Below are 115343 nucleotides of genomic sequence, written 5' to 3'. Positions count from 1 at the left end.
CCCCAGCCGACGACATGGAGCGCGACTACGGCGACCGCCATTCCAATGGCACTGCGCACGCAGCGACCCCCTCAATCTTCGAAAACAGAACAGCCCAACATTACTCGACAAGTCGATACGGGTCGCACGTTGAACCGATCCAGCGCAGCCGGCACATCACCGACACACCGGTCACATCCTTCCGGCACTTCCCTCACCGATCGGGTTCATCGCGAATCCTCCGCTCGACTCGCCTACTCCATCACAGCCCTCTGTTGTCCGACCGGAGAAAGCCGAGTAAAGCGCAAGGGGCGAATACCGATGCCGATCGCTGTTATGTCGGCATGGCTGGGACATTGCGATGCCGCGTTCACCATGCGGACTTACATTCACAGTCAGCCTGACACGCTGGCCGAGGCTGCTCGGAGTTTGAACGCGGTTGTGACAAACCGTGACAAGACTGCGGGCGTTCGACCGGTTCGAACACGGCGACGCCGCAGGCCAATTGCATGACCAGGGCGTCTGTTGCGGAGACGGAGGGATTTGAACCCCCGGTCGCTCTCACGACGCTCGCTTTCAAGGCGAGTGCATTCGGCCGCTCTGCCACGTCTCCAGGCACCTGATCGTAGCGGATGCCTCAGTCTGGGTAGCGCCCTATTTCCTCATCGACCCGCTCGAAAGCCTCACCGATCGCCTCTAGCTGGGCCGGAGCGAGCAGATCTATGAAGTGGCGGCGGACCGCTTCCACGTGACCGGGGGCAGCGGCCTCCAAACGGCGCATACCCTCGTCGGTGAGTTCGGCGAGTACACCGCGTCCGTCCTCTAGGCAGGTATTGCGGCGCACCATCCGCTGACCCTCCAGCCGCCGGATCTGATGAGTCAGTTTGCTGCGCGAGGACAACACGCCGTCGGCCAGCTCGCTCATCCGCAGTGATCGCTCGGGGGCCTCGGAGAGCAACACCAGAATCCGATATTCGGCGACGGTCAGATCGCTGTCGCGCTGCAGCTGGCGGTTCAGCTCGGCCATCAAACGTTGGTGGCCGTCCATGTACGCTCGCCAGGCACGCTGCTGCGTAGGGGTTAGCCAGCGCGGGTCGGCTATCATACGACCATTTGGTTCGGAATGCACGCTGGTCATTCTAAGCGCGGCGAGCTGCGGAAATGAGCGAGTAACGTCGGTCGCGCGACCGTACAGGCCGCCATGCCTTTCGCCGCTCAGACCGGACGGAACGCGGGTGGACATTCAGCCTGTACTGACGGAACAATTAGCGCATTGTGCGTGCTATAGACCTGAACGGTTACGGTGGCCCCGAGGTGATGACCTGGGCTGAGACGCAGGCCCCGGCGCCAGGGCACGGTGAAGTGGTGATTGCAGTGGCCGCGGCCGGTGTCAACCGAGCCGACCTGCTGCAACGCCGCGGCCTCTATCCACCACCTACTGGAGCCAGTCAGGTCCTCGGCCTCGAATGTTCCGGTTTCATCGCCGAGCTCGGCGCGGGCGTGCACGACTGGAAGGTCGGCGACAAGGTGTGCGCGCTGTTGTCCGGTGGCGGTTACGCCGAACAGGTCGTGGTCCCCGCGACCCAGGTGCTTCCGGTCCCCGAGGGCCTCGATCTCGGTGCCGCGGCCGGGCTACCCGAAGTAGCGGCCACGGTGTGGTCGAATCTCGTGATGACCGCAGGTCTGCATGCGAACCAGCTGGTATTGATCCACGGTGGTGGTAGCGGCATCGGCACACACGCCATCCAGGTCGCGAAGGCGCTCGGCGCACGCGTCGCAGTGACCGCGGGGTCGGCTGAGAAGCTGGCGCGTTGCGCTGAGCTGGGTGCAAGCGTGTTGATCAACTACCGAGAAGAGGATTTCGTCGCCGCGGTGCGTGCCGAGAAAGCAAGCGCAGGCGGTCCCGGCGCCGACATCATCCTCGACAATATGGGCGCGGCCTATCTGGGGCGGAATGTCGACGCATTGGCCGAGCACGGACAACTGGTGGTGATCGGCATGCAAGGTGGAGTGAGCGCGGAGCTGAATCTGGCCGCGCTATTACGCAAATGGGGGACCATCCACGCCACCACTGTACGAACGAGGCAGGTAACCGGCGCGGGCAGCAAGGCTGAGATCGTCACTGAGCTGCGCAGGCACCTGTGGCCGTTGATCACCGACGGCACCGTGGTGCCGGTTATCACCACAGAACTGCCGATCGAGGAGGCCGCCGAAGCACATCGATTACTGGATTCCGGCGAAGTGTTCGGCAAAGTGGTGCTGCGAGTGCGGGAACTCTGAGCGCGGGTTCACCGTCGTCGGCGATCACTCCAGCGCGAGCAGCGTCCTGCCGAGCTGATCGATCTCGAACCTGGTGGTGTAGGGCGCGAGACCGATGGTCACCGCTCCGCCCTCGTCGTTGACGCCGAGCGCGTCCAACAGTCTGCTGCCGCCGTGCACCCCGCTCACCGCGCTTATCCGGTGATCGGCCAGTTTGGCCGCAGCCTTCTCCGCCTGTATGCCCGCGAGCGTGAAACTGACGGTGGGGATACGCGTGGAAGCACGGCCGATCACAGTGAGGCTCGGGACCGCTTCCAGCACCTCCATCAAGTAGTCGAACAGAAGGTCGTGGTAGTCCTGCAACGAAGTGATCGACATCTCCAGGCGCTCACGACGAGTGCCGCGCGCTCGCTCATCGAGACCGGCGAGGAAATCGATCGAGGTGGTCAAGCCTGCGAGCATCGCGTATTGGTGCCCGCCCACCTCCAATCGTTCAGCACCCTTGGCATAGGGATTCAAAGACATCGAAGGTATCCGGTCCAGAAACGCGGGGTCCCGGAAGACCAGCGCGCCGATCTGCGGACCTCCCCATGCTGGTGCGCTCACCGCGACCACGTCGGCGTTCAATTCGTCGATGTCGATCAGCGCGTACGGCGCGGCGCCGAACGCATCGGCTACGAGCAAACCGCCCACCTCGTGTACCCGGTCCGCCGCCACCCTGACCGCAGGCGCCGAGCCGACGATCGGTGAAGCGGCGGTGAGTGCGACCAACCGTGCTGTAGGACCGATCAGTTCCTCGAACTGCCAGGACGGCATCTCGCAGGTCTCGATCTCGACCTCGGCCCAACGTACGTGCGCGCCATACCGATTGGCGATGCGCAGCCACGGCGCGACGTTGGCCTCGTCGTCCAGCCGGGACAGCACAATGCCGGTGCCGAGCCCGAGCCGAGAACTGAGCGATTCGGCAAGCCAGGCCAACAGCACCGCACGGTCGGGACCGAGCACGACACCCGCCGGATCGCCACCGACCAGGTCTGCCACCGCTTCCCGCGCCGCCTCCAGAATGGCCGCGCTGCGCACAGCAGCTCCGTGGCGACCGGCGTGCGCGAAAGAGGAAGTCCGGAAGCCGGTCGATACGGCGCGGGATACCGCATCAGGAACCAGCATGCCTGCCTGCGGATCGAGATGGATCCAGCCGTCGCCCAGGGACGGTATCAGGCCCCGAACCCTCGCGACGTCGTATGTCATGTTGGCCACTCTAAGCGCAGCGGGCGAGCCTGTGTAACCGCGTTGCCCTCCGACTCCTGGAGAGAGCACAGCAACCTGCGACTCAGCATGACGACCGACTTTCGACAAATCCGAACCACACGACCCGAACAGAATAGAACGCCCCCGAATGGGATAGGACACCGAGACAGGCGCCGCACCACGGCCTCGCCAGGATAGCCCACCGGAGCTGCCGCAACGTCGAGGCGGACACGCAACGTCGAGGCAGACAGCAGGCGACTTAGCGCTGCCGCGGCGTAGACGACATGATAGGACCATGACGCACTCGGATGAGGCACCGGACCATATCGTCGTTGTCGGCCCCGACGGCAGGCCGTTGGCCATCCCCGCGACAACCGGCTCGGAGACACCCCACACCACGCGGATAGTTGCTGACGATAACAAAAAAGACGACTCGGACGAACAAGATGATTCCGGCGAGTTACTCGCCGATATGGTCGAACAACCCGCGAAGGTCATGCGAATCGGCACCATGATCAAACAACTGCTAGAGGAAGTGCGCGCGGCACCGCTCGACGAAGCCAGTCGCAACCGGCTCAAGCAGATCCACAAGTCCTCGGTGCACGAACTGGAGCAAGGCCTTGCCCCGGAGCTGCGAGAAGAACTCGAGCGACTGACCTTGCCATTCACCGACGACACCGTCCCTTCCGACGCCGAGTTGCGGATCGCGCAGGCGCAACTGGTCGGCTGGCTGGAAGGTCTGTTCCACGGCATCCAGACCACCCTGTTCGCACAACAGATGGCTGCTAGAGCCCAGCTCGAACAGATGCGCCAGGGTGCGCTGCCACCCGCCGTCTACGGCGCCGAACCGCGCGGTGACCATCCGAGTCAGCTCACCGGCGGTTCCGGTCAGTACTTGTGAGGGCAGCGATGCGCGCATGCCACGCAGGCAGCGAAGTCCGCCAGAGTAGTCTCGTGCACCGTGCCCGCTGCTGCCGCTCACCCCGACTCGGTGCCCGACCCGAGTGCGGCTTGTCCCGAAGAAAGCTCAGTTGGTCGCAACGACCGAACACATTCGGATGACAACTCACCGCCTATCTCTACCGAACACACGCCACGTTCCGACGACACCGAGACGAAGGAGGAACCAGTGAACGCGGCTACTCCGGAGGCGCGAAGCGCACGCGCCGGAGCGACCGTGGTGAAAACGGTGTCGGACTCGCAGTCCTTCCGGCGCGCGTTCCTGGATTTCACGAGTGGCTTCGCCCAGCGTGAGTTGTGGCTTTCGCTCGGCTGGCAGGACATCAAACAACGCTATCGACGCTCGGTACTCGGCCCGTTCTGGATCACCATCGCCACCGGGGTGCAAGCCGCGGCGATGGGCGTGCTGTACGCGGCACTATTCGGCCAGCCGCTGCGTGAGTATCTACCGTATGTGACGGTCGGGCTGATCATCTGGAACGTGATCAACGCGAGCATCCTGGAGGGCTCAGAGGTCTTCATCGCCAACGAGGGCCTGATAAAACAGCTTCCCTCCGCGCTGAGCGTGCACGTCTACCGGCTGGTATGGCGCCAACTGCTGTTCTTCGCACACAACATCGTGATCTATTTGGTGATGCTCATCGCATTCGGTGTCTGGCGCAACCTCGATGCGGCCAGCCTGCTTGCGATCCCGGCGATCATGCTGATCTTCCTGAATTCTATGTGGGTGGCGATTGTCTTCGGCATCTTCAGCACCCGGTATCGGGATATCGCGCCGATCCTCAGCAGCACCACGCTGATGCTGTTCGTACTGACCCCGGTAATGTGGACGACCAAGACTCTGGAATCGCAAGTCGGCACCAGCGACCGCGCCAAGCTCGCCGAGCTCGTACCGACATTCCACTATCTGGAAATCGTCCGGGCACCCCTGCTCGGCGAGCCGCAACAACTGCGACACTGGCTGATCGTCGGCGTCATTACTCTATTGGGCTGGACCGTCGCCATCTTCGCCATGAAGCAGTATCGTTCGCGCGTGCCGTACTGGGTATAGGAGGCACCGATGAGTCGTGTGAGTATCGAAACCCAGCAGGCATGGGTCGAATTCCCGATCTTCGATGCCAAATCGCGGTCGTTGAAGAAAGCGTTCCTCGGCAAAGCGGGCGGTGCGATCGGACGCAACCAGTCCGACGTCGTCGTGGTCGAGGCTTTACGGGATATCACGCTCTCACTGCGGGAGGGCGACCGGATCGGACTGGTCGGGCACAACGGCGCCGGCAAATCGACACTGCTGCGCCTGCTTTCCGGCATCTACGAGCCCTCTCGCGGCAGCGCCCGCATCCGTGGACGAGTGGCGCCGGTGTTCGATCTCGGCGTAGGCATGGATCCGGAGATCTCCGGCTATGAGAACATCATCATCCGCGGGCTGTTTCTCGGGCAGACGCGTAAACAGATGTTATCGAAGATCGATGAGATCGCCGACTTCACCGAGCTCGGCGAGTATCTGTCCATGCCGCTGCGCACCTATTCCACCGGTATGCGGGTGCGCCTTGCGATGGGGGTGGTGACCTCGATAGATCCGGAGATCCTACTCCTCGACGAGGGCATCGGCGCGGTGGACGCGGAATTCATGAAAAAAGCGAGGCTCCGCCTACAATCGCTGGTAGCGCGCTCGGGCATCCTGGTTTTCGCCAGTCATTCCAACGAATTCCTCGCACAGCTGTGCGATACGGCACTGTGGATCGATCATGGGCAAATTCGCTTACAGGGTGGTATCGAAGAAGTAGTGCGAGCCTACGAGGGACCAGAAGCGGGAAATCACGTCGCGACCGTGCTGCGCGAAATGCGAGACGAACAGGCTACGGGAACCGAGCGAGAATTGAGCGGAATCACGCATGAGTGAGCCGACCGGACAGCACACCAGGGTCGTGGCCGTCGTCGTCACACACAAACGCCGCGAACTACTGACCCAGTCGCTGAAAGCAGTCACGTCCCAGTCGCGCCCGGTGGATCACCTGATCGTGATCGACAACGGCAATGAACCAGAGGTTTCCGCGCTGGTGCGCGACCAGCCGGTGGAGTCGACCTACTATGGCTCGGCTCATAACCTCGGCGGGGCAGGCGGGTTCGCGCTCGGCATGCTGCACGCGCTGAGTATCGGCGCGGACTGGGTGTGGCTCGCCGACGATGACGGTAGGCCGGAGGGTCCCGAAGTACTGTCCACCCTGTTGGACTGCGCAGACCGGTACGGGCTGGTCGAAGTGTCTCCTGTGGTCTGCGATATCGACGAACCCGATCGCCTCGCCTTCCCGCTGCGCCGTGGCGTGGTCTGGCGACGGCTGCGCTCGGAACTCGGCACCGAGGACTTCCTACCCGGTATCGCCTCGTTGTTCAATGGCGCGCTGATCTCAGCGAAGGCGATCGACGTGATCGGCGTGCCTGACCTGCGTCTGTTCGTACGCGGCGACGAAGTCGAAGTGCATCGTCGGCTGGTCCGCTCCGGGATGCCGTTCGGCACCTGCTTGCAGACGGCATACCTGCATCCCAATGGCGCGTCCGAGTTCAAGCCGATTCTCGGTGGCCGGATGCATACGCAGTATCCAGACGACCCGGTGAAGCGCTACTTCACCTACCGCAACCGCGGCTACCTGATGTCCCAGCCCGGTATGCGCAAACTCCTTCCCCAGGAGTGGGTTCGATTCTCCTGGTTCTTCCTTGTCACCCGGCGCGATCCCGCGGGCCTGCGCGAATGGTTCCACCTGCGTTCGCTTGGCCGCAATGAGCGATTCGGCAAACCCGACTGACGTCCGCCGACTGCTACTACATCTTGGTGTTCAGCCCTTCGCTCGGCTCGATGAGCAGCGCGCCGCCGCGCCACATACGATCAACATGTGCGACCTGTGTTTCGCATTGGCCCGCAACGTTTGGCAACGAAGATTTCGCACATGCGAATAGCACTGCCGCACAACAGTTCCCGATAATCAACTATATCGACCTTCGATGCGGTGGTCGGGACCGACGCTTACGTCGTGATGCCGAAAACACTGGTGGGGCTGGTGGCGATCACCGTGGGAGTCGCAGTGCCGGTGATCGGCGCCGACACCACCCGACTGGCACTCGGCTCGGTGATGAACAAGGTGCTGCCGGAGGCAGCGATATCCGTAGGGATCGACAGACCGGTCACCAGAGGGGTTGGCGTGCCACCGTCGACCGGCACAGTCACCACCCGATCAGGCAAGCTCTCGCAGAGGTAGAGAAGATTGCCGACCCGGACGAGACCTGTTGGAGCGCCGAGACCGGGCGCCAGCAGGGTCGGTGTGCCACCGGCCTGCGGCACCGAATATACAGTGCCGACACCGAGACCATCGGTAAAGAACAGCAGGCCGCCGTAGGTGTAGGGCAGCGAATTGCTGGTACCGTCCAGAGAGGTGACTGCGACGCCGACGGTGCCGGTGCCAGGCGGGGCAATGGCGTTGATCTGGGTGTCGGAGATGATGGTGAACGTGGTCGCAGTCGCCCCGAACCGCACCGTCAACGGGCCTGCGCCGGCGAACCCGCTACCGAAGATCTCCACCGTGTTGCCACCGGATTCGGGACCGAAAATCGGGTCGATCGCCGTGAGCACGGGTGCGGCCAGTAGGGTCGCCGCGATCGACACCACTCCTGGTTGGGTCGGCACCCCGTCGGTGATCCCGAAAGCAGTGGTGGGACTGGTAGCGATCACGGTGGGGGTGGCGGTGCCGGTGATCGGTGCCGACACCACCTGGCTAGTGCCGGAGTTGGTAATGAACAGGGTGCTGCCGGAGACAGTGATATCTCGGGGAAGTGACAAACCCGTCACCAAGGGGGTCGCGGTACCACCGGTGATCGGCACCGTCGACACTCGGCCTGCCCCGAACTCACAGAGATAGAGAAGATCGCCGACCCGGACGAGACCTAGGGGCTGACTCAGGCCGGTTGCCAGCAGGGTCGGCGTGCCGCCGGTTCGCGGCACCGAATACACCCTACCGGCAAGAGAGATGCCATCCGTGAAGAACAGCAGGCCTGCACCATTGTAGGTATAGGGCAGCGGATTGCTGGTGCCGTTCAGCAAGGCGGCGACAGTGATCTCGACGGTGCCGGTACCGGGTGGAGCGATGGCATCGATCTGAGTATCGGAGACGATGGTGAACGTGGTCGCAGTCGCCCCGAACCGCACCGTCAACGGGCCTGCGCCGGCGAACCCGCTACCGAAGATCTGTACCGTGTTTCCACCGGATTCGGGACCGAAGCTGGGGTTGAGCGAGGTGAGTACCGGCGCCATCGTGGACCTCCGAACAGGAAAAGTGGTTGTTCCGCAACGGATTTCGAGGTGGTTGTCCCACTGCTGTATCCAGTGACTCACCCGCAGTGGCTGTTTCGCAACGCATCCCTGGTGAAGGTTCCACAACAATTCCCGGTCTGGTTTCGTTCGTGGCCCATGTCTGCCACCGGCCGGACCCTAGAGGTGATAGTGGTTGCCCGGCAGCAGGTATCGAGTCTTGCTGGCGTGCAGCCGATCGAACTCCAGGTGCGATGGCGCGCAGAGGTATCGATTCTGCCGCTCGATGCGGTACGGGCTGTCAGCCCCGGCGCGGTCAACGCCATGTGCTATGTCGATGACCGCCGACCCCGCTAATATGCAACTGTTTGCATAGCAGTAGGCATTACTCTTGGGGATGCAAGTGTGCACAGTCATGGGCGATTGCCTGTGACGCATATGAAGGAGCAGGCTAATGACGGAACCGGGAGCCAAGCCACTCGCAGGCCGGACGATGATCATGTCCGGCGGCAGCCGCGGCATCGGTTTGGAGATCGCCAAGCGCGCCGCGGCCGACGGCGCCAACATCACCCTGATCGCCAAGACCGATCAGCCGCACCCCAAGCTTCCTGGCACCATCCACACCGCTGCTGCGGAACTAGAAGCGGCGGGTGGGCAGGTGCTGCCGTTTGTCGGCGACGTGCGCATCGATGAATCGGTGGCCGAGGCAGTGCGCCAGACAGTCGAGCGGTTCGGCGGCATCGATATCGTGGTGAACAACGCCTCCGCGATCGACTTGTCGCCTACTGAGGCGCTGGCGATGAAAAAATACGACCTGATGCAGGACATCAACTGCCGAGGCAGCTTCTTATTGTCCAAGACGAGCATCCCGCACCTGCGCGAATCAGCGAAAGCCGGACGCAACCCACATATCCTGACCTTGTCGCCACCATTGAACCTGGACCCGAAATGGGCAGGTATGGCACTGGGTTACACCATTGCCAAATACGGGATGTCATTGACCACACTGGGTCTGGCCGAGGAGCTCGCCGGCGACGGGATCGGCGTCAATTCCCTGTGGCCGCGTACTACCATCGCAACCGCCGCAGTGCGGAACCTGCTCGGCGGCGAGCAGATGATCGCCACTTCGCGCACTCCCGATATCTATGCCGATGCCGCCTATCTGGTGCTCACTTCCCCTAGCAAGGAGACCAATGGCAACTTCTTCATCGATGATGAGATTTTAGCCACCCACGGCATCACTGATCTGGACAAATACCGAGTGGTCCCAGGCGACAGCGAGCTCACCACCGATTTGTTCCTCTGAGCGCACAGCGGCACGAGTCGCGTTCGCTCCCACGGGTGCGACTGGTGCCGTTGTCGTGCGACAGGTTATTCGGAGCCGATCCCGTATAGCCGCTCCCAGTTGGCGCGGCTGGTCAGATCCGGCATGGCGGCGCGGTACTGCGCCTGCACAGCGGGCAGTTCACGACGCAACCTGCGCAGTGTGCGCAGTGTGCGCCGAAGCAGCTGCTTGGCACGGGCCTTGTCGCGCTTGCGCACCCGAATGCCGGACTGCGATGCATCGGTCACTACCACGTGGTCGAACAACGAAACATGCCACCAGTGCGCATCTTCCCTTGTGACCCCGACAATGCCGGGCTGGGTGCGCCCGAACCACTGACCGATCGCACGCTTGAACAGCACCAGCGTCGCACGGCTCGGTGTCCCTCCGGCGCGGCGTACTCGGATATCGGCCGAACGGACCGGCGGTGCCGCGGCAGGATGCTTGATCGTCTCGGGGTAATCACCCCGGCTGGTACGCGCGGCAGTCAACGCGGCGATACCGCCGTCCCGCAATACCTTCGGTCCTTTCAGGAAGTCCTCGATACCCTGCAAAGTGGTGTGCACCAGACCGTATTGCATCGCGACCAGATGCTCGGCCATTTCGCGCCACAGCTTGCGCGTGATCTCTTTGGCGTCCAGCTCTGCGTGTAATGAGCCGACGATCAACGAATTACGCGTGCTGAAGTAGCGGGCCCAGTCGTCGTAGTCCTTCCAGTAGAAGTCCGCGTGCCATACCGCGGCGTTGGGCAGCGTGACAGTGACGAATCCGTTCTCCCGCGCCCGGATGCCGTATTCCACATCGTCCCACTGGAAGAAGATCGGGACAGGAAGGCCGATCTTCGCGACGACTTCGGCCGGGATCAGACAAGTCCACCAGGCGTTGTAACCAGCATCGACGCGGCGTTCCTGCTTCTTTTTCAGCATGCTGGTATTGGATAGCGCCTTCGGCACTCGCTGTCCGTGACGTAGCTGGTGCAGATGCACGTCTTCGGCCCCGACGTTGAGGTAATCCGGGTTGAGCAGAAACAGCATCTGCGCACCGACCAAGGTCGGCTCTACCGTAAGGTTGGCGAAAGCGTTGAGGCGCAGCACCGTCTCCGGCTCACACAGGATGTCATCGTCCATCAAAATGACATCGGCATGCTCATTGACCGCAGACACTTCATAGAGTCCGCGAGTGAAGCCACCGGCACCACCCAGATTCGGTTGACGGAGATAGCGCAGCTTATCGCCGAAAACCGGCGTCACCTCCTGGTAGCGCGGGCGGTTCTCGACCAGATCGGTGCCCTGATCGACGATATACACCGCATCGATCGCCGCGAGGACCATCGGATCGGAGGAGAGCGCGACGACCGTCTCGGCGCAGTCCGCGGCACGGTTGAAGGTGCAGATGGCGATGGCGACCGGCCGCACCTGCCTCGGTGCGGCGGCACTCCAGGTCAGCTCCGTGATGGCGAGCGCACCGCCGATGGCGTCGAATTCCAGCCACAAGGCGCCACCGTCGACATACTGGTCGATGGGGGCGGTCAAGGTCACCGGTCCGCTGCTGTCGACCCGTGCGGTGTCGATGATTCTACGGTGCCCTGCGATATCAGAAGCGACCAGTTGGATAACCGCCCGCTCGGCGACATCGAGCACCATGGTGACTCGCACTTCGGTCACTGTGGTCCAGCGCTGCCAATAACTGGCGGCGAACCGGCCGAAATAGGTGTTGGTATGCGCCTTGGCCCCCTTGCCCAGCCGCAGCATCAGCCGCTCACGATGTGCGCCGCCTTTGACAACCGCATAGAGCTCGTCACTCACCCTGGCCGACGGTCCGGTGAAGATGCCGCGCTGAAGCACAAGCCAGTCCGGTGCGCGGTGATCAGCGCGCAATGCGGCAGGTGCGATGACCGTCGAGTGCTGTTTTTCTTCGGTAACGGCCTCGGTAGCCGACGGATCCATGAAATCCTCGAAATTCTCATTGTGCCGGACGGGACGAACGGGCCCCTGGATGCCTTTCGGCCGGGGTGAGGATATCAACCGGCCCGCACACATGTCCGCTATGCGACATGCCGGGGTACGACCGAAGACCCCGACCCCGCGTTACTCGGCGAACAGGCAGGAAAAGGAGTCCGGCGTCGAACAGGTCGGCCTGGGGCCAGGTAGCTGCGAGTTCCCTGTGCCCTCCTCGTGTTCCCACCTTAACCACCGATCATGAGTGTTGTCTCGGTGGATTCCACTGAGCTCCACATCGCCGCCGTAGTCCCGCGCCATAATGAAGAGGCCGTGATCACCGAGGTCATCGCCGACCTGCGGACCACAAGTTCGGGGAATAGTCGTCCATGTCTATGACAATCTGAGCACCGACCAGACCACGGAGCGAGCCCGCTCGGGCGGCGGGATCGTGCACCAGGAGCAAGCCAAGGGCAATGCAGTACGCCCCGTCTTCGCCGATATCGATGCCGTGCGGCTGCTCTCTGGTCTACTGCGATACCCGACAGCGGGCGCGCAGTGGGGAAGTCAGGGCCCTGCTGGGGGCTACGCTGTTGTGACCACTGTGCGAACCCACCTACGTGCTGTTCATTGTGCTGATGCTCGCCGAGCATATGGGGTTCACCGGCTGGCGGCGTGAGATCTTGATGCGGCAGCGCGCCTTCAGTCTTCTGTCGCGCTGAGCGTCTGTTCGCCCGCGATCCGGTAAGCACGCTCGGTATCGGCCTTTGTCGGCCGCCACCAGGATTCGTTGTCCCGATACCACTGGATGGTCGTCGCCAGCCCGGCGCGGAAATCCGCATAGTGCGGCTGCCAGCCGAGTTCGCCGCGCAGCAGCGACGCATCGATCGCGTAGCGTCGATCATGACCGGGCCGGTCGGTGACATGATCGAAATCCTCGGGATCTCGGCCGAACTCCGCCAGAATCGCCCGCACCACCGACTTGTTGTCGATTTCTCCGTCGGCGCCGATCAAGTAGGTCTGTCCGATCCGACCGCGTTGCAGGATGGTCCACACGGCACGATTGTGGTCGTCGACGTGAATCCAGTCGCGCACCTGGTCACCCAAACCATAGAGCCGAGGCCGGACACCATCGATCAGATTGGTGATCTGGCGCGGGATGAACTTCTCCACGTGCTGATAGGGCCCGTAGTTATTGCTGCAGTTGGAGATCGTGGCCCGCACGCCGAACGATCGGGTCCAGGCACGCACCAGTAGATCGCTCGACGCCTTGGTCGAGGAATAGGGGCTGGAGGGACTGTATGGTGTGGTCTCGGTGAACGCCGGGTCTTGTGGCGTCAGATCACCGAACACCTCGTCGGTCGACACATGGTGGTATCGCACAGCATGGCGACGCACCGCCTGGAGGAGCGAGTAGGTGCCCACAATGTTGGTCTGCACGAAAGGCCACGGCTCGGCGAGGGAATTGTCGTTGTGTGACTCGGCGGCGAAGTGCACCACCGCATCGACACCACTGACCAGTTCGTCGACCAGATCCAGGTCAGCGATATCGCCGTGCACGAAATCGATGCGGTCGGCCACTGGATCGAGGGATGCTCGGTTCCCCGCGTAGGTCAAGGCATCCAGAACTGTGAGGATCGTCTCGGGATGGTCGGATATAGTCTGCTGGACAAAATTCGCGCCGATGAACCCAGCGCCGCCGGTGACGAGCAATCGCACCCTGACGACTGTACGTGGATCCGCCGAGCCCGCACAGACGCGAGCCCCGTCCCGGCCGGACGCGGGGCGGGGCTCGCCTGGACAACCCGGACGATCAAGCCGTCCGAGCCTCGTGGCCCTCGGTACAACAGGCCCGCGCGAAGCGCGCCGCGCGGGACAGGGCTGACCTGCTCTCCGGCAGGTTCGGCACGATACTCATGAAGGCGTGCACTTGGCCGCGCCACAACTCCAATGCGTTCGGGACACCCGCCGCAGTCAGGCGCTGAACCATCAACTCGCAGTCGAACCTCAGCAACTCCTCCTCGGCGGCGATCAAAAGCACAGGAGGAAGTGCGGCTAGTTCCGCGTTCACCGGGGAGAGCCCTGGGTCGAGCATGCCGTCGACTTCAGCCCCGATGCGTACCACTGCCGCCAGCGCCGACAATGGGACATATGGGTCACGTATCCTACGTGCGTAATCCCGCTTCGCGTTGTAGTCCAGGTCGAGCAGCGGACTCAGGCCGACCAACCCAGCCGGGGCAGGAAGCCCTGACTCCAGCGCACGCAACGCAGTCGCGAACGCAAGATATCCGCCCGCTGAATCACCCGCGAAAACGATCTTTCCCGGATTCCCGCCGTGGCTCAGCAGCCAGCGATAGGCAGTCAGGCAGTCCTGGACCGACTGGGTGATACGGGTGCCGGGCAGTTGGCGGTACTCGACATTGACCACCGGGAGTCCGGTGCGACGGGCCAGGCTCGCCGCGATCGGACGATGGCTGCGGGTGCCGCAGATGGCGAAGCCACCACCGTGCAGATAGAGCAGCGCACCATGACACAGCGCGCGTGCTGCCCCCCTTGGCCGCACGATCTCCATACGGAAGCCGTCGAGAGCGACCTGCTCGCGTTCGATACCCTGCGGACTCGGTCGCAGCCGGGCCAGTCTGTCGACGGTGCAGGCCCCGACCGGGATGGTGGCGCGGGTGATCGGCGCTACCCGCAGCATCGGCCGCACCACGCCACTGCAGGCCGCGAGCAACAGCTGGGCCGAAGCGCTAGGACCATCGGGATTCATTACGACAGCCCTACTGCCGACTGTGGTCGCTGCCATAGCGCACCTACCTCCCAGTGGCGCGCCGATCCCGACCAGGCTGAACCCGGGAAGAGAGTCGGCGCTGACATCTCACGCTGTGTACCGTCACGACGTGCCCGCGGCGCTGGTGATCACGCATTCCGGCGCATGGATCGAACCCAAGTGGTGTGCAGTACATCACATGAACGTGATCCATGCACTATCAATCGCCCGGCACGCCGAACGGCTAAACCTTTGTAATGATTTTGTGCACCAGTCGGAATCTTCGCTCAGCCGATCGACCACCGGCGCCGCCTGGTCAGCCACAGTCGACCCCTATGCCGCTAATGGAGGCCACGGCTGCGAGACTGAGGCCGTGCGAGGAATCATCTTGGCCGGTGGTACCGGTTCCAGGCTTTATCCGATCACCCGCGGGGTAAGCAAACAGCTGGTCCCTGTCTACGACAAGCCTATGATCTATTATCCTCTCTCCACACTAATGATGGCCGGAATACGCGAAATACTGATCATCACGACTGCCGAAGATTCTGCCGCATTCCGTCGATTACTGGGCGCTGGAAACCAGTTCGGTATCTCGATCGAGTATGCGGTACAACCGAAGCCGAACGGCCTCGCTCGAGCCTTTGTACTCGGAGCCGAACACATCGGATCCGACAGCGTCGCATTGATCTTGGGCGACAACATCTTCCACGGCCCCGGCCTCGGCACCAGCCTGCACCGATTCCACGGTATCGACGGTGGCGCGGTATTCGCCTATCGAGTGGCCGATCCCAACGCGTATGGCGTTATCGAATTCAGCGACGGCAAAGCGATTTCTATCGAGGAGAAACCAGTTCGACCCCGATCGAACTATGCGATTCCCGGCCTGTATTTCTACGACAACGAGGTGGTCGAGATCGCCCGTACACTACGGCCTTCGGCACGGGGCGAGTACGAGATCACCGACATCAACCGAGCCTACCTCGACAAGGGAAAGCTACAGGTCGAGGTGATGCCCCGCGGTACCGCCTGGCTCGACACCGGCCTGTTCGACTCCTTACTGGACGCCGCCAACTACGTTCGTACTATCGAACAACGGCAAGGTCTGAAGATCAACGTGCCCGAGGAGATCGCTTGGTTGCAGGGCTTCATCGATGACGAACAGTTGCGAGCCCTGGCCAAACCACTCCTGAAGTCCGGTTATGGCAACTATCTACTCGGCCTGCTCGGCGAAAGTTGACGCAACAGCAACATGAGGCACAGGAGATTGATTTCATGACCATGCGGGTGCGCGAACTGGCGATCCAGGGCGCCTGGGAGTTCACACCGACGAGGTTCGAAGATCAACGCGGCGTATTCGTCGAGGCGTTCAAATCCACTATATTCGAAAAGGTGGTCGGGCGGCCGTTCGATTTACATCAGGTCAATTGCTCGGTTTCCGCTGCGGGCGTCCTGCGCGGAATCCATTACACAGCCGACCCTCCGGGCCAGGCGAAGTATGTGACCTGCGCACACGGCGCACTACTCGATGTAGTCGTCGATCTACGACCCGGCTCTCCGACATATGGCCGTTGGGACAGCGTGGTACTCGACGATGTTCATCGTAGGTCGATGTATCTGTCCGAAGGACTCGGGCACGCGGTTCTTTCTCTCGAGGACGACTCAACTCTTCTATATCTGTGCTCGCTCGAGTATTCGCCCGAATACGACCACGCAATCGATGCCTTCGATACCGATTTGGCAATCGAGTGGCCGACCGTAGGCCGCGATGGCAGATCACTCGAATTCACTCGCTCCGCCAAGGATGCTGCGGCCCCCTCATGGCGGGCGTGATCAGCTCGACGCTGACCCGCCACCTCAGCGGTGTTCGTCGAGAAAGTGCAGGATATGACCGAACACATCGAGTGCGACACCGCGCCCGATGATGGCGTCCAGATGGCCGTAGCCGGGAACCACTGCGTACCGCACATCGAGCTGCGGGTACCGTTCCGAGAGCAGCTCGTAGCACAACTCAGAGGAACTGCGGCAGCTGTGCTTCGGCCGGACAAGTGACGCTGAGCACCTCTGGCAGCGTCGAGCGAACCTGCGCCACAATGACCGGATTGTCATCCAGGAAGACGAAGCTGTCCAGGCCGAGTCGCAGTGCGCGAGCCGCGGCCTCGATGCGCTGCGACTTCGGGCCCCAATCCGCGGCGATCACGCTGAAATGCTCAGGGCTGAGCACACTATCGGGCCGCTGCAGAACAGCACGCACGGTTGCTTCGTCATTGTTTCGGAATGCGACTCGCGGCGATGGATGGCGGTGATGATTTCGGGTAGGCGAACGGCGTTGCCGTCCACACATGTCCCGGTAACTGTCTATATCCGACCTTCGGTGCAGCACTGTCCGTACCGTCGAGATCCCGGCCCGTCTGGCCGGTGCGGACACGGGTGGGCGCGGCGAGTGCTGGTGTCCCGAACAACCGTGTCCGCCACCGCGACCACGCCGCCGTTCCCGTTGCTATATCAGCTTTGGCCTTGCTGGGGCTGTGCGGCGACGGCTCGAAAGGATGTCGGCCATGGCACACAGTCCAGCGGTCGGGGCCGCCCAACGCATGATCATGTTACGGCCAGGGACCGCCGTGAAGAAAAAGAATAGAAACGAACCTCATTCAGCAAGCCCTAAAGTTGCGAATACCCGACAGAATCCGTCGAGCAAACTGACCGGAATAGGAAATATACGAAATCTCCATCGCCCGGACCCAAGGCCGGTACGCCTACTGCGTTCTTTTCCGATCACGACCGGACCCGTAGAGATACGCACCATCGCGACTACCTGGAATAGATGGAGATCACATGCATTCTCATGCCGAGGACAACAGGTTCGTGAAATCACAATCCAATGCAGCAGAATGCCCCCAAAGCCAGCCCAATGGGCACCTCCGCGAACTTCATCGAGGACGTCCGAATGCACCCTCACACGCCGATCTCAGTGCAGCAGCACCTTCCCACACTGTCAAACGCTGCAGGCTGCGGCAGCAAAAAGGGGCTTGTGACAACAATCACTTGCCTTTGATTTGTCCGGATTCTATGACGATGGTGTGATCATATTTCTTGTTTTCGCCGCGCCTTGAACACTTGCCACAAATCGGCAAAGCTCACTGCACTGCCGGAACCATAGCCTGCGGCGACCATCTCGGCTTCCCATGACCAACTGCCCGCCGCCCACAGTCCACCGGCATATAGATAAAGCCGGCCACCCGCTCGGGTGGCCGGCTTCGGTACAGAACTCTCAGCTGCTGTGCAGAGCGTTCAGGATGTACGGCCGAGCCTTGCCCAGCTGCTCTTCCCAATACTTCCAGCTGTGCGTACCCGTCGCCGGGAAGTCGTAGACAGCGGGGATGCCGAGCTTGTTGAGGCGTGATTGGAAGGAGCGGGTCGTCACGAGCGAGATCGCCTCGATCCCCATGGCATTAGCTGTATTGAACACGCCGATCGCGGAATTCGGATGATCGTACCTGCCGGGCAGGCCGCTCGCGGCCGAGATGTAGAGCGGGGTGCCACGCAGCTCAGGAGCGAACACATACGGATCCATCCGGAGCCACTGCGAACTCCACGGAGCCGCCATCGAGTCGACGTTGAAGCGGCCCGCGTCCATCATCATCACGCGCATGGCCTCACGCATGCCAGGCGCACCCCAGTTCAGCGGACCGGAGAAAGCTGAAGCATGCTTGAACTGATTGCGGTGCAATGCGGCCAGACGCAGCGCGGCCGGAGCGCTCATCGACAGTCCGACAGCCGCGTTGTTCGTCCGCGAAACTCCGTAACCTTCCAAGAAACGCGGAAGCTCGTCGGTCAGGAATGTTTCCCACTTGTAAGTGTACTTCTGACCATTAGTGTTACTGGCCCTACGCCAGTCGGCGTACCAGCTGGACTGACCACCGACCGGCATAACCAACGTGACGTTGTCATTGGCGAACATCTGCATCGCATTGGTCTCGAACGACCATGCGTTGCGATCGTCGCGCGCACGGAGTCCGTCGAGCAGGTAGATCGCTGCGCTACCACCATGTTTCGCCCACTGCACCTGGACTTTCACCGGCCCCATGGCCGAAGGAACCATCAGCTCCTCGTAGCCTCCCGCAGGCGCGCGAAGAGCCGGACTATGTATCGGGGCTGCGAGCGTGACGGCCGGGTTCACCGTAGAGGCCGCGATCGGTATCGCGAATGCCGCCGCGCCCAGAGCTAGAACTCGGGTACGCCAGCCCCGCAGGCTGTTTCGTCGCACCGGTTCCGTTCCTTTAGGCGCGGCCGCCCTGCCGAAACGCATGAATACTGCTCTCTTTCTGCTGCTCGCTCTATCGCGCTGTTGATGTTGTGCCAGTGCGCTCACCATCGCACCGGACCCGACTTCCGACACGAACAGGAGCACGCCACTGTCGACAATGCGCTGGCTGGACAGTATTCGATCGCCAATGCCTTAGCAAGACCGAGTCTCGGTGGCCGATATCCTTCTGTGCACGTTCTACGGTTGTGCTGTGACTTTAACGGGTCCAGTCCGTGCCGTCCCGCCGAGCCCCGACGATACGATCCGACCGGGTGCACCGCTGCCGCCCGCCCGGCGATCCTACGCTATTCACCGACAGCCGCAGGAACATTCGATACACCTGTTTTCCCAGTTGCGCCGGTTGCGCACCCACCGAGCTGGAACGAGTACACGAAGTTCTCCGAACCGAGACACAGCATCCGCGTCAGAAACACGGCGTGTCAGCGACGACATCGCCGTGCAGCCACTCCGAGCTCCACGACGATGTCGGCGTATTCACTTTGTATCCACCGGAATCCAGCAAGGCGAGGCGTACCCACCGCACGCACGATGGGCGGCGATGGATTCAAAGCATCCGAGCAGGAACCCGCGAAACCGAACTGTCCGAGGGGATAAGCGGCTGATATCGCGGGCAGGTCCCGCAATCAATCGGCGAGTTCGAATTCCCGCTCCGCGGTTCGCTCTTTACGCGTGCCACGCGTGGGAACGAAGGCCGACAAAGCCACAAGTGCGCCTACAACGGACACACCCATGACGAACTGGAGGCCGGGCCGGTAGGTATCGAGCATCCCGGTCGCAGAATGATCGGTATGTGCACCAGAAGAGATGATCACGGTAGTCATCGCGAGCACGATGGCCGCGCCGACCTGCATCGCGGTCTGTAGCACTCCAGCCGCCAACCCCTGCTCCTCGTTATCGATACCATTGGTCGCTTGGATGTTGATAGCTGGGAACCCAACCCAGCCGATGCCGATCAACAGCACTGCGGGCAACAGCATCGCCAGATAGGACGGAGCAGTGTCCAACCGCAAGAACAGCACGTAGCCGATAGACATGACAACCGTGGTGACCGCGATCACCGGTCCGGTACCGAACCGGTCGACCAACTTGTCCGAGAAGAATGCCGACAATACGACCAGCAGACCGATCGGAAGCAACGCCATCGCCAGCTTCAGCGGTGTCCAACCCAGGGTGTCCTGCAGGTACAAGGTCACAATGAACTGCCAGCTGAAATAGGAACCCGCCACCGCGACAATCGCCAGACTGGCGCGGATCAACGAGGGCTTACGCAGAATGCCTAGACGCACCAGCGGATAACGCACTCGCCGCTCGACCGCGACGAACGCGCCGAACAGGATCGCGACAGCGAGGAACGAACCACTGGTGCGCGCCGAAGCCCAACCGGCATCCGGCGCCGTGACTACAGTGTAGACCAACAGCAGCATGGCTGCTGTCGACAACAGGGCGCCGAGCAGGTCGTACCCACCCTCCCCGGTAGGCCGATCCTTCGGCACCAGGATGTAGGCGGCAACCAGCGCGGCAAGCGCGATCGGCACCGGCAGCAGGAATGTCCAGCGCCAGCCGATACTCGTCATCAGGCCACCGAACAGCAGTCCCGACGAGTAGCCGCCCGCGCCGAATACCACATAGATGGACAGGGCTTTGTTCCTGGCCGGCCCCTCCGCGAAGTTGGTGGTGATGAGAGACAGGCCGGTAGGTGCGGTGAATGCGGCAGCTAGGCCCTTGAGGAAGCGGGTGAGGATCAGCAGCGGACCAGAGTTGACCAAACCACCGGCCAGCGAGGCGAGCGCGAAGACCACGAGTGCGACCAGAAAAACCTTGCGCCGACCGAGTAGATCAGCGGTACGCCCGCCGAGCAGCAACAGCCCGCCATAACCGAGTACATAACCACTGACCAGCCATTGCAATGTGGCAGTCGACAGTTCGAGATCCGCGCCGATGGACGGTAGCGCGATGCCGATCATGGACACGTCCAAACCATCCATGAACAGCACGATGCACAGCGTGAGCAGCATGCCCCATAGTCGACCGGACCATCTTGTCGGATCGTTCGTCCCAGCGGCCGGGAGCGTTGCCGTTGAAGTCATGCGCACGACACTACATGCGTATGCATTAAGTGCAAATGCATTTAATGCATACGCATTGTCTATTGGGACTATTACGATGGGGCCATGCCGAAGCAGTCCACTACACCCCCAGCCCGGCGCACCGTTGCGCCGAACGGACTGGTCGAGCAGTGGCGCGAATTGCTCTACCGGCACGCGACAGTGAGTTGCGCACTCGAAAAAACACTGCAGGAGCAGCACTGTATCGGGCTCAGCGAGTTCGAGACCTTGGATCGGCTGGTCGACGCGAACTGCGGCAAGTACCGCATGAGCGATTTGGCAAGCGACAGCTACCTGAGCCAGAGCGCACTGTCGCGGGCTGTGGCCCGGTTGGAGCGCGACGGCTTAGTGCAGCGCACCATGTGCCCCGACGACCGCCGCGCAGTGTATGTCTGCTTGACCGATAAAGGGCGCGAGGTCTACGAACAGGCCCTGCCCACCCATCGGTCCGTCCTGAGCGACACCTGGGAGCTGCCGGGCAGGCCAACATGCTGACTCGTGCCCGGCCGCTCTGATCAGAGCGCTTTGAGCGCGTTTTCGAGCCCGGCGTTCGCATCGACAGCTACCGCCTCGATGCTTGTCAGCGCCTCGTGGAAGCGCGCGACCTCATGCTCTTTGTCGATATAGAGGGGCCCGGTGAGGGAATCCACGCACACCACCGGCGGCTCAGACAGATTGCTGGAATCCGCCTCGGGAAACTCCAACAGAACGAATCGGCCCGAACCCATACCGTCGTGATAGCCACAATCCATTGGCACCAAACGAATTCGAATGTTCGGTAGCTCACACATACATTGCAACTGGCTGAGCTGTTCGGCGACTACCGACGCGGTACCGACGCGCCTACGCAACACCGCTTCGCTGATCAGCACATCCAAGCGCAACGGTATATCGGCGCGGGTGAACTGTAGCTGTCTCGCCTGGTTCAGTTGCACCCTGCGGTCCACTTCATCAGCGGATAGCTCCGGATGCGCCGCCGCGAGTACCGCGCGAACGTAACCTTCAGTCTGCAACAGGCCCGGCACGAGTTCGTTCTCATAAGAGAACAGCCGGCTCGCTGCTTCCTCCAGCCCGATATAAACCTCGAAGCCCTCCGGAATCACGTCGCTGTAGGCAGTCCACCAGCCCTTGGCCTTGGTGTCGCGAGCCAACGCAGTGAGCGGTTCGAGCAGTTCGGGCGGCGCGCTATAAATCTTGCACATCGCCTCGACGTCGAGACCGCGCAGCGAGGTCTGCCCGGTCTCGATCCGCCAGATCTTCGCCTCCGACCACTCCAACTGCCGCGCGGCCACTCGCGTGGTCATACCAGCGCGGTTGCGCAGATCACGTAGTCGGCGGCCCAGTTGCCGCCGCGGCATAGTCGATCCGGTCGTTCCCTGCGGTAAAGCCATGCTTCCCCCTCCTTTTGCCGCACCCCAGCCGGGCTAGCTACGCCCGATCGGCGGCGCGGCCGACCTGTTCCGGACATCTGTGTTGCTATCCGGGTATCCGAACAGCATTGTTCACAGCGAAATCGACACCGGCAACTATGGTTGTCTCATATAAGAGAGTGGCGCATTTGTGCCAAACTGTAACCTCGTGCCAGTTTCCCGCTATCTACCTGCGCGGCTGCGTTTGCGGAAACGCCAGAACTGCACCGCCCGAACATCTTCGGAGAGCTGGTCGACCGGCTCGGCCGCAACGGTCGAACCGAGCGGCGCCCCGAGTAACGCGGCGAGCACACCGAGTGCCATCGACACCCGTCACAACACGATCGGCCTGGGCCGGCCCGAGGCACGCGATCGGGATGCCTTCACTGGAGCAATATCGGCCACATCAGCACCACCGCGACGACCGATGAACGGTCGGATCCATAGTCGAAAGCAGCTGAGTGGCAACAACTACGGACCGCTGCTCGGCGCGGGGCGCATGATCGAACGCCATCGAAAATGAGACGTAAACAACACTCTGCAATTTATTTCGCGGATCACGTAACACTCCCGGCCACTCTCGGCGATACGGCCCATGGACGCAGGATCCAGAGATCTACCGGGGAATGGAGAAAACAGTGCGCACCACGTTTCCGACTTCCGTCTCGGCGGCTGAGAAGACCGCCGCTGCGCAGGTCTACGCTCAGCGCGGATGGGCGGTCGCCGAAACGGCCAACGGTCTCAGCCTGATCACCGATGACACCGTGTCCGGCATCGAAGTCACCGGCGAACTCGCCGACGAAGTGCGCCGCTTTCTGCGCACGAACAATCTGTCCGGACCTGTGATCGAGATCCCTGGCGCACAGCGCCGCGAGATTCACTTGGTCACTGGTGTCCGCAAAGCCGCGATGGCACTTCAGGCGCTGCGGGAGGCGGGCGCCACTGTCTACACCCACGGCATGGGCATTCCGCTGCCGCCCACCCAGTTGTCGGCCGGATCCGCCTGCTGGGGCATCGCACCGGCCGAGGCTCGCTGGGTGCCGCCGGTTGTCGCGATAGCCGCGGCCGTGCGCGCCACTACAACGGCTCGGGCAAAGCTGACCATCGCCTGCTGAAGGCCACATTGTCGAGTTGTGTCCACCTGCTGCTCACCGCGGGTGACACACCCCCCGACCTACTGACAAACAGTTTCCGGGTCCGCGCTGCGGACCCGGCCGCGATGCCGATGGATGCCATTCGACCGACAGCGAGAGCATCACGCATTCTCTTTCCAGTCCCCGCTCTGGACGCGAAGATGGGGTATGGCCCAGAACACACCATCCCGCACTCTGCTGCGCACCTGCCCACTCTGTGAGGCGGTCTGCGGACTCGAACTCACCATGGACGCCGATGATCACGTCATCTCGGTGCGCGGTGACCGGAACGATCCCTTCAGCAAGGGCTTCCTGTGTCCCAAGGGAGCAAGCTTCGGTCGGCTCGAGGAAGACCCGGATAGGGTGACCGAGCCATTGATCCGCGACCGCGCGACCGGCACCTGGCATGCCGCTTCCTGGGAAGGAGCCTTCGACTACATCGCCGAACGCTTTCCCGCCATCGTAGCCGAATACGGAAACCAATCCGCCGGGGTTTATCTGGGTAATCCGAATGCGCACACCATAGCGGGCACATTGTATGTGCCGATGCTACTGCGCGCGCTGGGCACCAGGAACATCTATTCGGCAAGCACCGCCGACCAAATGCCCAAGCAGGTGTCCAGTGGGCTGATGTTCGGCGACCCGATGACCGTGCCGGTACCCGATCTGGACCGTACCGACTACCTGCTGATGCTCGGGGCCAATCCACTGGAATCCAATGGCTCGCTGTGCACCGCGCCGGACTTCCCTGGCAGGTTGAAGAAGCTGCGGCGTAGAGGCGGTCGCTTCGTGGTGGTCGATCCTCGGGTAACGCGCACCGCGAAATCGGCCGACGAGCATCTGTTCATCCGTCCGGGCAGCGACGCGTATCTGCTGTTCGGCATAGTGCGCACACTGTTCGCCGAACAACTGACCGATCTCCGCGTCGAATCCACCGGACTGGACGAATTACGTTCGACCGCAGAATTATTCGATCCAGAAACCGTGGCGACCCGTACCGGCGTGCCCGCGTCGACGACGGTACGACTGGCCCGAGAGCTCGCCGCGGCGCCATCCGCCGCCGTATACGCCCGAATCGGCACCTGCACAGCAGAATTCGGCACGATAACCCAGTGGCTCGTCGATGCGATCAATACATTGACCGGTAACTTGGACTCCCCCGGCGGGGCGATGTTCGCCACTGCGGCAGCAGGCGGCATCCTGCGCAGCAGGCCGTTCCGTACCGGCCGCTGGACCAGCCGAGTCCGCGAGCTGCCCGAGGTCATGGGAGAACTTCCCATCGCGACACTGGCCGACGAGATCTGCACACTGGGCGAAGGCCGAATCCGCGCTCTGGTAACAGTCGCCGGGAACCCGGTGCTGTCCGCACCGAGCGGTACGCGTCTGGACACCGCGTTCGCCCAACTGGAGTTCATGGTGAGCGTGGACCGGTACGTGAACGAAACCACCAGACACGCCGATGTGATTCTGCCGCCGCCGCGTGCTATCCAGTCGCCACACTACGATGTCGCGCTACTGCGATTCGCCGTGCGCAACTATGCCCGCTATTCGCGGCCACTGGTGCCGCTGGGCGATCGTCCATCGGAGCCCGCTATCCTGGCCCGACTCGCCACGGCGGCGACCGGCAGGCCGCACGATGGCTCCGACGGTATCGACCCGCTCACCGCCGCGGATGAACTCGTCATCGCGGGAACGCTGCACAAAGCGGGGCTAGCCGATCGGCGTGACGAACTCATCGGCGCGGACAGCACCGAGCAGCGCATCGACCTGATGCTGCGTCTAGGGCCGTACGGCGAATGGAATGGCGGCACCCTCTCGCTGCGCACACTGTTGGACAATCCGCACGGTATCGACCTCGGACCATTACAGCCGCGCCTGCCCGACGTGCTGCGGACCGCGAGCGGACTGGTGGACTTGGCGCCTCGGCCACTCCTCGACGATGTAGCACGACTGCGGGAACGACTCACCGCCACAGCACCGGAACTGGTATTGATCGGACGGCGGCACCTGCGCTCCAACAACAGCTGGATGCACAACATCGCACCGCTGGTAGACGGGTCCAACCGCTGCACCCTGCAGATCAATCCGGCCGACATAACGCGCCTCGGCCTCGGCGACCGAGCTGTGGTGAAATCCACCGCCGGAACGCTGACAGTAGCGCTGGAGCCGACCGATACCATCATGCCCGGCGTGGTGAGCCTGCCACACGGCTGGGGCCACACCGAGAGTACACAAACCGTCGCCCGCGCCAACGCAGGCGTCAATGCCAATGCGCTCACCGATGATTCGGTGATCGACATCCCCTCCGGCAATGCCGTGTTCAATGGGGTTCCGGTCACACTGACCCCTGCCTGAACCACCACGAACCGGCACCCGCGAATCCGCCCGGCCGGGATCATCCCCGCCGCGGCGGATCGTGGCCGAATTCAGTCGGCGGCGTGGCGTCCCCCGAACGTGGAATCGCCGCGCTGCTCTCGGAAAGAGAACCGTGGCGGTTTATACACTCGCGAAACGTACGCATAGCGCATATCACGACCTCCGGGACGGGAGACGACACCGTACTTCGACAGATCACCCGCAAACCACACCTCTGTCGTGTTGTGGTTGACCAACTTGCCCAGATCCTTCGGCCATGTGCTCAGGAGCAGGGTCGAGATGGTCTCCCCGTTCGGGTCGAGCAGATCAATCCACTCATATCGTCCTCCGGAGATGTAGCGGATCGGCCATACCTTCCAGGGATTCCGGAAGAGAGCCTTGCGCCTGCGGCGATTGATCCACAAGAATGTACCGCCGAACATTGCTCCGATGACAAAATACATACCAACAAAATTGGCCGCTAGTCCGCCGAGCCTCTCCATTCCCAGTATGCCGGGGTGATCTAACTTATCCAGCATCACAATAAATAGGGGGCCGCATGCCAAGGAGCTGAGCAGCAGCGGCCAGCGCAGCAGCCAATTGCGAGATAACGCGGCTCGGGTCGGAGCCCATTTCACTGCGGGTCCGGGCGGCGGCGTCAATATATGACTGTGATCGGCACCGATTTCCGCATTCATAGGTTCAGACTCCATCCTCCGGATGCCGATATCTCGAATTCTAGGGAAGCGGCTATCTCGAACAGCATCGGGGCGAATTCCGGGCCCTCTTCCACAGCGGCCGTCGCGACTTCGACGACTGCCACCGTCCTGCCTTCAGTCGAGGGAATCAGTGCTTCTATCTGGAACACGGACACGTCCTCACTGTTTTCCGGAACAACGGGCAGATCGGGCGCTGAATAACGACGGATCGCTTCGGTGAACAGCACCGGACGCCCACTGATCTCCACCGGCTCGATTCGCCAGTAAATCTCCTCGCGAAGTTTGGCTTGGCTCAGCTCGAGGATCACCAAACGAGGATTCCGTGGTTCGCCGGCATCCAGACAAGAAATCGTCAGCCAAGAGGTGACCGGCTGGTCATCGCTGCTGCGGTGCATACCGATTCCGCAGTAGACCGCATTTCCCGCCGCGAGTGCGCCGAGCAAGAATTCGAGAGTAGCGAGCGTCGCCGGAACACTTTCCCGCAGTGCGCCGGTTATGGCTTGCCGTACGACCGGCTCCGCAGCTCGTACGGCAGTATCGATATCGGTCAGCGGCAGTTCGTGATAGCCGGGCGGTATCTGGACCGAAATGGCATGGCGCGGAACGCGTGGTCGATTGTTATCCATGGTGTCCACGCGGTCCTCAATCCCCGAAAGTGTGGTCCAGTGCCGTCCCACCAAGGGCGCCGACGGCAGTCCTGGCACGCTTGAGAACGGTCAGCGCCATGGCTGGATCGGCCACACTGTGCTTGCCGTCGACTCCAGTCGCCTGCAACAGTCTGTGCACTCCGTTCGTGGCTCCGGTGCTCGCCAGCATGTCCGTTATCCCGCCGACGTTGTGGTCGACCAAGCGTTGATTGACGAACCCCGGACTGTGCGCTGCCTCGGACCACGCACGGGCCATGCCCTCGAAACGGCCGACATCGCCAACCGAGTCGCCGAGCACCGCAACCTTGCCGACCTTCCCCAGCGCACCGACACCAGGAATCAGGCCAAGGGCATCACCGGAGATGGTCAAACCAGCGCTGACACGCTCCTGCAGGCTGCCGTGCATCAAGTCGTCACGCATTTCCGTGTCGGTGAGATCCAGTGCCAACGCACCGGCACCTGTGACCAGCGCTATTCCCAAAGCGATCGCGCTGAACGGCGGTGGAGTGATCACGGCGAGCAAGCCGGTAACTGCCGCGATGTTAGCCAGAGCCTCATGCAGCCCTTCGCGGTGTTCGTCGATCCATTCGCCGACCGCTGCTATCGCGTCGGTGATCCGATCCCAGATGCTCTTGTCCGGTGGGCTGGGGGCGAAATTCTTTGCCGCGGCGTCCAGTGCCGCGGCAATGCGGCCGGAGTGGGCGCTGTGGATGCTTTCGAGATCGCGCGCTCGGCGAATGATCGCGTCGATATTGCCTTGCCAGTCATTGACAGTCACCACGGCGGCGTTGACTCGAGCGATGGCGTTGTTCAGCCGGATCTGCGCGGCACGCAGCTCGTCGGGGTCGGTGAACTGCATGTTCGCCAAGCCCAGATCAGGATTCGACCTGGCTTGTTGCAGCGCGGCCACCGCGTGCGTGTGCCGAGCGCGTGCGTCGGCCGCTTCCTGCTCCAGCCCCTTCGCGGTGTCGTGGTAGCTGACCGAGCTGGTGTGCCATTCACCCAGCACATCGACAGCCTGCTCCAATGATCGCTGGGCATAGCCCAAATCGCCGGCCAGGGTGGCATCGAAGTTCATCCGGAACGCGTTGCCCGCATCGCCTTTCCACACATCCTCGTTGTCGAGCAAGCGAGTCAGCAGGCTTCTGGTTTCCGTGACGCTGTGCCGTGCCGTATCGATTCGGCCGCGCAGACTAGCTACCTCATCCGGTATTCCTGGAACAGGGTTGAATCCGAGGTTCGGGTAGGGGTGCACGCTCACCGGGCATCACCCTGCTGACCGACGCCGGAAGGCACCTGCCCATCAACAACGTTCCCGGCTCGTCCTAGCGCATTCGCGAAGGAGGCGTCGAGGGCCAAGTAGGCATCATGACACTTCGACACACCCTCGGCAGTCGCCGCGGCTGCCGCACAGATGCGCTCGATCCCGAAACGCCACCGCCGCTGGAAGCTGTCGGCCGCTTCATTGAGCGCTGCTGTGCCGAGCTCGCCGTGTCCGCCGTTCGCAAGCGCTTTCATCGCATCGCCCAGCACCTGCTCGGCATCGCGAAGTGATCGCACTGTCTCGGCCAGAACATCGATATCGACCTGAAGGTAACCAGCCATCGCATCCCCTCCCTATGTCCGAACACCGATGTGGCCGCTCGGGTTCGCGATGACGGACGACGGCTCCTGTTACCACGCCCACCATCGGTGGGCACTGTATCCGACATCGTTTGCCTGCCCGGAGGCAGGAAGTGACGAGGAAGCGTTGTATGGAGAACGCACAGAGCTGCTGAGGGCCGACCGGCCTTCAGCGGATCTTGAAGATCACCGCGCGCTGGATGATGAAGTTGATCACCGTGGCGGTGCCCTGGGCGACCACGAAGGCCAGCGGCTGACGCCACCAGACCTCGTCGAACGTGTGGTAGAGCACTGAGTTGATGCCGACCTGGACTGCGAAGGTGAGTGCGTAGAGCGCGACCACCGCGAGGAAACGGGTCCGGCTGGGCGAGGCTTGGAAGGTCCAGCGCCGATTGATCCAGTACGCGGTTGTGGTCCCTGCCACAAAACTGATCGACTTGGCGACACTGACCGGGAGGCCGACCACGTTGAGCAGCAGGCTGTAGAGCCCATAGTCGACGACAGCCGAGAACCCGCCGGTAAGGGTGAACCGGAAGATCTGTGTCTTGAGGTCGACATCGGTACCGCCTGGTTCGTCGACCAGCGGCAACTCGACCGGCAACGGCAGATGTGGTTCGGCTTGCACGTCGATGAGCGTAGCGTTGCTAGGGTCACGGATTCGATACCACACCAGCGGGCGCATTCCTACCAGTGAGTACGGTGAGCACGACCGGATCCGGCGTCATACCTGTAGCCTCTATGCCGATGTCCACGAAAGCTCCGACCGCCACCACGACAACCGGTAACGACACCGGCGTCACACACGATGGCCCGGCCGCGGGATCCGCGTTCGCACTTCCGACGCGCACCCGCACGTTGACCGGGTGGGGTCGCACCGCACCTACCTCGTCCGAAGTGCTCTCGACCAGCGATCCCGAACTGATCGCCAAGGCCGTGACCATGGTCGCCGAGGACAACGACAGCAAACCGCCCCACCTGCGCCGCGGCGTGATCGCCCGCGGCCTGGGCCGCTCTTACGGCGACCATGCCCAGAACGCCGGCGGCCTGGTCATCGATATGACCGCGCTGAACAACATCCACCGGATCGATCGCGATACCCGGATCGTGGATGTGGACGGTGGCGTCAGCCTGGATCAACTCATGAAGGCCGCGCTGCCGTTCGGGCTCTGGGTACCGGTACTGCCCGGCACCCGCCAGGTGACCATCGGCGGCGCGATCGCCTCCGATATCCACGGCAAGAACCATCACAGCGAGGGCAGCTTCGGCAACCATGTGCGCTCGATGGAGCTACTCACCGCCGATGGGCAGGTGCAGCACATCACGCCGAGACGCAATGCCAAACTGTTCTGGGCCACCGTCGGCGGCAATGGCCTCACCGGGATCATCCTGCGCGCGACCATCGAGATGGTGCCGACCGAGACCGCCTATTTCCTCAATGACGGCGTGAAGACCACGACCCTTGACGAGACCATCGCCGCACACAGCGACGGCAGCGAGGCGAACTACACTTACTCGAGCGCCTGGTTCGATGTGATCAGCCCGCCGCCCAAGCTGGGCCGGGCAACGATCACTCGTGGCAGGCTGGCGAAGGTCGACGAGCTACCGAAACGGCTGCGTAGCAAGCCGCTGAAGTTCGACGCCCCGCAACTGATGACGGTGCCGGATATCTTCCCGAACTGGACTATGAACAAGCTGACGCTGACGTCCCTCGGCGAGGCTTACTATCGGATGGGCGGCAACTACACCGGCAAGGTACAGAACCTGACGCAGTTCTACCACCCGCTGGACATGATCGCGGAGTGGAACCGCGGCTACGGTTCCAACGGCTTTCTGCAGTACCAGTTCGTGGTACCGACCGAGGCGGTCGCGGAGTTCAAGCGGATCATCATCGATATCCAGGCGTCCGGGCACTACTCGGCGTTGAATGTGTTCAAGCTGTTCGGTCCGGGGAACCAGGCTCCGCTGAGTTTCCCGATGCCGGGCTGGAACATCTGCGTCGACTTCCCGATCAAACCGGGTCTCAACGAACTCGTCCGCGAGCTGGACCGGCGGGTGCTGGAGTTCGGCGGGCGGCTGTACACCGCGAAGGATTCGCGGACCACCGCGGAGACCTTCCACCAGATGTATCCCCGGATCGGCGAATGGATCAAGGTCCGTCGAAATATCGATCCCACAGGCGTTTTCATGTCCGATATGGCGAGAAGGCTGGAACTACAGTGACAGTAGGTTCTACGAAATGATCAATGCCGTTGGTAACCCGCAGTCGATTCTACTGCTGGGTGGAACCTCGGAGATCGGCTTGGCGATCTGCGCGAAGTACCTGGAGAAGGGGCCCGCGCGCATCATCCTCGCCGCGCTGCCCGGTGATCCGCTGCGGGCGGACGCGGTCGCGCAGATGGAGGCAGCCGGCGCGAGCCAGGTCGAAGTCGTCGACTTCGACGCGCTCGATACCGGCAGCCACCCCAAGGTGATCGACACTGCCTGGGACGCCGGTGACGTAGACGTCGCCATCGTCGCGTTCGGCCTGCTCGGCGATGCCGAGGAGCTGTGGCGCGACCAGCGCAAGGCAGTGCGGATCGCCGAGATCAACTACACTGCGGCGGTATCGGTGGGAGTGCTGGTCGGCGAGAAGATGAAAGCCCAGGGCCACGGCCGGATCATTGCCATGTCCTCGGTGGCAGGCGAGCGGGTACGGCGATCGAACTTTGTCTACGGCTCGACCAAGGCCGGTGTGGACGGCTTCTACCTCGGCCTCGGCGAGGCGCTACGCCCGCATGGTCCGCGCGTGCTGGTGATCCGCCCCGGCCAAGTGCGCACTCGGATGTCCGCGCACATCAAAGAAGCACCGCTTACCGTTGATAAAGAAGACGTCGCCGCGTTGGCGGTCTCAGCCTCGCAGAAGGGCAAGGAACTGGTCTGGGCACCGGGCACTTTCCGCTATGTGATGATGGTCCTGCGGCACATCCCGCGATCGATCTTCCGCAGGCTGCCCATCTGAGTCCGGTGCTGAAGCTCGGACCGCAGTGCCCGCGTGATCAACGATCACGCGGGCACCTATCGTCTGACGGAGTCGATCTGAGTGAACCCGGAGGCACCATGCGAATAATCGAGTGCGATGAGCAGGGAGCGGTCGGTTGAGCACAGTGACCGCGACCGGCGACGCACCGTCGCGGGCCACCGGTCCAGACCCGACTCCTGGGCTTGCGATACTGCTGATACGGCAGATCGCGGGCGGGATCATGGAGGCCGTACTCGCGGCAGGTGTGGCCATGATCGTCGCCGCTGTCGGACTCACCGCGTTCTCTACGGTGCAGTGGCCTGCCTTCAACTCGTCGAACGTGACCCGGACACTGACCACGGTCGGGCAGGTCGGCGCGGCGGCGCTGCTCGTGGCCGCGATCGCATTGCTGCGGCTGCACAAGTGGCCGTGGTTGGCGAAACTGCTTTCCTGGGTGGGGATTTCGACGTTCGTCACGGTCACGCTCGGTATGCCGTTGGCTGCGACCAAGCTGTATCTTTTCGGCATATCAGTGGACCAGGAGTTCCGCACCGAGTTCCTCACGCGACTCACCGATTCCCCCGCCCTGCGCGATATGACCTACGCGGATCTGCCGCCGTACTACCCAGCAGGCTGGTTCTGGATCGGCGGGCGGGTAGCGAATCTGCTCGGCATGGATGGCTGGGAGGTGTTCAAGCCGTATGCGATCGGCTTTCTGGCGGTAACGTCAGCGGTCGCCTTGGTGCTGTGGTCCAAGTTGATTCGCGCGGATTGGGCTGTGGCTGTGACGGCCGCGGGCACTGCGGTAACGCTGGCCTACACCGCACCCGAAGCCTATGGCGCCGTTATCGTTCTGCTGCTGCCACCCACGCTGGTGCTCGCTTGGGGCGCGCTACACCGGCCAAGGGGAAATCACGGGCCGAGCGCTACAGCGACGGTAACCACCGCGCAGCGCACTGCGGGCGGATGGGGCGCGGTCGTCGGTACTGGGCTGTTTCTCGGCATGGCAGCCACGTTCTATACCCTCTACTTCTTGCTGGCCGCCTTCGCGATCGGCCTGATGGGTCTGCTGGCGGCCGCTCTCGCAGTACGCGAGCAACGCGTAGCCGCCCAAGCGCACCATATCCGTGCCGCCGCAGACACCAACCGTCCGTCCTGGCGCTCGGCGGTGCCGCCGTTGGCACGGCTGATTGTGATCGGCGTGGTCGCGGGACTGATCGCACTCATCGTGTGGGCGCCGTACCTAGTGCAGGCACTGCGCAGCGCGACAGCGAGTTCCGGTACCGCACAACACTACTTACCGGAGGCAGGCTCGCGACTGCCGCTGCCGATGTTCGAGTTCTCGCTACTAGGCGCGTTGTGCTTGCTCGGTACCGGGTGGCTGGTACTGCGCGTCGCTTCATCGCGGCGAGCGCAAGCATTGGCGATCGGTGTAGCGGCGATCTACCTGTGGGCGTTGCTGTCCATGGCAGCGACCGCAGTGGGTACTACACTGCTTTCCTACCGGCTGGAACCGGTCCTGCAGGCGCTACTCGCCGTCGCGGGGGCGTTCGGGTTCGTCGAGGGCGCACGGGCGATCTACCAAGCGCTGAACGAGCCCGCCCGGTTCCGGTGGATGGTGCTCATTGTCGCTACTATGGGGGCGCTGGCATTCACCCAGGACATCCCACACATCCTGGCGCCGGAAATCACCACCGCCTACACCGACACCGACGGCGACGGCCACCGGGCCGACCAACGGTCACCCTCGGCGGTGTCGCATTACCACAAGGTGGACGCGGCGCTCACCGCACAGACCGGCCGCCCCCGTTCGGACACGGTGGTGCTCACCGCGGACACCAGTTTCTTGGCGTTCTACCCGTATTTCGGCTTCCAGGCACTCACCTCGCACTACGCCAACCCACTCGCCGACTTCGCCGATCGGGCGGCGACGATCGAGAGCTGGAGCGAGTTGAAGACATCGCGGCAACTACTCGACGCGCTGGCGGCGAGCCCGTGGCGCGCACCGGACGCGTTCCTGTTCCGGCGCAGCGGCGATACCTACACGCTGCGACTTGCCAAGGATGTCTATCCGAACGACCCGAACGTAGCACGTTATACGGTGAGCTTCCCGAAGGAACTGTTCGACGACCCGCGTTTCACCATCACGGATATCGACCCGTTCACCCTGGTCACCGTGCACCGCTGACCACTCCCTGGCCCCGCTACCCGCTATGGCCGCCTTCACGATCATCATCGCCAAGGCGGCAATACTAGGACAATCCGGTCACTATATCCACGTCGTGGATCATCTGGTGCGATCAATGAGCGAACCTGGCCGTATTCCGGTCAACAGCGCGGTTACCGGCGGCACTAGCATCAACCACCGTGCGACCGGACCGATCTTCTCGAGCGTTCATGCGTTACCGCGCCATCGCCCTCACCTCAGGGCTGCTCGGATTCGTCTTGGCACTACTGACCCCGCTGCTGCCAGTGCGACAGGATCGAGCGACCCTGGATTGGCCCCAGCCCGGCACAGCGAGTATCACGGCACCGCTGGTGTCCTACGAACCGCTGCGGTTGCGCATGACACTGCCGTGCTCGCTGCTCGGCGAGATGGATACAGGCACGGTGCTGTCCACAGTTCCCGTCGCCTCCGAGCAGGCGACTACCAAAGGGATGGTCGTCTCGGTCGCCAACGGCACGCTCTCGGTGCTGCTCCGGGACATTCCCCTACTGTCGGCACCGCTGCGCGAGATCGGGCCCTGCACGGCGTTGACCATCGATTCGACCGCCGCGGCGACCACTGCGCAACTCAGCGGAGTGTCCAGGCAGGACGGCACGCCATTCCGGTCCACGGTCAGACGGGATGTCCGGCCGCAGCTCGTTGGCTTGTTCACCGATCTGGACGCCGATCAGCTCACCGGCGCGCAGGTGCACGCCGACATCGACTCGCGATTCTCCACCACGCCGACACCGCTGAAACTGGCCGTGATGATCGCCGCCGCACTGTGCACACTGATCGCGCTGCTCGCACTACACCAGCTCGATACCGTGGATGGCCGCAGGCCCCGGCGATTCCTGCCCGCCCACTGGTGGCGGATAACCTTAACCGACGGGGTCGTGCTGGGCACGTTGGCGCTGTGGCATGTCATCGGGGCCAATACCTCCGATGACGGTTACATCCTGACCATGGCGCGCGTCTCCGAGCACGCCGGCTACCTGGCCAACTACTATCGATGGTTCGCGGTGCCCGAGGCACCCTTCGGCTGGTATTACGAAGTACTGGCCTGGATGACCAAGATATCCGACGCCAGCCTGTGGGTGCGCCTGCCCGCTTCAGCGGCGGGCATAATCTGCTGGCTGGTGATCAGCCGGGAGGTATTGCCGCGCCTCGGTGCCCGCGTACGGCGCAATACGGTGGCGCTGTGGACCGCGGGCCTGGTCTTCCTCGCCTTCTGGCTACCCTACGATAATGGTCTGCGCCCCGAGCCGTTGATCGCGGCGGGCGCGCTGCTCACCTGGTGTTCGATCGAACGTGCCATCGCGACCGGCCGGTTGCTGCCCGCCGCGGTGGCGGTCTTGATCGCGGCGTTCTCACTCGCGGCGGGCCCCACCGGCCTGATCTGTATCGCGGCGCTGATCGCCGGCTCGCGACCGGTACTACTGATCCTCATCAAACGCGCGCGCGGCATCATCCCGACCCGAACCGGTCCCGATGCCGACGCGGCCGCCACCGGATCGACCGCAATGAACACTTCGGCCGTCGAACACAACCCGTCCCCGGCGAATACGGTGTTCCGGTTCGCGGCGCTCCTCGCGCCTGGCATGGCCGCGGGCACGCTGGTGCTCGTGGTGATCTTCGCCGATCAGACGCTGGCGACAGTGTTGGAGGCCACTCGGGTGCGCAGGATCGTTGGCCCGAATATGGCCTGGTTCGACGAACGCGCGCGCTGGGATTCGCTGCTGACGCTGTCGCCGGACGGCTCACTGGCTCGGCGGTTCGGTGTACTGGTGATGCTGCTATGCCTGCTCGTCTGCGTGCTGCAGGTGTTGCGTAAGGGACGAATTCCCGGCACCGCTCACGGCCCATCGGTACGCATTCTCGGCATCGTTTTCGCGTCGTTGTTCCTGATGATGTTCACCCCGACCAAATGGACGCATCACTTCGGAGTGTACGCGGGACTGGCTGGTTCGCTCGCGGCGCTCGCAGCAGTCGCTGTGGGCACCAACGGTATTCGCTCGCCACGCAATCGCGCGTTGTTCGCCGCGGCAGTACTTTTCCTACTCGCGGTCACCTTCACCGGCTCCAATGGATGGTGGTACGTATCCAGCTACGGTGTGCCGTGGTGGGACAAGGCACCGCTGATCGCGGGCAAGGGGATATCCACACTGTTCCTCGGGTTCAGCGGTGTCGCGTTGCTGGTGGCTATCCGGCAGCACTATCGCGCGCCCTATCGGCCCGCGATCACCTCTCCGCCACGGCGTTTCGATCGGTGGGCCTCGGCGCCGTTGACCATCGCCGCTGCCCTGTTGGTCCTGTTCGAGGTCGCCTCATTGACCAAGGCCGCAGTCACGCAGTACCCCGCGTACTCGATCGGCAAATCCAATCTGGAGTCGTTACTCGGAGATCCGTGCGCACTGGCCAATGCAGTGCTGGTGGAAACCAATACCGCGGACTCCGTGTTGCTGCCGTACACCGGCACACCTGCTGACGGGCTCGCCGCGCAGAACACCGGGTTCACTCCGAACGGGGTCGCGCGCGATCTCACCGCCGACGTCAAAGGAACTGTTACCGGCGGCGCGAACTCAGTCGACACCGGTACAGAGGACAGGGCCAGCAAAACCACCGGAACAAGTACCGAGGGCGGAACAACGGAGCGGGCCGGTATCAACGGCAGCAAAGTGGCGTTGCCCTTCGGTCTGGACCCGGCCAGAACACCAGTGCTGGGTAGTTACCACGAAAGCAAGCAGCAGCAGGCGAAGCTGACCACACAGTGGTATCGACTCGACCTGACCGACCGCATGCGCGATGATCCCGCCTATCAGGTGCTCGCGATCACTGCGGCAGGCCGGATCCAGTCAGTCGATGTCGACGGAGTGCGTACCTACGGTCAGCAACTGCATCTGGAATACGGTGTCCGCGGCGCGGACGGCGAAGTACGCAAGCTCGGCTCGATCGATCCGCTGGATATCGGCCCAGCGCCTTCGTGGCGCACCCTGCGAGTACCGCTGGACCAACTGCCCACCGGAGTGAACGCTGTACGGCTGGTCGCGATCGACAACGACATCACACCCGAGCAATGGCTGGCCATTACCCCACCCCGGCTGCCCAAACTCGCCACACTGAATTCGGTAGTCGGCGAACAGGATCCAGTACTACTCGACTGGCACGTCGGCCTGGCCTTCCCATGCCAGCGCCCGTTCGACCATCTCGACGGCGTCGCCGAGATTCCGAAATGGCGCATCATGCCCGATCGGGTCGGCGCCGAGGCATCCAATGCCTGGCAGGACGATATCGGCGGCGGACCGCTCGGCTGGACTGATCTGCTGCTGAAGGCGCAGACCGTGCCGAGTTACCTCGACCACGACTGGGCCAGGGACTGGGGTTCACTGGAGAAATTCACCCCCTACGAACCGAACTCCAGACCTGCCGACATCGACGTCACCATCCGAACCCGCAACGGACTGGCCCACGATGACCCGATCCGAATCCGCTGACGTCGGCGCCCTGAAAACGCACTCCACCTCGACTCGAAGCTCGGTCATATCAGGCTGGCGCACGACTACGGCCACAATGTCATCTTTCGCCACATCGAAACCCACCGCGCAATCCTGAAGTCGCACTCGACTTGTCGAACGCTGGGCTGGGCTCTCGAGCCGAGCCGCCTACCACACCGCGCGGACACGAAACCGGTTGTACGGTATGAAAATATATTTCCACCCATAGTGCCGTATTACAGGACGAATCGGGCTCCTGGCCTTAATCTGAGAGCTATGACAACGGCATTCGATGATATGGATCTACGTGATCTTGTCGGACTGCTCAATGAGGAAGAACAACGGGAACTGCGTCTCGCGGTGCTGCGGATGCTGAGTCGACTTCCCTCACAAGAGGTGCTCCGGCGCGAGCTCGGTCTTCGGCTGAAGGTCTGAGCGTTCGGTTGCTTCGCACCGGAAACCGAACGACAGGCCGCCACCCGAGCTCGCTTGCGCGGCGGCCTGAGTCCAGAGTGATCCGGAACGGGTAGGAACACCCTCAGAACACCCGTAACCTGCCGGGCGACCACAGACCCGACCTGGTTACCGTGCCGGTGTCCAGGGTGGCTGGGACCGCACTGCGGTCATACCGGGTATACCGTTCCAATGAACCCCAGTCGCGCGCCCAATCGTCCTTCAGGTACGTGGGCACCGTAGTCGATTTCGCCAGCATCTGAGTGAAGCCGAGCGGGCCGCCGAACTCCTCGGCCTGCCACGTGTTGGTCGAGCTGACCGCCAGCGGTCGGTCGGGCAGGATGCGATAGTTGGGCATTTCCGCCACTCCGTTTCGATGGTAGAACGGCCGTTGGCAGGGGAACTGCAGGCCTACTGCCCAGTCCAGCAGGATCGGCTGCTCTGAGCCGAGGAAACTGTTGAGCGACTGCAGCTTCGGCATGCGTGGCGGCGTGAACGCCAGCCATTGGTCACCGATCAGAGAGGGATCCCGAGCGACGATACGCACCGCATCGGCATCCGGCGCGATCTCATCCAACGGTATCCGCAGATTACGCCAGGACGGGGCCGGACCGATGTCTCGCGGCTGATAGGTGCCGAGCTTGCGCACGCTGCCGTCCGGCAGACGCTTGCCGTAGTCGACGGTCAGCCATTGACCGTACTGCATCGCACCAGTGTCGTCGTAGGAGAGAATGCGCCCTGCGGCCGAGATCACCACCAGCGGCCTGTCTGCCGAACGCGGGGCTAGCTGATACCAACTGGAAGTGAGTTCCGCAGGCTCCTGCATACCTTTCTGAAAGCTGCCTAGGACCGGGGTGGTCGCCGGGTCGAGGCCGAATGGCAGGGCAACAGTGCTGCCGTTGACGCCCCGCGCGCCCTGACCGCCACCAGTGCCCGCGCTCTGTCCTTCGGCGAAGGCAGCGCCGATCGACTGATTCGAGGTGTTTCCGGTTCCCGGCTTCACTGGCACGCTATCGGCAGACAGGTCATCAGGCACACCATTCGGATCGAAGCCGACTGGATCGACGCCTGCCAGTGGATCAGCCGGATCGGTCGGTGGATGCGCCGGGTCGATGATCGGCTTCAGCCTGCCGCTGTTCGGGTCCGGCTCCACCAGAACATCATTGGCCAGGCCACAGGTGTCGCCGCCGAGCGCGGCGAAGTTCGCGCGGGCCAGCGAGTAAGCTGGGTACTGCGAGATCGCGCCCTTGACCAGCGAAAGCACTTCCAGCGCTACCATCATCGCGGTGACCACGGTCAGCGGAATCGCGGCAAACCGGCCAATCCCCCTACCCCGCAGCGTCTTTGCCGACGGTTGCGGTCCGGCGTAATCCTCACGCAGCGCGTACCAGCCGATCAGCGCGAGCGCCAAGCCGAACAAGATGAGCATCAGGGTGCTGGACTGGTAGCCGTGCAGCGAGACCGGCTTGTCGAACCACGGCACCCCGTAACTGGACACATACCAGTAGCCGTTGATGCCGGAGAACGAAATCGCGAGCACGAACAGCAACCCGGCCAGGAAGATCACCCGGTTCTTACGCGCCCGCAACGCACTCGCCGAGACCACGACCGCGGTGACCGCGGCCAGTGAGCCCGCGATACCCGCGTATGCGCCGAAGTGATGCGTCCATTTGGTCGGGTTGAACATCATAAAGAAGATGGTTCCGAACACCACACCCATCAGTCGCCAGGTCGGCCCGCTCGCGATGCCGGGAACCCGCCTGCGCCGCAACAACACCAGCATGGTGGTGAACAGACACAACAGCATCACCAAGAAAGCGAAACGACGCGACAGCGAACCGTCGACAGTTTCCACGAACAGGTAGTAGTACCGCAGGTAGTCCTCGTTCCAGTGGAGGTTGGGACCGGTCGCCTGGCGTACCCGGTTGGCCTCCTGGATGCTCGCGAAGGTCTGATCGCTGTAGACCACCGTCAATACGAGGAAACCGGCCGCCGCGATCGGCGCCAGCAGTGGCAGCGTCGAGCCCCACCGCCCTACGCCCGCAGCGGCGAACTCCCGACGCCTGCGCACCACGATGCGTACCATCGGCCGGATGCCCGCGAGCAGCGCCGCCACACACATGAGCCCAGTCGGCGCCGCGGCCAAGGTGAACGCCGCCACCAACACAGCGACTGCGGCAGGCAACAGACGGCTGGTCGCAATCGCCCGCTCGATCGACACCCAGGTCAGCAACGCGCCGAGCGCGACGATCGGCTCGGAGCGCAAACCGTTGTCGTAGGGCAACCAGAAAGCCAGGAACACCAGGCCGCCGGTCCACAGCGCCACTTTGCTTGTCCGCACGCCACGCCCCAGCCGAGGCACGACCTCACGGCTGATCACCATCCAGCACAGCAGCGCGCAGGCCAAAGCGGGCAACCGCACCCACGGGCTGGCCGTGGAGATCTGCGCGAAGAGCCGGATTACGTCGTAGTACCAGCCGAACGGAGCCTCCGGCACGCCATACCAGCGGAAGTAGTTGGCCATATAGCCCGCGTGCGGGGCCACCCGCACCATGGTGAGGATGTAACCATCGTCGGAGGTGTTCGCGCCGACGAAATGCCACAGCAGCAGGGTGCCGCCCACCGCGCCGTCCGCCCAGGTCGGCTTCAGCCAGCTCGCCGGGAAAAACCGGCGGTGTCCGCGCCCGTCGCTGCCGTCGAGTCGAGCCAACGCCGCCAGCGCCAGCAGTGTGCACAGCACCGCCGCGAACATCGCGATCAACTTGATCACGGTCGGGCTGGTCGAGAAGCGGGTATCCACCGTCATGTGCACAGCCAGTCCGGAGGGAGCCGCGCCTTTCAGGTCAGAGAACACCCCGACCACCTGCGGCCGGTGATCGCCGATCAGCTGCCCTTCCACCGGCACCGTGATCTTTTCGACCGCCCCCGGCCGACCGCCCTCGACCGGCCGCTCGACCTGCTTGGTGAGTCCGTCGAACGCCGCGTAGGTGCGGCCGTTGTCCGAGTGGATGCGCAGCGAGGTGCACTCGTTCATCCGCGCACGCTCAGCCGATACCACGACCACATTGCGGTCGACCACATCCACCGAGTCCGGCGAGACTCGTACGAACATGGCTTCCAACGCGGCTCGGTCGCCCTGCGGCGGCGCGGTAGCCAACAGCATGCCGCCTCGTCCAGGTAACTGCGCGATGGCCGTGCACGGGATCGTGGCGTCCAGTTTGATCGGTACCTGCGACATCAGCGGCGCCTGCACATCGCCGAGTGTTCCGCTCTGCGGCCAGTTCAGTGCCGCGGTCGTCTGCGTGACCGGCAAGAACGGCGTCGCCAGCGCGAATAACGCGCCCAGCGCCCCGGCGATCAACGCGATGATTCGCGCGGTACGGAAATCGCGCAAGGTCGCCGTCGGGGCGGCGGGGGGTTTTGTCAAGACAGCGGTAGCGGCGTCGTGCACGATTGGCAATGCTAGCTTCCCGCGCGCACACGCGAGCGCAGGCGCAGGGCGGAGAGATTCGTGGCCCTCAGAATGTTCGGAGCCGACGGCCGGAAAGTTGTGCCGATATGCAAGAAAATTGCCCCGGAATCCGCTGTGGGGGAGGAACGGCCCCCCGTGTCGCTGACCGGTAGCGGCCTGATGGAAAGGTGGGGGTATGACCAAGGTGAATATCTCGACCAACCACGGCCCGATCGTCCTCGAGCTCGACGAGCAGAAGGCGCCGGCCACGGTACGTAACTTTGTGGACTACGTGAATGCGGGCCACTACAACGGAACGATTTTCCACCGTGTCATTCCGGGCTTCATGATCCAAGGCGGTGGCTTCGAGCCCGGGCTGCGCCAGAAGGGAACCAAGGCCCCGATCCAGAACGAGGCGAACAACGGCCTGAAGAACACCAAGTACACCATCGCGATGGCACGCACCAACGATCCGCACTCGGCCACCGCGCAGTTCTTCATCAACGTCTCCGACAATGACTTCCTCAACCACTCCGCCTCCACTCCCGCTGGATGGGGCTACGCGGTCTTCGGCACGGTGATCGAGGGCACCGAAGTGGTCGACAAAATCGCCGCTGTCGCCACATCCTCGGCGGGTATGCACCAGGATGTGCCGGTCGAAGATGTCGTCATCGAAACCGCCGACATCGGTTGATCTTCCGATAGGCTCACCGCGCGCAGGGCCGCGCCCACAAGGCGCGGTCCTGGCCGGTTGCCGCGCTTGACTGGTTGCCCGCGTCTCAGCGCCGCTACAGCGGCAGCAGGTGGTGCTTGCGTGGGTTGCGCGCGAGGGTTTTGTCCCGCAACAGCTGTAAGGCGCGGCGGATCTCCAACCGGGTGGCCGACGGTTCGATGACCGCGTCGATGTACCCGCGCTCGGTGGCCACCCACGGCGTGGCCACGGTGGCGTTGTAGAAGTCGATCATCTGCTGCCGGATCGCCGCTCGCTGCTCTTCCGGAGCGGACTCGATCCGTTTGCCGCCGATCAAGCTGACCGCGCTCTCGGCACCCATCACCGCGACGCGCGCGGTGGGCCAGGCCAAGTTCACATCGGCGCCGAGCTGCTTGGAGCCCATCACGGCATAACCGCCGCCGTAGGCCTTGCGGATCACCACGGTTACCTTCGGTACCGTGGCTTCGACAAAGGAGAACAAGAACCGGCCGCCACGCTTGATGACGCCGATCTTCTCCTGCTCCACTCCGGGCAGGAACCCAGGCGTATCGACAACGAATACCAGCGGAATCTCGAACGCGTCGCACAGGCGGACAAAATGTGCCGCCTTGTCCGAGGCCCGCGCGTCCAGCGCGCCCGCGGACACCATCGGCTGATTGGCGACCACGCCGACGCTGCGCCCGTCCACGCGGGCGAAACCGGTGATGATGTTGCGCCCTGCGGACGCGCCGACCTCGTGGAATGCCCCATCGTCGAAAATACGCAACAGAATGTCGTGCATGTCGTATCCGGCGTTGTCGGAATCCGGGATGATCGAGTTCAGTTCCAGGTCGCTGTCAGTGGTCCCCGGCTCGAGGCCCGGGTTCACGATCGGAGCTCGCTCCTGACAGCTGGTCGGCAGGTAACCCAGGTACTCGCGCACCCACTCGAATGCCGCTGTCTCGTTTTCGGCGACGTGATGGATATTGCCGTACTCGGCTTGGCTGCGCGCGCCGCCGAGTTCCTCCAGACTCACATCCTCGCCGGTGACCTCTCGGATCACCTTCGGGCCGGTGACAAACATATATGCCTCTTCGGTAGCGACCACCACATCGGTGTTGATCGGGGCATATACGGCGCCACCCGCGCATTTTCCGAGAACCATCGAGATCTGTGGGACCAGTCCCGACAAAGGCTCCTGACGTCGGCCCAACTCCGCGTACCAAGCCAACGAAGTGACCGCCTCCTGCACCCGCGCCCCGCCGGAATCGTTGATGCCGACCACCGGACAGCCGATCTTGGCCGCGTACTCCAGGATCCCGGCTACCTTGCGGCCGAACATCTCGCCGACCGAACCGCCGTAGACGGTCTGGTCATGCGAGAAGACCGCTACGGGCCTGCCCTCTACCATGCCGTACCCGGTGACCACACCATCGCCGTAGAGCGCGGCGGGATCACCCGGTGTGCGCACCAGTGCACCGATTTCCACGAAGGTGCCTGGATCGAGCAGCATATCGATCCGAGCGCGCGCGCTGGGAACTCCTTTCTTCGCTCGCTTGGCCACCCCCGCTTCCCCCGCCGGCTCTCGCGCTGACTCCAGTCGAACACGTAGGTCTGCGAGTTTCTCGGCAGCAGTGCTCACTTGTCCCCTTTCGCCTCGATCGCGGCGAGCTTCGCGGTCAAGTCGGCCCCGATCTTCCCGATCCTCGGCTCATCGATGATCTGCAAGTGATCGCCGGGGATATGGATGATTTCCAGATTAGGGAGGTACTCGTCCCAGCCGCCGTTCGGTAACCGCTCGGCAAAGCGTGGCTCGAGTTCGATCATGCCGTCGTGATACCGATCGGCGAGGTAGAGCATTACATCACCGTCATAGTGGGTCGGCTCGACCTGCTGTAGGGCACGGCTTTCGACCCATGAGGTGCGCTGGTGCTCGAGCACACCACCGGGGATCTTCGCGCCGGTCAATTTGACCAGCTCGCTGACCATGTGGAACTGCTCCTCGTCCGGTGCGGCGGCCAGCTCTCGCAACTGCTCGGGCGGGAGATCGCCTTGCACACCATAGGTCTTCCTCGCGAAGGCCTGATACCGCTCGATGCGACGTATCCGCTCTTCGGGACTGTCGTCCTCGGGCTCGCTCGGGATCGCGAGGTCGATCAGACCGACCACCCGGACATCCGCGCCCTCTGAGCGCAGGATCTGTGCGGACGCCATGGCCAATACGGCGCCCAGCGACCAACCGTAGAGCACGAAGGGCCCATCACCCTGCAGCTTGCGCAGCTCCGGCACATATTGACGCGCACGCTCTGCGATAGAGCCATCGACCCGCTCGAAGCCGTACATCGGAGTATCGGCGGGCAACCGCTTGAGCAGCGGTTCGTAGACCAGCGTGTTGCCACCCGACGGATGGAATACGAACACCGGCACTGCGGACGAACCATCCGGCCGCGCCCGCAGCGGACGGACGAAACCATCCACATCGGCACCACTGTCCTGCAGAGTCCGGACGATCTCGGCGAGCTGCTCGATAGTCTCGCAGTCGAGCACATCATCAACGGTGATCTCGGCCCCGACCCGCTCGGTCAGACGTGCGGCCAGCTTCTCCGCAGTGTCCTCGTCGAGGATCGGCAGCGTGTTGAAGACGCCCTTGGCGGACTGGCCGGTGACCACCGCCCAAGTAGCGAAAGTCAGACGCTCAGCGGCGTCGCGTGGGGGGACGTCGTCTTCGGCGGACACGGACTGCTGCCTACCGCCGAAGGCCGCGACCGTCTCGCCCGGCGCAGGCTCCGTGACAGGAGCCGGATCGGGCGCAACGGTTTCCGGTGTCCCCGCGTCGGAAGCTGCGGGTGCACCGCCGGCAATGTCCGGCACCTCGGTGTTCACACCAGGTGCCGCTGCTGTGGGGTCGGCGCCGGTGGCCATAGCCGCCCTGGCCGCAGCCATGAAATCCGCGTCGACGGTCAGTTCGCCCGATCCACCCTCGGCCTTGTCGGCAGCCTGTTTATCGGCCAGCGCCTGCACCTCGTCTCGATGTTCGATGGCGTAGCGCAGTACCTTGCCGACCTCCTGCAGGCTCGCATCGCGCACGGCTTGAATCTGCAGCTGCGGGATGTCGAACTCGTACTCGACCCGGTTCTTGATGCGCATGGCCATCAGCGAGTCCAGCCCGAGTTCCATCAACGGAATCTCCATCGGGAGGTCTTCGACGGCATACCCCATGGATTCCGCGACGATCAACGCCAGACGTTCCTCCACGGTCTGCCTGCCATGTGGGTCCCAGCGCTCGCCGAAGGTCTCCACGATCTCGAAATCGTCGTTGTTCTGGGCGGGCTCGGCTGCGATAGCCGAGATCGGCTCGACCACAGCGGGTTCGGACAAAGGCTCGCCCGAGACGACCACGGCGTCCAACACCATCCGGAAGTCGTTGCCCGCCTTGGCGTGAACCTGCACCGAAGCGCCGCCTGGGTGCGGAGTGAGCGTGGTGGTGAGCGTTCCTTCGGCTGAAATCGCACCGTGCGAGATCGACGCGCCCAGCGATACCTCGCGCAGCACCTGCGCCGCCGCCGCGGTCACCAGCGCTGCGAGGTCAGTGACGGACGCGGCCCGCACCTGCCAGACATGCCTGCCGTCCGGCAGCGCGACATGCGCACCGGGAACGCGGTTGTCACCGCCCGCGGCGATCTTCGCCTTCGGCCAGTACGGCTTGCGCACAAACGTGGTTCGCGGAATATCCGCGTAGTCACCGGAACTCAGCAACGAGGGCAAATCCACCCGGTGCCCGTGCACATAGAGCTGAGCGAGGGCGCTGATAACTCCTGCGGATTCGTCCTCCTTGCGCTTGAGCGTCGGGATGAGCTGTGCGTCGGGTATGCCTTCGGCGAAGGTGGTGCCCAGAATCTGCATCAGCGCAACGGAGTTCGGTGCCAGCTCCAGGAACGTGGTGTGCCCGGCGTGTACCGCGAGTTTCACCGCGTTGGTGAAGTACACGCTGTGGCGCATGTTCTTGACCCAATAGTCCTCATCGTGGATCGGATCGTGTCCGGGACGGAAGAATTCTTCCTTGTGCACTGTCGAGTACAGGCCGGTCTTCAGCCCGGTCGGCTCGATACCCGCCAGCTCCGCGGCCAGCTCGCCGAGCAGTGGATCCATCTGCGAGGTGTGCCCGGCACCTCGGGTCGGCAGCACTCGGGCGAACTTGCCCGCGGCCTCCACCTGTGCCACGATCGCCGCGACCTGCTCCTGCGGTCCACCGATCACCGTGTTGGTCGGCGCCGCGTACACCGCCACCTCGACGTCCGGGTAGTCCGACAGCAGGTTCGCGACATCCTCCGCGCTGTACTCGACCAACGCCATATTGCGCACATCGTCATCGCTGACCATCTGCTCGCCCTCGCCCATAAGGCGGGACCTCGCACAGATCACACGGACCGCGTCTTCCAATGCGAGGCCACCTGCGATATACGCGCCGGCGACCTCACCCATGGAATGGCCGACCACCGCCTCTGGCTCCGCACCGTGCGCGCGCAGCACTGCGGCCAAGCCGATCTGAATGGTGAAGATACCGACCTGCGAGGTGCCGACGGTGTAATCCTGAGTATCGTCCAGGAACATCTCACGCACCGAGTATCCGACCTCGTCCTGCACCAACTCATCGACCTGGTCGACGGACTTCGCGAAGATCGAGTTCTCCAGATAGAGCTGCTTGCCCATCTTGCGGTGCTGCGCGCCGAAACCGGAAAGCACCCACATCGGGCCCATGGCAGCGGGTGCGTCGGCGGTGAATACCCCGGGCCCAGGCTTGCCCGCCGCAATGGCGCGCAGCCCGACGATCGCCTCCTCATGCGTCTTCGCGAGCACAACGCCACGCGAGCGCCAGTGGCTGCGTTTGGCCAGCGACCGTGCCACATCGGCGAGCGGGGTCCGCGCGCCCGCTTCGGTCTCCAACCAGTCAGCCAGCTCGGCGGCGGCGCGACGGCGACGCGACGGCAGATATCCCGACACCGGCAGGATGAGCGGCAACGGTTCGGTGCGCGCGGCGGTGTATTCGGTGTCGGCCGCAGCGGTTTCGGCACCCTCCGCAGCCGTGGCGGACTCAGCGATTACGGCAGCCGAGACGACGGCGTCGGCTTCTGATAACACGCCGGTGTTCTCGTTGTCCAAGTCGACCGTATCCGGTACAGCCACATCCGGCACCGGCTCCTGATCTACACCGGACCCATCTTCCGGGGCAGGTGCGGAGGGCGTAGATACATACTCCTGGATGACAATGTGCGCGTTGGTGCCACCGAAACCGAAGCCGGAGACGCCGATGGTGGCCATACCGCTGTAGCGCGGGAACACCGTGGGCTCGTCGACGACCTTCAGATGCGCCTGATCCCACGGAATATACGGGTTCGGACCCGCATAGTTGATGTTCGGTGGAATGACATCGTGTTGCAACGCCATGACCACCTTGGCCAGGCTAGCCGCACCGGCGCCGGACTCGAGATGGCCGAAATTGGTTTTCGCCGAGCCGAGCAACGCAGGCCGGTCGGCTTCGCGGCCACGACCGACCACGCGGGCGAGCGCATCGGCCTCGATCGGATCACCGAGCAAGGTGCCGGTGCCGTGCGCCTCGATGTAATCGACGGCAGAGGGCACAATGCCCGCATCACGGTAAGCGCGACGCAGCACATCGGCCTGAGCGTCCGGGTTCGGCGCGAGCAGACCGTTGGAACGGCCGTCGTTGTTGACAGCGGATCCCTTGATGACGGCGAGTATCCGGTCGCCGTCACGCTCGGCGTCGACGAGCCGCTTGAGCACGGCCAGCCCCCCACCTTCGGAACGCGCGATACCGTCGGCATCGGATGAAAACGCCTTGATCCGACCGTCCTTCGCGAGCGTGCCCACCGAGTCGAAGCCGAGCGTGGCCACTGGCGCCAACAGCATGTTCACCCCGCCCGCCAGCGCGAGGTCCGCATCGCCCGCGCGCAGCGCGCGCACCGCTTGGTGCACTGCGACCAACGTGGACGAGCAAGCCGTATCGACCGCGACCGAAGGACCACGGAAGTCGTAGAAGTAGGAGACGCGGTTGGCGATGATGCCAGTGGAGCTGCCGGTAATGCCGTAGGCCGCGGCCGATGCCGGGGCCGCCGGATCGTCCTCGCCCAGCCCTAGCGCGGCGATCAACATGAAGTCGTTGGTCGAGGTGCCGATGAAGACGCCGACCGGCTCACCTCTGAGCTCACTCGCCGGAATCCTGGCGTGCTCCAGCGCTTCCCAGGTCAGCTCCATCATCAAGCGCTGCTGCGGATCCACCCGCTCCACCTCGATGGGCGACATCGCGAAGAACTCCGCGTCGAAGCCCTGCACGACCTCCTGATCCAGATAGCCGCCGAGCGTGTTGCCCGCGGCAATCGCCTCGGCTACCCTCGGGTCGTCGGCAAACTCGGCCCACCTGCCCTCGGGCAGCTCGCGAATAGCATCGCCGCCCCCGATGAGGAACTCCCAGGTCGACTCCGGAGTGGCACCTGCACCGGGCAACCGGGTCGACAGACCCACGATGGCGATGTCATGCGCCTCGTCCGGGGTATAGCCCACGGTATAGAAGGCGTCGTCGGCCGATTCCGCCGGCATCTCCGGCTCGCCGTTGATGATCCGCTCGGCGAGGGAGGCTATCGTCGGATGCTGATAGTAAGCAGTGGCGGTCAGCATGACGCCGGTCAATTCTTCGATATCACCGGCAAGGGCGATGGCATCACGTGAGGCGAGCCCGAACTCTTCCATCGGCCGATCCACCGTGACCTGCCCGATCGGCTGCCCGATCGCATCGGCGACCCATTGCCGCAGCCACTCGCGCAGCTCCGCTACCGACATATCGTTCCGCATGCCCGGCGCGGACTCGGCCGAGTCCGCGCCTGCGACGGATGATGTGGGCTCGGCATCTGTCGTCTGGGTGGGCGTGCCTTCGTTGTCAGCCATCAATTCTCAAGCTACCTGTCTGCGTAACCGGGCGTACCGTAAATCGACGCTCGGCATGGGAAGGTCGGCGCCGAGCGCCGATGGTCGGTTCGAGGCCGCCGTTGGCGATTACTCTTCTGGTGCATCGGGGAAGGCCTGCTGGGTGTAACCACCCCGCAACGTCCCCTCCAGATAAGCGGCCCGGCAGGCCTGTCGCGCGATCTTGCCGCTGGAAGTCCGCGGAATCGAGCCAGCGGGCACCAGCAGGACATCGCGCGCGGTTACGCCGTGGCGTTGCGAGATAGCCGCACGCACCGCGTCTGCGATAGGCAGTGGATCGGCCTTGCCCGCGCCAGGACCACGCTCACCGACGATGACCAACTGCTCAGAGGTATCGTCGGCGTCGAACTTCAGACCGGAATGGCTGTTCTGCGCGAAGACCTCGGCCGGGAGCTGGTTGGCAGGCACCGAGAACGCGGCGACGAAGCCCGGGCGCAGGGCCTTGCTCGCTTCCTGAGCTGAGTGCTCCAGGTCCTGCGGGTAGTGATTGCGGCCATCCACGATCACCAAGTCTTTGACTCGGCCGGTGATGTAGAGCTCACCCTCGAAGTACACGCCGTAGTCACCGGTACGCATCCAGTTCGCGTCGGGCTCGACGCCCTCGGCACGGCTGCCCTCCAGCAGCCGGTGGGTAACCTTGTTGTGGAACGTCGTCGCGGTCTCATCAGGACGACCCCAGTAGCCGATGCCCATATTGTTACCGTGCAGCCAGATCTCGCCGACCCTGCCATCGGGCAACTCACGACCGCCGCCCTCGGACTCGACCGATTGCGGATCGATGATGGTCGCCCACTGCGAAAGCGCGATATAACCGCAGGAAACCTGTGCGATCGCATCCTGGTGGCTCGGCTCGACCCGCACCATGTGGCCCGCGTTGAGTTCCTTACGGTCGACGTAGGTGACCTTGGCCTCGTCCTCGGACTTGGTGGCGGAGACGAACAACGTCGCCTCGGCCATGCCGTAGCACGGCTTGATGGCGGTCTTGGGCAAGCCATAGGGTGCGAACGCCTCGTTGAATTTCTTCATCGATGAGGTCGTGACCGGCTCGCTGCCATTGATCAGTCCGATGACGTTCGACAAATCGAGCGGCTCGCCGCTCTTCGGCAAACCGCGCACCGCGGCGTGCTCGAAGGCGAAGTTCGGCGCGGCGGCGAAGGTGCCCGCCCCATCGGAGACCGCGGCCAGCTCCTTGATCCATCGGTAAGGACGGCGCACGAACGCACTCGGCGACATGATCGTGATGTACTTACCGCCTACCGCAGGCAGGATCACCGTCAGCAGGCCCATATCGTGGAACAACGGCAACCAGGTGACACCACGGGAATTCCAGTTCAGGTTGATCGCGTCCACCATCTGCAGCAGGTTGGTGGCGACCGCGCGGTGGGTGATCTCGACGCCGGCGGGCACCCGGGTCGAGCCCGAGGTGTACTGCAGGTAAGCGATGTCATCGATCGCGATATCCGGACGTACCCAACCCACGCTGACGCTGTCCGGAATCGCGTCCACCGCGATGATGCGAGGGCGTTGAGCGGCGGGCAGCGAACGGAAGAACTGCCTGACTCCAGCCGCGGAGGAGCTCGCGGTCAGGATAGCCGTGGGCTCACAATCGCCGAGCACCGCATGCAGTCGGTCGGTGTGGCCTGGCTCGTCCGGATCGAACAGTGGAACCGAAATCGTGCCAGCGTAGATCGCGGCGAAGAAGGAGATCACATAGTCCAAACCTTGCGGCGCCAGGATCGCGACCCGGTCACCCGGGTTTGTGACTTGCTGCAGTCGAGCGGCCACCGCGCGCAGCCGGATACCGAACTCACGCCACGTCAACTCCTGTACTTCGCCGTCACGCTCACGCGAATAATCGATGTAGCGGTACGCGAGGGTGTTCGCGTCGTTTCGGGTGTGCTTCTCGACGTGGTCAACCAGGGTGTGATCCTCGGGAATTCGGATGTTCCCGGTTTCGTCCAGGTAGTCGTCGAAAATCTCTTCCATTCCTTCTCCTCCGAGGCGCACACAGGCAATGCGGCGAGATTGCCGCTGTTATCCGTGAAACCCCGACTCGCTTTCGCCCGCGGGTGCTCCAAGTCCAGAGCGAGCCTGCAGATTTTGTGCGGTCTGCGCGGTGACCGCTTATCGGCTAGATGTACTCAAACCAGAATTATGTTACAGAGGAGACCCGCTCACTCTTCCCGCAGCAGAGGGATGATGGGGGCGAACGCGTCCATCTGTGTGGGAAACACGCCGATATAGGACATCGAGGTGAGTTGGCGCACACGTCGGATCTGTTCGGCGATCTCCTCAAATGTACCGATCGCCAAGTAGGGCGATTTCAAGATGTCTTCGACCGATAGTTGCACGTCGACCTCTAGGTTCGGGTGTAGTCCCCGATCCAACGCCGACAGCGCCATCTCCGCGGTCTTCTCGCGATCATCGGTGATCACGATAGCGTTGATGGGCCAGTTCAGCTCGATGTCGGCGAACCGGTCACCAGCAGCCTCCTTGATCAGATTCACCTTTTCGATGGCCTTCTCGAGAGTGATGCCAGAGAGAAGGCCCTTGCCGTTCTTGGTGGTCACCGGAACTACGGAGATGATATCGGCGTATTTGGCCACCAAGCGCAGCATCTTCGGGCCACCACCACCTGCACAGATCGGTGGACGTGGCCCCTGCCGAGGCCGCGGCGTTCCCTTGATCCCGCGTACCTGGTAGTACTTGCCCTCGAAAGTGCACTCCTGACCACGCAGCAACACATCGAGAATGATCAGCGCTTCTTCCAGCTTCTCCAGCCGCACGCCGGGCGACTCGTAAGGAATGCCCGCGTTCTCGAACTCTTCTTTGATCCAGCCCGCACCGAGGCCGACCTCGAGCCTGCCCTTGGACAGTACATCGATCGTGGCCAGGTCCTTGGCCAAAACAACGGGGTGGCGGAAACCATTCGCGAGTACCGAGGTGCCGAGACGGATTTTCTCAGTGGCCTGGGTCAGCGCGCCGAGCGCGGCGATCGGCCCGATCTGGTCACCGAGGTGGTCGGGCACGAAGAACGTGTCGAAGCCGTACTCCTCGGCCTGCTTGGCAGTCTGGACAAACTTGCGCGCACCGCCCTCTTGCTTGTTTCCCTCACCGCAAGCCCCGAAGCGGAATGGACGCAGCGGAGTGCCCAGCGCGGTCGACACAGCATCCGTGGCACAATCGACCGGGGCGATCGAGGCGGCTTCTGTCATGAACTCATGCTCCTGGCTGTACGGAAATGTCGGCGCGGCGCCCATCCGGAGACCGGTGTCGGAACGTTGCCTGGCGTCGCGATCACCAGCGCACTTTACAGCGTCCCCCCGGTTCGAGTTGCGCTTGTCACGCAACCGGATGCGAGTTGTCGCACGATCTGTGCATTCTCACGAATGAGCTGGGTGCGGCGCGACCTCGATGAGACCCTCGGCCCATGTGACCGTCCACTGAGTCGCGGTAGTGCCATCGGTGTCGACGACGAAACTTTTGTAGAGGCTGTGCACTGGATTACCCACCGCATGAACCAGGGTGTTCAAGCTGCTGAGGATGTTCCACGGACGCAGAGCCTCGCGGGGAGCGTCGCAAATCAAGTCGCCGGGCGCGCAGATGGTGTAGGTGCGGTCGGCCAGCGAACCGAAACCCCCCGGACGCGGACCGGTCATCGTGATGCCTGGCACGTCCAACCCCTTCAAAGCGACTTCGGCACCCACACCAGGCGGGGGCCGGCCGATCTGGATCGGCTGGCCGGGGCCGGTATCGCCGGTGCGCCGTCCGTCGGCCAGCAATGCCACCCCTAGCACCAGATCCGCGGGCACCGGCCCCTTCCCCGCGCCGATCTGCGCGGCCACATCACCGGCAATGACCGCGCCTTGAGAGAACCCCGCGAGCACATAAGTGGTCAACGGGCATTCCTTATACCGGTTGGCCATGACGTCGATCGTCCGCTGCGTACCCTCGGAGCGGCTGTTGTTGTAAGACTGCTGGCCATCCGGCGGAATCGCGATCGGATTGGAGAACTGCGCGACGTACGGAATGGTGTACACGTCTACGCGGTCGGCGGGAAAGCGCTGAGCGATCGGCTCGGAGATGCTGAGCATCAGCGACGCGGGATTGGCTGTCGGATGGTGCGGATCGTCCGAGCTGCTCGACTCCCAGGTGCCTGGCACCGAGATCATCTGCACATCGGGGCAGCTCGCAGGCTGTGCGGCAGGCCGCTGCGGTGGCGTCGGAGCAGGGGCGGGCGGGCGCAACCGCCCGGCGAGCAGATACCACAGCAGTAAGACGACCAGAACGATCAGCACGACGATGCCGATCGCGATCAGGCATCCCATCGGCTTACGCCGACGGGACACCGAACGGAACAGCACACTCACTGGCAGTATGTAGCGCGTGCGGTCGAGATGTAGATCTTCCCGGCTTTCTCGACCGGCATCTTTTCCTGGTCGAAAGCGGGATCGGAACCGGCCATAGCGTTCACGAAGGTGGTCAGATCCTGGTCGGAGGTACCAGCGGCAGTGCCCTGACAGACATACCGGCCGATGCTCAGCGCTATGTCCGGGGTTGACGGTTTGATGCCCTGCGCGGCCAGCTTGTCGAGAAAGCGCTTGTCCTTATCGGAGAACTTCGAAGTGTCCACAGATGGAGCGGCCATGCTAGGTGCCGGCTGCGGCTGCTCTGATGCCGGCTGCTTGGGCTGTTCCGACGCCGGAGCGGGAGCGGGCTGATCGGTAGCCTGTCCGGTCCCGGCAGGCGCAGGCGCGGCGGTCGATGGGGTCGCCGTCGCACTGTGGGTCGAGGTCGGCGTGCTCGTCGCAGTCGAATTATTGTCGCCACATGCGGCGAGCAGGCTGGTCGCGGCAATCGCCGCAATCACGCCGAATACCTTTCCACGGGTCCGATGCATGAATTCTCGTCCTCGATCTTTCGCGAAGCGGTCGGGTCGCCCACCAGGCTAGCCTCGCCCGATCACCGTGCAGGCAGCACGGTGTGTTCACCACCACCCGGAACCTACGAGAACAGTCGACCGCACCAACGGCCGGGTCGAGATCAATTCGGACTTATCGGATCAAACCGACTGAATCAGTCCGCCTCACAGACTGTGAACTTCCGGTTTGCCGTCATTGACCATGATGAAACCGGCTTGGAAGTTCTGCCGCACACCGCCAGGGATAGGAAACTCGTCGCTGATCGGGTACCCGAGCCTGCCGTTCTCGTAGCCGAGCTCACGCCAGGCTTCCAGAATAGGCCCGTTACGCACTGCCCAAGCCCCCGATAGCGGGCTCCAATAGATATTGCCGCCCTCGAAACCGCTGAACCGCCCGAAGTCCCGGAGCGGTCGCTCCTCGGTGACCGGGAAGCCCAACCCGCTTTCCTCGTAGCCCAATTGAGCGTATTTGCCGAGGATCAGGCCGTGGACGTGGTGCGCACCGGTGTTCTGACTGTAGTAGAACGGGCCATTCTCAAATGCTTGCACTACTCCGTCTCGATGCGGTGTCTTGGCCTCCGGCGCGGTCGGGTAGCCCGCGGGGCCACGTTCGAACCCCTGCTTCCCCCACTCTTCACCGATCGCTCCGTGAATCGCCTGTGCGCCGGTCTGTGGCGTCCAGTACAGCGAGCCGTACTGGAAGGTCTGAAACCTGCCGCGATTATCAGGTAACGCTCGTTCGATGCTCGTCGGCAGTCCGAGTGGCCCGGAAGGGCCGATGGCGGCCTGGTAGCCGCCGCCGATCGCACCACCGACCGGATACGCGCCATTACCCGGCATGAAGAATACCCGGCCTCCGGCGAAGTCCTGGGCGGTGCCATTCGCCACCTGGTACTCGCCGGTAACACAGGCGCCGAGCCAGCCGGTCGCCGCGGCTACCGCATCGATCGGGCCGCTGCTATGACATTCGGGCGGGTCAGGTACTACCCCAAGCGCGGCCGCCGCTTGGCGCCAGGACTGACGCATCTCGAAATCCCAGTAAGGCCAGGAGTGGGTGCCGGAGGGGCGGTAGTTCACCTGTACCGGAATCGCCAGTTCAGCCAGTTTGGTCACGAAGTTCTGCGAGGTGATCCGGGAAAGAATCTCCAGACCCATACCCGCGACATTGGTACTCACACCTGGGATATTCGCGGCCTGATCGAAGGGACCGGTCACACCACTGCCACTGGAGACATAAAGGCTGACCCCGCGTAGTTTTTCGGCCAGCGCATACGGATCGTGGGCGGCCCATTCCGGGCCCGTCGGCGGACCCCACATGGCAGAGGAGTCGAAACCACCCGCATTGCTGACAGCGAACTCGATGGCCTCTGGCATGCCAAGCGTGGTCGTAGTGAGAAAGCCGGAGTAAGATCCGGCGTATCGCACGAAATCCGAATTCCGTGCGGCGAGGAGCATCGCGGCGGTGCCACCCATCGACAGCCCCTCTATGCCCCGCACATTCGTGGCTCGCCAATGATTCTCCAGCAGCGGAGGAAGCTCCTTGGTGAGAAAGGTTTCCCACTTGTAGTTGCGGCCGTTGTTCGGCTCCAGCCAGTCGGTGTAGAAGCTGGCCTGCCCACCGACTGGAAGCACGACAGTGACATTCTTGTCGGCGAAGAAGTCGACCGCACCCGCCTCCTTCGTCCAACCACTCTCGTCCTCGGTGGCGCGCAGGCCGTCGAGCAGGAACAGAACGGGGAACCGGGCCTCGGGGCGAACGTTCCAATCCTTGGCCAGGAGCAGTTGCACCTGGATCGGCACACCCATGGATGGCGAGTTCACCCACAATGCAACGCGGCGGTCGCTGAGCCACACGACCTTCTCCGTAGCCGGTGTCGCCATCGCAGCCTTCGGCTGCGCGACGACAGGAGCACCACTGGACATGCTCGCGGCCAACGGAGTGGTTATGGCGATGGTGAGCAGCATGAGCCGACGTTTGCTCCAGCTACCGCGAATAGTCCCTGCCACAAGAGCTTTGTACTCCGGTTATGCCAGCCTTCCAGGAAGACACGCGCTACATAGCAAACTCTATTCGATGACATGTGAACGCGACTGCCCGAAGACTACGTCCGCATCGTAGTGCCACACGCGGACTCAACCGATGTTCGCCGACATATCCGGAATCATTCGCCTGGCCTCATCGGCCCAGTTATTCCAGGCGTGGATGCCGTAAGGCGGAAAGGAATAGACGGCGTTACCGCCGCCGAGCGAATCCATCCGAGCCTGGAAAGCCCGCGTGTTCGCCAAAGCCAATGTCTCCAACTCCATACCACTGAGAGTGGCGATGGACGGTGAATCCGTCTCTGTCGGCCGACCGCTGGCAGCGGCGATCCACAGACGGGTCTGGTTCTGGATCAGGTTGGGCGCGAAGACGAATGGGTCCATCCGAAACCACTGCGGGCTCCAGGGCGGCGCCATCGAGTCCACGTTGTAACCGCCTGAATCCAACATGGCGGCGCGAATCGCCTCACGCATGCCCGGCGCGGAATTGTTCAGGTAGCCGGAGAACGAACCTGCGAAGCTGAACTGCTCCGGGTGATACGCCGCGAGAGTCAGTGCGGCACTGCCGCCCATGGACAAGCCGAATACACCGTTACGATACGGGCTGAACCCGAGCCGATCACGCAGTGCCCACCGCAGATTCTCGGTCAAGAAGGTCTCCCATTGGTACCGGTAGCTCTTGCCCGGCCCACCCGAGAAAGCATTCAATGCCCCCGAACCGGACTCTCCGCCAGTGCCTGGTGGGATGCCGAAGAACTCACTGGGTGCGACCCAGTCGGCGTAGAAGCTGGACTGTCCACCAACCGGCATGACTACGTTGATGTTCCGACTCGCCAGAGCTTCCGGAATATCGGTCTCCACCTCCCAGCCGTTCAGAGTCTCTTGCGCCCGCAAGCCGTCCAACGCATAGGCGACCCGATGGGTATTGCCGTCCGCGGCACGCAGAATCCGGGTCTTGATCGGTCCCATAGCGGAATCGACCCAGAAATCGAAAGCCGCCGGATTGAACGCCGCCGATGCCGTGGCGCTGGTTCCCGCGATGGTTGTTCCGAGCGGCAACAGCATTGCCACAGCAATACCGAGAACCCATCGCCGTAACCAGACGCCAGTCGATCGAGAACCGCCGGGCTTGCACGCACTTCGCATCACGTCGACCTTCCGCTCGGGCTACCAGGTCAGCTAATGTTCCGCTATATCCGTTCCGCGATATCCACTGTCTCGTCATCGGGCTCCGAAGCTCATCTCCTGCCGCGAAACTACCGAATCAGCCTCGTGATATACCAAAAAGCTATCAATTGAGGTGGATCTCTTCATAGTGCTGGATAGTCAGCCGAGGCACAACTACTCAACCACTTCATGTTCGTACTCTCGGCCGAGACGACCTCGGCCGAAGCACTCCAGCCGACCACGAAACCGTGTGACTACCCCGCGCTAACAGCACAGGGTAGTCGCTCGTCGTCGGGGACTACCCGATATTCGCCGAGAGGTCCGGGAGCATCCGGTGGACCTCCGCTTCCCAGTTACGCCAATTGTGCAGGCCGACAGGCGGGAAGCTGTAGGTGACATTGGTGGCGCCCAATGACATCATCCGTACCTGGAAAGCCCTGGTGTTCACCAATGCCAAGAACTCCAACGGCACGCCTTGGACCGCGTCCAGCAGTGAGTTCACATCGCCTTCGGACGGAAGACCGCTGCCCGACGCGATCCATAGACGGGTGTTGTTGGCCTTGAGCTGCGGCGCGAATATGAAGGGATCCATCCGCAACCATTGCGAGCCCCACGGCGGCGCCATCGCATCGATGTTGTAGCCGCCCGCACTCAGCATCGCCACGCGCATCGCCTCCCGCATGCCCGGCGCGGAGATGTTCAAGTAGCCGGAAAGCGAAGCGGCGAAGCTGAACTGCTCCCGGTGATACGCCGCGAGAGCCAATGCGGCGCTGCCGCCCATCGACAAGCCGAACACTCCGTTGCGGTTCGGGTTGAAGCCCAGCCGATCGCGTAGGGCCCACCGCAGATTCTCGGTCAGGAAGGTTTCCCACTTATAGGTGTTGACCTTGCCAAGAGTTTCCCCCCAACCAGAAGAGCCGGTCAGCGCGGAGCCCGAAGACGAAATAGAAGAAACCGAACCGGTCGGGATACCGAAGAAGTCACTCGGCGCGTTCCAGTCCGCGTAGAAGCTCGACGGGCCGCCTACCGGCATGACGACATTGATATTCCATCTGGTCAACTCCCGCGCGACCTCGGTGTCGATCTCCCAGCCGTTCAGGTCGTTGCGCGCCCGCATGCCGTCCAGCGCATACACCACACGCTGAGTGTTGCCATCAGCCGCGCGGAAAACGCGCGACTTGATCGGCCCCATCTCGGAATCGACCCAGAAGTCCAGGCCGTCCGGATTGAATGCCGCGGACGCCGAGCCGACCGGCCCGGCCAGCGATAGTCCGAGCGGTAGTAGAACAGCCAGCGATACCAACATCGATCGCTGGAACCAAGAGCCTGCACTTCGAGTGTTCCGATCACGCCCGACCACGCCTCGCATCCCGTTCAACCTTTCGTTTCACAGCGACAGCGGCAAGCCGTGCACACCATAACCCGCCGAGGCGCTCTCACGAGGGAGATCAAGGCCGGACGTCTGGTTGGAGCCTGGTTCCGCGCTCAGCGCGGCGCATCAGGTCGCGCGACCGGATCGACCAGCCCACAACGTTGGATTTCGTACTTCGGCACCCGCTCAATGCGGTATTCGGCGAATCGCAACGCATTACGCAGATTGTGCCGAAAACGCTCGAAAGTGAGTGGGCCACGGGAGGACAGCAGCAAAGCTTGGGTGTCGGGGCAGGTTAGCGCCGTGCGTGCTTGGGCCACCCACTCTTCGTCCAGGAACCAGGGCAACCACGGCTTCTTCTCCACCATGCCGGTATCCGCGATCACCCAATCCGGATACAGGCTTTTATCGTGCCCGATCCGGCCGTCGGCAAGCCGATCGGTATGCGCGGCCAGTGGGTAGGCCAAGCCCATCGGATCGATCACCCGCACGTCCAGCGGGACGTTCATGCTGGTCATTCCGAGGTTGAGGAAGTAGACAGTATGCCCGACACCACCAGCCGGGATAGGAGCGGGCGGCGGGACAACATACCAGAACGTGAACGAAGGCGAGTTGAGCAGCAGGCCACCCTCTGGAGTCGCCGCGATGTCTTCGACCATCGCACGGACACGCGGATAGTCCAGATAGTCCTCGGCGAGGATCGGATGATCATGTCCGGTATTGAGCACGTAGTAGATACGCTCGTCGACGATGCCGGTCGAAGAGATCTTGGTGCCGGTCTTGATCGCGACGGTGTCGGCCGCGAACAAAGCCCAGCCCGCAACGCCTACCAGAGCGACAGCGAACACCGCGAATGACCAATCACCTGCCAGCACCGCGCGCACACCCACTGCCGGCGCCCGCAAAGGGAGCACAGCGACCGGGAGCAAGAACAGAAACAGCTGCGGCAGCAGCATCCGGCCGTGCATGAAGTCGCCACCAACCCGCAGCACATACACCGTGAGAAGAAAACCGCTGACCAAGGCCATGGTGACCACCGCACTCGGCGAGCGCAGCCACTGCCGCGCCCGGCCGAAGGACCAGCCCCGCACCGCTGCGCGCGGGGCGGCACGGTCGATCCGCGGCGCCGACTCGGCCCGAGCGCGAGCGGCGAGCACACCCGCGATCAGCAACAGCAGCAGCGGCACCCACAGAAAGTACGGACCGACCAGGTCCCATAGATAGGTAAACCCTTGCCCCCATTTGGCGCCACCCGCATCCTTCGCGACCGCGGTGTTCGGGTAGGGCAGGCCGTAGTAGCCCATCCGCCAGATCTGATAGCTGAGCGGAACCAATCCTGCCACCGCGACGATCACCGCACGCAGCACGATCGGGCGCAATCGGCTCTCCGGCATGGGCGCGATAAAGATCATCAGCAGCGCGAGAGCACCGACCAAGGTCAGCTCGGGACGGACCAGCGGGGCCAGCCCAGCGAAGAAGACCAGAGCGAGCAGGCCGGGCAGACGAGGTGACTCGGCCTGACTCCAACGCATCAACTGCCACCACAGCAGGCCTATCCAACAAATCACCAAGCCGCTCTCCAGGCCGGAGGTGGCGTAGTCGCGAGCCGGGGACAGCGCGATATAGACCAGCACACCCGCGGGCAGCAACAGTGCCGCCCCGCTGCCGCCCCACAGCCGGGCCGATCCGAGCATGGCGAACACCACGGCGGCCAGCGATAACGTAAGCGCAAGTCCGAGCGCCACATACTCGAGGCGCGCCTGGGTCAGCCAGCTGAAAAACCAGATCAGGTAGGTCCACGCGGTACTGGTATTGGTTTCGACGCGCTCGCCCTGGTTGAAGACGGGGCCGTTACCCGCCAGCAGGTTCCGCACCGTGCGCAGCACGATGAGTCCGTCGTCGGCAATCCAGCGTCGCTGCCAACCTCCGATCGCGAAAAGGACAACAGTGAGCCCGACCCCACCGACGAACGTGGCTTTGGATAGAACTACAAAGCGCGACACCGAACGCGCCGGCCTATCTGCCGACCGCTCTGCTGCGCATTCCGTTCGCTCCGCTACCAGCATCTCGTCAGGTGAGATAGACAGCGACACCTACCGCTCCGATCCAGGCGACTGCAAGGCACTGCAGGACACGATCCCCCAGTGCGATCTCTTCCGGTTCACCGGCCTCGCCGCCGTCGACGTCGACCGCGTAACGCAGGATCGCGATGGTAAACGGGACCATCGAGATGGCGAACCACGTGGTTTCATTCAACCGATCCTGCTCGAATGCCCATAGTCCATAGAACACCACTACCGCTGTCGCGGCGAGGGTCCAAGTGAAGCGCAGGTAGGTGGGGGTGTAGTACTCGAGCGACTTACGGATCTTCGCACCGGTGCCCAATGCGATCTGTAGTTCCGCGTAACGCTTGCCCGCGGCCATGAACAGCGAGCCGAATGCCATGATCAGCAGGAACCACTGTGAAAGCGGGATACCAGAGGCCGCGCCGCCCGCGACCGCGCGCAGCAGGAAGCCCGAGGACACGATGCAGATGTCCAGCACCGCCTGATGTTTGAGCCCGAAGCAGTAGGCGAGCTGGATACCGATATACACCGTCATCACTACGGCTAATTGCCACGACGCGAGCAACGATGCGGCGACCGAGCCACTCAGGAGCAAGGCCGAGAGCGCATAGGCCAGGTTCACCGGGACGACACCCGCGGCGATCGGCCGGAATCGCTTGGTCGGATGCGCGCGGTCGGCCTCTACGTCGAGGGCATCGTTGATCAAGTAAACGCCTGAGGCCGCCATACAGAACACCACAAAGGCCATGCCGACATGCGCTAGGACGTCCGTATCGGTGACCGTGCCCGCGGCCAGCGGCGCGGCGAGCACGAGAACATTCTTGACCCACTGTCGCGGACGGACAGCCTTGAACAAGCCGCTGGCCAACGTCTTGGGCGGGCCCTTGACAACAGCCTCGGCCAGATCAGCGCCGGTCGGCTCTTCACTCATGTCAACCAAAGCTCTTTCTCGTGCGGTCACTATCGAGTCTCTTTTCGGCAGCGAGCAGGGCAGCGGCAGACGCGGCGCCGAGCGCGGAACCGGCGAGCACGTCGGAGGGATAATGCACCCCCAGAACTACTCGGGACAGCAGCATCGGGGGAACGAGCACCGCAGGCAAGGGTAGCCCGGTCACTCTGCCGAGCAACACGGCCGCTGCCGTAGTCGAGGTCGCATGCGAAGACGGAAAGCTCAGCTTGCTCGGCGTCCCGACGTTGACCTGCACCGACTGATCATGCGGACGGGGTCGCCGGACAATGCGCTTGATCACGATAGAGGCGGCGTGCGCGCCGACCGCGCCGACCGCGACCCCGGCCCACTGCCTGCGGCGCGGCTTGTCCAGCAGCCAGCCCATGGCAGCGATACCAACCCAGCCGAGAGCGTGCTCGCCGAAGTGCGACATACCGCGCGCGGCAGAAACCACCGTGGGTTTGCTGCCCAGGGTGGCCTGCGTGGCATTGATAATCGCGACCTCCGAAAACACTGCGGGTACTGCCCGCGACCGCTCAGCCTCCGATCGCACCGACACCGGGCAACCGTGGCCATTCGCACTGTGCAGCGGCGGGTCCAGCGCCGCGCCGTCGGCTCCGTTCGATGCGAGACTCACTGCTTGCCATCCTTCGTGTTGTCACCGATGCCGAAAACCCGCTCCCACGCCTCGGTACTGGTCAGCTGGGGGTGTGCGCTACGGTAGCGGCGGCGCATTTCCGGGAAACGAGCGGCCAGCTCCTTGCGCAGGCGCATGGCCTCCTTGAACAGGCCGAGCGCCTGGCGCGGATCCCGCTTGCGATAGACCACGCCGCGGCCATCGGCCGTGGTGACGGTGACCCCATCTACCTGAGAGAGCAGGAACCAGCGGGCATCGAGTGTCGGCACATTCAACTGGGGGGTCTCATGGTGCTCGGCGCGCGCGGGACGGATGTTGTGCAGCAGACCCTTGACCAGCCGTGCCGCTTTGGCGACCGGGTTGACCGGCTCGCCGACCGCGCCGACGTCACTATGGCTGGCCAGGGGAAGTTCGGTTGACGAAGGAAGGGTGACCGCATCCGGATACTGCCTGCGCAACGTATGCACCGCACCCAACGCACTGGGCAACAGCTGAAACAATCGCTCGGGACCTGCGAGGAAATCGCGGATAGCCAGATTCTGGATCGCGACTGTCGAATATTCCAGACAGAGCAGGTGCTTCACGGTGGCCTTGATCGTGTCGGCCACCATGGCGCGCCCGTTTCCCGGCAGATGCAACGCGGCTACGACCAAGCGATTGCGCAGGTGGAAGTACGCCTGCCAGTCTATGGCGTCATCCTTATCGCTCCAGGCCATATGCCAAACCGCGGCGCCGGGCAAGGTGACAGTGGGATACCCGGCGGCCCGAGCGCGCAGGCCGTACTCAGCGTCGTCCCATTTCAGGAACAGCGGGAGAGGCTGTCCCAATTCCTCGGCGACCTGACGCGGGATGACGCAGGTCCACCAGCCATTGAAGTCGACATCGATGCGCCGGTGCAGCAGCTTCGAGTTATCCCGGTCGGTGAGCGGGTATCTGGAGAAGTCGTGATCGTATTCGACGTTCGGCGCCGCAGTCCACATGAAGACGCCACGATCGACGACCTCACCCATAACGTGTAGGTGGGAGCGCTCCTGCAAGTTAAGCATCTGACCGCCGACCAGCACGGGCGATTTCGCGAAGCGGGCGAACGCCAGCGCGCGCAGAATCGAATCCGGTTCGATTTCTATATCGTCGTCCATGTAGACGATGTATTCGGCATCAGTAGTCCGCAACGCCTCGTACATGACGCGGCTGTAGCCACCGGAACCGCCGAGATTGGGCTGATCGTGAATGACCAGCCTGCCCCCCAGCGCTGCGGCCGCTGCCAAGAAGCCGGGCTCGTCGACTACCTTTTTCGTACCCTGGTCCGGGATGATGACGGCCTCGACCTTCTCCAGCACCAAGGGATCCGCGCCGAGGGCAGCCAGAGTTCGCACCGCGTCGGCGGGCCGGTTGAAGGTGGGCATGCCCACCGCGATGCTGCCGACGCCAGGGGCCTCTACCGGCGCGTACCAGCCGCCGGACAGCAAAGTGACCGCGGTATCGGTGGTGATGTCGAACCAAATCCAGCCGCCGTCCTCGAACGGGGCGAGATCGGTCTCGAATTCCAAGACCACCGAGTCGACACCAGGCTCGACGATATCCGGATCCGCATGATTCCCCGAGGTTGCTGCCCCTCCCGTGAACTCCTTGCCCTGGATGTAGATCCGGGAACCATCGGCCTTGGACCGGTACATGTCCACTCGGCCGTGGCCGGTCAATTCCAGCCGGAGCACCACTGCGGACAAAATGGTCCAGCGCCGCCAATAACTCGCGGGCAGCGCGTTGAAGTAGGTGCAGAACGAGACCTCGGATTCCGCACCGATCGACAACGAGGTGCGGGTGACAGCGTGCGCACGCCGGGCATTGCTGGCCGACTCCTCTAAATAGAGGGTACGCACATCCAGCGGTTCTCCCGGTCTGGGCAGGATGATGCGCTGCAACAGCGCAGCGGCGCGTGTGGCGATGGTGATGTCTTCCACAACAGTTTGGGCGGTCATTCTGCTCCTAGCCCTCGTGGTCGGCCGCCAGCGGAGCACCGTCTTGCAGGTGCGGGCGCAGCACATTGTCGAACATGCTCAGCGCACTGCCGATCGCCATGTGCATATCCAGATATTGATACGTACCGAGACGGCCACCGAAGACGACCCCCTCCGTCGCGGTCTCTTCTTTGGCCAGTGCGCGGTAGGCCAGGAGCTTTGCCCGGTCTTCCGGCGTATTGATCGGATAGTACGGTTCGTCGCCGGTCTGCGCGGACCGCGAGTATTCCCGCATGATCACGGTCTTATCGGCGGGGTATTCCCGTTCCGGATGGAAGTGGCGCGGCTCGATAATGCGGGTGTAGGGCACATCCGCGTCGTTGTAGTTCATCACCGAGGTGCCCTGGAAGTCGCCGACCGGCAACACCTCGGTCTCGAAATCGATCGTGCGCCATCCCAGCTCGCCCTCTCGGTAGCCGAAGTAGCGGTCGAGTGGGCCGGTATAGACAACCGGCGCGGCCGGGGTGTCGGCACGCAGCTGCTCACGCACCTCGAACCAGTCGGTATTCAGCCGCACCTCGATCAGGTCGGACGCGGCCATGTTCTCCAGCCATTTCGTATAACCTTCGCGGGGCAGCCCCTCATAGGCGTCGTTGAAGTAGCGGTTGTCGAAGGTATAGCGGACCGGGAGGCGAGTGATAGTGCCCGCAGGCAGTTCCTTCGGATCGGTCTGCCACTGCTTGGCGGTGTAGTCGCGCACGAACGCCTCATAGAGCGGGCGGCCGATGAGCGAGATGGCCTTCTCTTCGAGATTTTGCGCATTCTCGGTTTCGATCTCTGCGGCCTGTTCCGCGATCAGTGCACGCGCTTCTTCCGGCGAGAAGTAGCGGCCGAAAAACTGGGAGACCAGACCGAGTCCCATCGGAAACTGATAAGCCTCCCCTTTGTGCATCGCGAAGACGCGATGCTGATATCCAGTGAACTCGGTGAACTGTGTGACGTAGTCCCACACCCTCTTGTTCGAGGTGTGGAAAAGATGGGCGCCGTACTTGTGGATCTCGATTCCGGTTTCTGGATCCGGTTCCGAATAGGCGTTACCGCCGATGTGGTAGCGGCGTTCGACCACCAGAACCCGTTTACCCAGCACTGTGGCGGCACGTTCGGCAACGGTCAGCCCAAAGAATCCGGAGCCGACGACGATCAGATCGAACTGTGAGGCGGAGTTGACTGAGTTATCCGGGGACGATGCGAAGGTCACGGGAGCCCAGCGTATCGGAAGTCTTCCCCCCATCCAGGGGGAGCCGGGGGCTGTGCTGCAAGGCACAGCCCCCGGCTCCTGCTTCATCCTGGCAATCGCTTCCCACCAAGGACTGAGGCACCTCACTACCGGTTCGTTCAGTGACCCCTCAGTGGCCTCGTCCTGGCATTCAGCAGCTCGCATGGATTCCGCGCGGATCAGTCCGCGCACAACGTACGACAGTCGGCGCACCAGCTGTCGCCGTGGTGTGCGCTACAAGCGCCGCGCAGCGTAGATCTTCATCGCCGCACATACGAACTCGGTAGTACCTGCTCCGTGTACCTCGTAATTCGCCGCGAATCGCGGATCGGCGACGTACATCTCCCCCATACCGATGAAGGCTTCCCGCGTCATCGGCCGCCCCTGCCAGCCGATGACGATCCAGTCGTGATGGCGCTGGACAATGGCTTGCACCTCGACGCTGTCCAGCTCGAGCCCACAAGCGTGCGCCCGACCGTAGTCTGCGGCGATATCCAGATGAGTCTGCAGAAAGGACTCCTTGTCCGCCTCGGAGATCGAGCGCCACCAGCGGTCACCCTGTTCATAGGCGGCCGAACCCCAGCGCTCGATGACCTCGTCCTTGTACCTCGTGTGGTCGAAGCCGTCAAAAACTTCCGCTGCCACGAGTTGTTCACCTCTTTCCGTTTTCCATAGCGTTGTTTGCACCGACTCGATCTGACGCCGGATCCGGTCCTGTTCCTGCCGGAGCAGCGCCAAATGCGTGCGTAGCGCGGCAGCGGGCTCCTGCGCACCGGCTAAGACTTCAGCGATGACCGGTAGACCGAGGCCGAGTGCACGCAGCAGCAAGATGCGTTGCAGTCGCACAAGGGAGTTCTGGTCGTAATAGCGATAACCATTGACACCGATCCGGCTGGGCAGCAACAGCCCGAGCTGTCCGTAGTGGCGCAACGTCCGGCTGGTGGTACCGGCTGCCTTCGCCAGTTCCTGGATGGACCATTCCCCGGTAACCCTCGGCATCACCGTTCTCCCTTATCGTTCTCGTCGATGCACCAAGCATGCATATTGACGTAACGTCAAAGTCAATTCCACTGCGACCGTATCGCTCCCATGGTTTTCCAGGAATGTTCGGATCGCGCGCGGCATGTCGCCACATTCATTTGCTATCTGGTAGCTACCTTCACGCAATCAGATCATTTCCAACAAGAGGTCTCGCGCTGTCACTGCTGTGGCCGTTACGACTGTTGAAACATCAAGAAGCGACCCCGAACAGCTCATGATCACTGGTTCGACCTGATTGGAGATGCTCGTGCGGTACCGCAAACCGAAATATTCCTATGCGCTCCCGATGGTCACCGTCCTCGCGGTAGCTACCCCGCTCACAACACTCATGCTCAGCGATTCGAACGACTACCGCGCTACAAACAACAAATCGGTCCCCGTCCCGACTCAGCTCACCGAGATCGCACTCAACAAAACGCCGGACACAGTGCTCCCGCTGCGCGAACTCGACGGATTGGATCTGCCCGAACTACGCCTTTCCGATCTACGCATGCTGCGGATTCCTGAGTTCATTCCGGTTCCCGCGCCCGATAGGCCGCATCCACTGGCCGTGCCGATTCCCGCGGCCGCCTCGAATAACGCTCGTTTCCTGACCGATCTCGCCCGGCTCCGACCAGGAACCACTGCGGAGACCCCAGCATTGTCTCCCGGCGCCGTACACCCGGAACTGATAGATCAGGTAGGGGCGCAGGTCAAAGAACTTTCCAGCGATACACCCTTCAGCATGGTCGCCTTCACCGCCGAGGAGCTGACGGATACCAAGGCAGCGATCCGTGCCCGGCAACCCGACGGCACCTGGGGGGCGTGGTATGGCACCGAGCCGGTGGGGACCAACCACCCCGGCCAGAGCATCGATGGCACCGAACCGATCTACGTCGGTACAACGAACGCGGTTCAGGTGCTGGTCACACGAACATCCACGCCGCAGGCAACAACGCTGACGCCGCCGGTAATCGGCACGGGCCACCCGGCTCGGCACCCCGTCTCTCACTCCGACGATCCAGCCCAGCACATCGCCGATCTGACCGCCGTGCTCATCGATCCCGGCCGAGGCCCGGTCGACGACTCGCTTCACGCAGCGGCAGTAGCGCTGCCCGGCGGCGGACCGAACATGATCACCCGCGTCCAATGGGGCGCGGATGAATCCCTTCGCTGCGCCGGACCCACCTACGACAACGGTCTCGGCGGCGTCACCGTGCATCACACCGCAGGTAACAACAACTACAGCAAGTCGGAATCCGCGGGAATAGTCCGCGCGATATATGCCTACCACGCGAGAACACTGGGCTGGTGCGATATCGGCTACCACGCGTTAGTCGACAAATACGGCCAGATCTTCGAGGGCCGTTTCGGCGGCCTCACCCACCCGGTGCAGGGTGCGCACGCAGGCGGGTTCAATGAGAACACCTCAGGTGTCGCGCTGATGGGCAGCTATGAATCCGAACCACCCACGAACGAGGCGATAAACGCGATCGGCACTCTCGTAGGTTGGCGCGCCAAGGTCGCAGGCCTCGACCCCAAAGGTCACACCACGATGTACTCCGAGGGCACCCCGTACACCCCGTACGCGCGGGGCGCGGCCGTGCGATTGCCGATCATCTTCGCGCACCGCGATGTAGGAAAGACCGACTGCCCCGGCGATGCGGCATACGCGATGATGGATCAAATCCGCGACATCGCCGCAAGCGCGCCGGGTACTCCTCTCCCTTCGCTTCCCACGATCCCCTCGCTTCCCGCGATCTCCGCGGCCGACCTGACAGCTCTCGCCGAACTCACGATCAAACTGCTGAACTTGGTGCACGACAACATCATCGCGAAATATTGGGCACAGTCGGGCGGGCCTGCCGGACCACTCGGCATCGCACTGTCGGAAGTGCTGCCCGCCGCGCAGGGTCAGCAGTACGCGAAGTTCACCAACGGCTACATCTACACCACACCGGAGGGACAGATCGTCGAAGTATTCGGCGCCATCAGAGACCGCTTCGTACAACTCGGCGCCGACGCAGGCGCACTCGGGCTTCCACTGCGAAGCGCCTACCCGGTTCCAGAAGGACTGCGCGCCGACTTCCAGCGCGGCGCACTGATTCTCGAGCAGAACACCGGAATCGTCACGACAGTATGGGAAACCTAGAGCGACAGCTACCTGGTGCGACCACGGCAGAGCGATCTCAGCACGGGTCCATGAACTCTGCTGTGCGCGCCGTTCGCCACAACACCCGCCGATAGCGCGACGGACTCCTTATAGTCCGTCGCGCTATCGGCGCTATCCATCATTCCAGGCAAGTGTTCCAGGCAAGCGGCTCGCTCAGCCCCACCAGCGTTCCAGAACCCGGGCTACTCCATCCGCGGAATTGGATTCAGTGATTTCGTCAGCGGCGGCGAGCGCTTCAGGGTGCGCGTTGCGCATCGCGACGCCATGGCCCGCCATAGTCAGCATCGGGACATCGTTGGGCATATCACCGAACGCGACAATGGTTTCCGCGGCCACCCCGAGACGCTGGGCCACCGTCGCGAGCCCTGAAGCTTTGGTGACACCGGGCGCGGACAATTCGATGAGGCCGTGCTCAGTGGAGTAGGTGATATCGGCGCGCTCCCCGATCACCGGAGCCAGCACCGCGCACATATCGGAGCTGCGCGCACCCGGTAGCCGGATCAGCATCTTGATGGCGGGCGCGTCGATGACCTCCTCGCGGGCCACCGAAGTGTCGTCTGGGTTGAGCCAAGCATGCTCGTACAACGGTGAGCTGACAAACTGCGGCGTGACCGCATCGTGCGCACGCTCACCCACTCGCTCCGCGGCGAGACCACAGCCCGGCAGTACCCGCTCGGCGGCATCGGCAAGCCAGGAAAGCGTCACCACATCCAATGTCATGCTGGTCAGAACCCGATCAGTAGCGCTGTCGTAGACCACCGCACCGTTGCCGCATACGCACAGCGGCGCATATCCCAGCCCCTCCACCACCGGGGCGATCCAGCGCGGCGGACGCCCTGTGGCCAGTACGAACGACACACCGTCCGCGAGTAGAGCACCCACCGCGGCCTTGGTCCTGGCGGTGACTCGCTCATCATGGTCGATGAGCGTGCCATCCACGTCGGTGGCGACCATCTTCGGCTTGGACAGGTGCAGCTTCGGCAGGTGCAAAGGCGTCACCTATCCCATCCTGCCGGACCGCCCCCGCCATCGACCGGCCCGTCGTCATGAGTGGACCGGACATGCCCGATCCACTCATGACACGCGCCCGGGCAGCCGCATCCTTATGATCGAGGGCTAGTAACGACGCTGGCCCGGCCAGCCGAAGAACCAGAGGACTGATGACCGGCTTCCTGCTACGACGCGCGTTCAACTATGTCGTGCTGTTACTGCTGGCTTCGTTCCTGACGTTCAGCGTGGCATCCCTGACGTTCCACCCCCTGGACAGTCTGGAGCAACGGAACCCGCGGCCACCGCAAGCGGTGATCGACGCCAAGGCCGAAGAGCTGCACCTCAACGACCCGATCCCCCAGCGATATCTCACCTGGCTCTCGGGCATTCCTCGGGGCGATTTCGGTACCACGCTCACGGGTCAGCCGGTGAGCAAGGAATTGCCGCGGCGAGTCGCGGTGAGCCTACGGCTGCTGATCATCGGTTCCCTGATCGGCACCGCGCTCGGAGTGTTGATCGGCGCAGCGGGCGCGATCCGGCAATACAAGATCAGCGACTACGTCACCACGACGGCGTCGCTGCTGATCTTGAGCACCCCGGTGTTCCTGCTCGCGACCTTGTTGAAGTACGGCGCGCTGGAGATCAACCTACTCACTGGCACACAGATATTTCTCTATACCGGCGAAACATCGGCAAGCCGGATCGAAGGCTTCTGGCCGCAACTGCTCGACCGCATCCAACATCTGATCGTGCCTACCGCCGGTCTGGCCCTCGCCGCGATGGCGGGCTACAGCCGCTACCAGCGCAATGCCATGCTCGACGTATTGCAGAGCGATTTCATCCGCACCGCCCGCGCCAAAGGCCTCACCAGCAACAAAGCGCTCTACAAGCATGGCTTACGTACTGCACTGATTCCGATGGCCACCCTGTTCGCCTATAGCCTCGGCGGCTTGATCACCGGCGCGACCTTCACCGAGAAAATCTTCGGATGGCACGGCGTCGGCGAATGGCTGGTCGACGCGATCAATGCTCAAGATCTATACGTGGTGGTCACGGTGACTGCGTTCACTGGCCTGATCGTGCTGGTTTCGGGTCTGCTCTCCGACATCGTGTACGCGATCCTCGACCCGAGAGTGCGTGTGGGATGAACGACCGGTACCGAGCGGATAGTCCGGGTAGTCACGGCGGGCCTACGCATCCCGACAAGGGGACAACATGACCGAGACCGAAATCATTGTCCAGGGTGCCCCCGAGACCGCTGCGGCCGGACGACGAAAACTGGTGCTGCGGCGCTTCCTGCGCAACAAGCCTGCCATCGCTGGCGGAGTGATCCTGATCGTGCTGTTCATAGCTACCTTTGCGCTTCCGCCGCTACTACCTTACGACTACCAGTACCTGGACCAGACCGCACGGCTCCAACCGCCGAGCACCGAGCATCTGTTCGGCACCACCCAGACCGGCGCGGACGTGCTCGCACAGACCCTGCGCGGCCTACAGAAATCCATGATTATAGGCCTGTTCGTCGCAGTGTTCTCCACTATGATCGCGGCAACCGCAGGGACCTTGGCCGGGCTGCTCGGCGGCTGGACCGATCGCGCGATCATGTGGTTGGTCGACCTGCTGCTGGTGATCCCGAGCTTCATCATCATCGCGCTGTTCGCGCCGCTTACGAAAGGCAGCGGTTCCCTGCTGCTGCTGATCGTCCTACTGTCCGGCTTCGGCTGGATGATCTCCGCGCGTATCGTGCGCGGCCTGACAATGAGCCTGCGCGATCGCGAATTCATCCGGGCCGCACGCTACATGGGCGCGCCGACCCACACAGTGATCCTCACCCATATCCTCCCGAACATCGCTTCCATCCTGATCATCGACACCACGCTCACCGTCGGGGCTGCGATCATGGCCGAGACCGGGCTGAGCTTCCTCGGTTTCGGCGTACAGTCGCCAGATGTGTCACTGGGTTCGCTGATCGCGATGGGGACCGAGTCGTCGCTGACCTTTCCCTGGCTATTCCTGTTCTCCGGTGGTCTGCTGATCATCATCGTGCTGTGCGCGAACCTGGTCGGTGACGGGCTGCGCGACGCGTTCGACCCCGGTGCCGAGCGGGCACGGGCGAAGAAGGCAGAATCATGACGAGCGCGGAGGCCACTACGAAGCCGATCGATTCCAACTCGGTCACGCCTCTTCTGGAAGTCACCGATCTGCGCGTTTCCTTCCCCAGTGAGGAGGGACGGATCGACGCAGTCCGCAGCGTCACCTATACGGTCGCCGACGGTGAGGTACTGGCCATCGTCGGCGAATCCGGTTCAGGCAAATCTGTGTCCTCGTTGGCGGTGATGGGTCTGCTGCCCGCACAGGCTCGGATCACCGGATCCATCCGGTTCCGTGGCCGCGAACTGCTAGGGCTCGGCGATCGCCAATTGTCCACGCTGCGGGGCAGCGCCATCAGCATGGTGTTCCAGGATCCCCTCTCGGCACTGACTCCCGTCTACCGAGTGGGCGACCAAATCGCCGAAGCCCTGTTGGCGCACGGCACCATGAGTAAGGCCGATGCCGCGAGGCGGGCGGTAGAATTGCTCGACTTGGTCGGCATCCCTGATCCACAGCTGCGGGCCAAGGCTTTTCCGCACGAGTTCTCCGGTGGTCAGCGCCAACGAGTAGTCATCGCGATGGCGATCGCCAATGATCCGGCGCTGATCATCTGCGACGAGCCGACCACAGCACTCGATGTAACAGTGCAGCAGCAGATCTTGAACCTGCTCCGCGAAGCGCGCGATATCACCGGTGCCGGCGTTATCACGATCACCCACGATATGGGCATCGCGGCCACTCTGGCCGACCGCGTCGCTGTGATGTACGCGGGCAAGATCGTCGAGACAGCTACTACTGCAGCGCTATTCGGTGCGCCGCGCATGCCGTACACCGTGGGGCTGCTCGGTTCGATCCCGCGCATGGACGGACCGGCACGTCGGCCGCTGACCCCGATCGCGGGTGCGCCACCCGCTATGCACGCGCTACCACCTGGCTGCTCATTCGCCCCGCGCTGTCCGGTCGCAATCGAAGACTGCCTGACCACCGAACCGTCTTTGGAGCTGATCGATCCCGGGCACACCGCCGCATGCCTGCGCACCGCCGAGATCGGCACAGACAAGCTTTTCGAGGCCTATCGCAGCGAAGTCTCCGCACCGGCAACACATACCGAGGTGGAACCAGAGGTGATCTTGCGGGTCACAGACTTGGTCAAGGTCTTCCCGATCACCTCAGGTGTGGTGTTGCGCCGCCGTAAGGGCGAGATCAGAGCGGTCGACGGCATCAGCTTCGAAGTGCGGGCAGGGCGCACCTTGGCGCTGGTCGGCGAATCCGGTTCCGGCAAGTCCACTGCGCTCACCCAGATTCTCGAACTGGCCCGCCCGCAGTCGGGCGCCATCGAGATCATGGGCAGTGACGTCACCGCCCTGAGTAAGGAACGTAAGCGGGAGTTACGCCGGAAGATGCAGATCGTCTTCCAGGACCCCACCGCCTCCCTGGACCCACGCCTGCCCATCTTCGACATCCTTGCCGAGCCGCTTCGTATCGACGGACGGCTGAGAACTGAGATCACCCACCGAGTACCAGAATTGCTCGAACAGGTCGGATTGCGACCAGAACACGCCGACCGCTATCCCGCCGATTTCTCCGGCGGTCAGAAACAACGCATCAGCATCGCCCGCGCGCTCGCGCTGGATCCCGAATTACTCGTGCTGGACGAGCCGGTATCCGCACTGGACGTCTCCATCCAGGCAGGAGTGCTGAATCTGTTGCGCAATTTGCAGATCGAGCGTGGGCTGTCCTATCTATTCGTTTCACACGATCTATCCGTGGTGCGCAACTTGGCGCACGACATCGCGGTCATGTATCGCGGAAAAATCGTCGAATACGGCCCGGCAGAGCAGATCTTCACCGATGCTCAGCACGAATACACCAGGGCATTGATCGACGCGGTACCGGTTCCCTCGGCCAGCTTGTAGAGAGGAGGGCGTGTTTCGGATCCGAAGCTACAACGGCTACAGCGAAGTACGCGGAGACGGCATTACGCGCCCGGCCGTAATGATCCCTCGATTTATTTTCTGAGACGATGTTCAGCCCACCCTGCTGAGCGGAAAGGACCACCCGTGAGGATTCGATCTCTCGGCGCCCGGTTCGTGATCCCATGTATCGCCATCGGGCTGATCGCGTCCGGTTGCTCCGGTAACAGTGGTGTCACATCCGGAACCAGTACCATCGGCAGCACCAATGACATCAACGCGAAGGACCCTGGCGAATTACGCGAGGGCGGCAACCTCCGGTTGCAGATTTCGTCCTTTCCCGCGACATTCAATACCTGGCATGTGGACAGCGACGGCGATGCATCCGAAGTGGTGGGATGGACCATGCCGAGCGCATTCCGGTCCAATGCCGCGGGCGAGCTGAGCGTCGATCACGACTACTTCAGCGACATCCGGCTGACCGAGACGAATCCGCAGAAGGTCACCTACACCATCAACCCCAAAGCAGTCTGGTCGGATGGTAGCCCGATCACCTGGAAAGACATGGCCGCTCAGGCGAGAGCGTTGAGTGGCGCCGATAAGAACTTCCAGGTCTCATCGAACGCAGGGTTCGACCGGGTGGAGAAGGTAGAGCGCGGAGTCGATGACCGGCAGGCAATAGTCACCTTCAAGCAACACTATGCGGAGTGGAAAGGGCAGTACGGCATCCTCTATCCGAAGGCCGCGCTGGCTACCCCGCAGGCATTCAACGATCTCTATCGAAACGGCATGCCGTTGAGCGCAGGCCCGTTCATGATCAGTTCCATCGATCGGGCCCAGCAGCGGATCACGCTGAGCCGCAATCCGTTGTGGTGGGGTGACCAGCCTAAACTCGACACGGTTACCTACAACGTGCTCGACTCCTCCGCGCGGCTGGCGGCCGTGCAGAACAATGAGATCGATTCGGCGAATATCTCCGGGATCTCCGAGGTGACCACTGCGCAGAACACCCCTGGGATCAATGTTCTTCGGGCACCTTCGCCCCGCTTCTCACACTTCACCTTCAACGGCGCTCCTGGGTCCATCCTCGCCGACCCCGCACTCCGGCGCGCCATCGCGAAAGCGATCGACCGGCAAGCGATCGCGTCAGCCGTACAGCTCGGGGTGGTGGCTGATCCGAAACCCCTCAACAACCACATCTTCATGGTCGGCCAGGAAGGCTACCAAGATAACGCGGGGGTCGTAGCGTACGACCCGAAACAGGCAGCGAAAGAACTCGATGAACTGGGCTGGAAACTCAATGGTGACGTTCGCGAGAAAGACGGGCGCAAACTCGAGCTCCGTGATGTCATGTACCAGCAGGACCTGTGGGTGCAGACCGCGCAAATAGCCCAGCAGAATCTCGCTGCAGTGGGCGTCAAACTGAATATCGAGACCTATCCGGGACAGGGGCTGTTCACCGACATCATCGATCCGGGGAACTTCGACATCGCCCAGTTCAGCTGGCAGGGCGGTGTCCTTCCACTCCTGGCACTGCCACAGATCTACGCCTACGATCGGAATAGTCCGCGCTCCAACAAAGCCCGGATCGGCTCACCCGAGCTGAACGCACTGATCGAGAAGACGATCTCCGAACTTGATCCGAACAAAGCAATCGAACTCGCCAATCAAGCCGACCGAATGATCTTCGAAGAGGTCCACTCACTGCCGATCGTCCAGTCACCAGGCACCGTGGCGCAGCGCGACAACCTCGCCAACTACGGAGCGTTCGGACTGGCTTCGCCGGACTACACGAAGGTGGGCTTCCTGAAGTGAGTCTCGGATCGGGCCATCCACTGGCCTATCCACTCACCGTGACGACCGGCGCCCTCGCGGTCTGTGCCGCTTGGGCGCCGTTCGGCACGCTGGACCAGCTCGCGGCTATCACAGCCCTCACATTCGGGATCATCGGATACACCGGATACCGGCTAGGCATCGCCTGGGGTGTACTGCCGTTCTGGCGTTCGGGCTCGGCGCGCACGGTACGGGTCACCCGCATCCGCCAGGAGCACCGCCTGGCTGGGCGATCCTGGTTGCAGATCAGCGGAACAGGGCGCCCACGCTGGCTTCCGGTCTACTTCGATCCGGCACTGGCCGTTCTCACCGAGACCGAAGCGAACCTCACCGACCGGACCGCGCATATCGCCGGACAGCGGTTCTACCCTTCCGGCCGCATCCGCGACACCGAACCTCCGGGACGCCTGATCGACAATCCCAGCCGTCCAGACGCCGATGCTCCCGTCCGCACCACGCAGGCTACCCAGCTACGTCGCCGACTGCTGCTCGACGCGCAATCCACCGTCGCCGCTCCACTCGCCGCCCTTCTATGGGTATATCTCGACGGCGGCGGCCTACCCGTTTTCCTCGCCGCCACCACCATCGCCGCCGCCGCGGTGATCTGGTTTTCAGCCATTCACGGCTCCGACCCCACCTGAGTTCCGGCGTGCGACGCGTATCGCAGTCGTCGCAGAAGAACAGTTGCGTGCCACTCGGCTCCGACTGACACCGAGACCGCTCAGTCGGCCCGTGGCTTGCACTCCGCCTGATCTGATTCATTCCGCCGCCCGTGCTTCTCGTCCCGAGCGGCGGGTGTCATCGCCGCAATATGCGGCCGAACCCTTTCAGTTCGTCTTGTGCACCGGGCCACACTTGACGACTATTTACCCTAGGGGGGTATGGTAGAGAAAGAGTATCGAGAGGAAGGAGTGACCATGAGCACGGTCGCCCAGAGTTTCCGATGAATACCGCCACCAAGTTCGCCGCCCGCGGGGATGTAGTCGCCTATCGGCATATACACCCCGACCACCGACACGAAGACACACAACGAACACACTGGTCAGTACGGACCGATCGGGCACAGCTACTGATCCGCCGCAGCGCGCCGCACTGCATACCTCGACGCACCAGGCCGTCCAGAACGGAGCACTCACAGTGACCATCGCAACGCAAACGCCTGCATCCGAGCAGGTCGAGCTAGTAATCGGTGGCATGACCTGCGCGTCCTGTGCCGCTCGCATCGAAAAGAAGCTGAACAAGCTCGATGGTGTCTATGCGACAGTGAACTACGCCACCGAGAAGGCACGGATCGACATCACCGGAAACGTCTCCCCGGCCGATCTGATCGCCACTGTCGAGCAGACGGGTTACACCGCGAGGCTGCCCGCTTCGCCGCAATCACCACAGCGCCCGGCTTCCGCGAACGATCCAACCGATCCAGCCGCCGAGCTGCGCACCCGCCTACTGATCTCGCTCACCTTGTCGGCACCGGTGATCGCCATGGCGATGATCCCGGCCCTGCAGTTCACCAATTGGCAGTGGCTTTCGCTGACCCTCGCCGCACCAGTGGTGGTATGGGGTGCGCTGCCGTTCCACCGCGCGGCATGGACCAACCTGCGGCACGGTACCGCGACCATGGACACCTTGGTATCCATCGGAACACTCTCGGCACTGGGCTGGTCACTATACGCGCTGTTCTTGGGCACGGCGGGGACTCCTGGCATGACCCATCCGTTCGAGTTCACCATCTCGAGGACGAATGGCACCGGCAACATCTACCTGGAGGCGGCGGCAGGCGTGACCACGTTCATCCTGGCCGGGCACTTCTTCGAAGCACGCGCCAAACGCCGTGCCGGCGCGGCACTGCGCGCCTTACTCGAACTAGGCGCCAAAGAAGTCTCCGTGTTACGCCGTGCGAACGACGTGCCCATAGGAGGCAGCACGCGCGACCACGAAGAATACCGAGAGCACGACGATAACCGCAGCCGTGTGCACAGCAATAGCCATGACGAGGTCGAACAGCGGATTCCGGTGGAACAGCTGACTGTTGGTGATCGATTCGTCGTTCGCCCTGGTGAGAAGATCGCCACCGACGGCGTTGTAGTGGCGGGGTCATCGGCTGTCGACGCCTCGATGCTCACCGGAGAATCGGTACCGGTGGAGGTCGGCCCGGATGACACCGTGGTCGGTGCGACAGTGAACATCAGCGGACGGATCGTGGTGCGCGCCGTCCGGATCGGATCGGATACTCAGCTGGCGCAGATGGCAGAGCTGGTCGAAGCGGCGCAGACCGGCAAAGCGCGGGCACAGCGACTGGCCGATAAGATCTCCGGGATCTTCGTGCCGATCGTGATCGCACTGTCGGTCGCGACACTCGGCTTCTGGCTCGTTACTGGTGGGTCCGTGGCCGCGGCGTTCACCGCCGCGGTGGCTGTGCTGATCATTGCCTGCCCGTGCGCGCTCGGACTCGCCACACCGACCGCACTGATGGTCGGCACCGGACGTGGCGCACAACTGGGCATCCTGATCAAGGGGCCCGAGGTGCTGGAATCGACGCGTCGGGTGGACACTGTGGTGCTGGACAAAACCGGCACTGTTACCGCAGGCCGGATGACCCTACTCGACGTCGTCGCGGCCACCGATGAGCAGGTCTCTCGGATTCTGGAACTGGCAGGTGCGCTGGAGAATTCGTCCGAGCACCCGATCGCGCAGGCCATTGCTAAAGGTGCCAGGGCACGGGTGGGCGAACTGAAGCCGGTCGAAGGCTTCACGAATATCGCGGGCCTCGGTGTCCAAGGCGTGGTAGACGGACACGCGGTACTGGTCGGCAGGGCCCGGCTGCTGACCGACTGGTCGCAGCATCTGGACGAGAACTTGGCGCAGGCAATGCGCACAGCTGAGGCCGAGGGCAAGACCGCCGTCGCGGTGGGCTGGGATGGCAAGGCCCGCGGCGTGCTCGTGGTCGCCGATGCGGTGAAACCGACCTCCGCCACGGCGGTTGCCCAACTACGCGCGCTCGGCCTCACCCCGATCATGCTGACCGGTGACAACCGAGCGGCCGCTGAAACAATCGCTGCCCAGGTGGGCATCGACGAGGTAATCGCCGAGGTACTGCCACAGGACAAGGCGAACACCATAAAGCGGTTACAGGCCGAAGGAAAGGTGGTCGCCATGGTGGGCGACGGGGTGAACGACGCCGCGGCGCTGGCTCAGGCCGACCTGGGGCTAGCTATGGGCACCGGCACCGACGTTGCTATCGAGGCGAGCGATCTGACCCTGGTCCGCGGCGATCTACGGGCAGCGACGGACGCGATCCGGCTGTCCCGCCGGACACTCGCAACCATCAAGGGCAATCTGTTCTGGGCCTTCGCCTACAACACGGCCGCAATACCGCTGGCCATGGCAGGCTTGCTGAATCCGATGCTCGCCGGTGCGGCGATGGCGTTCTCCTCGGTCTTCGTGGTCAGCAACAGCCTACGACTGCGCGGCTTCCGCTCCACGGCGCAGTAGCCGCGACCGGATAATCCCATACTGCTCAGCAGGCTTCGACGCGGCGTCTAGCAGCGCTTTTGCGATCCTTGGCTTCCTCCCGTTCCAGGACGGCGGCAGCAGCCGGAGTCGGTGCGGCGCCGCCCGAACGCGCAGGAAGCCAACGGGCGCCCGCTGGTATCGGGAAGTTCTGCTGGGCGCGGTCGAGGAGATCCCCCTCGCGCGCCATCGGGTTTCCGTTATCGGCCCGGAGCGTTCTTGCTGCGCTCGGCCTTGGCCTCCGCCTCGGCGGCATCCATCGCGTCCGCCTCCTCCAGGGTAGGGGCGCTGCCGCCGAGCCGAGCTGGAACCCAGTATGCGCCTGGCTCGTGCGCATAGTCCTTCTGCAAGTCCAGCAACATTCCCTGCATCCTGGAGCGGAACTCGGCGGTGAGCTCGGCAGCCGATTCCACCGGCTGGATGGGTTCACCGACAGCGATCGAGATCGGCGTATTAGTGCGGCCGAGCCGCTTCGGGAAGCCCTTGGTCCAGACACGTTGCGCACCCCAGATGACAATCGGGATGATGGGGACATCGGCCTCGATAGCCATACGCGCCGCGCCAGACTTGAACTCTTTGATCTCGAAGCTGCGACTGATCGTCGCCTCGGGATATACCCCGACCAGTTCACCGCGGCGCAAATACTCCACTGCGGCCCGATAGGAGTCTGCGCCCGCCGAACGATCCACCGGAATGTGCCCAAGTGCTCGCATGATCGGGCCGGAGATCTTGTTGTCGAAGACCTCTTTCTTGGCCATGAACCGGATATAGCGTTTCGGCGTGCGCACTGGCAGGCCCGCGTAGGTGAAATCCATATAGCCGGTGTGGTTCACCGCCAGCACGGCACCACCTCGCGCTGGGATGTGCTCGGCGCCGACGATAGTGAACTTCAGACCTTGGATGAAGAAGACGGTACGGGCCAGCCCGATGATCGTCCGATAGACGGGTTCCACAAGTCCACTAGCCTAGTCGCTACCCACCTCGTCGGTAGTGCACTGCCCGCACTTGCCGTGTCGGAGCTGCGTCAGAGCAAGGCCGCACGAGTGACCCGCCCACGTGCCTGCTGGGAACAAACGACAGAATCAGAACGCGGCTACTGCGTCGGCGAGGCATCGCCGCGACTACTACTCTGGGTAGCTGATATCGGCAGGAGGAGCAGCTAGTGCAGATCACCAGCGTCGGACACGCCGGATTCCACATCCGCACCGCGGCCGGGGCGATCCTTTGTGATCCGTGGGTGAACCCCGCGTACTTCGGTTCTTGGTTTCCTTTTCCCGACAACACCCAGCTGAACTGGGAAGAGCTGGGCGCGTGCGACTTCCTGTATGTCTCACACCTGCATCGCGACCATTTCGACGCCAAGCTGCTGGCGCAGTACGTCAACAAGGACGCGACTGTGCTTCTGCCGGACTACCCCGTACCCGACCTGCGTCGGGAGCTGGAGAATCTGGGCTTTCACACGTTCTTCGAAACCGCGAACTCAGTCAAACACACAGTGTCCGGGCCCAATGGCGATCTGGACATCATGATCATCGCTTTGCGCGCGCCCGCCGATGGTCCGATCGGCGACTCCGGGCTGGTCGTCTCCGATGGCGAGACCACCTGCTTCAACATGAATGACGCCCGGCCTGTGGAGATGGATGTGCTGCATCAGCAGTTCGGCCGCATCGATATCCACTTGCTGCAGTACTCCGGCGCGATCTGGTACCCGATGGTCTACGACATCCCGGTACGCACCAAGGCCAATTTCGGCAAGCAGAAACGCCAGCGCGGCATGGACCGGGCGCGCAGCTACATCGAGCAGGTCGGCGCGACCTGGGTAGTCCCCTCAGCAGGTCCGCCGGTGTTCTTGGACGATGAGCTGCGTTACCTCAACGACGATCGTGGTGAAGAAGGCAACATCTTCCCGGATCAGCGGGTGTTCCTGGAGCAGATGAACAGTCATGGCCATACAGGCGGAGTCCTGATGATCCCCGGCTCCGTCGCCGATATACGCGGATCCGAACTGACGCTCAGCCACCCGAGCGACCCCGCCGAGATCTATGACGACAAGGCCGGCTACATCGAACAGATGGCACAGCGGCTCGCACCGGTGCTGGCGGCCGAGAAAGCGACCTGGGCTACCGGCGGAGGCGCGCTACTCGAGCCGCTACAGGAGTTGTTCGAGCCGATCATGGCGCAGAGCGATCTCATCTGCGATGGCATCGGCTACCCGGTCGCCCTGGTAATCGGCGAGGAAACCGTGGTGCTCGACTTCCCCAAGCGCGCGGTGCGTGAGCCCATCGCTGGCGAGGGCCGATACCGCTACGGTTTCCGCATAGCGCCGGAACTGGTGCGCACGGTACTGCGCGACCAAGAGCCGGACTGGGTGAACACCATCTTCCTGTCCACGCGCTTCCAAACTTGGCGTATCGGCGGGTACAACGAATTCCTCTACACGTTCTTCAAGTGCCTTACCGATGAACGGATCACCTATGCCGACGGATGGTTCGCCGAGGCGCACGACGATTCCACGTCCACCGAACTAAACGGTTGGGAGGTGCAGCGGCGCTGCCCGCATCTGAAAGCGGACCTGTCCAAGTTCGGCGTAGTGGAGGAAACCACCCTCACCTGCAACCTGCACGGCTGGCAGTGGGACCTGGAGTCCGGTCGGTGTAAAACTTCCAAAGGGCATGAATTACGTTCTCGCAAGCTGAGCTGAGCTGCGAACGAGCCGTACAGCGAAAGCATCACAGCAGACACCGCACGCAAACACCCCCACACTACTGAGATCACCTCGCGCAGCTCGGCGACAACGGCCTACCGAGGGCCACATCAGCGGTACGGGGTTACTCATCGGACTGACGACCGGCGGGTAGCCAACGAGACGTGGGCATGGCCAAAGCGAGCACGGCGATCCCGAGCAGGACCAGGAGTGTGGAGATCGACCACCACATGGTCACCAGCGCGGCGAATCCGAAGACCACTAGCGAGACCAACTCGCTGAGCAGACCGGATACCGAGGTCACTGTGGCGCGTGCAGGGCCGACGATAGCGTCCTGGAGGCGAGCTTCGGCAACCACCAACGCATTGTGGACAATCCCATAAGAAGCACCGATCGCCGTGAAGCCGAGGCAAGCCAGCAGATACCCGACATCGGGACGACGCGCCGCGATACCGGAAATCAGCGCACCAGCAAGGAGAAAGACGCCCGCCGCCGCTATCGCGATCGCCATTGTCCGGCCCGACATGCCCTCGGTCCGTCCGGCCGATACCGAACCGGCGAGCGAACCGAGGACAGTGAGGCCAACCAGCAATGGCACCACCACAGTCGAAATTCTCGCTTCCCGCGCAAGTAACGCGAAATACTCGTCGAATGCGGTGATGCCGAACAGCAAGGACGTCAGTAACACGCCATAACGCACCGTCCGGGTCCGGATCGCCTCTGCCACACCAGCTCGCAACATGCCGAGATATCGCGTAACCAGCCGCGGCGGGCTCGCGATCGCAGTCTCCACATATGCGAAATCCGCCGTGTCTTCGAAATCCGCCATGTCCTCCGTGGACAACGCCTTCGGCGCGTTGGGCAGCGATACAGCCAACGCCGCATGCAAAGCGGCGATCGCGATACTGGACCAGCTGACCCACGCGTAGCCGCCGAAGTGATACAACGGGGTCGCGACGACAATGGCGATGACGACAGCCGCTTCCGCTCCCGCTCGGGTGTAACCGAGAATGCGCGGATAAGCGGCAGACTCGCCGCGCGCAACGAGCGCGTCGTAGAGCAGCGCCTCGAATGTTCCCGAGGCCAAAGCACCTCCCACGCCCCACAGCACGAAACCGGCGGCGAACCCGCCGAAAGAAGGCGCCACTGTCCACAGCGTGAAAGCCGCAGTAAGCAACACACCGCTCAGCACAAGCAACCCGCGCCGGGATACCGTGTCGGCCCATGCGCCGGAAGGCACCTCGAGCAGGAACGAAGTCGCCGACCAGATCGCGAACAGTGCGGAGATCTGCCCCATGCTCATGCCGTGCTCGGCGAACAGCAGGGAATACAGCGCGTAGAGGGGAATCAGTTCGCCCACGCTCTTGAAGAGCACAACCCGAAGCGTCAGTGCACGCAGACTGAGCGAAGAGACATCATCTGCCGGCCGGGTGCGCAGCGCTGCGACAAGTCAATGACCGTAGCTGAATATGCGCATGACGCTCATCATGGATATCGGCGCACCGCGTCGTCAAGTGTATTTATGTCAACGGCACCCAGCCGTTGGCCGGCACCGAGTCCCCGTCCTCCAGCTTCTTGTGCAAGGCGTCGGCCCCGCCCTGGTTGTCTTCGAAATCGCCGATCAGCTCGGAGACCGGATGTGATTCGCTGTAGTGGTACCCCTGCGCGAGCGCGAAGCCCAGCTCGGTGAGCACAGCGGCCTGGTATTCGGTCTCCACTCCCTCGGCGACCACCTGCAGGTCCAGCGCACTGGATAGAGCGGCAATCACTCCGAGTAGCGGCGGTGCGGGCGAGCCCGAGCGGATCGCGGCGACGAAGGACTGGTCGACTTTGATTATATCGCTGGGAAGCGTAGCCAGCCTGCTCAATGAAGAGTATCCGGTACCGAAGTCGTCTATAGCGATGCGGACTCCACGCTCTCGCAAGGTGTGCAGATTAGCGATCGCCATCTGCGACTCGGCAGCCAGTTCGCTCTCGGTCACTTCGAGCACGAGCTGATCAGTGGGCCATCCGGTGTCTGCGAGAATTCTCGCTACTCGGTCGGCGTAGCCCGCCTCGGCCAATTCGAGTCCACTCACGTTCACATGCAAGGTCAGGTCCAGCTCGACGAAGGACTCTTGCAGTCGAGCGGCGTCCTTGCAGGCCCGGCGTAGCACCAGCTCGTCCAGGTCAGCGATGAGATCGTACTCCTCGGCGACACGGATCAGTCCCTCGGTGGTGATATCCGGCTGCGCATTGGACGACCAGCGCAGCAGCGCCTCCACGCCGACCGCCTTGCCGCCCCCCTCGGTCAGGCTGACAATCGGCTGGTAGTGCACATCGAGCGCGCCGCAATCGATCGCCTCGCGCAGCTCCACCGCCAGCGGCAGTTGCCGGGAGGACTCCAGCACCGTGCGGTTACGTCCGGCCTGCTTGGCTCGGTAAAGGCCGACATCGGCACGGCTGACCAGCAGCGAACCGGATTCGCCTGGCTGCCAAGAGGTCACCCCAGCAGAACAGGCGGTCGTCACCGCTGCGCGCAGCTGTTCGGTGAACAGGATCGCAGCCTGCTCAGTGGTATCCGGCAGCAGCAAGACGAACGCGTCACCGCCATAGCGGGCCAGGTGCTGATCATCGGCCAGGAGTTTCGACCAGGTATCGGCCACCCGCTGCAGGACGGCATCGCCGGCCCGGTGGCCGAGATGGTCATTGATTTTCTGGAACCGATCCAGATCGACCAGTACCAGCGCGAGCCCTCGCCCGGTCCTGGTCGCCTGTTTGATCGCAATGTTGAGCGTTCGATCGAAACCGCGGCGGTTGAGCAGACCGGTGAGCACATCAGTGTCGGCCTCGGCCGCCATCCGGGTCAGTATGCCGACGATAACGCCGACACAGGCAGTCACTCCCGCCGGAATCAAGCCCGACCACCACGGCAACCCCGGTGTCACCGGCCGCGCTGGCAACACCCACAAGCAGAGCAGCAGCGCGACCCCGGTCTGCGCCGTCGCCTGCGGCCAAGCGAGGAACAATGCCGCATCGCACGCGATGAACACATAGAACGCCGCGAGACCGACCGCCCCCACCGTGTTGGGGAACGCGTACACCGAAATGGTCACCAATATCGTCGCAGTCACGATGTAGAGGTGGTGGATCGAATGCGGCAGACGCGACCCCCATGCCGGCAGTGTGAGACCGAGCACCAGCGCTGTGGCCGCCACCCCGCCGACCAAAGGCCTATTACCCTCCGTACCAGGGACGATCACAGTGATCAATAGGCCGAGAACCCCGCCTATGATGTAGAAAGCCCCAGTTGTCCGAGCCACGACCGTAGCTGTCGCCAGCGCAGACGCGGCCCGCACCCGGGTTCGGGTATCGCCGCGAGACCCGATTCCTCGCACGGGAACAGCCTAGACACAGAAAGGCCCGCTGGCTGCCACATCACCAGAATCCGGTATGGCGAGTCAGCCCCGATACGCCGGAAATCCTCCGCGGATAGTCAGTTCGGCGGTCGTAACACGTCAATTCCAACAAATGGGACCAGCGCCTGTGGAACTCGGACCGACCCATCGGTTTGCTGATGGTTCTCCAGGATCGCCACAATCCAACGAGTAGTCGCCAATGTACCGTTCAAGGTAGCAGTGATCTGGGATTTTCCATTCTCGTCGCGGTAACGCACGGCGAGACGCCGAGCCTGGAAGGTGGTGCAGTTGGAGGTAGAGGTGAGTTCCCGATAAGCCCGCTGCGTAGGCACCCATGCCTCGCAGTCGAATTTACGCGCAGCCGAGCTGCCCAGGTCACCGGTCGCGACATCGATCACCCGATAAGGCACCTCGATAGCGGCGAGCATGTCCTGCTCCCAACCGAGTAACCGCTGATGCTCGGCGTCGGCCTGATCCGGGGTGGTGAAGACGAACATCTCCACCTTGTCGAACTGGTGCACCCGGATAATGCCACGGGTGTCCTTGCCGTAGCTGCCTGCCTCTCTGCGGAAACACGATGACCAGCCCACATATCGCTTGGGACCGGCGCTGAGATCGATGATCTCGTCCGAGTGGTAGCCCGCCAGTGGAACTTCAGAGGTACCGACGAGGTAGAGATCGTCCTCGGCGAGGCGGTAGACCTCAGCGGCGTGCTTACCGAGAAACCCGGTGCCCGCCATGATCTCCGGGCGCACCAGCACCGGCGGGATCATCATGGTGAACCCGCTGGCCACGGCCTTCTGCGCGGCCAGCTGCAACAGCCCCAGCTGCAACAGCGCGCCGTATCCGGTGAGAAAGTAGAATCGGGAGCCGGAAACTTTCGCGCCGCGCTCCATATCGATCAGGCCGAGCGACTCGCCGAGCTCCAAATGGTCTCTCGGCTCGAAGTCGAATTCCCTCGGTGTGCCGACAGTGCGCAGGATGGTGTAGTCCTCCTCGCCACCGACAGGCGCGCCCTCTTGCACCACGTTCGAGAGAGCGCGGTGCGCGGCATCCAGATCGGCGTCGGCGGCATGCTGCGCGGTTTCGGCCTCCTTGACCTTGACCGACATCTCGGCCGCCTGCGTGAGCAGTGCGGTCCGCTCCTCCTTGCCTGCTTTCCCGATCAGCTTGCCCATCGCCTTGTGCTCGGCACGCAACGTGTCCGCAGTGGCCACTGCGGCACGCCGGGCCGCGTCCGCCTCTAGCAGAGCGTCGACAAGAGCGGGATCTTCGCCGCGAGCACGCTGCGAAGCGCGGACCGCGTCGGGGTGGTCCCGCAGGAATCGGAGGTCGATCATGGGCCACCAGCCTAGTGGTCGGCGAATTGCCCTTCACGCTGATATCCCAGGACAGGCTCTATCGGCGGCGGTTTGCGCGCATAGTTAATTCATGCACAGCACTTTTGACGAGACAGCCATCGACGACGCATTGGCAGACCTCAGTACAGGCGAGAAGGCGTGGGCTGCGACACCGCTGCGCCGCCGCCGCGAATTACTCGACGAAATCCATTCCCGCGCCGGCCGCTTCGCCGAGGACTGGGTACGGACCGCATGTGCTATCAAGGACCTCCCAGCGGACTCGCCTTTGGCAGGCGAGGAATGGCTATCCGGCCCGGTCGCCCTCCTGCAGGCCACGGCGGCGCTCTCGACGACCCTTGCCGCGCTGGACAGCGGCCACAGTCCGCTGGCAGGCGTCACTCTGACGGAAGCACCGGGTGGGCGGATCGCGGTGCCGATCCTACCGTTCAGCAACTACGACCGGATGCTGCTGCACGGTTTCCGCGGCGAGGTGTGGCTCCGCCCCGGTATCGACGCTGACACAGCACATAAGCGGGCCGGACTCGCCCAGCGGGATCCTGCCCACACCGGCGGCATCGGCGCTGTACTCGGCGCGGGCAACATCACCTCGATTCCGCTGTTGGACACGCTCTACGAGCTGTACGCGCACAACCGCGTGGTCGCGCTGAAGCTCAATCCGATCACCGATCCGCTGTTCACCGTGTTCGAGATGGTGTTCGAGCCGCTACTCGCACTCGGCGTGCTACGCATCATGACTGGCGATGCCCAACAAGGCAGCTATCTGGTACACCATCGAAACGTCGCGCATGTGCACATGACCGGCAGTGCGCACACCCACGACGCGATCGTGTGGGGGCCAGGCCAGGAGGGCTTGGCACGGAAGAAAGACAACCGGCCGCTGCTGGACAAGCCGATCACCAGCGAGCTCGGCGGCGTCTCGCCGACCATTGTGGTACCTGGTGCCTGGTCGGACGCCGATCTGCGCTATCAGGCCGAGCACGTGGCGACCCACCGGCTACACAATGGCGGCTACAACTGCGTGGCGGCCCAGGTGGTGGTGCTCAGCGCGGACTGGGACCGCAAGCACAAATTCTGCGCCGAGCTGCGGCGTGCCCTGGAAAGGGCACCGCACCGCACGGCGTACTACCCGGGCAGCGATGCGCGCGTCGCTACCGCGCTGGCGGCGTATCCGCAGGCCGAGCGCCTCGACGAGGGCCGGGTATTGATCGAGCGACTACCACGCACCGACACCCCGCTGCTGAATACCGAATATTTCGCTCCGGTGCTGGGCGTGGTGGAACTCCCCGCTACCGGCGGAGAGTTCCTGCAGCGCGCGGTGGACTTCGCGAACACCGAGCTGACCGGAACTCTCGGCGCGAACGTGCTGGCATCGCCCACGACCATACGCAGACTCGGCATCGCCTTCGACCGCGCGATCGAGCGGCTGCGCTATGGCACGATCGCCGTGAACACCTGGACCGGGCTTGCCTTTCTCGCACCGCGCGCCATCTGGGGCGCCTTCCCCGGACATACCTTGGACGACGTGCAGAGCGGAATCGGTGTAGTACACAATGCCCTGCTGCTGGACGACGTGGAACGCACGGTGGTGCGCGGCCCCTTCCGGCCTACACCACGCTCCCTGCCGGGCGGTGAATTCGCCCTCTCACCGAAACCACCATGGTTCGTCGACAACTCCACCGCCGCGAGCACCGCACGCAGGCTGACCGAGTTCTACGCGAACCCCAACCCCGCCAAACTGCCCGGCATCCTCCTATCGGCACTGCGCGGCTGACTATCGGCACTGCGCGGCTGAGCTAGTGTGCGGAGCCGACGCGCGCGGATTGCCGCCCGATCGACCGGGTCGTGGCACCACGGCACAGTCACTGCCATGATGGACCGCGATGCCCACCGAACATCCGTCCCCGTCTCCCCGCGCGCCCAGGCGCGGCGCGTCGTCGCGCGCCGCCACGCTACGCCGCTCGGTCAGCTCGGTCGATCTGCATCTGTCGGCGCCCACCGTGCGCTGGGGCTTGATCGCGGTGGCTACCGGCGCGGTGATAGCGGCCCTGACGACCTTGTCTTTGACCGGGTTCGACCACAAGAAGAGCCTGGAAGCACACCCTCCCAATGCACCAGCACAGCTCGTGCTGGACAAGGAACTCAGCACCGCGACCAAAGGCGACTGCCTGACCTGGAGCAAGCCCGACCGATCCGATCTGGTCGAGGTGAATTGCTCGAACGAACATAAGTTCGAGGTCGCAGACGAAATCGACCTGAGCAAGTATCCAGGCAAAGAGTTCGGTCCGGGATCACGGAAGCCGGATATGCTGCGGGCCACCGAGTTGATGAAAGAGCACTGTGTGCCCGCAGTGCGGAAGTACCTGAACGGTCGCTTCGATCCGCATGGCAAGTACCTCGTTCAGCTGATGTACCCCAGTCAAGAGGCCTGGAAGCACGGCGACCGCATGCTACATTGCGGGCTGCAGGCCGCAGCCAAGGCAGGCACCATCCCTCTTACGAAGGGCAGCGCCACCGAGCAAGACCAGTCCAAGGTATACGAGCCGGGTGTCTGCCTCGGCATCAATCAGAACCTGCCTACCAATCCGGTGGACTGCGCACAGCCGCACGCCGTGGAGATCGTCTCCACCATCGACCTCGGTACCCGTTTCGCGAGCGCCCCGCCTCCGGAAAAGGAACAAAACAAGTTCATGAACGACGAGTGCACTCGCACCGCGGCGGACTACCTCGGCAGCCCAGACGCGATCCGCGACAAGACGCTGACGATGTTCTTCGACTACATCGACGCTCGCAGCTGGATGGCAGGCAGCCACAAACTGAATTGCATGGTCGGTAAGGGCACCGTCGGGGAAGGCTTCGCGCCGATCGTCGGCTCGGCAAAGGGCGACATCCTGATCGACGGCCAGGCTCCGGTACCACCCCCCAAGGACGGGCGCTCCACGCCTGCACCGCTTCCCGGCGCCGCGCCACTGCCCCCTCAGCCCGCACCGCGGCCGAGATAGCCGAGCAGCGATGCCCGTCTCGATGTCCACCGACCGATTCGAGGAATTGGTCGGCGAAGCACTTGATCTCATCCCACCGGAACTGACTCGCGCGATCGACAACGTGGTCGTGTTGATCGAGTCGCGTAATCCAGAGGATCCGCACCTACTCGGGCTCTATCACGGCATCGCGCTCACTGAACGTGACAGCCATTACGGCGGAGCGCTTCCCGATACCGTGACGATATATCGCGACACGATCCTCGATATCTGCACCGACGAGACCGAGGTCGTCGAAGAGGTGGCGATCACCGTAATCCATGAGATCGCACACTATTTCGGAATCGACGATGAGCGCCTGCATCAGCTGGGCTGGGGCTAGCCCGGCCGGATCGTATTGCGTATACCACGCTGTCAGTGTGTAATCAGCGGGGAGATCGAAGAAGTTGGGGATTCGATGGAACCGATCGCGTTGCTGTCGCGTCCTATCACTCGAAGGGGGAATTCTCGTGGTTCCGCCGCAAAACCACTAGAAGGAGTCGAGTCATGGTTGGACATGTACTGATCACATCGGAAGCCATTCTCGCCGCCGCGGCCGAGCTCGACCTCGTCGCCGAACGACTGGCCGCCGCCGCGGCGGTAACTGCACCCGCGACCCATGTGCTTCCTTCTGGCTCGGAGGAGGTCTCACTCCTCAGCGCGAATCATTTGAACCAGGGGGCGATCTCCCACGACCGCACTATCGCACAAGCCATCGTGGAGTGCCACCACGCCGCGGCGACGCTGCGCACACAACTGGCCCACTATGTCTCCGGTGATGCAGTGCGCGCCGCAGGCATCAACGCTATCCAGGTGTAGATCCGCCACCTGAAACCTGTCAGCAATACTTATCCAGGGGAGAAAACGAACATGGTTGCAGGAATCACCGGGGTGATATGGGCCGCCCGGACAGCGGAAGTCAATTCGGCCACTCTCCATGCCGGCGCGCATGCGATTCCGATCTCGGCTGCCGCCACCGCATGGGGTGGGTTCACCGCCACCTGGGTCGACGCGACAGCGACCATCGCCAGAGTGATGGCCGAGCTCGGTATCGGTATGCAAGGTGTCAACGGTATCGCCGCGCTGAGCAAACTCGCGGATTTCCTCGGCTGGTCCGAACAACAAGGCGTCCAAGCCGCCGCGATGAGTGCGAAGGCGTCGGCGAACGCCACCGCGTACAACGTTGCCGCGTTGGCGATGCCGAGCCCGCCCGAAATCGCGGCTGTCAATGCCGCCTTGGCCGCATCGGCCAACCCGCCAGGGGTGCTGTCCGGTGCCTTCGAAGCAGCGGAAGTGGCCAGGCACCTCATGGACATTCGCGCCGCGATGGTCATGGAGACCTACGAAGCGGCAGCGAGCGCTATGGTCGCGACCCCGGCCGAGTTCACGATGCCGCCGTCGATCGCCGTCGGCGCGGGAACAGCCGAACCCACGCCGACGGCGGAAACAAGAACCGAGGTCCCCGTCGACCCGATCCGGGCCGCCATCGCCGCCACACAGGCATTCTCGAGCAATCCCGGTATCGCCAACGCCGCCACTCAGGCTGCCCAGGCGGTCGGCGCCATCGCCACCACTGGTGCTTCCACGGTCGGAAATGTCGCGGGTAGCGCCATCACGGCGGTGACCGGCACCACCGCTCCCCCCACGATGTCCGGTACGGCTCCGATGGCGATGGGCGCCGGTATGGCCACCGCCACCGCCAGTGGCAGCGGTGGCGGTGGCGGTGCGACCCGAACAGTGTCGTTCTCCGGTATCGGATCTTCGGCGGGTACTGGCAGCGGCTCTCTGAAGCTTCCCGATGGCTGGGGCATGGGCAGCACGATCGGTGGCAGTTCCGCACCGATGCAGGAAACCGCCATGGCCGACAGGTCCAGTACGACGCCAGTCCGAGTAGCACACGGGGGTAGCGGAAATCCTTTATGGGGAAGGCAAATACGCAGTATCGAGGAGGATGGGACCGAGCACACCGGCCCGGACTATCTGCGGTCCGACGAGCACTTCAACGATGGCAGACTCACCGCCGACGGAGTTATCGGCGGGGATCTCGACAGGACGACTGAGTGACGGTGCTCGGCGCGGGCCGCGGCCCATCGACTCTGGAATCGGTCACCCTGTCGCTCGACGAGATGCAATATCTCGTGGAGAAACTGGAGATCGAGGTCCCGGTAGTGTTGAACGCCAGAGGTCGCTACGACAACCTGGCCGATCACCGCGCAGCGATGGCCGCGGCCGCCGAATCCCTGGCTCAGCGGGAGCTACTCGATGACAACGCGGTGCATCGCGATCTGGAGAATCGACTGCGTGCGCTGAACCGGCCACACTGGATCATCGCCCTGCGGTTGATAGTCGATGGATACGTAAGCCGATTCTGTCTGGCCAAAGGTGTCGACCTCTCGGTCGTCGCTCTTCGCGGGCAGGATTCCTATGTCATCGATGAGGCGGGAAACGATCTGCCCGGCACGGTGATCGCGGCACTGGGCTATGCCGAGCCGCTCGAGCTCTACGGTTTGAACGCTCCGACCGAGCAGCTCGCCGCGATATTCGGTGATACCGGCGACACCGCGGCCACCGCGAAACGGCTGACGCAGGTGGGCAACCCGACACATGATGCGAAGACGCTGGCTTCGGCCCTGGTAGAGATCCACTCGTATGCCGAGATCATCGGCGTGGTGTACGGGGACGGCACCAGAGACACGACCGACAATCACATCGCCGTATTCGATACGCGTGCAGGTAGGTTGCTGGCAACTGCGAGCAAATCCGACGACGGCACGAAATGGACCTCGCTGAGCAGCGGAACCTCGACACGCCTGCGAACGGCGCTGCAGGATCTCATCACCGCATTACCCGAACGCGAGGATTTTCCACGAAATCCGCAACTCTCCTGAGCATGGCTGTCGAGCGTGCCGACCGCACTGGGGCGCTTGCTCACCCCATCGGATCATCAGAGGTGGGCGCGACCTCGTATCCGAATGGTGGTGTGAATCTGCCCCAGCGGATGCACTCCCAGCCGTTGTCTGATGTCGGTACCAGCTCGATGGTCTCGGTGTTGCCCAGATGATTGTTCGTCGTAAACGGCGGTTGCACATCGGTGAGCTGGCGACACACCAGGCGCATGGCGGCGCCGTGGCTGACCACCACGACGTCGCCCTCAGCGTCATCATGCGAAAGATAGGTTTCCCTTAGCTCCGCGATCGCAGGGAGAAAGCGATCCAGAACATCTCGGGCGGATTCTCCACCCGGTACCCGCAAAGTAAGATTCCCTTCGTGCCAAGATCGATAGATCCGCTGGAAGGTCTGGTGCGCTTCTTCGGTGTGCGCCCCTTCCAGGTCACCGACCTGTACCTCATGCAGGCCCGCCAACACTCTGGCGGCCGCACCAGTCGCCGCCTCGATGCGGTGGGCCGTCTGCCGAGCGCGTAGCGCTGCTGAGGAGAACAACGCTTTCGGTGGCCGGAGCAGGCTCTCGCCGAATATCTTTGCTTGTACCGCACCGCGTTCGGTCAGTGGCAACCCTGGCACCCTGGTATCCAACAGTTTGGCGACATTGCCTTGGGTTTCTCCATGCCGGACCAGAATCAGCCTGCCGGTCATAGGTCCGTCGTTCCCCTTTTCAGCTGAAGCAGCCACTCCGCCGCCTCTTCGTCCGATGGTGGTGGCGTGCCAGTCGCTGTAGTCGCAGGCCATGACCCTAGAAAGCGGACTCGTGCGGTGCGGTGCAGCGCCTTGAGCGCCTCGGCCACCGCCGTGTCGTCTATATGGCCCACACAGTCGAGATAAAAACGATAAGTGCCCATGCTGGTTCGGGTAGGCCGGGACTCGATCCTGGTCAGATCGATACCCCTGGTAGCAAATTCCGCGAACGCGCGCATCAACGAACCCGGTTCATTGGGCAGTTCCAACACGATCGAGGTACGGTCCGCCCCGGTCGCGGGCGGCGCCGCGGCCGGGCGAGTGCACAGCACGAATCGCGTGATCGCCTCCGCATGGTCGGCTACGCCGGAGGCCAGCGCGATCAGCCCCAAGCGCTCTCCCGCTAGTGCGGTCGAGACGGCGGCATCCGCGCGGCCCGCTGCCACGTCTTCGGCTGCCGCGGCATTGGACGCTGCGGGGTATGGCCGTACCTGCGGCAAATGCCGCGCCACCCACAACTGCACCTGAGCTGCGGCTACCGGATACGCGGCGAGAGTACGCACACCCGGCAGCATCGTCCCCGGCCTACCGAGGATCGTGAAGCTCACCTCGAGTTCGGTTTCGGCGATGATCTGCAGCCGCGGACCGATCGCCAACGAGTCGAGCGTCGCTGAGATCGACCCCTCTACGGAGCTCTCGATCGGCACCACTGCCCCGTCCGCCTCACCGGAACGAATCAAATCCAATGCGGCCCCCTGGCTGGGTGCGGCCACCCGCTCGACGGGTCCGTGGAAAGCTCCCGAGGATTCGAACTGAGCGAGGGCCATCTCAGTGAAAGTTCCGGATGGCCCGAAGTACGCGATTCGCGGCACGGCTATGAGATTACTTGCGCGCATGCCGACTCTGTGCACGGACTACCCAAGCGGGCCTGTCCCCCGTGCGCTCCGCGCTCGCTGAGCGTAGGTCAAGTGCCGATAAGCGGACTCAGCGCGTCGATCACCTGGTCGATGGCCTCTGTCTCGATAGCGAGTAGCACCGACCGAACCGCTTCGACAGCCTGTGGTTTCAGCGAACTCAGAAAGAAGACGTCGGGGTCGCGCAGGGCCGCGCGAATATCGTCGCCGCACAGCGCGGCTGCCGTGGCCGCGACAATGGCCACGGCACGCGCACCGGATGATGTACGCGCGACGAAACCGGTGTCGGTATGCACCGCACGCGCGAGAAAATCGGCGATTTCCGGGTCTGGTACATCCAGATCCAAGATCGGCGACGCAGCGCCCGGCCCGATAGCGCGGACCAGCCCGTCGATCAGACTACGCCGCGGTGGCGCCGACAGCATCACCACTACCGGTTCGGTAGTTTCCGGCCCTTCCAACACACTCTCACCGTAACAACTTTGCTCCCTTGTCCAGCGGCTGCGCGTTTCGAGCAAGAGATCACACAATTTTACTCAGATGTATTAGGTTAGACTAAACTAATGTAACTGAGTGCATTATCCACCACGCGGAGGTTCGCATGCCGCGTCCGGCCCCACCACACCATCTATAGCCGGACGAGTGCGCAGCGTATGCGCCCATACGGAACAAGTGATGCTCGGACCCTCCGACCACGCGCCCTTGCCGCTACGCGAGCTGATGTGCACGCTGGTCTGGCTGCGCGGCTGGGCGGTAGCGGAACCCGAATCGAAGCAACGCGCTCTGTCCGGCAGAGTGGCTGCGGAGCAGCCCATCACGAACTACTCGCGACGTCGGTTTCGGCGCCACGTTGCTACCGGTTGATAATCAGCTCTGCTATGGTGCCCGACTCACCCGGAGCGGACTCAGTGTGCAGCGACGAGTCGCGGTGGGCGCTGCCGGACTCGTTCTGAGACGGCCCGCGCCATAGCTGATCCGACACTGACCCACTGCGCACCTATACCGCGAACGCAATAGATTCGACCCATGTGTGTGGAGTCCGGTGCCGCAGGGGACAAAGCCGAGCCGGCGGATCGGAAGCGGCTCATAAGCACCCTCGAAATCCTTGTGGTGCTGCTCGTCACGTTCGGACTCAGCGGGCTCAGCGCCACGCTCTCCCTGATAGAAAGCGCGCTCGCACCAGGAGGGGTCGGGGAGCGGACCGTCGCACTGAACCCGTCACGATCCACCCGATCAACCATCGATCTGCTATATCAGCTGCTCGGCGTGCTGCGACTGACCGGATGGGCAGCATTGGGACTCTATCTGCTGTGGCGCGGCGGCATCGGACCACGAGCAGTCGGACTGGCGAACCGGATTCGATGGCGCACGGATGTACTGCCCGGCATTGTGCTTGCCGCTGTCATCGGCATACCAGGCCTGGCGCTGTATCTTGGTGCGCACGCCTTGGGGATCAATGTGACGATCGTGCCCGCTTCGCTCGGCGACCATTGGTGGCGGCTACCGGCACTGGTCCTGTCGGCCTGCGCGAACGCGCTCGCCGAGGAAGTCATCGTGGTGGCGTTCCTACTCACCCGGCTACGCGGGCTCGGTTGGTCGGCGAACACCGCACTGTTGGCCTCAGCACTGCTACGCGGCAGCTATCATCTATACCAAGGGCTGGGCGGCGGGTTCGGTAACCTCGTCATGGGCCTGATCTTCGGCCGCTACTGGCAGCGTACGAACCGACTGTGGCCGTTGATCCTCGCCCACGCGGCGATCGACGCAGTCGCCTACATCGGCTACACGGTACTGCACAGTCATGTTTCGTGGCTGCCGTAATACGACTGCGCTCCAGAAATACGACTGTGTTCCGGAGAACGGTAACGTCCCGGCCCGCTCAGCGAATTAAGCAGCAGGCCCCGGTTGCCCGATACCGACCTTCGGCACCCGACGACGCCCGATAAGTGGAGTTTTGGTGATGAACGGCGATAACTCCCAGCGCAATGCACAGAAGCGCCGGATGCCGCCACCTAGCAGGTACGGCGAGCCCCCGATGCGGCGCCGTATGCCTGGTCCCGGTGGTCGGCCACCGGTCGAGCCCACTCAGGTGCTGCGCCGGGATGGGGCGCCTGATCCTTACACACCGCCGCTGGCGTACTCGCAGGCTCCGCCACAACAGCCAGTGCGCCTGCCGCCGCAGGCTGGCGCACGTGCCCCCACCCGACGTCCGGCACCCCGCCGCACCGGTCCGCCCTACGCGCCCACTCAGCGTCCGGTCCGCTACGGCGGTGGCCCGCCGCACGCACCAAGGCAGCAACCGCGACCATATCGTGAAGCCCCGTCGCGGCCATCTCGGAGCACTAGGCGAACGTCCCAGGTGGCACGACCACGCCGCAAACGACACCCCCTCCGCTGGTTGTCGGCGCTCTTTCTGGTGCTGATCCTCGCTGCCGTCGGCGCTGTCCTCCAGGTTGACCGCTCTCTCAATCGCGTCTCCGCACTGGTGAACTACTCTCGGAGAGTGGGCGACACGCCGGGAACGAACTGGCTGTTGGTCGGCTCTGATGGACGCGGCGGGCTGACATCCGCACAAAGACAGGAACTCGCCACCGGCGGTGAAGTGGGCCCCGAGCGCACCGATACGATCATGCTGGTGCATATCCCCGCGTCGGGCCAGAGCACCCTGGTCAGCTTGCCGCGCGATTCCTACGTCAGCGTTCCTGGTTATGGCAGAGACAAGCTCAACGCCGCATTCGCCTTCGGCGGCCCCACTCTGCTCATCCAGACCGTGGAGATCGCTACCGGCCTGCATATCGACCATTACGCACAGATCGGTTTCGGTGGCTTCTCTGATGTGGTCGACACACTCGGCGGTATCGACGTCTGTCTACCGAAACCGATAGATGACCCGCTCGCCGGGATCGACCTGCCCGCAGGCTGTCAGCGCTTGACCGGACCACAGGCGCTGGGCTTCGTACGCAGTCGTGCCACTCCACGCGCCGACCTGGACCGGATGAACAACCAGCGGATCTTTCTGGCCGCCCTGTTGAAGAAAGCGACCAGCATCGCCACCATGGCCAATCCGTTCACGCTCTGGCCGATGACTGCTGGCATCGCACAATCACTGAAGGTCGACAATGGCGACCATATCTGGGATCTCGCCAGGCTGGCCTGGGCGTTGAAAGGTGGCACTGTCACCACGACAGTGCCGATCGGCGGCTTCGCCGATACCGACAGCGGCAACGTCCTGTTGTGGGACAAGGCCGAAGCGAGCCGGTTCTTCGACGCGCTGGCCAAAGACCAACCCATCCCGAAAGACCTACTGACGCGGTAGCGTCGAAGCCATGTCCGATACCGATGTGGCTCAGCCTTTCCCCGACTTGCTGCGCGCACAGATCGGTCATGGGTTCACCGCCGCCCAACAGTACCTCGCCGCTGCCACGTACTTCGACTGGAATCGTTTGCCGCAATTGGCCAAGCACACGTACGCACGCTCGCGCGAACAGTACGCGAATGCCTTACGCATGGCGCAATACCTGCTCGACCGGGATATCGAGGTGCGCATCGGCGGGCTGGGCGATATTTGCTCGACCTTCGACAGTCCGCGCGCTGCGACAGCGTTGCTGGTGCAGACCGAGCAGACTTGCAGCACACAGATCAGCAGCTTGGCACGTGCTGCCCGTGTATCCGGTGATTATCTGGGTGAACGATTCATCCAGTGGTTCACCGAAGAACAAGTGAAAAACGTCGCTGAGATGACTACGCTGCTTGCTGTGCTGGACCGCTCTGACGGCCGGATGTTCGACGTGGAGGAATTCGTCGCGCGCGAGCTGCATACGCGAGTGCGCAACGATATCGCGGTGCCGAAGCTGGCGGGTGCCGCGAAAAATTAATTAGGCAATACTAGCCTCAATAAGGCTAAGCTTGGATGACATACAGCTGGACTAACGCTAATGTTATTTTTATGTCCAGCCATCCGGAACCCTCGCACAGCAAATTTCACAGCCTGTTGCATGACCAGATCCGGCAGGAATTCAATGCCGAGCATCAATACATAGCCATCGCTGTGTGGTTCGATAATGCGGACTTGCCACAGCTGGCCAAGAGGTTCTATGCGCAGGCGGTCGAAGAACGCAATCACGCCATGATGATCGTGCAGTACTTCTTGGACCGAGATATCAGCATCGAAATCTCCAGCGTCGATGCCGCAAAGTCCCGATTCGAGAATGCCCGTGAACCGATCGCACTGGCACTCGCTCAGGAGAAAACCGTTACAGAACAGATCATCCGACTAGCCAGCACCGCCCGCGAAGAAGGTGACTACCTCGGCGAACAGTTCATGCAATGGTTCCTCAAGGAACAAGTCGAAGAAGTCGCCGACATGTCCACCCTGCTCACTATCGCCGACCGCGCCGGATCGAATCTATTCGACCTGGAAGAATTCATTGCCCGGGAAATGAGCGCCCCTCGCGACACCTCCGGTGCCCCCGCCGCAGCGGGCGGGACCCGCTGACCACAACTATCGAAAAGAAGCGGGCCCAGTTCCTCACACGAAGAACTGGGCCCGTCACCGCATACGAGTAGCGGACTTACTCCCTTACGAACCGAGCAGTGAACCGAACAGCGACTCGAATAGGCTGCCGAACAGTGAGTCGAAAAACATTCCGGAAATACTAGAACTCATGCGATTCCCTACTTCCTCGTTAGTTCAGTGAAAACGTCCTCACATACCACCGAGTACACACCTCCAGCTGCGGTGGCAGTAAGAACCTAACCCAGCCGAACTATGATTCCGCACAGAGTTCTCTGAGAAATTCCTGGGCTCGAGCGCAGAACAACCTGTGGCAACCACACGCTGTCATTCGAACACGACTCACCCATCACGGACACTATGCCGGCTCTTCCGACTTGATGGGGGTCTGGTGTCACCGATCGATGGCGTGTCGGTGACTGATCGAGGGCTCGCGCCACTGTGAACTGGGTGTTCCCTACGCAACCAGCCACAGGAGGGCGCGAGCGTGTCCAAGGATAGTTCACTGCTGCTCGGGCTCGATGGTATTGCCGTGGAAACGGTGTACACCAAGGGTGACGGTAGGCGGGTGGTGGACGCGCGGACCGCACCGGAGTGGGTCGGGGTATGCCCTGGCTGTCGGGTCCACTCGACACGTTCCAAGGGCTGGGTGGTGACCAGGCCCCGTGATGTGAAGATCGGCCCGGACCGGCCGATGATCCGGTGGCGCAAGCAGAGATGGGTGTGTGGCAACGATTCCTGTGCGAGGAAGACCTTCACCGAGGCAGTGCCCGACGTGCCGCCACGCGCCCGGATCACCGTGCGCGCCAAGACCGAGATGGCGCATGCGGTACTCGATGACCTACGACCGGCCTCGGCGGTCGCGGCCGCCTACGGATGCTCGTGGAACACCTGCCATGAGGTGGTGATCACGGTGGCCGACGCCGGCTTGGATGACGAGCCGATACCGGTGCGGGTGCTCGGTATCGACGAAACACGCAGAGGCAAAGCCGAATACGAAGTCGATACCGAAACCGGGAAACGAGTATGGGTGGACCGGTTCGACACCGGGCTGGTCGACATCACCGGCCACGGTGGACTGTTGGCGCAGGTCAACGGACGCACCGCCGAGACCGTCACCAAGTGGTTCGATGCCCGCCCTGCCGCCTGGCGCGCCGGTATCACGCATGTCGCGATCGACATGTCCGCCGGCTACGCCAAAGCCGTCCGCGCCGTCCTGCCGCACGCCCAACTCATCGTGGACCGCTTCCACCTGGTCAAACGCGCCAACCACGTGATCGAGCTGGTGCGTCGCCGGGTCACCTGGGCTCACCGCGGCCGACGTGGCCGCACATCCGATCCCGAGTGGATCAACCGCCGCCGCCTGCTCCGCGGCGCCGAACGCCTCACCGACGATCAGCGCACCCGCCTGATAACCGCCCTCGATACCGCCGACCCGGGCGGGGACATCTTCGCAGCCTGGATCGCCAAGGAACTTCTTCGACAGGTGTTGGCCTGCACCGCAAACGGTGGCCACCGCCACGACACCGATCATCACCGCAATCACCACCGGCCTGTCCAACGCCCGCAGCGAAGGCTACAACCGCATCGTCAAACACGTCGGCCGCATCGCCTTCGGCTTCCGCAACCCCGACAACCAACGCCGCCGCATACGATGGGCCTGCACCCGCCGATCCCGGCAGGCGCCCACCCAGACCAGACAACTACACCCCTGCTAACTCGGAAGAGCCACTATGCCTGGGCACGGCCAGCGCTGACCGGCATCTCAGCCGTGAATCGGTGAACTATCCGGCTGAACGATTCACCAGTGGTGCACCGTGGAACAGGTGAATAGCATCGCCGAGGCAGCCACACTGTTGGCTGTACTCGACCACACCGACGACCGACTGTTCAGCACCCGCCAACTGCGCTCGCGGCACCTACTCACAGCACCGCCTCGGACCCGGAATCCTCGCGCAGCAAATTCCACAGCCTGTTGTGTGCGATCGGACCCGGCAATAATTCAATGCCGAGCAAATTCAATGCCGAGCACTAATATAGTAAGGTATGATAATGTAGATTTGCCACAGCCTGTCGAGCTGCTCTACATGCGAGCGGTTGAAGACCGCAATCACGCCGCAATGGTCGTACAGTACTTCCCGGACCGAGATATCGACATCTATTCGATCGTATCCACGAATAGATAGCATTGACACTCGTCGGGGAAATGAACACCGCTCGACACTTCCGGAGCCTCGCCTCAACGGACGGAACCCGCTGGCACTTCTCTTCCCGAAAGAAGGCGGGCCCAGTTCTTCACACAATGAACTGGGCCCGCCACCGCATAGGGGGCTATGCTATCCGCTCATAGAGCTGAGCAATTGGTTGAGCAACAGCTTGAGCAGAATATTCTCCATACTTCCCTACTTCCACATCAATCCGGCAAGGCCGCCCTCACCTCCGCCTGCCGTGGCGGTAGCTGAGAATCTAGCCCAGATGGCGATGAAAAACTATAGTTTTTCACAAATTTCCAGAAAAACTTGTACTCAGCGCAGCGTGACCTGACGCGACCGCAAGCCGTCGCGTGAACGCCGCTCGTCGACTGTCAACGGATCCGCACTGGCCAACGCCTCACCCAGCCGCGCGCTGAACTCGATGGCCGGTTTCACCCATTCATCGGGGTGCCGCTCGCGGTCCAAGTCGAACACCGGAACGAGCACACCATGGGTGCGAAACGATCCAGCAAACCGTGAGCCCTCGCCGAGGTGCAGGCCTCCGGCGGCGTGCAAACGAGCCAGGGCAAGCATCAACTCGTCCTCGTCCTCGGGCCGAACCCAGCGGATATGGGCTTTTTCACCTGCGTCCACCCACCAGGCCGCGCCGATCGCGTCCTCGTCGAGACCAAGCCGTGCCGAGGGCATGATCGCCTGCTCGGCCTGTTCTATAGTCGCCGCGACTTGCGAGTCGGGCTCGACTCCTGCCGGAACCCACCAGTCGAAGTCCTGGTGAACGGTCAGGTCCAAAACGGCGGTGGGATCGATGACCTCAGCCAGCTTCGGACCACCCGCGGCGCTCTCCGCGGCAGTCAGAGAATCACCGGGCTCGGCGGCCTGCGTCCACAGAATCGCGGCGGCCAGATCGGCGGCTGGATCGACACCCTGGAACTGCACCTGCGTACCGACATAGCCACTGGGCTCAGCACCAGCACGCACCAGCGCAGCCACCGCGCCGGGCAGCACAGTAGCGAGCATAACCGGACGCTCTGCCGCGACCACCGGCGATAGCGTCAGCCGCGCAGTGGCCGAAGGAACGAACTCACGCAGTGCGACCAGATCGCACTCCGCGGCAAGTCCTTGAAACGGACGTGTAACGGCCTGCGCCGTCTGCTCTAGCGCTGCCCGCCGATCGGCTAGACGCTGCGCCCGATTCCCGCCGGGCTTAGGACTATTGCGCTTGCTCTTACCCACGATGCGGCATCGTAGCAGGTAGGGGTTCGTTTCCCGGTTCTGACATGCAAATTTGCTTCCCGGCCGTGCCATGATAATCCAGAAGTTTCATGCGGCTAGCGGTCTGGCCTGATCGCATTCCGATTCGCCGGTTTCACAACTGTTCCGGTCGTGTGTCCGTGTGACGGGTCGACCCGGTCAACTGGTTGGCTGCTGGGTTCCACCGCCCGGAGAGCGTGCTTTTCTGGTCGTTGGGTTGGTGTGGGTGCTGGTCAAGTGGCTTGCAGTCGGTCGGTGGCAGTCATGATGTGGGTAATCCAGGGCCAGTGGCGGGAGAACCGGAGGTGGGTGCGACGGGCGTGGCGGGCGACCCGAGCGCCGGCGGAGAACAGTAGCAACCGCAGCGTTTTCGGTGCCCACCGTCGTGCCGGAGCGGTGTCGAAGGCCAGTAGTTGCATCCATGTGATGAGTTCGGGAGCCAGACAGGCGTTCTCGACCCAGATCCGGTTCTGGTCGAACCCGTGCAGCGGCAGTCCGCGCAGGCCGGTGTCCTTCATCGATTTGATGCGGTCCTCGCAGCGGGCGCGGCGGTGGTGGCGCAGTTCCAGCATCGGGAGCTGCCCGATGTGGGTGTCGGTGGTGAACGCGGTCAACCGCAGCCCGTAGCGGTCGGTGAACCGCAACTGGGCACCGGGATGCGGATTCTCCTTCCGCACGATGACGCGCATGCCGGGCGGCCATCCAGACAGGTCGATCAGGCCGGTCAACTCGACGACCCAGGCGCCATTGTGGACGTCTTCGTCGCTGTCGTAGGCCGGTGTCCACGCATCGGTGGGGATGGAAACGACTGCGGTGGCGGTGGTTTCGGTGAGTGTGCACCCGACCGAGTACTGCAGCCGCCGGTTGGTGAGATGTTCCACGAAGTCGTGGGTGCCGCTACCGGAATCGGTGCGGACCAGCACTTTGCGCATGACCCGGTAGCGAGGCTCGAACGGCAGCTGCCCTAACGCGCCGGGCAGGACAGTCTTGTGGTCGGCGGCGGTGTTGGATCCGGCTTTGCCTTCACGCAGGTTGATGACCAAGGGTTCACCGGTGCCGGTGGCTCCGTGGTCGGGCCAAGCGCAGATCGGGTGGTGGCCGTAGGTTTTCTTCCACGTAGCAGTGGCGGCCTGTTTGTCGGAATGGGCGATCACGATGGTGGCGTCGATGTCGATGGTGAGCGGGTTGGTCGCGGTGACGGCGTGGTCGGGGGCGTGCTGGCCGGCGGCATGACACCCCTTCTTGCAGGCCTGGGCGCGGGCGGATCTCAACGCGGCCAAAGCTTTCGGTGTGTCGGTGGCGAGGGTGGTGATCAGCCGGGACACGGTCGGGTCGGAAGCGACGTGGCCGAACACGGCGGGTTCGGCGCGCAGCACGCTGATGTCGGAGAGGTGTTCGCCGCCGTCGGCGAGGTCGAGGTCGAGCAGGAACTTGCCGGGATCGTGGACGGCGAGGGATTTGCGCCATGACGCCAAAGCTGTCGATAACCCGCTGGCGAGGCCGGTTTTCTCGGCAGTCCGGTTCATCAGGGTGAGTCCGGCGTGTGACACGACGCCGGTTTCGGTGGCGTCTGCGGTCAGTCGGGGATAGGGCGAACTATGCTGTGACACCTGAAAGGTGCTCCTGAACTGTGTGAGATTCCAGCCTTAGACAAGCGGAACTCTCCCAGTTCAGGGCACCATTTTTCGTCAGCGGCACACCACCGGATCGTCAGTCGGACGAAATCTCTGGGTTAGCGAGTCAACAGCGCGAGTCGGAGGGGTGATCCGATGATGATCTCAGTGAAAGCTGGGGCCCATCGTCGTTCCTCTGACTGAAATCACCGAAAACCAGCGCACCACAACCGAGTTCGCGACGTAAGATGGTTTATCACGACGAATCCGAGAGACCGTAGGTGCCGGTGTGGCCAGCGCCGTTGCGACGCCACTCGCCGCTACACTCACCAACTTACCGCCACGCACTCTTGCGCTGATCCAGCCCGCCATCGACACCGCACAAGCCGAACTCGACCGGCTCCTGGATCGACCAGCCAAACGAAAGTGACTACTCGATCAGATCAAGACCTGACCCTGTCGGTGTCTGGTGTGAGAGTGCCGGATATGTCGATTCACGATAATCCTGCTTTCGAGAACCCCAGCGCCAAGATCGTTTCCGATCAGCCGGATTGAAACTGTTTCGGCTAACCAACGGTCGGAGGGATCAGGAACTCAACGACTGTTGGTTACCCCTAGTAATGGGTTGGTTCGTCGAGTGCGGAGGCGATCAGCTCACGACGGCCGTCGTAGAGGTATGACAACCCGAGTCGGGTGATCAGAGTGTCGACCCGTTGAGCGGTCCACTGCACTTTCTGGGTGCCGAGGCGGTGCAGATAGTAGCGGAACACGTCGAAGTCTTCGACGATGATGTCGGTCTTCTCCGGATGAGCGTGGGTATCCAAGGACGGAACATCCTGATCGGGCAACAGCATCACCAGCACCAGTCCGTAGACGAAACATTTTTGGTGGGTGACGCGGCTGGCCCAGTTCTTCATTGCCAGAGTGTTTGTGCGCACCTGCTTGATCGGGTTGTGGTCGTAGCCGTTACCGTAGATGTCGGCGATCTGGCCGTCACTCATCAGCCACGGACCGTTCGGCGGAACCACCAGCGTCCCGTTCTGCCTGCTGCGGAAACCCTTGACTTCGACGACGATGCACCGTTGCCGTGTCCAGATCAATGCGTCGAGCTGACGCGTACGTCCTCTGCTGGGGATATCGATATTGAGCAGCGCCACTCCGGGCTGCGCCGGACTCCACTGGATCCACTCGGCGAACCGCTGCTCCGCTGGGGATAGCTCCATGACCTCGTTGATCAGCAATAACACAACGACCTCCCCTGACTGCCCATACGCTCTGTCATGGTATCCGCTGTCACGAACCGGCGCAGTCGACGAGTTCTATTGATTGACAAGCGCTCCCATTGAGAAGAAGTTGGCCGGTCCCCGATGGCTGGACCAAGCGGTCCCATTCACAAGGACAGGCCACGGGCGTGGCGAACGGCCAGTTCCGGGATCTGTTCGGCGAAAGTCCGCCTCGCGCAGCCGGTATTCTCACAGAACAGCCGCCACATACGCAGGCGGATCAGCACTTCGCGAACCGCCACCACGGTATCGGACGGGACAATCACGCAATCCGTGCCAGATCCACGATTCGGCCGACATTGACACGAAGAGATTCCAGGAGTGTTCGGCCACAATCAATTCAGTGGGTCAGGACCGGTCATACCGAACTGATCAGCGATTTGGTGCGTCCGGGGTGATTGGTGGCGATCCAGCTGACACCTAAGTCGGCGCACAACTGCACATCGTCGGGTTCGTCGACGGTCCAGCAGTAGGTGGCCCGTCCTGCCGCGGCAGCCCTGTCGACCAGCTCGGGATGTTCGCGCAGCGTCTTCACCGAGGGGCCGACAGCCGTGGCGCCGACCGTCGTCGCGGCGGAACCACCCAGGTAACGCGACGACTCGCCGAGTAGAACGGTAGGCAATAGTGGCGCGGCGCGGCGGATACGCCAGACCGCCGTGGCCGCGAAGGACATCACTACGGCGCGGGAATGGTCGGCCGAGGCGGGGGTGGCGATGCCGAATCGCTGGAGCTCGGCGAGCAGCTTGTTCTCCACCAATGCGCCATAGCGGACCGGGTGCTTGGTCTCGATGAACAGCTTGGTCGGCCTACTCCGCCAGTCCAGCACCAAGGTGATGAGTTCACTGAGTGTCAGCACCTGGGCAGGCGAGCCATCGACGCCGAAATCGAGTATCCGCAGTTCCTCGAGCGTCATCTCGCTGACCAGGCCACTTCCCGAAGACGTCCGGTCGACAGTACGGTCGTGCAAGCAGACCAGATGTCCGTCCCTGGTCAACCGGACATCGCATTCAACCCCGTCAGCGCCTTCTCTGAGCGCCAGTTCGTAGGCATCGAGCGTGTGTTCTGGTTGCGCCGCCGAGGCGCCTCGGTGCGCGACGACGAATGGCGCGCGACTGCCCTGGCTCACTTGGCCACAACCTCCCTCTGCTCACGGTTCTCGACACCGTTGTCCACCGCGGGTGTGCCGATCGCCTCAGCAGGCACCGGACCCGCTCGGTGGTCGCGGTCGCCGGGATGTACCGGTTCGATCATCGGCACGATGGGATCGACCGCGATCAGCCAGCGACGTTCAATTCGGCGACGGCCGCGCAGATTGCGCCCCTCGATCGTCCGCAGCGCCCACAGGGTCAGTAGCGCGACCGTCGCGGCTACCGCATCGATCAACGAGGCGAACAGCACCCCGTCTGCCTCGGCCTGCAACGAATCCGCGCTTCGCCACAAAAGCCCGGCCGCTGCGACGCCACCACCGAATAGCCAGGCTGCCCACCAAATCCGGATCGCACGCCGCGATCGCGGATCGTCCCGCAATGCGGCAACCTCGCTCAGAAAGACCCCGGGCCACAATAGATTGACCACTGGAATCAGACAGCCGAACGCGAGCATTCGCAGCGAACGCGGATCGCGCCGACCCGTCTCGGCGTACGCCGCACGCCTGATCTCGACCAGCTTTCCGAGCACAGCCACAGCTGCCACCAGCGCAAGCACGAGCGCGAGCACTCCAGTACCGATAACGAAAGCATCCGAAGTGTGCAGCACCATGGGAGGAATCAGGCGTGTCCGATTGCGCAGCAGAACCAGATAACGCCCTATTTCAGCGAGTGCCGCGATCACAAAGATCGCCGCGGTCGCTACCAGCAATCCTGCCACCGAGCCAGTCAACTTGCTGAGCGGACGACGCGGCGTCGCCGCGATCTGTGGCAGCGGATCGCTCAGCCCCCAGCGAGGAATCCTGGTGTAGCGGGGCGGGCACGCCCCGGCAAGCGGGCGAACGGGCACGGGCGCATGGCGGGTGCGACGCTCCGGGGCACGTGCCACCCAGCGGTAGTTGCGGCGTTCGACAGGAGCATCGATCGGCGCGGGCGAAAGGAGTACCCCACGGCAGCGCGGACACCAGTGCATCGGTGCCCCCTGCACGCTCCAGCGCGCGCCGCAGCGCGCACAAGGCTGCACCACTGTACTCACCCGCGCACCTCGTTCTCTCGTCAATAGATCTTCGCCTCGTGGTCACCCTCGGCAGCCAACGGGCGACCCACCCGCTGCCACTCCACCATGCCTCCGATGACCTGGCTGGCTTCGTAACCGATCATCGGAATATGGATCGCACCCGGTGCATGCCCGAGCTGCCACTCTTCGATCTCGCGGAGATCCAGCAACATCGATCGCAGCGCATCGGCCTGCACCGCTACGCTGTCGAATTCCGCAGGCACATGCTCCACAGTGACCGAAGGAATATGAGGGCTCGTCACAGAGTCGATCCTGCCATGGGCGCTGGCTGCCGCGCGTTCTATGCCCATAGCGAAACCTCCTCGGCCTCCTTCGGCTTCTCGCGGGCACCCCGCAGGGAGTTACCCGCGAACCCGATTCATGGCGAGCACATACCTCGCACACCACGGATAGTGAATAACACCGATGAAGTTATCCACATAATCCACAAGCTGATCCACAAGACTCATACGCCAGCGGACGCGCTGGAAACAAACTCGCGAACATACAAACGAGGAACCCAGCAAGCCCTTTCCATGACCCTTCCGGAGGTTCCGAACCACACCGCTGTTCACTTGGAGGTTCCCCAGAAGCATCCCGGCGTTCCGTAGGATCGAGCGATACGAATGACCGCTCCGGGACTCCCCTCCTTGATCCATCCCGGAACGGCCATTCGTCGCCCACCTAAGAACCTCCGGCCGAACAGGTTCCGATACCTACTTGGACGGGGCGAGGAAGCAATCGGTTCCACCAAAAAGGGAGAAGTCGCAAAATGCAGAGTTACAAAAGACACAGTCGGTAGCCTGAAGCTATGAATGCAAACAGGGGGCTACTCGACGGAATGGACACCACAGGCCTCGATACCGCACTGTCGGAGGCCACGTGCCTCGGCCTCATAGTGGATGAGGCAACCCATCAGCTACGACTCGATCTCGAGGTACTGACCCTTCCTGAGCACGGGACGGCAGCCGCGGACCACCAGATCCAGGTGACATTCACCGGCGTGAGTCGGATAGCCGCGTCACTACGAGCCCAGCACTGGGACGATATCGAGCCCCAAATCCTGCCGCTGCGACTGGACCGCTTGGACGAGGCCGTGCGTAGTTTCGGCGGCGCCCGGCTGCACGGCTGGGAGTTCATCGATCTCGACGACAGCGGCTGGGCATTGTGGGGCGAACTGCTCAGCTTCGATGCCGAAATCAGCAATCACGAATCCGCGCATGTTCTGGAGTTCTCCCAAGAGGAGGGCATCAACCCGCGCGAGCTGGACGTCCGGGTCTGGTTCGACAACATCACTGTCCACGACACGCAAGGCAAACAGATCCCACTGGCGGATTTCATCGCGGGCGGCGCTCGCTGGTGGCAGGCACACGACACAGGCGACCCATTGGCGACTCGCCCCGGTATCGCTCCACCGCTGTAACGGCCGGTGCACGCAGGAAGCGTCACAGCCACCGCGTATCCGATGTGCGTGGTGACCGCGGTTCGCCGCGCGCGGTCGCCCGCCGGGCGCGGCATGATTGGCACATGGGTGTGACAAATTAGCGTGCTACTATGTCAATTATGCGAGTAGTGAAGCGGGCATACCGGTACCGCTTCTACCCGACCAGCGAACAGGTCGATCAGCTCGCACGCACGTTCGGTTGCGTCCGCTACGTCTACAACCGGGCGCTCGCCGAGCGCTCTCACGCGTGGACCCAGCAGCAGCGCCGTATCGGCTATGCCGAGTCGGACAAGATGCTCACCGCGTGGAAACGCGATCCCGAGACCGCGTGGTTGGCCGAGCCTTCGAAAGGTCCATTACAAGCGGCATTGCGGCAGCTGCAAAGCGCTTACGACAAATTCTGGCGCAAACAAGCCCGGTATCCGAGATTCAAGAAGAAAGGAAAGTCGAAGGAGTCGGCGACCTACTTCTCGAACTGTTTCGTCTACCGCGACGGGCAACTGAAACTTGCCAAACACCAAGAGCCTCTGGATATCCGATGGTCGCGTCCACTGCCGGAGGGCACGCGACCCTCGCAGGTCACGGTATCGCGCGACAGCGCGGGCCGCTACCACATCTCCCTCCTGGTCGAGGAGGTGATCACCGAGTATCCGAGGGTTGATTCCGGGATCGGCGTGAATGCGGGCATCACCAGCCTGTACACGTTCTCTACCGGGGAGAAGGTGTCCAACCCCCAGCACGAGCGCAAGGACCGCATCCGGCTGGCGAAAGCGCGGCGGGAGTTGTCGAAGAAACAGAAAGGCTCGGCCAATCGAGCGAAGGCACGCCGGAAGGTCGCGAGTATCCATACGCGGATCGCCGATCGGCGCCGCGACCATTTGCACAAGCTCTCGGCTCGTGTGGTGCGCGAAAACCAAGTGATCGCCATCGAGGATTTGAGCGTACGCAACATGGTTCGAAACCAGCGTCTGGCGCGGGCGGTTTCGGATGCGTCGTGGTCGCAGTTCCGCGCGATGTTGGAGTACAAGGCAGATTGGTACGGGCGTACGGTGGTCGCGATCGACCGGCTCTATCCCTCGAGCAAGACATGCTCGGTGTGCGGCCGGATCAACGACACGCTGCTGTGGAGTGTGCGGGAGTGGACCTGCCCGTGCGGTGTTGTCCACGACCGGGATGTGAACGCTGCGAGAAACATACATGCCGCTGGGCTGGCGGTCATGGCCTGCGGAGATGGTGTGAGACCGCCCCGCAACTGATGCGGGAAGGCGACCGTCGATGAAACAGGAAACCCCTGTCGTGAGACAGGGAATCTCCACCTTCCAGGATGGAGAGGAAGTCAACAGAATGGGTAGGCATCGATCCGAGTTGGAATCGACTGGGTGTACGAATGATGGTTGGTTGCGCTCAACACAACAAGCACAACCAACCCGACATAGGAAGGGACATCGTGGCTGAGTACACGCTGCCAGATCTGGATTACGATTACAGCGCCTTGGAGCCCCACATCTCCGGGCAGATCAACGAGATTCATCATTCCAAACACCATGCCGCCTACGTCGCCGGCGTGAACTCGGCGCTGGAGAAGCTCGCGGCGGCTCGCGAGGCCGGTGACCACGCGGCGATCTTCCTGAACGAGAAGAACCTCGCGTTCCATCTGGGTGGCCATATCAACCACTCGATCTGGTGGAAGAACCTCTCCCCCAACGGCGGTGATAAGCCGGTTGGCGAGCTGGCCGCGGCGATCGACGATCAGTTCGGCTCGTTCGACAAGTTCCGCGCCCAATTCACCGCGGCAGCCAACGGCCTACAGGGCTCCGGTTGGGCGGTACTCGGCTACGACACTCTCGGCCAGAAACTGCTCACCTTCCAGCTCTACGATCAGCAGGCCAATATTCCGCTCGGCATCATCCCGCTGCTGCAAGTGGATATGTGGGAGCATGCCTTCTACCTGCAGTACAAGAATGTCAAGGCAGACTACGTCACCGCGTTCTGGAATGTGGTCAATTGGGCCGATGTGCAGGATCGGTTCGCCAAAGCGGTTTCTCAGACCAAGGGCCTCATCTTCGGCTGAGCCGGCTCGGCACCCCGATCGGGTCCACGAATCCATCGCATGGCGTGGTTTCGCGGGCCCGATCTGCCTCCCTGTCTGTCACCGGCCATCCGATTAGCACTCTTCGATACTTGTGTGCCAGGTGATTCATGGTTCATATTCGGGAATCCACAGTAAGAGGACGGTCAAAGCCGCCCCGGTTTCATGACGGGAGGCAGAAATGCGTACGAACGAACCCATCGGCATCACACCGTTCCACGCACGCGGGTCACTACGCGGTTTCCTCATCTCCGGCCGCTGGCCGGAAACCACCAAGGAATGGGCCCAAGTGCTCGTGCTCGCGGTTCGGGTGGCCACACTACCCGGACTGTTGTCGACCTCGACGGTGTTCGGCGTGCGCGAGGACCTGCCCGATAACCCTGAGCCCGGCACAGTCGGCCTGGTACTGGCCGAAGGCCCCATACTCGGCGACGAAGCCCTGGAACCAGGACGGTTCGCCGCACACGTACCCCCAGCCCTGCTGATGCTGCACCCTCCGTCCGAAACTCGTCCTTCGCTGCCCGAGTGCGCGGGCGCCGCCTCCGGCTGCGTCCTGCTGCCCGGCGTCCCACATCTGGGGCTGGAGCACCGCGCCGCCTGGGTCGAGGCGGAGTCCGACGGGACAGTCACCTCGCTGGTCAGCCGGGTAGGCCTCGACCCGATCAGCGATCCCGACACCGCGATTCTGGCCATGCTGCTGGCCGCGTGAACAGCCGCATCGCCCGAGCTGGGGACCGGTGCCTGCTGGGTCGGCGCCAGCGACCATAGCGCGCTCGGCACGTGCCTGGAACAGAACCGGTTCGCCCACCACTGCGCTTGTTTCATAAATTTTCTTTGTGAAACACGTGAATTTTGTATAGGTGGTCCTCTACTGTGTGCCTCCTATCACAGTTGGGAAGCACACAGGAGTACTTCATGCCCAGCACTACCACCACTCGCCGGGTCGGCACCGGGCTAACCAGCCTCGCCGCGACAGCAGCCGTCGTTGTTCTCGCAGCACCCTCAGCACAAGCCACCGTCAAAAGCTTGACGATCTCCGGCACCGACCACGTCGTCGGCACTAGTTACGACCTGGAAGCCACCGTCGGTGGCCTGTCGTTCGGCCTACCTGTCACCTGGACCGACAACGGCGCCAGAATCGGTGGCCCCAATGTTCCCTGGCCACCGGGCAAAGCCAGGCTGAAGTGGACCCCGGATTCCCCCGGCGAGCACATCATCACCGCCACGCAGGCCGGCAGCACCCAGTCGATCATCGTCAACGTCCGCAATCCAGGCGGCGGTGGTGGCGGCAGCGGAAGCTTAGACGCCGGAAGCGCCAAAGGACTCCTCGGCGGCCTGCTCGGCTGACCCTCCACGAACCAGCCCCCCCTTGCAACAAAAGAGGCCGCAATCATGTCCGTGACAAATGTGAAACATGCACAATCCACAAAAGGACGCACCCGAGCCCTTCGCGCGGGCACCGGAATCACCAGCTTCGCCGCGATAGCAGCCACCGTCGCGCTCGCAGCACCCTCGGCGAACGCCGCCGTCTCTTCGGTATCGGTAACCGGCACCAACCACACCGTCGGCACCACCTACACCATCACCGCCGAAGTCAAAGGCCTTATCGCTATGCTTCCCGTTTCCTTCAAAGACAACGGCGTCGAGTTGAAAAACTCACCGGTAATTCCGAAAGGGATGGCAGTGGCGCTGATCGAATGGACGCCGAGCAGCGCCGGCAAACACACCATCACCGCCTCGCAGGGCTCCAGCAGCAAGTCGATCATCGTCAACGTCCGCAACAAACCAAGCAAACCAGGCGGTGGTGCTAACACCGGAAGCGCCAAAGGAATCCTCAGCAGCCTGCTCGGCTGACCCTCCGTGAACCAAACCCCCTTGCAGCAGAAAGAGGCCGCAGTCATGTCCGTGACAAATGTGAAACACACACAATCCACAAAAGGACGCACCCGAGCCCTTCGCGCGGGCACCGGAATCACCAGCTTCGCCGCGATAGCAGCCACCGTCGTGCTCGCAGCACCCTCGGCGAACGCCGCCGTCTCTTCGGTATCGGTATCCGGTGTTCTCCACACCGTCGGCACCACCTACACCATCACCGCCAAGGTCGGCGGCCTCTCCGGCGGCCTGCCCGTTGCCTTCAACGACAACGGCGCCAAGTTGGAAACCTCACCGGTATTTCCGAACTTGCTGACAAGAACGGCGAAGATCGAATGGACGCCGCGCAGCGCCGGCCGGCACGTCATCACCGCCACACAAGGCTTCAGCACCAAGTCGATAGCCGTCGAGGTCCGTCAGCGATCGCCCATCACCGGCAGCGCGAGCGGCGGCAGCTCAAATCTCGGCAGCGGCAGCGCAGGCAGCGCCGGAGAGTTCCTCGGCGGAATGCTCGGCGGGATGGTGGGCAGCAGCTGACCTGAAACCTGACAGATGCGCAGCGCGGCGGCTCGGACACCACAGCGGCTCCACCACCGCTGCGCTGCGGACCATCGACCTGGCGCGTACCGCGCATACGGGTCAAGACAGCATCAGATAACACGATCACCTCGTTGGTCGAATCAGCCTCGCTCCGATCAACGATCCCGACACCATAATTCCGGTTGCGCAGCCTGCCCGGTGAGTACGGAACCTGTTCACCAGACAGTGGGCTCGTCTACCCGCAGACAATGACGGGCATGGTCGATCCAAGTGGTGAACTCGGCGGCGAAATCCGCGGCGATGACGGGGCGGATATCGATGTGCTCACTGGTACGGCGTTGCACATAGCGGCCGTCGTCGGTCACGTCGACCCATTGCATGGAATGCCACGGGGCGGGGCGCTCGAGAATGTGACCGACGAGCAGGCGGGCATTGCCGCCACCGTCGATAGGGCGGTGCGTCAGCGCCTCGTACTGTTCTCGTGGGCTGCGCCGCAGGTGATACTCCCGATCGCTCCGGGAGTTCAAGTCGCACAACGCAAAGGTCGCTGCGGGCTGAGTACCGGCCGGACAAGCAGGCAACAGCCGAGCCAGGCGCTGCGGTAGCTGATCGGCCGGAAACAACCGGCCGTGGATGGGGCCGTCGATATCGTCGATCGCGGACTGGGCCAGCACCACACCATGGTCGGAGGCACAAGCGCCGACCACGCGGTACTCACGCATAGCACCGCGATCGGTAGCCGTTGACCCGCCGCGGATTTCGATGCGGAGCTGTCCCCTGGTGAGGGTGTGGAAGGCCAGCAGGATCAATTCCTTCCGCTCCTCGTCTGTTGCGGCAAGCACCCGCGCCCGGTGCGCGTCGTAGGCGTCCCTGGACTGGTATTTGCTCAGAAAGCGCAGTGGACGAGGGAAGCGATCTATTCCGTCGTTATACCAGAGCGCGGCGAAATCATCTGGTTCCCATACCCATTCGGACATCGGCTGGTGATACTCCTCGTTCGTCACGACTGTCGCGGCGGTTCAGCCGCCTGCGTGTCGGCGCCGATGATCCCGCCAGGCAAGGTTTTCGGTGACTCGCCGAGCAGCTCCTCGGTATTCTCGGCGGTGATCAGATAATCCGGGGTCTTGTGCGTATCATCGTCTTCGCCCCGGCCCACTCCAGGGGCTCCCATCATGCCAGGTATACCGGTCCGGCCCGCCGAGGCAGTCGAGCCCGCGCCGGTAGCGGTCGGGTTGGTAACACCGGGCGGTCCGGAGAAGCCGCCCCCTGGCCGCGGTGCCAGAGGCGGCGCACTCGGTCCACCGAAGCCGTTGCCGCTACCCGTACTGCTGCCACTACCGACACCGCCGAAACCACCGCCGCTACCGAAACTGCCAGACGGCCCGAACGAATTCCGATCCAAGGTAGTGGCAGCGGCCGGGGTGGTGGCAGCGGCCGAGCCGGTGGCAAGAGCTGGGGTGGTGGATTGATCGGTGGGTGTCGAACTGCTCGAAGTGGTCTGCTGCCGAGCGTTCGGATCGCTCGGGGAATTCTTTTCCGGCGCCGGGTTTCCGGCAGCGGCCTGCTCCTCCGGGGCCTTACCAGGAGAATCGGCTGAGGTACCCACGTCGTTGGCGCCGCCATCCGAACCGCCAGGGAAACCACCGCGGCCGCTACTGAGACCACCTGTTCCGCCACCAGCACTGCTGAGGCCGGTGCTGTCCGGAAGGGGACCATGCAGAGGGGCGGTGGGACTCACTGCGGCGGGGAGCACGGGAATCGCCTCGTCCGCAACGGTGAACGGAGCGACATAGTGATTGTCCATCACCTGACGGGCTTCCTCTTCCGCGTCGTCACGCTCGTCGTTCTTCAGGCCGAACCAGGTGCTCGGCGAGGTCCAGCTGAATCCATCGACGACACCAGGCAGTTTGTCGTTGGTCATGGTGATCGCCTGCACTGTTTCGTGCACCCGGTCGGACAATGTCTCCAGCGCGGAGGACAACTCGATGGCACGCTGCGT

95 protein-coding genes, 1 tRNA gene and 1 pseudogene (1 of these 97 running past the window's edge) are annotated in these 115343 nt (G+C 63.0%); 45 read left to right on the top strand and 52 right to left on the bottom strand.

Annotation, left to right across the window (positions count from 1 at the left end; all coding sequences use genetic code 11):
* The 3 genes from nicT to ACX4ZE_RS07725 all read right to left on the bottom strand — a co-directional run.
* Nucleotides 1-41 carry the 5' portion of a Nickel transporter NicT gene (gene nicT / locus ACX4ZE_RS07735; RefSeq protein WP_480272746.1) on the bottom strand. The gene continues 991 nt to the left of window position 1, outside the view, so 41 of the gene's 1032 nt are visible here — the first part of the coding sequence; its start codon is at nt 39-41; its stop codon lies beyond the left edge, outside the window.
* Nucleotides 42-507: 466 nt separating this feature from the next.
* Nucleotides 508-592 (bottom strand) — tRNA-Ser (locus tag ACX4ZE_RS07730).
* A 24-nt stretch (nt 593-616) separates the two neighbouring features.
* Nucleotides 617-1117 carry a MarR family winged helix-turn-helix transcriptional regulator gene (locus ACX4ZE_RS07725; protein WP_480272745.1) on the bottom strand — a complete coding sequence of 167 codons (501 nt, stop codon included), beginning with the start codon at nt 1115-1117 and terminating at the stop codon, nt 617-619.
* A 137-nt stretch (nt 1118-1254) separates the two neighbouring features.
* On the opposite strand from ACX4ZE_RS07725, the gene ACX4ZE_RS07720 reads away from it, so the two are divergent.
* Nucleotides 1255-2259, top strand: coding sequence for an NAD(P)H-quinone oxidoreductase (locus tag ACX4ZE_RS07720; RefSeq protein ID WP_480272631.1), 1005 nt, complete (start codon nt 1255-1257; stop codon nt 2257-2259).
* Nucleotides 2260-2283: 24 nt separating this feature from the next.
* On the opposite strand, the gene ACX4ZE_RS07715 is transcribed toward ACX4ZE_RS07720, so the two are convergent.
* Entirely contained in the window at nt 2284-3486 is a 1203-nt protein-coding gene (locus ACX4ZE_RS07715; RefSeq protein WP_480272630.1) for a cysteine desulfurase-like protein, read from the bottom strand.
* A 295-nt stretch (nt 3487-3781) separates the two neighbouring features.
* Here ACX4ZE_RS07715 and ACX4ZE_RS07710 point away from each other — a divergent pair, with 295 nt between their 5' ends.
* The 4 genes from ACX4ZE_RS07710 (at nt 3782) to glfT1 (ending at nt 7247) form a co-directional block, all read left to right on the top strand.
* Nucleotides 3782-4387 (top strand): bacterial proteasome activator family protein, encoded by a 606-nt coding sequence (locus ACX4ZE_RS07710; RefSeq protein WP_480272629.1) that lies wholly within the window; start codon nt 3782-3784, stop codon nt 4385-4387.
* A gap of 276 nt (nt 4388-4663) precedes the next feature.
* A complete protein-coding gene (gene wzm / locus ACX4ZE_RS07705; RefSeq protein ID WP_480272744.1) occupies nt 4664-5497 on the top strand; it encodes a galactan export ABC transporter permease subunit Wzm/RfbD in 834 nt (277 codons plus the stop codon).
* Nucleotides 5498-5506: 9 nt separating this feature from the next.
* Nucleotides 5507-6346 carry a galactan export ABC transporter ATP-binding subunit Wzt/RfbE gene (gene wzt / locus ACX4ZE_RS07700; protein ID WP_480272628.1) on the top strand — a complete coding sequence of 280 codons (840 nt, stop codon included), beginning with the start codon at nt 5507-5509 and terminating at the stop codon, nt 6344-6346.
* Complete coding sequence (gene glfT1, locus ACX4ZE_RS07695) at nt 6339-7247, top strand: galactofuranosyltransferase GlfT1 (protein WP_480272627.1); 909 nt, start codon at nt 6339-6341, stop codon at nt 7245-7247. The genes wzt and glfT1 overlap by 8 nt, the downstream gene beginning before the upstream one ends.
* A gap of 218 nt (nt 7248-7465) precedes the next feature.
* On the opposite strand, the gene ACX4ZE_RS07690 is transcribed toward glfT1, so the two are convergent.
* Nucleotides 7466-8746, bottom strand: a complete 1281-nt coding sequence (locus tag ACX4ZE_RS07690; RefSeq protein ID WP_480272626.1) for an IPT/TIG domain-containing protein — start codon at nt 8744-8746, stop codon at nt 7466-7468.
* 451 nt (nt 8747-9197) lie between these two features.
* On the opposite strand from ACX4ZE_RS07690, the gene ACX4ZE_RS07685 reads away from it, so the two are divergent.
* On the top strand, nt 9198-10049 hold the full coding sequence (locus ACX4ZE_RS07685) for an SDR family oxidoreductase (protein ID WP_480272625.1): 852 nt from the start codon (nt 9198-9200) through the stop codon (nt 10047-10049).
* A 65-nt stretch (nt 10050-10114) separates the two neighbouring features.
* On the opposite strand, the gene ACX4ZE_RS07680 is transcribed toward ACX4ZE_RS07685, so the two are convergent.
* Nucleotides 10115-12013, bottom strand: coding sequence for a glycosyltransferase (locus ACX4ZE_RS07680; RefSeq protein ID WP_480272624.1), 1899 nt, complete (start codon nt 12011-12013; stop codon nt 10115-10117).
* A gap of 442 nt (nt 12014-12455) precedes the next feature.
* Between ACX4ZE_RS07680 and ACX4ZE_RS07675 the strand changes: the two genes are divergently transcribed.
* Nucleotides 12456-12683 carry a hypothetical protein gene (locus ACX4ZE_RS07675; RefSeq protein ID WP_480272623.1) on the top strand — a complete coding sequence of 76 codons (228 nt, stop codon included), beginning with the start codon at nt 12456-12458 and terminating at the stop codon, nt 12681-12683.
* A gap of 23 nt (nt 12684-12706) precedes the next feature.
* Here ACX4ZE_RS07675 and rfbB read toward each other — a convergent pair whose 3' ends face one another.
* Nucleotides 12707-13723, bottom strand: coding sequence for a dTDP-glucose 4,6-dehydratase (gene rfbB, locus ACX4ZE_RS07670; RefSeq protein WP_480272622.1), 1017 nt, complete (start codon nt 13721-13723; stop codon nt 12707-12709).
* Nucleotides 13724-13817: 94 nt separating this feature from the next.
* Complete coding sequence (locus ACX4ZE_RS07665; protein ID WP_480272621.1) at nt 13818-14810, bottom strand: alpha/beta hydrolase; 993 nt, start codon at nt 14808-14810, stop codon at nt 13818-13820.
* Between the two features lie 337 nt (nt 14811-15147).
* Here ACX4ZE_RS07665 and rfbA point away from each other — a divergent pair, with 337 nt between their 5' ends.
* Together rfbA and ACX4ZE_RS07655 are read left to right on the top strand one after the other, a co-directional pair.
* Nucleotides 15148-16011, top strand: a complete 864-nt coding sequence (gene rfbA / locus ACX4ZE_RS07660) for a glucose-1-phosphate thymidylyltransferase RfbA (RefSeq protein ID WP_480272620.1) — start codon at nt 15148-15150, stop codon at nt 16009-16011.
* A gap of 41 nt (nt 16012-16052) precedes the next feature.
* Nucleotides 16053-16604 (top strand): dTDP-4-dehydrorhamnose 3,5-epimerase family protein, encoded by a 552-nt coding sequence (locus ACX4ZE_RS07655; protein WP_480272743.1) that lies wholly within the window; start codon nt 16053-16055, stop codon nt 16602-16604.
* 178 nt (nt 16605-16782) lie between these two features.
* Here the strand turns inward: ACX4ZE_RS07655 and ACX4ZE_RS07650 are convergent, their stop codons facing one another.
* The 3 genes from ACX4ZE_RS07650 to ACX4ZE_RS07640 all read right to left on the bottom strand — a co-directional run bounded on the left by ACX4ZE_RS07650 (nt 16783) and on the right by ACX4ZE_RS07640 (nt 21185).
* Entirely contained in the window at nt 16783-17025 is a 243-nt protein-coding gene (locus tag ACX4ZE_RS07650) for a hypothetical protein (protein WP_480272619.1), read from the bottom strand.
* Between the two features lie 1017 nt (nt 17026-18042).
* Entirely contained in the window at nt 18043-19080 is a 1038-nt protein-coding gene (locus tag ACX4ZE_RS07645) for an alpha/beta hydrolase (RefSeq protein ID WP_480272618.1), read from the bottom strand.
* Between the two features lie 641 nt (nt 19081-19721).
* Nucleotides 19722-21185, bottom strand: a complete 1464-nt coding sequence (locus ACX4ZE_RS07640) for an MFS transporter (protein ID WP_480272617.1) — start codon at nt 21183-21185, stop codon at nt 19722-19724.
* Between the two features lie 84 nt (nt 21186-21269).
* Here ACX4ZE_RS07640 and ACX4ZE_RS07635 point away from each other — a divergent pair, with 84 nt between their 5' ends.
* Entirely contained in the window at nt 21270-21698 is a 429-nt protein-coding gene (locus ACX4ZE_RS07635) for a MarR family winged helix-turn-helix transcriptional regulator (RefSeq protein WP_480272616.1), read from the top strand.
* A gap of 20 nt (nt 21699-21718) precedes the next feature.
* On the opposite strand, the gene ACX4ZE_RS07630 is transcribed toward ACX4ZE_RS07635, so the two are convergent.
* Nucleotides 21719-22594 carry a helix-turn-helix domain-containing protein gene (locus tag ACX4ZE_RS07630; RefSeq protein ID WP_480272615.1) on the bottom strand — a complete coding sequence of 292 codons (876 nt, stop codon included), beginning with the start codon at nt 22592-22594 and terminating at the stop codon, nt 21719-21721.
* Nucleotides 22595-22795: 201 nt separating this feature from the next.
* Nucleotides 22796-22942 (bottom strand): hypothetical protein, encoded by a 147-nt coding sequence (locus ACX4ZE_RS07625; protein WP_480272614.1) that lies wholly within the window; start codon nt 22940-22942, stop codon nt 22796-22798.
* 308 nt (nt 22943-23250) lie between these two features.
* Between ACX4ZE_RS07625 and ACX4ZE_RS07620 the strand changes: the two genes are divergently transcribed.
* Nucleotides 23251-23727, top strand: coding sequence for a hypothetical protein (locus tag ACX4ZE_RS07620; RefSeq protein ID WP_480272613.1), 477 nt, complete (start codon nt 23251-23253; stop codon nt 23725-23727).
* A gap of 186 nt (nt 23728-23913) precedes the next feature.
* Complete coding sequence (locus tag ACX4ZE_RS07615) at nt 23914-26100, top strand: molybdopterin-dependent oxidoreductase (RefSeq protein ID WP_480272612.1); 2187 nt, start codon at nt 23914-23916, stop codon at nt 26098-26100.
* Between the two features lie 71 nt (nt 26101-26171).
* Here ACX4ZE_RS07615 and ACX4ZE_RS07610 read toward each other — a convergent pair whose 3' ends face one another.
* The 5 genes from ACX4ZE_RS07610 to ACX4ZE_RS07590 form a co-directional block, all read right to left on the bottom strand.
* Nucleotides 26172-26798, bottom strand: a complete 627-nt coding sequence (locus ACX4ZE_RS07610; RefSeq protein WP_480272611.1) for a hypothetical protein — start codon at nt 26796-26798, stop codon at nt 26172-26174.
* Nucleotides 26795-27445, bottom strand: coding sequence for a hypothetical protein (locus ACX4ZE_RS07605; protein WP_480272610.1), 651 nt, complete (start codon nt 27443-27445; stop codon nt 26795-26797). The genes ACX4ZE_RS07610 and ACX4ZE_RS07605 overlap by 4 nt, the downstream gene beginning before the upstream one ends.
* A gap of 16 nt (nt 27446-27461) precedes the next feature.
* Nucleotides 27462-28727 carry a hypothetical protein gene (locus ACX4ZE_RS07600; RefSeq protein WP_480272609.1) on the bottom strand — a complete coding sequence of 422 codons (1266 nt, stop codon included), beginning with the start codon at nt 28725-28727 and terminating at the stop codon, nt 27462-27464.
* Nucleotides 28724-29071, bottom strand: a complete 348-nt coding sequence (locus tag ACX4ZE_RS07595; RefSeq protein WP_480272608.1) for a hypothetical protein — start codon at nt 29069-29071, stop codon at nt 28724-28726. Before ACX4ZE_RS07595 ends, ACX4ZE_RS07600 begins: the two co-directional genes overlap by 4 nt.
* 187 nt (nt 29072-29258) lie before the next feature.
* Nucleotides 29259-29714: a GtrA family protein gene (locus ACX4ZE_RS07590; RefSeq protein ID WP_480272607.1), complete on the bottom strand. Its 456-nt coding sequence runs from the start codon at nt 29712-29714 to the stop codon at nt 29259-29261.
* Between the two features lie 113 nt (nt 29715-29827).
* On the opposite strand from ACX4ZE_RS07590, the gene dprE1 reads away from it, so the two are divergent.
* From dprE1 to ACX4ZE_RS07565, 5 genes are all read left to right on the top strand, one after another.
* Nucleotides 29828-31309, top strand: coding sequence for a decaprenylphosphoryl-beta-D-ribose oxidase (gene dprE1 / locus ACX4ZE_RS07585; protein WP_480272742.1), 1482 nt, complete (start codon nt 29828-29830; stop codon nt 31307-31309).
* A gap of 16 nt (nt 31310-31325) precedes the next feature.
* Nucleotides 31326-32087 (top strand): decaprenylphospho-beta-D-erythro-pentofuranosid-2-ulose 2-reductase, encoded by a 762-nt coding sequence (gene dprE2 / locus ACX4ZE_RS07580; RefSeq protein ID WP_480272606.1) that lies wholly within the window; start codon nt 31326-31328, stop codon nt 32085-32087.
* A 241-nt stretch (nt 32088-32328) separates the two neighbouring features.
* Nucleotides 32329-34275 carry a galactan 5-O-arabinofuranosyltransferase gene (locus ACX4ZE_RS07575; RefSeq protein ID WP_480272741.1) on the top strand — a complete coding sequence of 649 codons (1947 nt, stop codon included), beginning with the start codon at nt 32329-32331 and terminating at the stop codon, nt 34273-34275.
* A gap of 209 nt (nt 34276-34484) precedes the next feature.
* Nucleotides 34485-37787 carry an arabinosyltransferase domain-containing protein gene (locus ACX4ZE_RS07570; protein ID WP_480272605.1) on the top strand — a complete coding sequence of 1101 codons (3303 nt, stop codon included), beginning with the start codon at nt 34485-34487 and terminating at the stop codon, nt 37785-37787.
* A gap of 276 nt (nt 37788-38063) precedes the next feature.
* Nucleotides 38064-38222, top strand: coding sequence for a hypothetical protein (locus tag ACX4ZE_RS07565; RefSeq protein WP_480272604.1), 159 nt, complete (start codon nt 38064-38066; stop codon nt 38220-38222).
* A gap of 103 nt (nt 38223-38325) precedes the next feature.
* Here ACX4ZE_RS07565 and ACX4ZE_RS07560 read toward each other — a convergent pair whose 3' ends face one another.
* Complete coding sequence (locus ACX4ZE_RS07560) at nt 38326-41691, bottom strand: arabinosyltransferase domain-containing protein (RefSeq protein WP_480272603.1); 3366 nt, start codon at nt 41689-41691, stop codon at nt 38326-38328.
* 196 nt (nt 41692-41887) lie between these two features.
* On the opposite strand from ACX4ZE_RS07560, the gene ACX4ZE_RS07555 reads away from it, so the two are divergent.
* Complete coding sequence (locus ACX4ZE_RS07555; RefSeq protein ID WP_480272602.1) at nt 41888-42385, top strand: peptidylprolyl isomerase; 498 nt, start codon at nt 41888-41890, stop codon at nt 42383-42385.
* Nucleotides 42386-42479: 94 nt separating this feature from the next.
* Here ACX4ZE_RS07555 and ACX4ZE_RS07550 read toward each other — a convergent pair whose 3' ends face one another.
* The 15 genes from ACX4ZE_RS07550 to ACX4ZE_RS07480 all read right to left on the bottom strand — a co-directional run bounded on the left by ACX4ZE_RS07550 (nt 42480) and on the right by ACX4ZE_RS07480 (nt 66766).
* Nucleotides 42480-44024, bottom strand: a complete 1545-nt coding sequence (locus ACX4ZE_RS07550) for an acyl-CoA carboxylase subunit beta (protein WP_480272601.1) — start codon at nt 44022-44024, stop codon at nt 42480-42482.
* Nucleotides 44021-49342 carry a polyketide synthase Pks13 gene (gene pks13 / locus ACX4ZE_RS07545; protein WP_480272600.1) on the bottom strand — a complete coding sequence of 1774 codons (5322 nt, stop codon included), beginning with the start codon at nt 49340-49342 and terminating at the stop codon, nt 44021-44023. Before pks13 ends, ACX4ZE_RS07550 begins: the two co-directional genes overlap by 4 nt.
* 108 nt (nt 49343-49450) lie before the next feature.
* On the bottom strand, nt 49451-51367 hold the full coding sequence (gene fadD32, locus ACX4ZE_RS07540; RefSeq protein WP_480272599.1) for a long-chain-fatty-acid--AMP ligase FadD32: 1917 nt from the start codon (nt 51365-51367) through the stop codon (nt 49451-49453).
* Nucleotides 51368-51555: 188 nt separating this feature from the next.
* The gene (locus ACX4ZE_RS07535) at nt 51556-52596 is read right to left on the bottom strand and encodes an LLM class F420-dependent oxidoreductase (protein ID WP_480272598.1); all 1041 of its coding nucleotides are present in this window, start codon (nt 52594-52596) and stop codon (nt 51556-51558) included.
* 168 nt (nt 52597-52764) lie between these two features.
* Nucleotides 52765-53709: a cutinase family protein gene (locus ACX4ZE_RS07530; RefSeq protein WP_480272740.1), complete on the bottom strand. Its 945-nt coding sequence runs from the start codon at nt 53707-53709 to the stop codon at nt 52765-52767.
* 38 nt (nt 53710-53747) lie between these two features.
* A complete protein-coding gene (locus ACX4ZE_RS07525) occupies nt 53748-54281 on the bottom strand; it encodes a DUF732 domain-containing protein (protein WP_480272597.1) in 534 nt (177 codons plus the stop codon).
* Nucleotides 54282-54467: 186 nt separating this feature from the next.
* Nucleotides 54468-56267 carry an alpha/beta hydrolase-fold protein gene (locus tag ACX4ZE_RS07520; protein WP_480272739.1) on the bottom strand — a complete coding sequence of 600 codons (1800 nt, stop codon included), beginning with the start codon at nt 56265-56267 and terminating at the stop codon, nt 54468-54470.
* Between the two features lie 168 nt (nt 56268-56435).
* On the bottom strand, nt 56436-57488 hold the full coding sequence (locus tag ACX4ZE_RS07515; protein WP_480272596.1) for an alpha/beta hydrolase: 1053 nt from the start codon (nt 57486-57488) through the stop codon (nt 56436-56438).
* A gap of 319 nt (nt 57489-57807) precedes the next feature.
* Nucleotides 57808-58815, bottom strand: coding sequence for an alpha/beta hydrolase (locus ACX4ZE_RS07510; RefSeq protein WP_480272595.1), 1008 nt, complete (start codon nt 58813-58815; stop codon nt 57808-57810).
* Between the two features lie 179 nt (nt 58816-58994).
* The gene (locus tag ACX4ZE_RS07505) at nt 58995-60947 is read right to left on the bottom strand and encodes an arabinofuranosyltransferase AftB family protein (RefSeq protein WP_480272738.1); all 1953 of its coding nucleotides are present in this window, start codon (nt 60945-60947) and stop codon (nt 58995-58997) included.
* 4 nt (nt 60948-60951) lie between these two features.
* Complete coding sequence (locus tag ACX4ZE_RS07500; RefSeq protein ID WP_480272594.1) at nt 60952-61878, bottom strand: decaprenyl-phosphate phosphoribosyltransferase; 927 nt, start codon at nt 61876-61878, stop codon at nt 60952-60954.
* Between the two features lies 1 nt (nt 61879).
* Nucleotides 61880-62410 carry a phosphatase PAP2 family protein gene (locus ACX4ZE_RS07495; RefSeq protein ID WP_480272737.1) on the bottom strand — a complete coding sequence of 177 codons (531 nt, stop codon included), beginning with the start codon at nt 62408-62410 and terminating at the stop codon, nt 61880-61882.
* Nucleotides 62411-62529: 119 nt separating this feature from the next.
* A complete protein-coding gene (locus tag ACX4ZE_RS07490) occupies nt 62530-64512 on the bottom strand; it encodes a glycosyltransferase (protein WP_480272593.1) in 1983 nt (660 codons plus the stop codon).
* Between the two features lie 7 nt (nt 64513-64519).
* Nucleotides 64520-65749, bottom strand: coding sequence for a UDP-galactopyranose mutase (glf, locus tag ACX4ZE_RS07485; RefSeq protein ID WP_480272592.1), 1230 nt, complete (start codon nt 65747-65749; stop codon nt 64520-64522).
* A gap of 252 nt (nt 65750-66001) precedes the next feature.
* Nucleotides 66002-66766 carry a MerR family transcriptional regulator gene (locus ACX4ZE_RS07480; RefSeq protein WP_480272591.1) on the bottom strand — a complete coding sequence of 255 codons (765 nt, stop codon included), beginning with the start codon at nt 66764-66766 and terminating at the stop codon, nt 66002-66004.
* Nucleotides 66767-67049: 283 nt separating this feature from the next.
* On the opposite strand from ACX4ZE_RS07480, the gene ACX4ZE_RS07475 reads away from it, so the two are divergent.
* The gene (locus tag ACX4ZE_RS07475) at nt 67050-68939 is read left to right on the top strand and encodes an N-acetylmuramoyl-L-alanine amidase (RefSeq protein WP_480272590.1); all 1890 of its coding nucleotides are present in this window, start codon (nt 67050-67052) and stop codon (nt 68937-68939) included.
* Nucleotides 68940-69113: 174 nt separating this feature from the next.
* Here the strand turns inward: ACX4ZE_RS07475 and ACX4ZE_RS07470 are convergent, their stop codons facing one another.
* Nucleotides 69114-69914: an HAD family hydrolase gene (locus ACX4ZE_RS07470; RefSeq protein WP_480272736.1), complete on the bottom strand. Its 801-nt coding sequence runs from the start codon at nt 69912-69914 to the stop codon at nt 69114-69116.
* 206 nt (nt 69915-70120) lie between these two features.
* On the opposite strand from ACX4ZE_RS07470, the gene ACX4ZE_RS07465 reads away from it, so the two are divergent.
* The 6 genes from ACX4ZE_RS07465 (at nt 70121) to ACX4ZE_RS07440 (ending at nt 79279) form a co-directional block, all read left to right on the top strand.
* On the top strand, nt 70121-71098 hold the full coding sequence (locus tag ACX4ZE_RS07465; RefSeq protein ID WP_480272589.1) for an ABC transporter permease: 978 nt from the start codon (nt 70121-70123) through the stop codon (nt 71096-71098).
* Between the two features lie 67 nt (nt 71099-71165).
* A complete protein-coding gene (locus ACX4ZE_RS07460) occupies nt 71166-72083 on the top strand; it encodes an ABC transporter permease (RefSeq protein ID WP_480272588.1) in 918 nt (305 codons plus the stop codon).
* Nucleotides 72080-73957: an ABC transporter ATP-binding protein gene (locus tag ACX4ZE_RS07455; protein ID WP_480272587.1), complete on the top strand. Its 1878-nt coding sequence runs from the start codon at nt 72080-72082 to the stop codon at nt 73955-73957. The genes ACX4ZE_RS07460 and ACX4ZE_RS07455 overlap by 4 nt, the downstream gene beginning before the upstream one ends.
* A 144-nt stretch (nt 73958-74101) precedes the next feature.
* On the top strand, nt 74102-75769 hold the full coding sequence (locus tag ACX4ZE_RS07450) for an ABC transporter family substrate-binding protein (protein ID WP_480272586.1): 1668 nt from the start codon (nt 74102-74104) through the stop codon (nt 75767-75769).
* Nucleotides 75766-76428 carry a hypothetical protein gene (locus ACX4ZE_RS07445; protein ID WP_480272585.1) on the top strand — a complete coding sequence of 221 codons (663 nt, stop codon included), beginning with the start codon at nt 75766-75768 and terminating at the stop codon, nt 76426-76428. Before ACX4ZE_RS07450 ends, ACX4ZE_RS07445 begins: the two co-directional genes overlap by 4 nt.
* 553 nt (nt 76429-76981) lie before the next feature.
* Nucleotides 76982-79279: a heavy metal translocating P-type ATPase gene (locus ACX4ZE_RS07440; protein ID WP_480272735.1), complete on the top strand. Its 2298-nt coding sequence runs from the start codon at nt 76982-76984 to the stop codon at nt 79277-79279.
* Nucleotides 79280-79304: 25 nt separating this feature from the next.
* Here the strand turns inward: ACX4ZE_RS07440 and ACX4ZE_RS07435 are convergent, their stop codons facing one another.
* A complete protein-coding gene (locus ACX4ZE_RS07435) occupies nt 79305-79487 on the bottom strand; it encodes a hypothetical protein (RefSeq protein ID WP_480272584.1) in 183 nt (60 codons plus the stop codon).
* Between the two features lie 10 nt (nt 79488-79497).
* Nucleotides 79498-80250 (bottom strand): lysophospholipid acyltransferase family protein, encoded by a 753-nt coding sequence (locus tag ACX4ZE_RS07430; RefSeq protein WP_480272583.1) that lies wholly within the window; start codon nt 80248-80250, stop codon nt 79498-79500.
* Nucleotides 80251-80459: 209 nt separating this feature from the next.
* On the opposite strand from ACX4ZE_RS07430, the gene ACX4ZE_RS07425 reads away from it, so the two are divergent.
* Nucleotides 80460-81998 carry a Rieske 2Fe-2S domain-containing protein gene (locus tag ACX4ZE_RS07425; protein WP_480272582.1) on the top strand — a complete coding sequence of 513 codons (1539 nt, stop codon included), beginning with the start codon at nt 80460-80462 and terminating at the stop codon, nt 81996-81998.
* Between the two features lie 127 nt (nt 81999-82125).
* Here ACX4ZE_RS07425 and ACX4ZE_RS07420 read toward each other — a convergent pair whose 3' ends face one another.
* The 3 genes from ACX4ZE_RS07420 to serS all read right to left on the bottom strand — a co-directional run bounded on the left by ACX4ZE_RS07420 (nt 82126) and on the right by serS (nt 86739).
* Nucleotides 82126-83376: an MFS transporter gene (locus ACX4ZE_RS07420; protein ID WP_480272581.1), complete on the bottom strand. Its 1251-nt coding sequence runs from the start codon at nt 83374-83376 to the stop codon at nt 82126-82128.
* Between the two features lie 145 nt (nt 83377-83521).
* Nucleotides 83522-85378, bottom strand: a complete 1857-nt coding sequence (locus ACX4ZE_RS07415) for a putative bifunctional diguanylate cyclase/phosphodiesterase (RefSeq protein ID WP_480272580.1) — start codon at nt 85376-85378, stop codon at nt 83522-83524.
* Nucleotides 85379-85476: 98 nt separating this feature from the next.
* Nucleotides 85477-86739: a serine--tRNA ligase gene (serS, locus tag ACX4ZE_RS07410; RefSeq protein WP_480272579.1), complete on the bottom strand. Its 1263-nt coding sequence runs from the start codon at nt 86737-86739 to the stop codon at nt 85477-85479.
* Nucleotides 86740-86830: 91 nt separating this feature from the next.
* Here serS and ACX4ZE_RS07405 point away from each other — a divergent pair, with 91 nt between their 5' ends.
* From ACX4ZE_RS07405 to ACX4ZE_RS07380, 6 genes are all read left to right on the top strand, one after another.
* Nucleotides 86831-88531 carry an aldehyde dehydrogenase family protein gene (locus ACX4ZE_RS07405; protein ID WP_480272578.1) on the top strand — a complete coding sequence of 567 codons (1701 nt, stop codon included), beginning with the start codon at nt 86831-86833 and terminating at the stop codon, nt 88529-88531.
* A 109-nt stretch (nt 88532-88640) separates the two neighbouring features.
* On the top strand, nt 88641-89759 hold the full coding sequence (locus tag ACX4ZE_RS07400; protein WP_480272577.1) for a septum formation family protein: 1119 nt from the start codon (nt 88641-88643) through the stop codon (nt 89757-89759).
* Nucleotides 89760-89769: 10 nt separating this feature from the next.
* Nucleotides 89770-90120 (top strand): metallopeptidase family protein, encoded by a 351-nt coding sequence (locus tag ACX4ZE_RS07395; protein ID WP_480272576.1) that lies wholly within the window; start codon nt 89770-89772, stop codon nt 90118-90120.
* Nucleotides 90121-90284: 164 nt separating this feature from the next.
* Nucleotides 90285-90596 (top strand): PE domain-containing protein, encoded by a 312-nt coding sequence (locus tag ACX4ZE_RS07390; RefSeq protein WP_480272575.1) that lies wholly within the window; start codon nt 90285-90287, stop codon nt 90594-90596.
* Nucleotides 90597-90647: 51 nt separating this feature from the next.
* Nucleotides 90648-91841 (top strand): PPE domain-containing protein, encoded by a 1194-nt coding sequence (locus ACX4ZE_RS07385; protein ID WP_480272574.1) that lies wholly within the window; start codon nt 90648-90650, stop codon nt 91839-91841.
* Nucleotides 91838-92665, top strand: a complete 828-nt coding sequence (locus ACX4ZE_RS07380) for an ESX secretion-associated protein EspG (protein WP_480272573.1) — start codon at nt 91838-91840, stop codon at nt 92663-92665. The genes ACX4ZE_RS07385 and ACX4ZE_RS07380 overlap by 4 nt, the downstream gene beginning before the upstream one ends.
* 40 nt (nt 92666-92705) lie before the next feature.
* On the opposite strand, the gene ACX4ZE_RS07375 is transcribed toward ACX4ZE_RS07380, so the two are convergent.
* From ACX4ZE_RS07375 to ACX4ZE_RS07365, 3 genes are all read right to left on the bottom strand, one after another.
* Nucleotides 92706-93371 carry a histidine phosphatase family protein gene (locus ACX4ZE_RS07375; protein WP_480272572.1) on the bottom strand — a complete coding sequence of 222 codons (666 nt, stop codon included), beginning with the start codon at nt 93369-93371 and terminating at the stop codon, nt 92706-92708.
* The gene (gene pheA / locus ACX4ZE_RS07370) at nt 93368-94282 is read right to left on the bottom strand and encodes a prephenate dehydratase (RefSeq protein WP_480272571.1); all 915 of its coding nucleotides are present in this window, start codon (nt 94280-94282) and stop codon (nt 93368-93370) included. Before pheA ends, ACX4ZE_RS07375 begins: the two co-directional genes overlap by 4 nt.
* 92 nt (nt 94283-94374) lie before the next feature.
* Nucleotides 94375-94788 (bottom strand): hypothetical protein, encoded by a 414-nt coding sequence (locus ACX4ZE_RS07365; RefSeq protein WP_480272570.1) that lies wholly within the window; start codon nt 94786-94788, stop codon nt 94375-94377.
* A gap of 562 nt (nt 94789-95350) precedes the next feature.
* Between ACX4ZE_RS07365 and ACX4ZE_RS07360 the strand changes: the two genes are divergently transcribed.
* The 5 genes and pseudogenes from ACX4ZE_RS07360 to ACX4ZE_RS07340 all read left to right on the top strand — a co-directional run bounded on the left by ACX4ZE_RS07360 (nt 95351) and on the right by ACX4ZE_RS07340 (nt 100555).
* Nucleotides 95351-96145: a CPBP family intramembrane glutamic endopeptidase gene (locus ACX4ZE_RS07360; RefSeq protein WP_480272569.1), complete on the top strand. Its 795-nt coding sequence runs from the start codon at nt 95351-95353 to the stop codon at nt 96143-96145.
* A gap of 226 nt (nt 96146-96371) precedes the next feature.
* Nucleotides 96372-97640: an LCP family protein gene (locus ACX4ZE_RS07355; protein WP_480272734.1), complete on the top strand. Its 1269-nt coding sequence runs from the start codon at nt 96372-96374 to the stop codon at nt 97638-97640.
* Between the two features lie 10 nt (nt 97641-97650).
* Nucleotides 97651-98199 carry a ferritin gene (locus ACX4ZE_RS07350; protein ID WP_480272568.1) on the top strand — a complete coding sequence of 183 codons (549 nt, stop codon included), beginning with the start codon at nt 97651-97653 and terminating at the stop codon, nt 98197-98199.
* A 71-nt stretch (nt 98200-98270) separates the two neighbouring features.
* Entirely contained in the window at nt 98271-98819 is a 549-nt protein-coding gene (locus ACX4ZE_RS07345; RefSeq protein ID WP_480272567.1) for a ferritin, read from the top strand.
* A 459-nt stretch (nt 98820-99278) separates the two neighbouring features.
* Nucleotides 99279-100555: pseudogene (locus ACX4ZE_RS07340) on the top strand (ISL3 family transposase).
* A gap of 807 nt (nt 100556-101362) precedes the next feature.
* Here ACX4ZE_RS07340 and ACX4ZE_RS07335 read toward each other — a convergent pair.
* Both ACX4ZE_RS07335 and ACX4ZE_RS07330 read right to left on the bottom strand, forming a co-directional pair.
* Nucleotides 101363-102286, bottom strand: a complete 924-nt coding sequence (locus ACX4ZE_RS07335; RefSeq protein WP_480272733.1) for a DUF5926 family protein — start codon at nt 102284-102286, stop codon at nt 101363-101365.
* Nucleotides 102287-102534: 248 nt separating this feature from the next.
* Entirely contained in the window at nt 102535-103911 is a 1377-nt protein-coding gene (locus ACX4ZE_RS07330) for an IS1380 family transposase (protein ID WP_480272566.1), read from the bottom strand.
* Between the two features lie 292 nt (nt 103912-104203).
* On the opposite strand from ACX4ZE_RS07330, the gene ACX4ZE_RS07325 reads away from it, so the two are divergent.
* Nucleotides 104204-104344, top strand: coding sequence for a hypothetical protein (locus ACX4ZE_RS07325; RefSeq protein WP_480272565.1), 141 nt, complete (start codon nt 104204-104206; stop codon nt 104342-104344).
* Nucleotides 104345-104528: 184 nt separating this feature from the next.
* On the opposite strand, the gene ACX4ZE_RS07320 is transcribed toward ACX4ZE_RS07325, so the two are convergent.
* The 5 genes from ACX4ZE_RS07320 to ACX4ZE_RS07300 all read right to left on the bottom strand — a co-directional run bounded on the left by ACX4ZE_RS07320 (nt 104529) and on the right by ACX4ZE_RS07300 (nt 107662).
* Nucleotides 104529-105161, bottom strand: coding sequence for a nuclease-related domain-containing protein (locus ACX4ZE_RS07320; protein ID WP_480272564.1), 633 nt, complete (start codon nt 105159-105161; stop codon nt 104529-104531).
* 143 nt (nt 105162-105304) lie between these two features.
* A complete protein-coding gene (locus ACX4ZE_RS07315; protein WP_480272563.1) occupies nt 105305-105463 on the bottom strand; it encodes a hypothetical protein in 159 nt (52 codons plus the stop codon).
* A 92-nt stretch (nt 105464-105555) separates the two neighbouring features.
* Nucleotides 105556-106323, bottom strand: coding sequence for a glycerophosphodiester phosphodiesterase (locus ACX4ZE_RS07310; protein ID WP_480272562.1), 768 nt, complete (start codon nt 106321-106323; stop codon nt 105556-105558).
* A complete protein-coding gene (locus tag ACX4ZE_RS07305; protein ID WP_480272561.1) occupies nt 106320-107378 on the bottom strand; it encodes a DUF4328 domain-containing protein in 1059 nt (352 codons plus the stop codon). Before ACX4ZE_RS07305 ends, ACX4ZE_RS07310 begins: the two co-directional genes overlap by 4 nt.
* A gap of 20 nt (nt 107379-107398) precedes the next feature.
* Nucleotides 107399-107662: a rhodanese-like domain-containing protein gene (locus ACX4ZE_RS07300; protein WP_480272560.1), complete on the bottom strand. Its 264-nt coding sequence runs from the start codon at nt 107660-107662 to the stop codon at nt 107399-107401.
* A gap of 548 nt (nt 107663-108210) precedes the next feature.
* Here ACX4ZE_RS07300 and ACX4ZE_RS07295 point away from each other — a divergent pair.
* From ACX4ZE_RS07295 to ACX4ZE_RS07265, 7 genes are all read left to right on the top strand, one after another.
* Nucleotides 108211-108822 (top strand): hypothetical protein, encoded by a 612-nt coding sequence (locus tag ACX4ZE_RS07295; protein ID WP_480272559.1) that lies wholly within the window; start codon nt 108211-108213, stop codon nt 108820-108822.
* Between the two features lie 140 nt (nt 108823-108962).
* The gene (locus tag ACX4ZE_RS07290; RefSeq protein WP_480272558.1) at nt 108963-110099 is read left to right on the top strand and encodes an RNA-guided endonuclease TnpB family protein; all 1137 of its coding nucleotides are present in this window, start codon (nt 108963-108965) and stop codon (nt 110097-110099) included.
* Between the two features lie 191 nt (nt 110100-110290).
* Nucleotides 110291-110914 carry a superoxide dismutase gene (locus ACX4ZE_RS07285; RefSeq protein ID WP_480272557.1) on the top strand — a complete coding sequence of 208 codons (624 nt, stop codon included), beginning with the start codon at nt 110291-110293 and terminating at the stop codon, nt 110912-110914.
* Nucleotides 110915-111113: 199 nt separating this feature from the next.
* Nucleotides 111114-111641 (top strand): peptidase, encoded by a 528-nt coding sequence (locus tag ACX4ZE_RS07280; RefSeq protein ID WP_480272556.1) that lies wholly within the window; start codon nt 111114-111116, stop codon nt 111639-111641.
* 206 nt (nt 111642-111847) lie between these two features.
* Nucleotides 111848-112279 (top strand): hypothetical protein, encoded by a 432-nt coding sequence (locus ACX4ZE_RS07275; RefSeq protein WP_480272555.1) that lies wholly within the window; start codon nt 111848-111850, stop codon nt 112277-112279.
* 45 nt (nt 112280-112324) lie between these two features.
* Nucleotides 112325-112786 (top strand): hypothetical protein, encoded by a 462-nt coding sequence (locus tag ACX4ZE_RS07270; RefSeq protein ID WP_480272554.1) that lies wholly within the window; start codon nt 112325-112327, stop codon nt 112784-112786.
* A 150-nt stretch (nt 112787-112936) separates the two neighbouring features.
* A complete protein-coding gene (locus ACX4ZE_RS07265; protein ID WP_480272553.1) occupies nt 112937-113341 on the top strand; it encodes a hypothetical protein in 405 nt (134 codons plus the stop codon).
* A 218-nt stretch (nt 113342-113559) separates the two neighbouring features.
* Here the strand turns inward: ACX4ZE_RS07265 and ACX4ZE_RS07260 are convergent, their stop codons facing one another.
* Both ACX4ZE_RS07260 and ACX4ZE_RS07255 read right to left on the bottom strand, forming a co-directional pair.
* Entirely contained in the window at nt 113560-114321 is a 762-nt protein-coding gene (locus ACX4ZE_RS07260; protein WP_480272552.1) for an ESX secretion-associated protein EspG, read from the bottom strand.
* 23 nt (nt 114322-114344) lie between these two features.
* On the bottom strand, nt 114345-115343 hold a 999-nt coding region (locus ACX4ZE_RS07255), incomplete at its 5' end, for a hypothetical protein (protein ID WP_480272551.1).

This window comes from Nocardia sp. TBRC8007 (assembly GCF_056629435.1).
Note: the sequence above shows the minus strand (reverse complement) of the source record. Positions and strands in the feature narration are given on the sequence as shown.

Excerpts from the sequence above, each read along its gene's own strand:
- ACX4ZE_RS07500 (WP_480272594.1), bottom strand. The coding sequence starts at position 61,878 with ATGAGTGAAGAGCCGACCGGCGCTGATCTGGCCGAGGCTGTTGTCAAG.
- wzt (WP_480272628.1), top strand. The coding sequence starts at position 5,507 with ATGAGTCGTGTGAGTATCGAAACCCAGCAGGCATGGGTCGAATTCCCG.
- glfT1 (WP_480272627.1), top strand. The coding sequence starts at position 6,339 with ATGAGTGAGCCGACCGGACAGCACACCAGGGTCGTGGCCGTCGTCGTC.
- ACX4ZE_RS07490 (WP_480272593.1), bottom strand. The coding sequence starts at position 64,512 with ATGACCGCCCAAACTGTTGTGGAAGACATCACCATCGCCACACGCGCC.
- ACX4ZE_RS07530 (WP_480272740.1), bottom strand. The coding sequence starts at position 53,709 with ATGGGATGCCTGATCGCGATCGGCATCGTCGTGCTGATCGTTCTGGTC.
- ACX4ZE_RS07555 (WP_480272602.1), top strand. The coding sequence starts at position 41,888 with ATGACCAAGGTGAATATCTCGACCAACCACGGCCCGATCGTCCTCGAG.
- ACX4ZE_RS07435 (WP_480272584.1), bottom strand. The coding sequence starts at position 79,487 with ATGGCGCGCGAGGGGGATCTCCTCGACCGCGCCCAGCAGAACTTCCCG.
- ACX4ZE_RS07690 (WP_480272626.1), bottom strand. The coding sequence starts at position 8,746 with ATGGCGCCGGTACTCACCTCGCTCAACCCCAGCTTCGGTCCCGAATCC.
- ACX4ZE_RS07470 (WP_480272736.1), bottom strand. The coding sequence starts at position 69,914 with ATGGTCGCCACCGACGTGGATGGCACGCTCATCGACCATGATGAGCGA.
- ACX4ZE_RS07715 (WP_480272630.1), bottom strand. The coding sequence starts at position 3,486 with ATGACATACGACGTCGCGAGGGTTCGGGGCCTGATACCGTCCCTGGGC.
- ACX4ZE_RS07605 (WP_480272610.1), bottom strand. The coding sequence starts at position 27,445 with ATGGATAACAATCGACCACGCGTTCCGCGCCATGCCATTTCGGTCCAG.
- ACX4ZE_RS07350 (WP_480272568.1), top strand. The coding sequence starts at position 97,651 with ATGTCCGATACCGATGTGGCTCAGCCTTTCCCCGACTTGCTGCGCGCA.
- ACX4ZE_RS07630 (WP_480272615.1), bottom strand. The coding sequence starts at position 22,594 with ATGGCTTTACCGCAGGGAACGACCGGATCGACTATGCCGCGGCGGCAA.
- ACX4ZE_RS07400 (WP_480272577.1), top strand. The coding sequence starts at position 88,641 with ATGCCCACCGAACATCCGTCCCCGTCTCCCCGCGCGCCCAGGCGCGGC.
- fadD32 (WP_480272599.1), bottom strand. The coding sequence starts at position 51,367 with ATGGAAGAGATTTTCGACGACTACCTGGACGAAACCGGGAACATCCGA.
- ACX4ZE_RS07405 (WP_480272578.1), top strand. The coding sequence starts at position 86,831 with ATGCACAGCACTTTTGACGAGACAGCCATCGACGACGCATTGGCAGAC.
- ACX4ZE_RS07645 (WP_480272618.1), bottom strand. The coding sequence starts at position 19,080 with ATGCGTTTCGGCAGGGCGGCCGCGCCTAAAGGAACGGAACCGGTGCGA.
- ACX4ZE_RS07615 (WP_480272612.1), top strand. The coding sequence starts at position 23,914 with ATGGCCCAGAACACACCATCCCGCACTCTGCTGCGCACCTGCCCACTC.
- dprE1 (WP_480272742.1), top strand. The coding sequence starts at position 29,828 with ATGCCGATGTCCACGAAAGCTCCGACCGCCACCACGACAACCGGTAAC.
- ACX4ZE_RS07710 (WP_480272629.1), top strand. The coding sequence starts at position 3,782 with ATGACGCACTCGGATGAGGCACCGGACCATATCGTCGTTGTCGGCCCC.
- ACX4ZE_RS07375 (WP_480272572.1), bottom strand. The coding sequence starts at position 93,371 with ATGACCGGCAGGCTGATTCTGGTCCGGCATGGAGAAACCCAAGGCAAT.
- serS (WP_480272579.1), bottom strand. The coding sequence starts at position 86,739 with ATGATCGACCTCCGATTCCTGCGGGACCACCCCGACGCGGTCCGCGCT.
- ACX4ZE_RS07680 (WP_480272624.1), bottom strand. The coding sequence starts at position 12,013 with ATGGATCCGTCGGCTACCGAGGCCGTTACCGAAGAAAAACAGCACTCG.
- ACX4ZE_RS07635 (WP_480272616.1), top strand. The coding sequence starts at position 21,270 with ATGCCGAAGCAGTCCACTACACCCCCAGCCCGGCGCACCGTTGCGCCG.
- ACX4ZE_RS07725 (WP_480272745.1), bottom strand. The coding sequence starts at position 1,117 with ATGACCAGCGTGCATTCCGAACCAAATGGTCGTATGATAGCCGACCCG.
- ACX4ZE_RS07575 (WP_480272741.1), top strand. The coding sequence starts at position 32,329 with ATGGAGGCCGTACTCGCGGCAGGTGTGGCCATGATCGTCGCCGCTGTC.
- ACX4ZE_RS07270 (WP_480272554.1), top strand. The coding sequence starts at position 112,325 with ATGTCCGTGACAAATGTGAAACATGCACAATCCACAAAAGGACGCACC.
- ACX4ZE_RS07565 (WP_480272604.1), top strand. The coding sequence starts at position 38,064 with ATGACAACGGCATTCGATGATATGGATCTACGTGATCTTGTCGGACTG.
- ACX4ZE_RS07360 (WP_480272569.1), top strand. The coding sequence starts at position 95,351 with ATGTGTGTGGAGTCCGGTGCCGCAGGGGACAAAGCCGAGCCGGCGGAT.
- ACX4ZE_RS07395 (WP_480272576.1), top strand. The coding sequence starts at position 89,770 with ATGCCCGTCTCGATGTCCACCGACCGATTCGAGGAATTGGTCGGCGAA.
- ACX4ZE_RS07275 (WP_480272555.1), top strand. The coding sequence starts at position 111,848 with ATGCCCAGCACTACCACCACTCGCCGGGTCGGCACCGGGCTAACCAGC.
- ACX4ZE_RS07505 (WP_480272738.1), bottom strand. The coding sequence starts at position 60,947 with ATGCTGGTAGCGGAGCGAACGGAATGCGCAGCAGAGCGGTCGGCAGAT.
- ACX4ZE_RS07665 (WP_480272621.1), bottom strand. The coding sequence starts at position 14,810 with ATGGCAGCGACCACAGTCGGCAGTAGGGCTGTCGTAATGAATCCCGAT.
- ACX4ZE_RS07475 (WP_480272590.1), top strand. The coding sequence starts at position 67,050 with ATGCTCGTGCGGTACCGCAAACCGAAATATTCCTATGCGCTCCCGATG.
- ACX4ZE_RS07465 (WP_480272589.1), top strand. The coding sequence starts at position 70,121 with ATGACCGGCTTCCTGCTACGACGCGCGTTCAACTATGTCGTGCTGTTA.
- ACX4ZE_RS07520 (WP_480272739.1), bottom strand. The coding sequence starts at position 56,267 with ATGCTGCTCACCATCGCCATAACCACTCCGTTGGCCGCGAGCATGTCC.
- pks13 (WP_480272600.1), bottom strand. The coding sequence starts at position 49,342 with ATGGCTGACAACGAAGGCACGCCCACCCAGACGACAGATGCCGAGCCC.
- ACX4ZE_RS07525 (WP_480272597.1), bottom strand. The coding sequence starts at position 54,281 with ATGCATCGGACCCGTGGAAAGGTATTCGGCGTGATTGCGGCGATTGCC.
- ACX4ZE_RS07510 (WP_480272595.1), bottom strand. The coding sequence starts at position 58,815 with ATGTTGGTATCGCTGGCTGTTCTACTACCGCTCGGACTATCGCTGGCC.
- ACX4ZE_RS07355 (WP_480272734.1), top strand. The coding sequence starts at position 96,372 with ATGCCTGGTCCCGGTGGTCGGCCACCGGTCGAGCCCACTCAGGTGCTG.
- ACX4ZE_RS07595 (WP_480272608.1), bottom strand. The coding sequence starts at position 29,071 with ATGGCTGGTTACCTTCAGGTCGATATCGATGTTCTGGCCGAGACAGTG.
- ACX4ZE_RS07515 (WP_480272596.1), bottom strand. The coding sequence starts at position 57,488 with ATGCGAAGTGCGTGCAAGCCCGGCGGTTCTCGATCGACTGGCGTCTGG.
- dprE2 (WP_480272606.1), top strand. The coding sequence starts at position 31,326 with ATGATCAATGCCGTTGGTAACCCGCAGTCGATTCTACTGCTGGGTGGA.
- ACX4ZE_RS07570 (WP_480272605.1), top strand. The coding sequence starts at position 34,485 with ATGCGTTACCGCGCCATCGCCCTCACCTCAGGGCTGCTCGGATTCGTC.
- ACX4ZE_RS07535 (WP_480272598.1), bottom strand. The coding sequence starts at position 52,596 with ATGACAGAAGCCGCCTCGATCGCCCCGGTCGATTGTGCCACGGATGCT.
- ACX4ZE_RS07440 (WP_480272735.1), top strand. The coding sequence starts at position 76,982 with ATGACCTGCGCGTCCTGTGCCGCTCGCATCGAAAAGAAGCTGAACAAG.
- ACX4ZE_RS07480 (WP_480272591.1), bottom strand. The coding sequence starts at position 66,766 with ATGCCGAGGGTTACCGGGGAATGGTCCATCCAGGAACTGGCGAAGGCA.
- ACX4ZE_RS07290 (WP_480272558.1), top strand. The coding sequence starts at position 108,963 with ATGCGAGTAGTGAAGCGGGCATACCGGTACCGCTTCTACCCGACCAGC.
- ACX4ZE_RS07280 (WP_480272556.1), top strand. The coding sequence starts at position 111,114 with ATGCGTACGAACGAACCCATCGGCATCACACCGTTCCACGCACGCGGG.
- ACX4ZE_RS07610 (WP_480272611.1), bottom strand. The coding sequence starts at position 26,798 with ATGAATGCGGAAATCGGTGCCGATCACAGTCATATATTGACGCCGCCG.
- ACX4ZE_RS07385 (WP_480272574.1), top strand. The coding sequence starts at position 90,648 with ATGGTTGCAGGAATCACCGGGGTGATATGGGCCGCCCGGACAGCGGAA.
- ACX4ZE_RS07640 (WP_480272617.1), bottom strand. The coding sequence starts at position 21,185 with ATGACTTCAACGGCAACGCTCCCGGCCGCTGGGACGAACGATCCGACA.
- ACX4ZE_RS07390 (WP_480272575.1), top strand. The coding sequence starts at position 90,285 with ATGGTTGGACATGTACTGATCACATCGGAAGCCATTCTCGCCGCCGCG.
- ACX4ZE_RS07260 (WP_480272552.1), bottom strand. The coding sequence starts at position 114,321 with ATGTCCGAATGGGTATGGGAACCAGATGATTTCGCCGCGCTCTGGTAT.
- ACX4ZE_RS07295 (WP_480272559.1), top strand. The coding sequence starts at position 108,211 with ATGAATGCAAACAGGGGGCTACTCGACGGAATGGACACCACAGGCCTC.
- ACX4ZE_RS07655 (WP_480272743.1), top strand. The coding sequence starts at position 16,053 with ATGCGGGTGCGCGAACTGGCGATCCAGGGCGCCTGGGAGTTCACACCG.
- ACX4ZE_RS07685 (WP_480272625.1), top strand. The coding sequence starts at position 9,198 with ATGACGGAACCGGGAGCCAAGCCACTCGCAGGCCGGACGATGATCATG.
- ACX4ZE_RS07455 (WP_480272587.1), top strand. The coding sequence starts at position 72,080 with ATGACGAGCGCGGAGGCCACTACGAAGCCGATCGATTCCAACTCGGTC.
- ACX4ZE_RS07345 (WP_480272567.1), top strand. The coding sequence starts at position 98,271 with ATGTCCAGCCATCCGGAACCCTCGCACAGCAAATTTCACAGCCTGTTG.
- ACX4ZE_RS07460 (WP_480272588.1), top strand. The coding sequence starts at position 71,166 with ATGACCGAGACCGAAATCATTGTCCAGGGTGCCCCCGAGACCGCTGCG.